Source organism: Streptomyces sp. NPDC107575, assembly GCF_055657265.1.
On record NZ_JBVKBG010000001.1, the window covers coordinates 450,066 to 561,556 of the forward strand.

Genomic DNA, 111,491 nt, shown 5'->3' on the forward strand with positions numbered 1-111,491 from the left:
CCTTCGCCGCGGCAGGCTCCGGCGCGCGCCGTTCGGAGGCCGCGGCGGACGCGGGCTGCGGCGGCCCCGGGTCGAACTCTCCCGAACCGCTGCGGACGAGGGCGAGGCCGGTGAGCAGCACCAGCGCGAGCACGCCCCACGGGGCGCGTCTCCTCGGCCGTTCCTCGTCCGCGAAGCGCCAGTTCGACATGGGGAGGCGGCGCGGGTCAGGCGCGCTTGTCGCCGGTGCGGCGGCGCGCCACGACGTACGCGGTGCCGAGCGCGCCCGCGATCAGCGCGCCGCCGAGGGCGACCTCCTGCAGATCGAACCCGCCGGCACTGCCACCGATCCCGGCCTTGACGCCCTGGGGGACGGGGCTGGGCGAGGAGTCGGGGCGGCCGGTGGCGATGGTGAGGTCGGCCCTGCGGGGCTGGCCGCCGTCGCAGACGAACGTCACGGTGTAGGCGGCGCCCTGCTTCGCGTCCCAGTCGACGGGGACGGTGCGGGGGCCCTCGCCGGGTTCGATCGTGACGGAGTCGAAGATCCCGGCCGTCACTTCGGTCTTCCCCTTGCAGCCGCCGGCCGACAGGGTCACCTTGCCGCCCGCGGCGATCGTGGTGGGGGAGATGCTCGGACTGAAGCCGTCCTCGGCGACGGCCGACGGCGCGGCCAGGGTCAGCGCGGCGAGCGAGAGAGCGGCGGCGGATGCGGCGCGTATCGCGTGCATGGGGGTTCCTCCGGGTTCACGAGGAGCGGCAGCGGACCGGTTCCGCGCGTGGGGGACAGCCACCTCGATGCCCGACACGCTAGGGACGCCCCCGTACGGCCGCGATCCGTGTCGTACGAACGGGGCACACGTGTGGGCCGGTCAGGTGGCTTCCGGGCCGTGCTGATGCTCCGTCGGGCCGCCGGAGTGCCACACGTGCGGGCCCGCGCCGCGCCACTCCACGAGGTGCGGGTCGTCGAGCGTCACGTCCGACGCGCCGAACCCGGCGCGGCGCAGCAGCTCGGTCAGGTCCGCGTCGCTGTGGGCCAGGCCGAGCGCCTGGCCGCGCACGGAGACGTGCCGCCCACCCGCCGGTGCGGGCGGGTGGACGACGATCGGGGCGTGCCATCGGGTCATGCACCACAGAGTGCTGCGCCCCGGGGCGGAGCGCAGCACGAAGCGGTCACTGGGCGCCGGGGAACAGCAACAGGAACGGCTCCGCCGTGGCCGCGACGCCCCGGCTGTACGGCGCGTCGAGGTCCCAGATCAGGAAGAGCAGGAACGCGATCAGGGACGAGAAGAGCCCGGCGAGGAGCAGTTCGCGCCTGGTGCGCCTGATCTGCAGCGCGAAGATCATGCCGATGGTGACCAGGGCCCCGGCGACCAGGCCGAACCAGACGACGCCCGGCATGGTCGCGCCCGTCGAGTCCTCGCGGGCGCCGCGCGCCTCGTCGGCGGCCGTCACCTGGTCGAGCAGCGGCTGGTAGGCCTGCGCCTGGAAGTCGTCCTTCGGCTCGAAGTCCGTGACGTCCTCGCGCACCTTCTGCAGCAGCGTGTCGCCCTTGGCGGTCAGCTCGCCCTTGTCGCGCATCGAGTCCCACTCGGTGGTGACGACATGGCTGACATACCTGTCGACATCCGCGCGAATGCGGTCCCGGGTCTCCGCCGGATAGACCCGGACGCGCTCATGGATCTCGTGCAGCGCCTGCGCCTCGTTGCGTACGTGGTCCTCGGCGGCGCTGCGGCCCTCCCAGACGCCGGCGATGGCGAGACCGAGGACGATCGCGTAGACCACGCCGATCATCATCGTCATGTACTCGATGACGTCGGGGGTCTCGGACGGATCGTCGTCATCGCCGATCCTGCGCTGCTGCAGGACCTGGACGACGAGGACGACACCGCAGACCGCGAGCATCGCGAGGGCGAGAACAAGCCATTCCGACATCGAAAGCTCCACAAGGGTTCAACAAGATCAGCGGGGACGCAGCGCGGCGACGGCGAGCACCGCGGGCGCGGTGATGAGCAGGGTGAGCGTGACCAGGGACGGTCCGCCGCGCGGCGGGGCGCGGTGGGCGGTGGGGCGGTACGCCGGGTAGTGCACCGGCTTCGGTTTCGGCGGGGGCTTCGTATGGGTCGGGGTCGGCTTCGGCTCGGGCTTCGGGGGCGGTGCGGGGGCCGGTGGCGGAGGCGGGGGAGGCGGCGGCGTCGGTGTGGGTGTCGGCGGAGGCGGCGGTGGTGGAGGGGGCGGAGGCGGCGGCGGAGGTGCCGGCTTGGGAGGCGGGGGCTTGGGCGCGGGCTTCTTCGGCGGGGGTGTGCTGGGGCCCGCGCTGCAGTCGACGCCGCTGCCGGAGACGGCCACCGCGTCGCCCGAGGAGCCGCCGTCGACGGAGGCGTACGCGCAGCTGTCGGCCGGGAGGGCAAGCGGCGCCGCGGTCGCGGCCGCGCTCGGCGCGCCGCACAGCCAGGCGGTGGCGAGCACCGCGACGACGCGGGTGACCAGGGCTGATCCGGGGCGCTTGGTTCGATGCACGACCATGATCCTGAGCAGCGGCGGGCCCCGGCACGCCGTCCCGGGCACGGAATGGCCCGATGGTGGGGAGCGGGAGCATTCGGGTTTGCCCACGTGCGCGGGCCTGCGCCCCTGGCGCACGCCCCTGCCGCACCGAAGAAATCTTCCCCCGCATTGAACACAGCCGTCACCGCCGCCCGTACCTAGGGCCATGTGCGGCCCGCCCGGGTCCGCACAACACCCAAGCAATGTGCGGGAGTTGAGATGAAGACCTCCTGGCGGAGCGCCTCGCTCGTAGCGACAGCTGCGGCCCTGCTGGCGCTGACGACGGCGTGCGGTCAGGACCAGGGAGACCAGGCGGCGACGGGGCAGAACGTGGGCAGCGCGGCCGACGCGCAGGGCGGCTACGGGTCCTCCGACGGCTACGGATCGGGCTCCGACGGCTACGGCTCCTCGGGCGCCGACAAGAGCGCGGCCAAGGCCAAGTCCGCGGGGCAGCTCGCCTCGTGGGACAGCAAGGAACTCGGCAAGGTGCTCACCGACAGCGACGGGATGACCCTGTACCGCTTCGACAAGGACACCGCGCAGCCGCCCAAGTCGAACTGCGACGCGGCGTGCCTCAAGGCGTGGCCCGCCGTCCCGGCGAGCGGCGCCAAGGCCGCGCCCGGGGTCGACAAGTCGCTGCTCGGCGAGGTGACGGCCGCCGACGGCACGAAGCAGCTGACGGTCGACGGCTGGCCCATGTACCACTACGCGATGGACAAGAAGGCCGGCGACGTCAAGGGCCAGGGCGTGGGCGGCACTTGGTGGGCCGCGGCCCCCGACGGCAAGAAGGCGAACAAGAAGGCCGAGGAGGAGGCCGGCGCGCAGCCCGCCGACCTCAAGGGCCTGTCCACGCGCAACGACCCGAAGCTCGGCGAGATCGTCGTCGACAAGAACGGCATGACGGTCTACCGCTTCCTCAAGGACTCGGCGTGGCCCATCAAGTCGAACTGCGTCGGCGCCTGCGCCGAGAAGTGGCCGGCCGTCGCTCCGGTTGCGAAGAACGACACGCAGAACATTCCACTGAAGGGATACATGACCTTCACAAGGCCCGACGGGGGCAAGCAGCAGACCTTGAACTGCTGGCCCGTCTACACCTTCTCCGGCGACAAAAAGCCAGGTGACACGAACGGTCAGGGCGTAGGAGGTACTTGGTACGCGGCGGCTCCGAATGGAAAGCCGGTAGGGGCGCCCAAGTAACAACTGGGAGGGTCCAGTGCGTCCGGTGAGGCGCTCACAGTAGAGTCGTCAACGGAATTGGCTCGTCGCCGGTCCGTTCCCCGCATGGCCAGGTCAGGCCGTGTGGAGGGAACGGGCCGGTTCTTTTCGTCGAGGAAGTCGAGGAAAGAGAAGGTTTCGGGATGGTTTCGGATCGTTGCCGATTGGCACGTGACGGAGGCAGTGACCGGGAACGGACGGTCAATTTCCGTTTTGACTCGCTCCTTTGGCGGTGGATCAGTAGCCTCGGCTCGAACACCGGCACGCCTACGCCATGGAGACCTTGATGCAGCGACCCGCCTGGGCCCCACAGGGCATCGACATCTCGGTGCCCAGTGTGTCCCGTATCTACGACTTTTACCTGGGCGGTTCGCACAATTTCGAGGTCGACCGGGAAGCCGCCCGCAAGGCCATGGAGTTCCTTCCGGGGCTGCCGAAGATCATGCAGGCGAACCGGGCGTTCATGCGGCGTGCCGTGCGGTACGCCGCGGAGGCCGGCATCACGCAGTTCCTCGACATCGGCTCCGGCATCCCGACGTTCGGCAACGTCCACGAGGTGGCCCAGCAGGCGAGCCCCGGAGCGAGCGTGGTGTACGTCGACCACGACCCGGTCGCGGTCGCGCACAGCAGGGCGGTCCTCGAGGACGTCCCGCGCACCGGAGTCGTCACGGCGGACCTGCGCAGGCCGCGGGAGATCCTGGAGAGCCCCGAAGTCGCCGAACTGCTGGACCTGGAGCGGCCGGTGGCCCTGCTCCTCGTCGCCGTACTGCACTTCATCGAGGAGGCCGACGACCCGTACGCGGCCGTGGCCGAACTCAGCGAGGCGCTGGCACCGGGCAGCCTGCTCATCGTGACGCATGCCTCCAATGAGGGCATGCCCATAGAGACGGAGCGGGCGGACGGGATGGTCGACGTCTACCGAAACGATGTCCGCAATCCGCTGATCATGCGGAACCGCGACGAGATCAAACGGTTCTTCAAGGGGTACGAGGTGGTCGCACCGGGCATCGTGGCGATGCCGGTGTGGCGGCCCGACACCGCCCCTGAGGACGAGGACCCGTACACCTTCGCGGGCTATGTGGGAGTGGGGCGCAAGGCGTGACTGCTGCATCCTCCCGGGGCACGAACCCCGGGTCCCGGGCCGGAAAAGCCGGCCGGACGGACAGGTCGGCACGGACCGATGACGGTATCGGCGGTGATGCGTCGGCCGGGCCGGAAGACAGAGTGCGCGGGTTCGCCACGCTCTGGAGCCGGGAGATCTTCCCGCTCACGGCGACCTCGCTGACCCGGCACGAGTTCGAGGCGGAACTCGTGCCGCTCGTGCGCCGGCTGCGCGCCGCACTCGCCGCGCGGACACTCGACCGGGCGGAGGCGCAGGCCGTCGGCGCGGCCCTGGTCGACGCGCACTGCACCGATCCCGAGGCACTCACCCACACACTCGACGTGGTGGAGACACACCTCGTCGGGCACTGCGGCGAAGAGGCGCCCACCGCGGAGCGCGCGGAGGAACTGCGCTCGCGCTGCGCCCGCATCCAGCACGCCATGGCCGCCGGGTTCGCGGCCGCGCTGCGGGAGCGCACCCGCGCGGAACAGGAGGCCATATCGCGCGCCGCGCTCGACGCCCGCAGCGCCGTGGCCGAGGCCCTGCACGCGAGCGAGGCCAAGTTCCGCGCGGTGTTCCACGGCGCCGCGATCGGCATCGGGATCGCCGACCTCGACGGCACCATCCTCGAGGTCAACGAGACGATGGTGCGGATGTTCGGCGGCAGCAGGCAGCAGCTGCTCAAGCGCAAGGCCCACCAGCTGACCCACCCCGAGGACGCCCCGCACATCTGGCGCATGTACCACGAGCTGGTGCAGGGGGAGCGCGAGCACTACCGGGTGGAGAAGGCGTACTCGCGCCCGGACGGCACCGCCCTGTGGACCAACCTGACGGTCTCGCTGCTGCGCGACGCGGACGGCGCCCCGCAGTACCAGCTGGCGCTCATGGAGGACGTGACCGAGCGCCGCCTGCTGAACCTGCGACTGCGCTACGAGGCCACCCACGACGCGCTCACCGGGCTCCCCAACCGCACCCTGTTCTTCGAGCGCCTGGAGAAGGTGCTCAGCGCGGGCAACGGGATGCGCTTCGGCCTGTGCTACCTCGACCTCGACGGCTTCAAGACCATCAACGACAGCCTCGGCCACGCGGCGGGCGACCGGCTCCTCGTCGAGGTCGCGGACCGCCTCCAGGCCTGCGCCACCGCGCCCGGCGAGATGGTCGCGCGGCTCGGCGGCGACGAGTTCGTGGCCCTGACCACCGGCAAGGACACCGAGGCCGAGGTCGACGAGCTGGCGGGCCGCATCATGCACGCCCTGGCCACGCCCATCCGCATCGACGGGCGCGAGCTCACCGTGCGCGGCTCGGTCGGCATCGTCGAGGGCCCGGCCGCCGAGCGCAGCCCCGCCGAGGTGCTGCGCAGCGCCGACATCACGATGTACCGGGCGAAGTCCGCGGGCGGCAACCGCTACGAGCTGGCCGACCCCGAGGCCGACGCCCGCGCCATCACCCGGCACGGCCTGACGACGGCGCTGCCCGCCGCCCTGGACCGCGGCGAGTTCTTCATCGAGTACCAGCCCCTGGTGCACCTCGGCGACGGCAGTGTGCGCGGCGCCGAGGCCCTGGTCCGCTGGCTGCACCCGCAGCACGGCGTGCTCGGCCCCGACCGCTTCATCCCGCTCGCCGAGCACACGGGCCTGATCGTGCCGCTCGGCCGCTGGGTCCTGGAGGAATCGGTCCGGCAGGCGCGGGTGTGGCAGGACCGGTACGAGGAGGCGGGCCCGTTCCGCATCAACGTCAACCTGTCCCCGATGCAGCTGACCCACCCCGGCCTGGTCGCGGACACGGTCGACATCCTGGAGCGTTTCGGCCTCGAACCGGACGCGCTGTGCCTGGAGGTCACGGAGTCGGCGCTGATCGGCGCGGACGACGACCTCCTCAAGCCCCTGCGCAGGCTCTCCGAGATGGGCGTCGACATCGCCCTCGACGACTTCGGCACCGGCTACTCGAACCTGGCGAACCTGCGGCGCCTGCCTGTGAACGTCCTCAAGCTGGACCGCTCCTTCACGCAGGGCATGCAGCAGTTCCCCGCGGACCCCGTCGACCTGAAGATCGTCGAGGGCATCGTCTCGCTGGCCCACAGCCTCGACCTCTCGGTCACGGTCGAGGGCGTCGAGACGGGGGCCCAGGCGGAGCAACTGCGCCACCTCGGCTGCGACACGGCCCAGGGCTGGTACTACGCCCGTCCCGGCCCGCCGGACCGCCTCCACGAACTGGCCCTGGCGGACGCGACCGGCTGAACCTTCAGGAGGAGCGGCCCTCGAACAACATCCGCTGCAGCTCGCGCGCCGCACGGGGAGGCGCCACGTCCGAGCGGTGCGCGAGGGCGATCGTGCGGCTCAGGCCGGGCTTGGCCAGCGGGGTGACCCGCAGGTCCGCCCCGGCCCGGTGCGCCACCATCCACGGCACCACCGCGACCCCGAGCCCGGCCCGGACGAACCCGAGGACCGCGTCCATCTCGCCGCCCTCCACCGCGAAGTCCGGCTCGAAGCCCTCGCCCCGGCACGCGGCGACGGTCAGCTCCCGCAGGTCGTACCCGTGCCGGAACATGACGAGCCGCTCGCCCTCCAGGTCGGAGATGCGCACGGACTTGCGGCCCCGCCACGGCGCGGGCGCGTCCTTGGACGACACCACGACCAGCTCCTCGCGCAGCAGCTCCACCGTCGTCAGGGCGGGCGCGGGCGCCGGCAGCGGGAGCACGACGAGCGCGAGGTCGAGGGCGCCGCGCGCCAGTTCCCGTACGAGGTCGTGGGAGCCGCCCTCCTCGATCATCAGCTGGATGCCCGGGTAGCGGTCGTGGAAGGAGCGCAGCACGTCCGGCAGCAGGCCCGTGCACAGTGACGGCGTCGCGCCGAGCCGCACCCGGCCCCGCTTGAGCTGCGCCAGCTCCTGCACCTCGTGCCGCGCCGTGTCCGCGTCGGCGAGGATCCGGCGGGCGAGCGGCAGGAGCGCCTCCCCGGCGTCGGTCAGCGAGATGTTTCCGCGCGCCCGCAGGAACAGATCGACGCCCAGCTCCCGCTCGAGCGCCCGGATCTGCTGGGACAGCGACGGCTGCGCGACATGCACCAGCTCGGCGGCGCGCGTGAAGTGCCGGGTCTCCGCGACCGCGACGAAGTACTGGAGCTGCTGGAACTGCATGTCGGCCAGCATAGCCCCTCGATAGCGAATGCCTATGGAAATGAGGCCGACCATGTCTTGGACCGATCGGGCCCTTGGGCTCTAGCGTCTTGACCCATGGCTCTGGCAACGCGGACGGACCGACGGCCGTCCATGGCACGCACTGTCTGGGACAGTTCCGTCGGCAAGAAGACAGTGATGGCGGTGAGCGGGCTCGTCATGCTGCTCTACCTGGTCGCGCACATGATCGGGAACCTCAAGATCTTCTTCGGCCCCGAGGAGATCAACCACTACGCCTCCTGGCTGCGCACCATGGGCGCCCCGGTGCTGCACTACGAGTGGGGCCTGTGGATCGCCCGCGTGGTGCTGGTCGTCGCCGTCGTCGCGCACGCCACCTCCGCGTACCAGCTGAGCCGACGCGGCAACAAGGCGCGCCCCAGCAAGTACGTGCACAAGAAGCCGCGCGCCGACTACGCCACGCGCACCATGCGCTGGGGCGGCATCATCCTCGGCCTGTTCATCGTCTGGCACATCCTCGACCTGACGACGGGCACGGTGCACCCGGGCGGCTATGAGCACCTGCACCCGTACCAGAACATCATCGACACGTTCTCGACCTGGTACGGCAACGTCATCTACATCGTCGCGATGCTCGCGCTCGGCTTCCACATCCAGCACGGGTTCTGGAGCGCCGCGCAGACCCTCGGCGTCGGCAGCCGGACCCGCGACCGCGTCCTGAAGACCGTCGGCAACGTACTCGCCGTGGTGCTCACGCTCGGCTTCATCGCCGTGCCCGTGGGCGTCATGACCGGATTGGTGAGCTGAGAGACATGACCACGTACGCCGAATACACCACTGGTGAGCCGGTCGTCGACACCAAGGCCCCCGAAGGGCCCGTCAACGAGCGCTGGGACACCCGCCGCTTCGAGGCCAAGCTGGTCAACCCGGCCAACCGCCGCAAGCACACCGTCATCGTCGTCGGCACCGGACTCGCCGGCGGCTCGGCGGGCGCCACGCTGGCCGAACAGGGCTACCACGTCGTCCAGTTCTGCTACCAGGACTCGCCGCGCCGCGCCCACTCGATCGCCGCGCAGGGCGGCATCAACGCCGCGAAGAACTACCGCAACGACGGCGACTCGGTGTACCGCCTCTTCTACGACACCGTCAAGGGCGGCGACTTCCGCGCCCGCGAGTCGAACGTGCACCGCCTCGCGCAGATCTCCGTCGAGATCATCGACCAGTGCGTCGCGCAGGGTGTGCCCTTCGCCCGCGAGTACGGCGGCCTGCTCGACACCCGCTCCTTCGGCGGCGTGCAGGTGTCCCGCACGTTCTACGCCCGCGGTCAGACGGGCCAGCAGCTGCTCCTCGGCGCGTACCAGGCGCTCAGCCGTCAAGTCGCCGCCGGGAACATCGAGTTGCACCCGCGCGCCGAGATGCTCGACCTCGTCATCGTGGACGGCAAGGCCCGCGGCATCGTCGCCCGCGACCTGATCACCGGCAAGATCGACACGTACTTCGCGGACGCCGTCGTCCTCGCCTCCGGCGGCTACGGCAACGTCTTCTACCTCTCGACGAACGCCATGAACAGCAATGCCACGGCCGTCTGGCGCGCCCACCGGCGCGGCGCCTACTTCGCCAACCCGTGCTTCACGCAGATCCACCCCACCTGCATCCCGCGCACCGGCGACCACCAGTCGAAGCTGACGCTGATGTCGGAGTCGCTGCGCAACGACGGCCGTATCTGGGTGCCGAAGGCGAAGGGCGACACCCGCCCCGCGAACGAGATCCCCGAGGACGAGCGCGACTACTACCTGGAGCGCATCTACCCGGCGTTCGGCAACCTCGTGCCCCGAGACATCGCCTCGCGCGCCGCGAAGAACGTGTGCGACGAGGGCAGGGGAGTGGGCCCCGGCGGCCAGGGTGTGTACCTCGACTTCGCCGACGCCATCAAGCGGATGGGCCGCAAGGCCGTCGAGGCCAAGTACGGCAACCTCTTCGACATGTACGCGCGGATCACCGACGAGGACCCGTACAAGACGCCCATGCGGATCTACCCCGCCGTGCACTACACGATGGGCGGACTCTGGGTCGACTACGACCTGCAGACCACCATCCCCGGCCTGTTCGCCATCGGCGAGGCGAACTTCTCCGACCACGGGGCCAACCGGCTCGGCGCGAGTGCTCTGATGCAGGGTCTCGCCGACGGCTACTTCGTGCTCCCCGCCACCATCAACGACTACCTCGCCAAGCACCCGCACACCGACGAGGTGAACGCCGAACACCCCGCCACCGTCGAGGTCGTGCGCGAGACCGAGGAGCGGCTCGCCAAGCTGCTCGCCGTCGACGGGGACCGCACGCCGGACTCCTTCCACCGCGAACTCGGCGAGCTGATGTGGGAGTTCTGCGGCATGGCCCGCACCGACGCCGGGCTGCGCAAGGCCCTCGACCGGATCCCGCAGATCCGAGAGGAGTTCTGGCGCCGCATCAAGGTGCCCGGCACCGGCGAGGAGTTCAACCAGTCGCTGGAGAAGGCCAACCGCATCATCGACTACATCGAGCTCGCCGAGCTGATGTGCCTCGACGCGCTGCACCGCGCCGAGTCCTGCGGCGGCCACTTCCGCGAGGAGTCGCAGACGCCCGACGGCGAGGCCGCCCGCGTCGACGAGGAGTTCTCCTACGCCGCCGCCTGGGAGTTCACCGGCACCGGCACGGCCCCCACCCTGCACAAGGAAGACCTCGTCTTCGAGTACGTCCACCCCACTCAGCGGAGCTACGCATGAAGCTCACCCTGCGCGTCTGGCGCCAGAAGAACGCCGACGCCGAAGGCGCCATGTCCACGTACGAGGTCGACGGGATCTCGACGGACATGTCCTTCCTCGAAATGCTCGACACCCTCAACGAGGAGCTCATCCTCAAGGGCGAGGACCCGGTCGCCTTCGACCACGACTGCCGTGAGGGCATCTGCGGCGCCTGCTCGCTCGTCATCAACGGCGACGCGCACGGCCCGGAGCGCACCACCACCTGTCAGCTGCACATGCGGTCCTTCAAGGACGGCGACACGATCGACATCGAGCCGTGGCGCGCCTCCGCCTTCCCGGTCGTGAAGGACCTGGTCGTGGACCGCTCGGCCTTCGACCGGATCATCCAGGCCGGCGGCTACATCACGGCCCCGACGGGCGCCGCGCCCGAGGCGCACTCCACGCCCGTCCCCAAGCCCGACGCGGACTTCTCCTTCGAGCACGCCGAGTGCATCGGCTGCGGCGCGTGCGTGGCCGCGTGCCCGAACGGCGCGGCGATGCTGTTCACCTCCGCGAAGATCAACCACCTCAACGTGCTGCCGCAGGGCGCACCCGAGCGCGAGACACGCGTCCTCGACATGGTGGGCCAGATGGACGAGGAGGGCTTCGGCGGCTGCACCCTCACCGGCGAGTGCGCGACGGCCTGCCCGAAGGGCATCCCGCTCTTCTCCATCACCAGCATGAACAAGGAATGGCTGCGCGCGAACCGGAAGGTCAGCCGCTGACCCTCCAATGAACGTCCCGCGAAAAGCGCGGGGTGGGCGGGACCGGATGTGGTGCTCAACCCCCGGTCCCGTCATCGTTTTCCGGGCCACGCCGGGCCGCGCCGAGCGCCCGGCGTGCCACCCCGGGCATTCAACCTCCCCACATCCGCGCACGACACACTGGTCACGTACACGCCAACCGGGATCGGAAGAACTGAGGCGGAAGGCCGCACCACGCCGGCCCCCACCTCCGCCGACAGGCACGTGACCAGGAGCCAGTCATGACCGGCGCACGCACGCTCGACCGCCCCGCACGATCCGTCGCCCCCACCCGCTACACCGTCGGCCTCGCCCGCGACGAGGCCGACGTCCGCGCCGCCCAACGGCTGCGCCACGAGGTGTTCGCCCTCGAAATGGGCGCCCTGCTCGACACCCCGCGACCCGGACTCGACGTCGACATGTTCGACGACCACTGCGACCACCTGCTGGTGCGCGAAGTGCCCACCGGACAGGTGGTCGGCACCTACCGCTTGCTGCCGCCCGAGCGCGCCGCCGGGCTCGGCCGGCTGTACTCCGAGGGCGAGTTCGACCTCAGGTCGCTCGCCCCGATCCGCCCGGACCTCGTCGAGGTCGGCCGATCCTGCGTGCACCGCGACCACCGCGACGGCGCCGTCATCGGCCTGATCTGGGCGGGCATCGCCCGCTACATGACCGACCGCGGCCACGAATGGCTCGCGGGCTGCTGCTCGATCCCGCTCGCCGACGGCGGCGCACTCGCCGCGACGACCTGGGACCGGGTGCGCGCCGACCACCTCGCGCCCGAGGAGTACCGGGTGACGCCGCTGCGCGCCTGGCGCCCGGACGACGTCGCCCGCCCCGCCGGACCCACCCCGCTCCCGGCCCTGCTGCGCGGCTACACACGGCTCGGTGCCCGGGTGTGCGGAGCGCCCGCGCACGACCCGGACTTCGGGGTCGCCGATCTGTACGTGCTCCTGTCGATGCGCCGGATGAACGCCCGCTACCTGAACCACTTCCTCGCGCTCGCCCCGGCCCGATGAGCGTCTGGCTGCCCACCGCCCCCTGCTCCAGCGCGTGCCTGGGGGACGGGAGCGCGGGTGTGCGGGTGCCGCGTGCGGTGCTGCGTCTCACGGCGCTGCTCGCGGTGCTGGTGGTGGGCGTCGTGTTCCTGCCGTTCGGCCGGTGGGTGCCCGCGCGCGGGGTGCGCCTGTTCGCCAGGGCGGTCGTCCGCGCCGTCGGGGTGCGGTTGCGCCTGACCGGCGCGGCGCCGCCCACCGGAGGACTGTTGGTGGTCGCCAACCACATCTCGTGGCTGGACATCCCGCTGCTCGCGGCCGTCCGGCCCGCGCGCATGGTGGCCAAGAAGGAGATCAGACGGTGGCCGGTCGCCGGTTTCCTCGCGGCCCGGGCCGGCGTGGTCTTCATCGAACGCGACCGGCTGCGGGCCCTGCCCGGCACGGTGGCCACGCTTGCCGCGGTCCTCGGGCGGGGCGGCGCGGTGGCGGTGTTCCCGGAGGGCAGCACCTGGTGCGGCCGGGCCCGTGGGGCCTTCCGCCGGGCCGCGTTCCAGGCCGCTCTGGACGCGGGGACACCGGTGCAGCCGGTGCGGCTCGGCTACCGCCTGCCGGACGGGACGGTCAGCACCGCCCCCGCGTTCGTCGGCGACGACACCCTGTTCGCGGCGCTGTGGCGGGTCGTCTCGGCGCGGCGGATCGTGGCCCACGTGGAGGTCCGCCCGGTGCTCTCCGCGGGCCGCCACACGGACCGCAGGTCACTGGCCGAGGCGGCACAGGACGCCTCGGGGCGGCGCGCACCGCACGGGCCACTGGGCCTCGCCCTCGCTCAGGACCCCAGCAGGCGCCCCAGGTAGCCCCCGGTCCGGCTCGCGGCCTCGGCGGCCACGGCGGCGGGCGGCCCCGCGACCACCACCTGGCCGCCCGCCGCCCCGCCGCCCGGCCCCATGTCGATCACCCAGTCCGCCCCGGCGACCACCGTCATGTCGTGCTCGACCACGACCACGGAGTGCCCGGCGTCGACGAGGCCGTTCAGCTGCCGCAGCAGCACCTCCACGTCCGCCGGGTGCAGTCCGGTCGTCGGCTCGTCGAGGAGGTACAGGGTGTGGCCGCGCCGCACTCGCTGCAACTCGCTCGCCAGCTTGATGCGTTGGGCCTCGCCGCCCGACAGCTCGGTGGCCGGCTGTCCGAGCCGCAGATAGCCGAGCCCGACGTCGAGGAGCGTGCGCAGGCTGCGCAGCACGGGCCGCGCCGCGGCAGCCGTCTTGGTGTCCGCCGCCTCGAAGAACTCCGCCGCCGACTCCACCGTCAGGTCGAGGACCTCGGCGATGTTCCGCCCCCGGTAGGCCACTTCGAGTGTCTCGGAGTTGTAGCGGGCGCCCTCGCAGTCCGGGCACGGCGTGTACGTGCTCGGCAGGAACAGCAGCTCCACGCTGACGAAGCCCTCGCCCTGACACGTCTCGCAGCGCCCGCCGGTGACGTTGAACGAGAAGCGGCCGACGCCGTAGCCGCGCGCCTTCGCCTCGTCGGTGGCGGCGAACACCTTGCGGACGACGTCGAACAGGCCGGTGTAGGTGGCCAGGTTGGAGCGCGGTGTGCGCCCGATCGGCTTCTGGTCGACGACCACGAGCCGCCCGACCCCCTCCAGGTCCTCGGTGATCTCGCCGATCAGCGTCGACTTGCCGGAACCCGAGACACCCGTCACGGCGGTGAACGCGCCGAGCGGGAACTCTGCGGTGACGTCGCGCAGGTTGTGGCGCGTGACCGGACCGACCTTCAACCAGCCGGTGGGCGTGCGCACTTGGCGTTCGGGAGCCGGTTCCTCGTCGAAGAGGTAGCGGGCCGTCGCCGACTCCGCGACCTCGCGCAGCCCGGCCACCGGACCGCTGTGCAGCACCCTGCCGCCGTGCTCCCCGGCCTGCGGACCGACATCGACGAGCCAGTCGGCGTGCCGCATGACATCCAGGTGGTGCTCGACCACGAAGACGGAGTTGCCGGACGCCTTCAGCCGGTCGAGGACGGTGAGCAGGGACTCGGTGTCGGCCGGGTGGAGTCCGGCCGACGGCTCGTCGAGGACGTACACGACACCGAAGAGACCGGACCTCAACTGCGTGGCCAGGCGCAGCCGTTGGAGCTCGCCCGCCGACAGGGTGGGGGTCGACCTGTCGAGGCTCAGATATCCGAGGCCGAGCTCCGTGACCGTGGCGATGCGGGCCCGCAGATCCTCGGTGAGCACGCGCGCCGTCTCGGACGTGTCGCCCTCGGAGGCGAGCAGCTCGGCGAGGTCCGCGAGCGGGACACCGGCGAGGTCCGCGATCGTACGGCCCGCGAAGGTGACGGCCAGGGCCTCGGCCCGCAGCCGGGCGCCCCCGCAGACCGGGCACGGCGTGCTCTCCAGGAACTTCTCCGCCTTCGCGCGCAGCGACTGGCTCTTGGAGTCGGAGAACGTCTTGAGCACGTACCGGTTCGCGCTCATGTACGTGCCCTGGTAGGGGCGGTGGATGCGGCCCGCGTCGCGCACCGGGTGCACGGTCACCACCGGCTGCTCGTCCGTGAACAGGATCCAGTCCCGGTCCGCCTGCGCCAGCTCCCGCCACGGCCGGTCGACGTCGTGGCCGAGCGCGTCGAGGACGTCGCGCAGGTTCTTGCCCTGCCAGGCCCCCGGCCAGGCCGCGATGGCGCCCTCGCGGATCGACAACGAGGGGTCGGGCACCAGGAGGTCCTCGGTGGTGCGGTGCACCTGGCCGAGTCCGTGGCACGAGGGGCACGCCCCGGCCGCCGTGTTCGAGGAGAACGCGTCCGAGTCCAGGCGCTCGGCGCCCTCCGGGTACGTGCCGGCCCGCGAGAACAGCATCCGCAGCGAGTTCGACAGCGTCGTCACCGTGCCGACCGAGGAGCGGGACGTCGGCGCCGAGCGGCTCTGCTGCAGCGACACCGCCGGCGGCAGCCCGCTGATCTCGCCCACCTTCGGCGCGCCGACCTGGTGGATGAGCCGGCGCGCGTACGGGGCGACCGACTCGAAGTAGCGGCGCTGCGCCTCCGCGTAGATCGTCCCGAAGGCGAGCGACGACTTTCCGGAGCCCGACACCCCCGTGAAGACCGCGAGGACGTCGCGCGGGATGTCCACGTCGACGCCCTTGAGGTTGTGCTCGCGGGCGCCGCGCACCCGCACGAGACCGTCGTGGCGGGGGTCGGGCGAGGTGGGGTGGTGCATGGGGCGGGCTCCCGGTCGTACGGCTGTCGCTGCTGCGTACCCCATGATCCACCACCGGCGTGCCGGAGGCGGCACGGAGAACGCCCGATGAATGATGTGCACGCGCCTTGACTGGTGGTCATGGGATCACCCACGGTTACGGAGGTCGTCATTCGAGCAGTGGGGGGCTTGTGAACGGCAGACTTCTCGGCGTGGGCGCGGCGTTGTGTGCCCTCGCCCTCGTGGGCGCGACACCGGCGCCCGCCTCGTCCGGGTCCCGGCACGGCGGGCTGCCGCTCGGCGCCTCGGATCTGTCCGAGACCCGCACCACGCGCACCCTCCAGCCGGGCGTGACGCTCACCCGCATCATGCGCGGCGCCGATGCCCCGGCCATGGCGTGGACCGTGGAGGTCTCCATCCCCGGCGGCGCCGGATCGCCCGACCCGGACGCGCCGCCCACCGCCCTGAAGGACGAGGCCAGCGCCGCCGAACTCGCCTCCGTTCTGCGCGCGGACGGCTTCGACGCCCGCTCCGAGAAGGTCACCACGGCGGCGACCGCCGACTACGTGGGCGGCACGCTCGGCTGGCGGGTCCGCGTCGGCACGTTCCCGACCGAGTCCGCCGCCACGGCCGAACGCGCCCGCCTGCGCGCGGCCGGACACACCGGGTCCGCCTGGTACACGGGTTGGGACGGGGACGCGGGGGACCGCGGCCCCTGGCGCGTGGACGTGCTGACCATCGACCCGAAGACGTTCCGCGGCGACCTCAAGGCGTCGTACGGCCCCGACCTGGAGAACCGCGAGACGACCAGCGCGCTCGCGGCCGCCGAGGGGGCGACGGCCGGGGTCAACGCGGGCTTCTTCGTCCTCGACCCGAAGGCGGGCGCCCCCGGAGACCCGGCAGGCGTCGGCGTCTACGACGGCCGCCTCCTGAGCGAGGCGGTGAGCGGGCGGCCCGGCTTCGTCGTCCACGACTCGGCGCGCGGTACCGGGGTGGAGCGGTTCACCTGGAGCGGGACCCTCCGCGCCGGCGGGACGAAGCTCCCGCTCGACGGAATCGACCGCGTCCCCGGACTGATCCGCAACTGCGGCGGCACCGCCGACGACACCCCGACCGCCCGCCCGCTGCACGACACGACCTGCACCGACCCCGACGAACTCGTCGCGTTCACCCCGGAGTTCGGCAAGCAGACCCCCAAGGGCGAAGGTGTCGAGGCCGTCCTCGACCGGACGGGCCGGGTCGTCGAGGTGCGCTCCCCGCGCGGCGGCCCCCTGCCCGCCGGAGGCCGCAGCGTCCAGGCCACGGGCACGTACGCGGCGCGGCTGACTGCCCTCGCGAAGACCGGCCAACCGCTCCGTATCCAGGGCGGGTTGAAGGACACCAAGGGCCGCGCCGTCACGGCCACCCGCTCGACCAGCATCCTGAACGGCGGCCCCGAACTCGTCCGCGACGGCCGCCGCCACGTCACCCCGGCCACCGACGGCATGGTGCAGCCCGGCAACCCGAGCTTCTACTACGGCTGGGTGCACAAGCGGAACCCGCGCACCCTCGCGGGCACGGACGCCGCGGGCCGCACCGTCCTCGTCACCGCCGACGGCCGCAGCACCGGCTCCCTCGGCCTGAGCATCAACGAGAGCGCCGACGTCGCGAAGTCCCTCGGCCTGCGGGACGCCGTCAACCTCGACGGCGGCGGCTCGACCACGATGGTCGTCGACGACCAGGTGATCAACGACCCGTCGGACGCGACCGGTGAACGCCCGGTCGGGGACGCCCTGTTGGTGCTCCCCGGCACCCACTGACCGCAAGCGCCGGAGACGATCCGAGGGAGCCGCCATGACCGCCGCCCTGACCCGCCGCACCAGACGCTTGCTGCTCGTCCTCGCCGCCCTGCTGCTCACCCTCGGCTCGGCCCCTTCGGCCGTCGCCGCCACGCGGGCGAAACCCGCCGCCGAGGTCGTCGACGTCACCCAGGTCGCCGACCGCCAGGTGGACCTCTCCGTACGCGCATCGGCTCTCGGCGGGCGCACCGTCAAGGTCCGCCTGCTCACCCCCGACGGCTGGAATCCGGACGACCGCACCAAGCACTGGCCCACCCTGTGGCTGCTGCACGGCTGCTGCGGCGACTACACGTCCTGGACGAACATGACCGACGTCGCCTCCGCCGACAGCCTGCGCGACGTCCTCGTCGTGATGCCCGAGGCGGGCTGGAACGGCTGGTACAGCGACTGGTGGAACCACGGCGAGGGCGGCGACCCGGCCTGGGACACCTTCCACACTCGCGACCTGCGCCGCCTGCTGGAGAGCGGCTGGGGCGCGGGCTCACGCCGCGTCGTCGCAGGCCTGTCGATGGGCGGCCAGGGCGCGCTCCTGTACGCGGCCCGGCACCCGGGCATGTTCAAGGCGGCCGCGGCCTACTCCGGCTCCGCGCACCCGCTCCTGAACGACGAGTCCACGAGCCGGATCATGGGCTTCTTCTCCGGCCAGGGCAACGACCCCCTGCGGGTCTGGGGCGACCCCGTCGCCCAACGCGACATCTGGGCCGCCCACGACCCGTACCACCTGGCCAAACGCCTCAAGTCGCTCCCGATCTACCTCTCCTGCGGCGACGGCACCGCGGGCCCGCTCGACCCGCCGGGCGCCACCAACGCCCTGGAGGCCGACTTCAACCGCCAGAACCACGCCCTGGCCGCCCAGTTGAAGAAGGTGGGCGCCCAACACCTCACCACCAACTTCTACGGCCCCGGCACTCACACCTGGCCGTACTGGCAGCGCGAACTGCACGCGTCGCTGCCGATGCTGCTGCACGCCCTCAAGGCAAGGGGCTAGCGGGGCGTCAGACGCGCGATCCGGGCCAGCCGGCGGAACGACTCCAGCAGGGCCTCACGGTCGTACGTACTGGTCGTCACCAGCACCTCCTGGGCCCCGCTCTCCTTGATCACCGTCTCCAGCTCGTCGGTGACCTGCTGCTCCGTGCCCACGATGTGGCCGCGCAGCCCGGACTCGTACAGCTCCCGCTCCTTGTCGGTCATCTCGAAACCCGCGATGCGTTCGACGGGCGGCAGCGGCGGAAACGTGCCGTGCGTGCGCGAGTGCGCCATCGACCAGGCCTCTGGGGCGAGGATGCGGCGCGCCTCCGGCTCGCTGCCCGCCACGGCGACCGTCCCCGAGATCACGACGTACGGCTCGGCGGCCCAGGGGGAGGGGCGGAACTCCTCGCGGTAGCGGTCGATGCCGCGCAGCATCTTCTCGCGGGAGCGGAGGTCGCCGATCACCATCGGCAGACCGGCACGGGCGGCGATCGAGGCGCCCTCGCCCATCGCGAGCACGAACGGCGGCACGGCCAGGCCCTCGGAGGGGCGGGCGTGCACGCGCGTGGCCGAGGTGCCGGTGAAGAACGCCAGGAGCTCGTCGAGCTGTGCCGCGAAGTCGTCGGCGTCGTCCTTGTCCCGGCCGAGCGCCTTGCGGACCCCGCCCGTGAACCCGACGGAGCGGCCGAGGCCCATGTCGATGCGGCCGGGGAAGAGCGATTCCAGGACCCCGAACTGCTCGGCCACGACCAGCGGCTGGTGGTTGGGCAGCATCACGCCGCCGGTGCCGACACGGATGGTGCGCGTCGCCGCGGCGACGGCCGCCGCGAGCACGGTCGGCGCGGAACCGGCGACACCCGGCACACCGTGGTGCTCCGACACCCACAGCCGGTGGTATCCGAGCCGCTCCAGGTCCTGGGCGAGGGAGAGGGTGTCGCGCAGCGCGTCCTGGTCGGTGTGGCCCGCGCGGGTGCGGGAGCGGTCCAGGACGGAGAAGCGGGTCGATTCGATCACGGTGCTCACACCTTGGTTCAACGCCGTGGCGCCCCGGGGATTCCCGGAGCCGAACCGTGCCCGCTCAGGCGCCGTCGTCCTCCAGGCGGAAGCCGACCTTCAGGCCGACCTGCCAGTGCTCGACCTGTCCGTCGACGATCTGCCCCCGGACCTGCGTGACCTCGAACCAGTCGAGGTTGCGGACGGTCTGCGAGGCGCGCGCGATCCCGTTGCGGACCGCATCGTCCACGCCTTCGTGGGAGGTGCCGACGATCTCGGTGACGCGATACGTGTGGTTCGACATGGTTCCACCGTGCCCCAGGGCGGCCCGACCCGCCATCCGTATGGCGCACCCCTTGACCCTTCTGTTGGTCTATACCAAACTCCCTGAACGCCCGTACGAGCCGCGCGCTCGTCCCCCACGTCGGGCCGACCTTCCCTGTCCGCAGGCAGAAAGTGACCGACGTGAACTCCCGCCGCCTTGCCCTGACTCTCGGTTCCCTCCTCGCGACCGGCACGCTCCTCACCGCGTGCGGAGCCCTGCCGGGCACGGGGGAGGAGAGGGGGTCGGTCACCGTGTGGCTGATGCGGGGCAGCGCATCCGAGGACTTCCTCAAGCGCTTCACAAAGGACTTCGAGGCCCGGCACGACGGCATCACCCTCGACATCCGCATCCAGGACTGGACCGGCATCGGCCCCAAGGTCACCAAGGCGCTCGAGGAGGAGCGCGGCGGCGAGTCCGGCGCGCCCGACGTCATCGAGGTGGGCAACACCCAGGTCCCGGGCTACGTCGAGCAGGACGGCCTGCTCGACCTCTCCCTGGAGTCCGCGCGCGACCTCGGCATGGACGACTGGCTGCCCGGCCTCGCCGAACCCGGCGTCGACTCCTCCCGGCAGTACGGCATCCCCTGGTACGCGGCCAACCGCGTCGTCATCTACAACAAGGACCTCTTCCGGCAGGCGGGCATCGACCGGCCGCCCACCACCCGCGCCGACTGGCTCGACGCGACCCGGACCCTGAACTCCGGCGGCACCCAGGGCATCTACCTCGCGGGCCAGGACTGGTACACGCTCTCCGGCTTCATCTGGGACGAGGGCGGCCACCTCGCCAAGCAGACGTCCGGCGTCTGGTCCGGCACCCTGGCCACGCCCGCCGCCCTGCGCGGCATGGCCTTCTACCGCGAACTCCAGGCGCTCGGTGGCGGCCCGAAGGACGCCGACGAGGAACACCCGCCGCAGGCCGAGGAGTTCGCCCGCGGCGACATCGCGCAGATCATCTCCGTGCCGGGCGCCACCCAGCGCATCCTCCAGAAGAACCCGAAGCTGAAGGGCAAGCTGGGCTACTTCCCGATCCCCGGCAAGACGTCGGGCAGGCCGGGCACGGTGTTCACCGGCGGCTCCGACCTGGTCGTGCCGGCGAACAGCGACGACCGCAACGGCGCCGTCGAGGTCGTCAAGGCGCTGGCCGGCGAGAAGTGGAACACCGACCTGGCCCGCACCATGAACTACGTCCCGAACAAGACCACCCTCGCCGGCGCGGTCGCGGGCGAGCCGGGCGTGGCCGCGATGGCCGTCGGCGCCGCCCACGGCAAGGCGACGCCCGGCTCCCCGCTGTGGCCGAACGTGGAGTCCGGCTCCAACCCCATCAAGGCGTACATGTCCAAGGTCCTCGCCGGGGGCGACCCCTCGACCGAGGCGAAGCGCGCCTCCCGAGAGATCACCCGCCGGCTCGACGAGCGGAACTAGGACGGTGCCGGGGTGTCAGTGGCCGTCCGCCGACGCCCTGCTCAGCGACAGTGCGAACCGACCCTCCTCGTCCGTCCACCAGTGGCCCAACTCGAGTCCCACATCGTGCAGTTCCGCCTTCACGACCTCCTGGCGGAACTTCGCCGAGACCTCCGTGCGCACCTCCTCGCCCGCCGCGAAGTCGACCTCGAGGTCGAGGGCCGGGATCTTCACGGTCTGCGCGGTGGTGGCGCGCAGCCGCATCTCGATCCACTCGCACTCGGCGTTCCACAGGGCGACGTGCTCGAACGCGTCCGGGTGGAAATCGGCGCCGAGTTCGCGGTCCATCACGGTCAGCACGTTCTTGTTGAACGCGGCCGTGACGCCCGCCGCGTCGTCGTACGCCGCGACCAGCGTCGCCTCGTCCTTCACCAGGTCCGTGCCGAGGAGGAAGAAGTCGCCGGGCTCCAGGAGCCCGCGCACCGCCCCGAGGAACGCGGACCGCTCGTCCGGCAGCAGATTGCCGATCGTGCCGCCGAGGAATGCGACCAGCCGGGGTCCAGGAGTCTCCGGCAGTTCGAACGCCGACGTGAAGTCCGTGACCATGGCGTGGATGTCGAGCGCGGGCCGCTCGGCGAGCAGTGTGTCCGCCGCGCCGCGCAGCGCGCTCTCGCTCACGTCCACGGGCACGTACGTCGTCAGGTCGGTGAGTGCGTCCAGGAGGTGGCGTGTCTTGTCGGACGAGCCGGAGCCCAGCTCGACGAGGGTGCGCGCGCCGGTCGCCGCCGCGATGGATTGGGCGCGCGCGATGAGGATCTCCCGCTCGGCCCGGGTCGGGTAGTACTCGGGCAACGTGGTGATCTCGTCGAAGAGTTCGCTGCCGCGCGCGTCGTAGAACCACTTGGGCGGGAGGGTCTTGGGGGAGCGGGTCAGGCCGTGCAGGACGTCGGACCGGAGCGCGGCATCGGTCGCGTCCTCGGGCAGGGTGCGGGTCATGCGGAACGGGCTCACGCGGAGGGCTCCTTGAGCGGGGTCAACAGGACGTCGGTGCGGCTCGCCGCGAGCAGCGTGCGGTCGGGGACCTCGATCCAGTGCGGATCGTCGTCGTACGGTTCGGAGGCGACGACGACGGAGCGGCCGGGCTCGGTGCGGTACCACAGGGTGTCGCCCCAGGCCGTGGCCGTGATCGTCTCGCCGTTGGTGAGCAGGAAGTTGAGGCGGGCGGTGGGCGCCGCCTCGGCGATCTCCAGGGTGGTGTCGGCGAGCGCCTGCGCCTCCTCGTCGCCCGAGCGCAGCCGGTGCAGGACGAGCGCCCACAGGAACGCAGCGTCGCAGCGGGCCTCCATGGACAGCAGGTCGGTGGGCGGCAGCGTGGGCGTCAGGGCGGTCAGGGACTGCGGCCAGCCCGGCACCGCACCGTTGTGGCTGAAGAGCCAGGGTCCGGTCGCGTACGGGGCCGCTGCGGCCTCCCCGTCGGCCCCGGCGAGCGTCGCGTCGCGGACCGCCGCGAGCAGCGCACCGGAGCGGACCACGCGCGCCAGGTCCTGGTAGGCCGCGTCGCCCCAGATGGGTCCGGCGCGGCGGTAGCGGGCGGGCACCGGATCACCGTCCGCGTACCAACCCACGCCGAAACCATCGGCGTTGACCGTGCCGTGCTGTTGTCTGCGCGGCGCCCACGACTGCCGGAACAGGCTGTGCGGCGGCCGGTCGACGATCTCGCCGAGCGGCACGGGCGGCCCCAGATAGGCCAGGTGACGGCACATCAGGCACGCTCCCGGGGCTCGGCGTCGCGGGCCGTGCGGAAGCCGGAGAAGATCTGCCGCCGGATCGGATGGTCCCAGTTGCGGAACGTGCCCCGGCAGGCCACCGCGTCCACGGCGAACGAGCCGCCGCGCAGCACCTTGTAGTCGCCCCCGAAGAACACCTCCGAGTACTCGCGGTACGGATACGCCACGAACCCCGGATACGGCAGGAAGCCGCTGGACGTCCACTCCCACACGTCGCCCATCAACTGCCGTACGCCGAGCGGCGATTCGCCCAGCGGGTAGCTGCCCGCCGGAGCCGGGCGCAGATGGCGCTGGCCGAGGTTCGCGCGGTCCGGCGTCGGGTCCGTGTCGCCCCACGGGTAGCGCATCGAACGGCCCGTGGCCGGATCGTGGCGGGCCGCCTTCTCCCACTCCTCCTCGCTCGGCAGGCGCCGCCCCGCCCACCGGGCGTAGGCATCGGCCTCGTACCAACTGACGTGCAGCACCGGCTCGTCCGGCGGCACGGGCTCGGTCACCCCGAACCGCCTGCGCAGCCACTGCCCGCCCTCGCGACGCCAGAACAGCGGCGCCTCCAGGCCGTGTTCGCGCACCATCGCCCAGCCGTCCGGCGTCCACCAGCGCTCCTGGCGGTAGCCGCCGTCCTCGACGAACTCCAGGTACGCGGCGTTCGTCACCGGCGTCGTGTCGATGTGGAACGGCGGCACCAGGCGGGTGTGCGCGGGCCGCTCGTTGTCCAGCGCCCACGGCTCCGCCGTCGTGCCCATCGTGAACGGGCCGCCGGGGACGAGCACCTCGGCGGGACCGTCGTACGGGCGCGCCAGGGGCTCGGGATCGGGCGCCGTGAGCGCCGCGCCGCCCTTCCTGAGCTGGTGGGTGATCAGCATCGTCTCGTCGTGCTGCTGCTCGTGCTGGGCGATCATCCCGAAGGCGAAGCCCGACCGGGTCAGGCGCTCCGTCCCCTCCGCCTCGAACGAGGCCTTCTCCAGCACGTCGAAGGCCCGCCCGCGGACGTCCGCCGCATAGCCGCGGGCCTCACCGGGCGCGAGCAGCGGCAGGCTCGGACGCTCCGAGCGCGGGTGCTCGAAGGCGTCGTACAGCGGGTCGATCTCGGGGCGGATCGCCTCCTGGCCGGCGACCGCCCGCAGCAGCCACTGCTCCTCCTGGTTCCCGATGTGCGCGAGATCCCAGACGAGCGGCGACATCAACGGCGAGTGCTGGGCGGTGAGTTCGCCCTCGTCGACGCAGCTCGTCAGCAGCGTCGTGCGGCGCCGCGCGGCCTCCAGGGCGTCCGCGGCGCGGCCACGGAGTGCCTCGGGGTCCGTGGTGACGTTCTCCTCAGCGGTCATGATCGGACGGTCCTCCCCTGAGCGGGTTCTCGCGTGAGCTGGTCGAGCACGTCGTCGGCGGGGCAGCGCCCGCGCACGACGTAGCGGTGCGTGAAGTCGGCGACCGCCTTGCGCACCTCCGGGTCCGCGCCGAGCCTCGGCAGCGCCTCCAGAGCCGTCGTGAAACAGGCCGTGGCGGCCTCGCGCAGTTCGGGATCGGCGAGGCCGAGCCGGGCCGCGTCCCGCCACAGCGGATTGTGCGGGGCCGGCAGCGGACCCGCCCGCTCCGCGAGCGGCTTGACCGCGCGGTACGCGGTCTCGGCGGCCTGCGCGTCGTCGAACAGCGCGGTCGTCACGGCGAGCGGCACCAGCCACCCGTCGTCGCCCGACTGCGCGTCGATCATGCGCAGTTCGAGGTGCCCGCGCGGGCGCACGGGCGGGAAGAGGGTGGTCAGGTGGTAGTCGAGGTCCGAGCGGGTCGGCGGGCGCGGCGCGCCGGTGCGCGCCCACTCACGGAAGGTCAGCCCGTCCGGCACCTGCCAGGGCCCGTCGTCGGTGCGCACGCACATCACGGGCGCGTCGAGCACGTGCCGCGTCCACGCCTCGCGCGGATCGAAGTCGAGGGGCACGCCGCCGGAGCGGCCCACGTCGATCCGCTCCCACAGCAGCTGCCGCGTGGAGCGCCAGCCGGTCGGACGGCCCGACAGCATCGGCGAGTTGGCGAACGCGGCCACCAGGACCGCGCCCAGCAGATGCGCGAGCCGCCAGCGCCGCCCGAGCCCCTGCGGACCCGGCTCCTCGTGCCCCGCGTCCAGGCACACCTGCACGGACGCGGACGAGCACATCATGGAGCGCCCGGCGGGCCCGGCCCGGTCGAGCGAGGCCTCCAGGGCGTCGTAACGGGGCTGATGGAGAACGCGTCGCGGCGGCAGCCAGGGGTCGGTGCCGTGCCCGGAGAGGACGAGCCCGTGGCCGCGGAGCGCGGTGCGGACGGCGGTCAGATCGGCCCGCATGGCCGAGACGCATTCGGTGAGGGTGGCGGCGGGGAGCGAACTGAGTTCCAGCTGCCCGCCGGGTTCCACGGTGAGCGCCGAGCGCAGGGGCAGGGCGCGCAGTGCGACGTATGCCGCGTCGAGTCGTTCGGGTGGTAAGGGGAGCCACGGCTTCAGCAGGGGGCGCGGCTCGTGCACGATCCATTCCAGCTCGACCCCGACCTTGCGGGGTGGTCCGGTCTTGAAGCAGATGCCCCGTACCAGGGCCTCCGCCTCGGCCTCGGTGACCAGGTCACCGAGCGCCGTACAGTCTCCCTCGCTCATGGGGGGATTCCTCCTGGTTCGCACGTCTCCATGATCCCCGGTGGGGGTCATCCCGTCGATTCGGCCGGGTGCCGACAAACAGCCCCTTCCGGGCGACGCAGATCCCCACCCAAGACGGTTCGGGCGGCTCGCACAAGAGTGCCTCTGGACATCCCCGGGACTTCTTCGGGACTTCTTCGGGCCCTCCCAGGGGCTTCGCCGGGCGCGGCGAAAACCTGTTGCCCACGCGGTCACTGTGCGTACACGATGGATTCATGAAGGCGACGGGGGAGACGACGGGGGACGCGGCGTGAGCGCACGACTGCGCGAGCTGGCGCGGAGCACGGAGCGGATCGTCGACTCGGGGGAGTACATGGGCGACGGGGGCCGTGTGGTGACGATCGGCGCCGCGGTGGCACGGGCGCGGGCGGGCACCAGGATGTACGGGCCCGACCCGGTGCCCGTGCCACCGATGTCGCCGGCGGACCGGGCGGACGTCGAGGTCACGGGCGAGAGCAGCCTGGAGGCGGGGCGCCGCATGACGGGGGAGCGGCCGGAGCCGGTCGCCGTCCTGAACTTCGCCTCGGCGCGCAATCCCGGAGGCGGCTACCTCAACGGGGCGCAGGCGCAGGAGGAGGCCCTCTGCCGCTGCTCCGCCCTGTACGCGTGCCTGACCGAGGTGCCCGGGTTCTACGCCCACCACCGCGAGCATCGCGACGCGTTCTACACCGACCGCGTCATCCACGCCCCGGCCGTCCCGGTGTTCCGCGACGACCAGGGCCGGCTCCTCGACGCGCCGTTCGAGGCGGGGTTCCTGACGTCACCGGCGCCGAACGCCGGAGTGATCGTGCAGCGCGCACCGGAGCGGGTGCACGAGATACCGACGGCCCTGGCCGCGCGCGCCGAGCGCGTGCTGGAGGTCGCGGCGGCCGAGGGCTACCGCAGGCTCGTCCTCGGGGCCTGGGGCTGCGGAGTGTTCCGCAACGATCCGGGGCAGGTGGCCGAGGCATTCCGGGCCCTGCTCGAAGGGCGTTTCGCGCACCACTTCGAGCAGGTCGTGTTCGCCGTCCTCGACCGTGCGAAGGGCGCGCCCACCCGCGCCGCGTTCGAGCGCGCTTTCGACCGGGCGGATCAGCGCCAGCCGTAGCGCTCCCGCAGCCGCAGCACCACCGTGTTGAACCGGCCGCGGTCGAGCGCGCAGGCCTCGCGGCGCATCCCCTTCTCGTGCACCCGAAGCACGCGGTCCAGGTCCACCCACGAGTCCCGGCCGTCCCGGTCCCAGGGCCCCGAGCCGAGCGCCACCCACTCGCGGTCGCCGTCGTGCCGCTTGCTGGACAGCTGCACCGCCAGCAGTGTGCCGTCCGTCTCCCGGGCGACCACGAGCACCGGGCGGTCCTTGCCGCGCCCGTCGTTCTCCTCGTACGGCACCCAGGTCCACACGATCTCGCCGGGGTCCGGGTCGCCGTCGTGCGCGGGCGCGTACTCGGTGCGCACCCTCCCCACCCGGGTCGGCTCGGCCTCCACCGTGGCCGTCGCGCCGCCGCGGCCCGGGTGTTCGTACGCTTGGTCATCCGTATAGGCAGTCACGCGGGTCACGTTAGACGCCGACCGGCCCAATCCCTGCGGCGGGTACGCCGGATGAGCCGCAGGCTCGCCCCATGAAACGACGTCACACCACCGCCCTCTGCGTCCTCGCCGGAACCCTCGCCCTCACCGTCGCCGCGCCCGCGGGCCCCGCCGCCTCCGAGGCCGCACCCCCGCGGACCGTCTCCGCGTGGCTCCCGTACTGGGACCAGGAGGCCGCCTACCGGAACGCCCTCGACCACGCCGCACAGATCCGCACCATCAGCCCCTTCTGGTACCAGACGAAGTCCGCGGCCCGCGTCGCAGGACACACCGGCGCGGGCGAGCGCCGCATCATCAACGGACTGCACGCCCGCGGCATCGAGGTCGTCCCCACGGTCATGGAGACGATGAAGCCGGGCGCCCTGGCCAAGGTCCTCAACAGCGAGAAGTCCCGCACCCGGCACATCGACGCGCTCCTCGACGTCGTCCGCAGCCGCGCCTACGACGGACTGGACATCGACTACGAGTCGATCGCCGTCGCGTCCGACGACAAGTACCGGTCGGTACGCGCCGGTTACACGGCCTTCGCCACCGAACTCTGTGCACGCCTGCACGCCTCCGGCAAGAAGTGCTTCCTGACCGTCATGCCCAAGACCCGTTCGACGGGCCGCGTCTGGGACTACGAGAAGCTGGGCGCCGCCGCCGACCGCGTGCGGATCATGGCGTACAACCTGCACTCCGCGGAGGGCAGGCCGGGACCGCTGGCCTCGCCCCAGTGGTACGACGAGATCCTCTCCCGCGCGACCGCCCAAGTCCCGCGCGCCAAGCTGGAGATGGGGATTCCCGCCTACGGCTGGAACTGGAAGGTGGGCGGCCCCCACGGCGGCGGCAAGCACCGCGCCCGGCACGTCACCTCGAAATCCGCCGAGGCGCTGCGCCGCAAGGTCGGCGCCCGCTACGCCCTCGACCCCGAATCCCGCACCCCCCACTTCACGTACACGCAGGGCAAGGGCAAGAAGGCCATCCGCCGCACCGTCTGGTACCAGGACGCCGCCGGCACCGCCGCACACCTCCCCGTCCTGCGGAAGTACGGCGTACGGAACACGGTCCTGTGGGCGCTGAACTTCGAGGACCCCAAGCTGTGGAAGACCCTGGCGCGGGGGTAGACGCGGCCGCTGGGCGGCGTCTGCAAGGATGCCGTACGTCATGGTGCAGATACCGAAGCAGCAGCCCGCCCAGCCGTCCGCGCCGACCCCGCCCGGGTCCGGCGCCCTGCCCACGAGCGCCGATGTCGCACGCCTCGCCGGGGTCTCGCGCGCCACCGTCAGCTACGTCCTCAACAACACGAGCGCGGTCCGCATCAGCGAGCCGACGCGGCGGCGCGTCCACGAGGCCGCCAAGGAACTCGGCTACGTTCCGCACGCCGCCGCCCGCAGCCTGCGCGCGGGACACACCCGGATCGTCCTCGTGCCGACCCCCGACGTCCCCATCGGGCCCCTGTACAGCGCCTTCCTCAACGAACTCCAGTGGGCGCTGAGCCGCCTCGACTACACCGTCGTGCAGTACGGCAGCGTGGGCCTCGGCGGGGACGCCGCCGCCCGCGCCTGGGCCGAGCTGCGCCCGGTCGCCGTGCTGGGCCCCGTCGGGATGGGCCCCGACGGCATCGCCGTGCTCCGCCGCTCCGGCGCCCGCGCCGTCATCACGCTCGGCCCGGAGCCGGTCGAGGGCGCGCACGCCCTGCTCACGGACCACCGGCAGGTCGGCAGGGCCGCCGCCGCGCACCTCCTGGCCCGCGGCCACCGGCGCATCGGCGTGGTCGTGCCGAAGGAGGCGGGCCTCGACGTCTTCGCGGTGCCGCGCCTGGAGGGCGTGCGCCAGGCGGGCGCGGAGGCCGTGCCGCTGCCGCTCGCGTACGACGAGCAGGACGCGGCTCAAGTCGCCTCCCAGGTGGGGGAGTTGGGGCTCGGCGCCGTGTTCGCGTACAACGACGAGTACGCCATGCTGCTGATGAGCGCGCTGCAGGACGCGGGCGTCGCCATCCCCGGCGACGTCGCCGTGATGGGCGCGGACGACCTGATGCTCGGGCGGCTGCTGCGGCCGCGGCTGAGCACGGTGCGGCTCGACCTGCCGTCGGGGCGGGAGCTGGCGGAACTGGTCGACCGGCTGGTCAGGGACCCGGACCGGGACGGGGAGCCGGCGCAGCGGGAGGCGCTGGCGGTGACGCTGGTGGCGCGCGATTCGGCCTGAGGCGCGCTCGCGGAACCGGGGCCGGACATGCCACGAGGCGGCCGCCCCATCGGGGCGACCGCCTCGCGCGCATTCGAGTGACGGGGGAGGGAGCCTCAGGCTTCCTGGCCCGGCCCCTGGCCCTCCTGCTCGGCCTTCGCCTGCTGCTCGGCGACCGACTTGCGGACCTCGTCCATGTCCAGCTTGCGGGCCTGGCCGATGACGTCCTCGAGCGCCTCCTTGGGCAGCGCGCCGGGCTGCGCGAACACAGCCACCTGGTCACGCACGATCATCAGGGTCGGGATCGACTGGATCCCGAAAGCGGCGGCCAGCTCCGGCTGGGCCTCGGTGTCGACCTTGCCGAACACCAGGTCCGGGTTGGCCTCTGCGGCCTGCTCGTAGACCGGGGCGAACTGCTTGCAAGGCCCGCACCAGTCAGCCCAGAAGTCGATCAGTACGAACTCGTTCTCCGTAACCGTCTGATCGAAGTTCTCCTTGGTCAGCTCCGTGGTGGTGCTGCTCATGGTGTTTTTCCCTCTTCCTGCTTCCGGGGTTCGGGGCGAAGCCGTAGGGGGCAAAGCCGCTGTGCACAACCGTCCGCATGTCGGACGTATTCCGCGCTCGTACCCATGTGCTCGGCACGCACACATCCGACCACACTGAGAGACTGGGGCGCATGACGGAAGCCAACGCGTACGACGTCGTAGTGCTCGGAGCGGGTCCCGTCGGCGAGAACGTCGCCGACCGCGCGCGGGCCGGTGGGCTGAGCGCCGCCATCGTGGAGAGCGAGCTCGTCGGCGGTGAGTGCTCGTACTGGGCGTGCATGCCCAGCAAAGCGCTGCTCCGCCCGGTGATCGCCCGCGCCGACGCCCGCCGGGTGCCCGGCCTGCGGCAGGCGGTGCAGGGCCCGCTCGACGCCCCGGCGGTCCTCGCGCACCGCGACGACTACACCTCGCACTGGAAGGACGACGGCCAGGTCGACTGGCTGAAGTCCATCGGCATCGACCTCTACCGCGGCCACGGCCGCCTCGACGGACCGCGCCGCGTCACGGTCACCGCGGAGGACGGCACGGTGACGACTCTCACGGCACGCCACGCGGTGGCCGTCTGCACGGGCACGCGTGCCGCCCTGCCCCCACTGCCGGGCCTGGACTCGGTCAAGCCATGGACCAGCCGGGAGGCCACGAGCGCGGACCGGGTGCCGGGCCGCCTGCTGGTGGTCGGCGGCGGCGTGGTCGCCACCGAGATGGCGACGGCCTGGCAGGCGCTGGGCTCGCAGGTCACCGTGCTCGTACGGGGAGGTGGCCTGCTGGAGCGGATGGAGCCGTTCGCGGGCGAGCTGGTGGCGGACGCGCTGCGGGAAGCGGGCGCGGACCTCCGCACGGGCGTCTCGGTGAATTCGGTGGAGCGCAACGCCGCCGGCACGGTGGTGGCGACCCTCGACGACGGCACGACCCTCGAAGCCGACGAGATCCTCTTCGCGACGGGCCGCGCGCCGCGCACGGAGGACATCGGCCTGGAGACGGTGGGCCTGAAGCCCGGCTCCTGGCTGGACGTCGACGACTCCCTCCGCGTCACGAACAGCACCTGGCTCTACGCGGTCGGCGACGCCAACCACCGCGCGCTCCTCACCCACCAGGGCAAGTACCAGGCGCGCATCGCGGGCGCCGCGATCACGGCCCGCGCGCAGGGCGTCCCGCTCCTGGAGTCCGACCGCTGGGGCGCCCACGCCGCGACGGCCGACCACGACGCGGTCCCGCAGGTCGTCTTCACCGACCCCGAGGCCGCGAGCGCGGGCCTTACCCTCGCCGAGGCGGAGGCAGCGGGCCACCGGGTCCGCGCGGTCGACTACGACATGGCGAACGTCGCAGGCACGGGCCTCTACGCCGACGGCTACACGGGCCGCGCCCGCATGATCGTCGACCTCGACCGGGATATCCTCCTGGGCGTCACGTTCGTCGGCCCGGGCGTCGGCGAACTCATCCACTCCGCGACGATCGCCGTCGCGGGCGAGATCCCGATCGACCGACTGTGGCATGCGGTACCGGCGTATCCGACGATCAGTGAGGTGTGGTTGAGGTTGCTGGAGACGTATCGGGGCTGAGCGTAAGCCAGTGACCGCAAATGGCCTCTGCGGCCCGGCCGTTGATGCGGTCCGCGCCGCGAAGGCCGGTCGATGCGGCAGTCCCTGAGGATCCCCTCGCCGCGGCGAGGGGATCCGGCTCTCGTCCACTCATCCAGGGCGCGGTGGTCTGTCGCTGGAGCGCAAGTGCTCGCGGGGCGCCGCAATGCGGTCGAGGCCGCTGGAGCACTGGAGCGCGCCCAGGGGTGGGGAAAGTCGGGCGCGATCCGCAGAGGGGTTGTACCACCCCCTTCCGTCACTTCGTGAACTAAGTTGCGCGGCACCTCTTGACTCAAGGTTCACAGCACTGAAGCATGCGTCGCCAAGAGAGCGCTCCCACACCCCCCACTCGTTCATTTCCTGAACCAGGAGAGCCGCTGTGACTCGCTTCCCCCTGCCCTTGTCGCGCCGCAGAGTTCTCGGCGCGGCCGCCGCCGTCGGCGCCGCGCTGCCCGTTCTCGGGGCGACGTCGGCGCCGGCCGCGCCCGCGCGGCGCAAGCCCCTCGCCGCAGGCGGTGACCTCGGGCCCAATGTGATCGTGTTCGACCCGTCCACGCCCGGCATCCAGGCCAAGCTGGACGAGATCTTCAAGCAGCAGGAGTCCGCCCAGTTCGGCGCAGGCCGGTATCAACTGCTGTTCAAGCCGGGGACCTACAACGGGCTCAATGCCCAACTCGGCTTCTACACCTCGATATCCGGCCTCGGACTGTCCCCGGACGACACCATCATCAACGGTGATGTGACCGTGGACGCGGGCTGGTTCGACGGCAACGCCACGCAGAACTTCTGGCGCAGCGCCGAGAACCTGGCGCTGGTGCCGGTCAACGGGACCAACCGGTGGGCGGTCGCCCAGGCCGCCCCCTTCCGCCGCATGCACGTGCGCGGCGGCCTCAACCTCTCCCCGGACGGCTACGGTTGGGCCAGCGGCGGCTACATCGCCGACAGCCGCATCGACGGCACTGTAGGCCCGTACTCGCAGCAGCAGTGGTACACCCGCGACTCCTCGGTGGGCGGATGGCAGAACGCCGTCTGGAACATGGTGTTCTCGGGAGTTGAGGGAGCCCCCGCGCAGAGCTTCCCGAACCCTCCGTACTCCACCCTCGACACCACCCTCGTCTCCCGCGAGAAGCCCTTCCTGTACCTGGACGGCGCGGACTACAAGGTGTTCCTGCCGGAAAAGCGGACCAACGCGCGCGGCACGACCTGGGGCAGCGGGACACCACGCGGCACCTCGCTCCCCTTGAGCCAGTTCTACGTCGCCCAGCCCGGCGCCGACGCGAGCACCCTCAACGCCGCCCTCGATCAGGGGCTCAATCTGCTTCTCACACCCGGCATTTACCACCTGGACGCGCCCGTGGAGGTGAAGCGCGCGGGCACCGTCGTCCTCGGTCTCGGCTATGCCACCCTCGTCCCGGACGGCGGTGTGACGGCGCTGAAGGTGGCGGACGTCGACGGCGTGCGGCTCGCCGGGTTCCTGGTGGACGCCGGGACCGTCAACTCTCCCACCCTGATCGAGATCGGCCCGCAGGGCGCCTCCGCGGACCACTCCGCCGACCCGATCACCATGCAGGACGTGTTCGTCCGCATCGGCGGCGCCGGCGCCGGCAAGGCCACCACCAGCCTTGTCATCAACGCCCGGCACACCATCGTCGACCACACATGGGTGTGGCGCGCCGACCACGGAGAGGGCGTGGGCTGGGACACCAACCGAGCCGACTACGGCGTCGTCGTCAACGGCGACGACGTGCTGATGACCGGCCTGTTCGTCGAGCACTTCAACAAGTACGACGTCCAGTGGAACGGCGAACGCGGCCGCACCATCTTCTTCCAGAACGAGAAGGCCTACGACGCCCCGAACCAGGCAGCCATTCAGAACGGCGATCTGAAGGGCTTCGCCGCCTACAAGGTCGCCGACTCCGTGACGAGCCACGAGGGTTGGGGACTCGGCTCGTACTGCTTCTACAACGTCGACCCGACCATCGTGCAACACCACGGCTTCGCCGCTCCGAACACACCGGGCGTGAAGTTCCACGACCTGCTCGTGGTGTCACTGGGCGGCAAGGGCCAGTACGAACACGTCATCAACGACATCGGCGCCGCCACCTCGGGCAGCGACACCGTCCCCTCGACGGTCGTCTCCTACCCCTGACGGATGCCATGCGGGCCCCGGACGGTCGGCTGCCACGGCACCGGCCGGCCGTCCGGGGTCTTCCGCACGCGCGTAGACCCTGGCACGATCTGGGCCGATCCACCTGCACCACAGCTGTCACATCCCGCTCAGGACTCAGCACTCAGGACTCAGTACTCAGCACCCAGGCACTGGCAGGAAGGTCGCGATCCCCATGCGTATCCGCTCCGTGTTCACCGCGCTCGCCCTCACCACGGGCGCTCTCATCGCCCCCGGATTCGGGGTGCTGACGACCTCGACCGACGCGTTCGCCGCCACGAAGATCTCGCACGCCACGGCGACGTCGATGTTCCGCTCGGTCGGGATCACCTGGTCGTCGTCCGGCGGTTGTTCCGACCGGAACGTCTCCACGTGCACGTCGTTCGAGCAGCTCAATCTCGCCACCGCCCAGGGCGCCCAGACGCTGAAGAAGGCCAGCGCGTGCGCGCTCAACATCACGGGTGGCACCGAGACCGGCCACGCGAGCGGCACGTACTCGCACTGGAACGGCTACAAGCTCGACTTCGGCAAGAGCACCTGCGTCACGAACTACGTCAAGAACCACTTCACGTACATCGGCCTGCGCGGCGACGGCGCCCCGCAGTACAAGGCCGGGTCCGGCAACGTGTACGCGGACGAGGGCAACCACTGGGACGTGACGTTCTACAACTGCGGAGGCTGCTGACCACCCACTCCCCGCAGCATTCCTTGTCCGTAGGTGAGTTGAAGAAGGTGCTGTCATGAGTCATGAGCCCGCGCGTCCCTCGATCCCGCCCGCCCGGCGTGCCGTCCTCGGTGGGACGTTGGCCATCGCCGCGGCGGCTCTGGCGCCGGGCGTCGCCGTCGCGGCTCCACGGCGCGGAGCGCAGGTCACCGACGCCACGTACGCCAACGACGCGGAGACGTCCGGCGGCGACCCCTACGTGCTGTTCGACGAGCCCAGCGGCTACTACTACGCGTACTGCACGGGCGGTTCGGACGACGGCTACTACTTCGGTGTGCACCGCTCGCCCGACCTGGCGACGTGGGAGCGACTGCCGGGCGGCGCGCTGCGCGCGGACGACCCGAAGCAGTGGGGCAAGGACTGGTTCTGGGCGCCGGAGGTCTACCGCAATCCCGAGACCGGTCTGTACTTCCTGTTCTACGCGGCCCGCATGGGCAGTGCCATGGGCGAACAGTACTTCGGCTACGCGGACTTCGAGGAGCCGTGCTCCATCGGGGTCGCGGTGTCCCGCACGCCCGAGGGCCCGTTCCGCAACATCGCCGACCGGCCGATCGACTACCACCCGTACAAACCGGATTACCACGACGTCAACCTCATCATGGGCGACGACCAGCTCACCCCGCCGGCCACCGAGGAGGAGGGGCGCACCGCGCCGCTGGGCTCGTACATCCCGATGATCGACGCGAATCTGCTCTTCGACGAAGGCCGCATTTACCTGTACTTCTCCAGCAACGCCTACCGCAATTGGGTGTGGGACACCGGCCTCGGCAAGTACATCGAGGAGTCCAACATCGCGGCCGTCGAGCTGACCACGCGCTGGTGGCGGGACCCCGAGGGCGCGACCATGCCCACCATCCATCCGCGGTACGTCGATTCCAACGCGCGGACCAGTGCCTCCGGCGCGCGGCGCCGAGACGGATTCGTTCCGGTCCTCACCTATGCCGCCGACCCGCAGGCCTGGGAGGACGCACACGTCAACGACCATGCGACATCCGGCGGTTCGAAGAAGGACCGCCGCTGGGAAGAGGGCTCCACCGCCTGGCGGCACGACTACGTCCACGCCGGTGAGCGGCGGACTCTCTACTACCTGACCTACTCGGCCAACAACTTCGAGAACCAGTACTACGGCGTGGGCTACGCCGTCGCGGACCATCCGCTGGGCCCGTGGCGCAAGTACGAGCACAACCCGGTCCTGTCGCAGAGCCCCGACGTGGGGATGTACTCCACCGGCCACGGCAGCCTGACCACCTCACCCGACGGCAGCGAGCTGTACTACGTGCACCACGGCCGTACGTCGCCCACCTCGCCCGACCGCATCGTCTACACCGAGCGGCTGCGCATCGACGACCATGCCGGCGGTCTCCCACGCCTCACCATCGACCAGTCCACCGGCGACGAACCGGTGCCGTCCGGGACCGCCCCGTTCACGCTCACCGCCCGGCCGGTCGCGGTGCACGTGGGCGGGACGGCGGACGTCGTCTGCTCGGTGCGCAGCGCCGCGGGCGCCGCGTTCGACCTTTCGGCACCGGAGAACCGGCTGCGGGCCGAACTGCGCCCGGCCGGCCCGGCGTCGGTGAGCGTCGAGAACGGCAAGGTGACACTCCGCGGCCTGCGCAGGGGCACGGCACGCCTCATTCTGGTGTACCAACGGCGCCGGGCGGACGGGACGTACCGCGACGTGCACCAGGCACGCCGCGGGGGACGCCCGGAGGCGGTGACGGTGACCGTGCCGGTCGTGGTGCGGTGAGGTCGGCACGCTGCCAGCGGGCGACATGATGGTGTGTCAGTCGCGATCGGCCGCGTACTGGTGGATCCAGGCGAGGTGGCGCTCCCACGCGTCGGGTGCGCCGAGGCGCCCGTTGCGCGCGTCGGCGCGGGCCCCGTCGGGAAGGTGCAGCACGTCGGCGGTCGTGATCGAGGCGACCTGCACCTTGCGGGTGCGCTCCAGACGCCGCTCCTGGTAGCGCAGCCGTGCCCGCTCCCAGTCCTCGCCACGGGTGAGTGCGTCGGTCAGACAGTCGGCGAGGACGATCGCGTCCTCGATCGACTGGTTCGCGCCCTGGCCGTGGTGGGGCACGAGCGCGTGCGCGGCGTCGCCGAGCAGCGTGATGCGTCCCTTGCTCCACTGGTGCAGAGGCGGCCGGTGGAAGAGTCCCCAACGTTCCGTGGCCGGCGCCGCGTTGATCATCTGGAGGGCGGCGGGGTGCCAGCCCTCGAAGGCGGCAGCATGTTCCCCGGGCGAAGCGGGTGCGAGCCAGGCCTGTTCGGGCCATGGCCCCTCGAGCCGCTTGACCAGCAGGAAGTTCTGCTCGCCGCTGCCGATCGGGTAGTGCAGCAGATGGCCGCCAGGACCCATCCAGAACTGGATCGCCTCGGGGTCCGGGAGCAGGTCCAGGTGCTCGGGCCCGACGATGCCGCGCCAGCCGTAGCAGCCCGAGAAGCGGGCGTCGTCGTAGCCGACGACTTCACGGCGCAGCAACGACTTCGCGCCGTCGGCGCCGATGACCAGGTCGGCCTCGGCACGGTCCCCGTCGGCGAAGTGCAGGACCGCCGCCGCGGGCCCGGTGTCGTCGACGCGCACCAGACGCTTCCCCAGGTGGAGGCCGGCGCCGCCGAGGGCGCCGGCGAGCAGCTGCTGGAGATCGGCGCGGTGGATGCCGTAGTAGGGCGCGCCGCACCGCGCCCGGTACGCCTCGCGGGACAGCACCCTGCCGATCACGCGGCCGTCCCGGCCGTCGCGGAAGACCAACCCGTCGACGTCGGCGGCCTTCCGCGCGAGCCCCTCGCCGATGCCGGTCCGGTCGCGGAGGAAGCGGGTCGCGTTGGCCGACAGCGCGACCGCCGCACCCACTTCGCGCAACTCCTCGGTCTGCTCGTACACATGAGGTTCAAGGCCCCGCCTGCGCAGCTCGACCGCGAGGGTCAGACCTCCGATGCCCGCGCCCACGATGGCGATCCGCCGCCCTGAGTCCACACCCGTCATGCTCGACCCCTCTCGCTCGGTGAGCACGACCCTAGGCGGGGTGTGCGGCGCCCGGCATCGGAACGTGGTGGCAACCTTCACCACCGCGTTCCGACAGTCTGTCGGAGCGTGTCTACGATGCGTCCATGCAGCGGACACCCGACCTCGACGACGCGGTCCAGGACCTTTCCGAGGCCGTCGGGCACCGGCTCGTCCTCGTCGACGAGTCGATGCGCGTGGTCGGCTACTCCATGCACGAGAGCGAGACCGACCGCCGGCGCCTTTCGCACGTCCTGGCACACAGCGATGCGTGGGAACCGCCGCGAACGGACAGCCGTGCGTACTGCGTCGAGTCGGTTCCGGTGCTCGGCGACTGCCTCTTCCTGCGGCTCGCCGACCGGGACCGCCGGATCAGGGGCTACTTGGTGCTCGTGCTCGGCACGGAGCGCGTTCCGGCAGACGCGCTCGACACACTCCTGGAGGCGGGCCCGTCCCTCGGTGACCTGCTGGCGCTCCGCGGCCTGCGGGCCGAGCAGGAGTTCGCGCGCTCGCGGAGTCTGACCGTCGACCTGGTCACCGGTGGCCCGGAGCGGCGGGCGGCCGCGGCCGAGGCGCTCGTAGCGGAGCGGATCCTCAGCGCATCGGGGCGGTACTGCCCGGTCGTGCTCGGCACCGACCCGCGCACCGCGTCACCCCGCGACGGCGAACGGGCGGCTCTGGCCGTCACGGTGACGCTCGGGTTCGTGGCCCGTGCCTCGACCGCTTCCGCGGCCGGTGCGCCGCTGCCCGACGGGCTGGGTGTCCTGCTCTTCCCGCGGCCGGTCGTCCAGCAGCGGCTGACCCGTATCCTCGAACAACCGCAGGTCGCGGGCGTACGGGCCGGCATCGGTCCCCTGGTCGGACTCGCCGACGTCCACCGTTCCTTCGAGCGCGCACGGCTGGCCTGGCGTGCCTCCTGCTTCGCACCGCACGACCACCCGACCGTGACCGACTGGGAACAGGTGGGCCTCGACGGCACGCTCGCCCGGCTGCCGCTGGAGACACTCGGCGTCGACGAGCTGCCACCGCCGGTCCACCGCCTGCTCACCGCAGGCCTCGGCCTCGAACTCCTGACGACGCTGGACTGCTACCTCGACAGGGGCGGCGACGCCCAGCAGACCGCCCGGGTGCTCAGCATCCACCGCTCGACGCTCTACTACCGGCTCGGCAAGATCCGTGCCGCTGTCGGAGCCGACCTCGGCGACGGCCGGCTGCGCCGCGAGCTCCACACGGGGCTGAGGATCGCCCAGCTCGCCGGTCTCGGGCCGTGGGACGGCGCGCAGCCGGTTTCGTAGCGGCACCGCATCAACTCGCCCGATTCGGCGGCACGTTCACCCGCACGGCCCGCCAATGGATGCCGTACCGGCCCGCTCCACGGATCCTCGGAGCAGCAGGTACCGGCCGCACATCAGGGGACGTCGTCGTGGAGCATCCAGGAACGCTGATCCTCATCATGGCCGCGGCGGTGCTCGCGCCCTTGCTGGCGCACGGTCTCGGCCGCTGGGTCCGGGTGCCTCTGGTCATCTTCGAGATCGTCCTTGGCATCGTCATGGGCCCCGACGTCCTCGGGTGGGCGCACTCCGAGGAGCTCACCGACGTGCTCGCCGACCTCGGCCTGTCCCTGCTGATCTTCCTCGCTGGCTACGAGATCCAGTTCGACGCCATCCGCGGAGACACCCTGCGCCGTGCCGTGTGGGCGTGGGTGATCTCGCTGGTCGCGGGTCTCGCGCTGGCCCTGGCCCTGACCGGTCTCGACTTTCCGCGCAGCGTCATCTTCGGTACCGCCCTCACCAGCACGGCCCTGGGCACGGTGGTGCCCCTCCTGCGCGACAGCGGCGATCTGCAGGGCCGGTTCGGCACCGTCACCATGGCGTTCGGCGCCGTCGGCGAGTTCGGCCCCATCATCGCCATGTCCGTCCTGCTCAGCGGGCGGGATCCCGGCCTGTCGACGGTCATCCTGGCCGTGTTCGCCGCCATCACCGCCGGAGCCGTGTACTGGGCGCTGCGCCCCCGGCCGCCCTGGTTCACCCGCGTCATCCAGACGACGCTGCACACCAGCGGCCAGTTCGGGGTCCGCTTCGTCAGGCGCCGGTTCCTCACGGGATGTCAGGGTGTGGCGATGAGTTCGCCGAGGCGTGTGGCGAGCCACGGGCGGCGGCCGCCCGCGCGCATGCGGCCGCTCGCGACCGCCTTCCAGACCGGGATCCGCCGGAACGACACCAGCAGGAACGTCGCCGGGGCCGCAGTGATCCGGCAGTCGTAGCGGCGCGTCGGCGCGTCCCGGGTGACGGTCGCCTCGCCGTCCTCGACGACGACGGCGAGCCGGGGGCCGCCCTTGATGGCGAGGTCGAAGGCGATGCGTACGCCCTGTGCCTTCGCCGTGTTCACCGTCATCGGCATCATCGTCGGCATCAACTGGCCGAGGACAAGGCCGGCTTCGTCCGGGCCGATCGGCCAGGGTGCCCCGGTGCCGCGGGCGAGATCGAGGCCGTGCACGAGGCTCTCGCTCAGCATCAGGCCGGTCAGGGCCGCCAGGGTGAGCGTCACCCCGGGGCCGTACCAGGGTGTCTCGACGGGGGTGTCCGGGGCCAGGCCCTCGGTTCCGCGCAGGAAGGCCGCGCCGCGCTCGGCGAGCAGGTCGGCGAGCGTGGCCCGTCCCGCCGGGTCGAGCAGCCCGATGGACCGGGCGTTCAGCGTGGTGATCCGCTCGACGAGCGGCCCGTCGCCCGGCGGCAGCACCTCGTCCCAGGGCACGGGTTCGTTCGACCAGTGCGCGCCGCAGGCCAGATAGACGGCGGCGAGGTGTGCGCCGACGTCACCGACCGTCCAGCCGGGAAGCCCCGACGCCGCCTCCTGGTCGGGCGCCTCCCGCACCGTACGGACGACGCGGGCGAGGACGGAGTCCAGCGCGGCGCGGGTTCTCGCGTGCTCGGTGACGGGATCGAATCCCATGACGGTGCCCATGCCATTCCCTCGGGAGTTGCGGACGGGCTCGAACATTACCGTCGGGTAGCACGTACGGGCAGGGGATTCGAGTGATGCAGGGGCAACAGGTCGGTCAGCGTGCCTCGGCCTCTTCCTTGGCGTAGCGGTACAGGTCCTGGGACGTGTCGATGAGTTCCTTCTGTTCCTCCTTCGAGCCGACCATCGGCTGGGAGCCGTTCAGCGGCAGTTGCGCGCTCTCCGGGAGGAACTTGACGGTCACCAGGCCGATGACTCCGGCCACCATCAGGTAGTAGGCGGGGATCAGTTTGTCGCCGGTCGCGTTGACCAGGGCCTCCGTGACGAGTGGTGTCGTGCCGCCGAACGCCGCCACGGCGAAGTTGAAGCCGATGCCCATCGCCGCGTACCGCACCGCTGTCGGGAACAGCGCGGGCAGCGTGGCGGCGCTGGGGGCGGCGAAGCAGGTCAGGAGCGTGGAGAGGATCAGCACGCCGAAGATGGGTGGCCAGGTGCCCTCCGACTTGATGAGGAGGAACGCGGGGACGGCCAGGAGGATCATGGCGATCGCCCCGCCCGCGTACAGGGGGCGCCTGCCGATGTGGTCGCTGAGGCGCCCGAGGAAGGTGATGAGGAGGACGATCCACACCATGCCGATGAGGACCAGGACGTCCGCCGAGCCGCTGGAGCGGCCGAGTGCTTCCGTCTGATAGCTCGGCAGATAGCCGGTGACCATGTAGTTCGTGACGTTGTAGAGCAGGACCAGGCCCATGCACACCAGCAGGGGCCGCCAGTGCTCGCGGACGATGGTCTTGAACTCGCTGCCGACCGACTCCTGGGCGAGGCTCTTCTCGTGCTCGTCGAGCTGCTGCTGGAAGGCGGGGGACTCCTCCAGCTTGAGCCGCATGTACAGGCCGATGACACCCAGCGGGCCCGCGATCAGGAACGGCAGGCGCCAGCCCCACGACAGCATCTGGGCGTCCGTGAGGGCGATGTTCAGCACGGTGACGAGCGCGGAGCCCAGGGCATAGCCGACGAAGGTGCCGAAGTCGAGCCAGCTGGACAGGAATCCGCGCCGTCGGTCCGGTGAGTACTCGGCGACGAATGTGGTGGCACCCCCGTATTCGCCACCGGTCGAGAAGCCCTGCACCATTCGGGCGACCAGGAGGAGAACGGGGGCGGCGATGCCGATCGTCTCGTAGCTCGGGATGAGGCCGATCGAGAACGTTCCGGCCGCCATCATGATCATGGTCGTGGCGAGCACCTTCTGCCGCCCGATGCGGTCGCCGAGCGGGCCGAAGACCAGGCCGCCGAGCGGTCGCACCACGAACGCGGCGGCGAATGTCGCGAAGGACGAGATCAGCTGGGCGCCGGGGGAGGCGCCGGGGAAGAAGACCTTGCCGATGGTGGCGGCGAGATAGCTGTAGACGCCGAAGTCGAACCACTCCATGCAGTTGCCGAGCGCCGAGGCGCCGACAGCCCGCTTGAGCAGGGGTTTCTCGACGACCTGGACGTCCTGCTTGCCATAGCCCCGCTTGGTGCGTCGCAGCCGGCGGTCCAGTTCCTCGCGCACATGCTGGGGCAGGCCCGCGACCGTCTCCGGCATGCGCTTGCGGCCTCTGGTGGTCGGGCCGTCAGAAGGTGTGTGGGCCACGTGCCGATGCCACCTCTCGCTGTCGTCCTCTTCTCTGCGCGTCAGGGCCGAGTCTCCGCACATTGATCACTCGGCGCACTTCGAGGACGACTGCCCGACATGTGCTTCGGCACACCGCGCTCGGCGATCGCGCTGACGGCGGTGGCCAGCAGGGCGAAACCAGCGCCTCCGGCGACGGCGGCAGCGGGTGACGCCGCGCTCAGGACCACCGCGGACAGCGCCGCGGTGAGGCCGTATCCGATGCCCCCGGCCGCGTACATGACGGAGTAGGCACCGGCGTGCGCGTGCTCGGGCAGGCGCGCACGCAGGCTGAGACTCCGGGTGATCATGACGCCCGACTGGAAGACGCCCGCGAGGAGGAGCCCGGCCGCGATACCGGGCAGGCCCGGCAGGACCGCGACCAGACCTACGCATCCGGCGGTGACCGTGAGCAGGACCAGACTCTGGGTCCGCGCGGAGCCCCGCCAGGACCGCATGCCGTAACAGAGCGCCCCGGCCGCCCCCGACAGCGCGAAACCGGCGAGCAGCGGACCGGCCCAGCCGACAGCCACCCGTCGGTCCTCGAGGAGCGCGGGCAGGACGAGCTCCGCCGTGGCCAGCATCGTCATGGCGGCCGCGCTGGTGAGGTAGATCGGCCAGGCGGACAGCAGGCCCCGGCCCGCCGCTGCCCCGGAGCGCCCGGCGGGTCCGGTGTCGGATTGTTCGGGAAGGCGCGACAGCAGCAGCGAACCGGTGGCCGCGAGGACGCCGCCCAGCAGCAGCGGCGCCCCGGCGTCGGCCTCCAGGGCGAGGAGGACCACCAGGCCGGGCGACGCGGCCCAGATGATCTGGGTCAACGTGGCCTCCACGCTCAAGGCGCGCGGCACGGCGGTGTCCTGCACCATGCGCGTGAGGAGGACCCGCGCCCCGCCGGGGCAGGCGGCCGGTGCCGCGCCCGCCAGGAAGGCGAGACCGATCAGCACCGGCAGCGGGGCGGAGCGCGCGAACGGCAGGGCCACGAAGGCGCACGCCCCGACCGCCAGGCCGCAGGCCAGCTGCCGCCGCATCCGGCCACCGCGCAGGCGCGCCCCGAGCACAGGCGCACCGGCCACCTCGCCGAGGACGTACGCGGAGGCCAGTACGGCCCCCGAGGTGTACCCGCCCGCGCCGTGCCGGCTGAGGAACACCAGGGCCAGCGGCGCCATGGCCACCGGCGTCCTGCTCACCAGCGAGACGAGCATCCAGACCACGAACTCACCGCTCATCGGGACCCGGTGGCCGGACGGATCGGCGGACACGGCGATCAGCCCCTCACCTGCTCGACCCGGAAGCCACCTGCTCGACCCCAGAAGCGTTCCAGCCGGCCCGCGGCGAGGCAACGCCCCTTCAAGGACGAGTCCCGGGTCACCGCCGCGGGCCGGCCGCCGTCACCGCCGCTTCAGCAGCTCAGGTTCGCTCCCGGGTCGACGCCCAGGATCTGGCTGAACTTCTTGTAGTTGTCGATACGGCTCTGGACCTGGCCGGGGTTGGCGCCGTTGCACTCCAGGGTGCCGTTGATGCTGCGGATGGTCTCGCCGAACCCGGCGCCGTTGACCATGGCGTTGTGCGGGGTCATGGTGCCCGGCCCGCTCTGCGTGTTCCAGTACCACAGGCCGGTCTTCCAGGCGACGGCCGCGTCGTTCTGCACGAGGTCGGGATTGTGCAGCAGGTCGATGCCGAGCGCGTCGCCCGCCGCCTTGTAGTTGAAGTTCCAGCTGAGCTGGATCGGGCCGCGCCCGTAGTACTTGTCGGTGCCCGCCGGACAGCCGTACGGCTGCGAACTGTCGCAGTAGTGCGGGTAGTTGGCGGTGTTCTGCTCGACGACGTAGACCAGGCCACCGGTCTCGTGGCCCACGTTGGCGAGGAAGGCGGCTGCCTCCTGCTTGCGCACGGTGTCGCTGCCCGTGCCGGTGAACCCCGGGTAGGCGCTGAGCGCGGCCGTCAGGCCCTCGTACGTGTAGAAGGGGTTCCGGCCCGGAAACATCTGGTCGAACTGGCTCTGGCTGACGACGAAGTCGGCCTGCGCGCCGACCTTTTCGGCGGACGCGGGTCCGGCGAGGGTCAGCGGGGCGAGGACGGCGGCGCATGCGGTGGCGATCAGCAGACTGGGTGTGCGGAGGCGCATGGCGAAGCACTCCGATCGAGGGGGGAGTGGTGGGGGGGGGTGTGGGGGGGTGTTGTGCGGCGCCGCGGGCCGTGACGGACCGGAAGCCCGACGTGGGGAAGACCCGCGACGCCGCCGTACCGAGGTGCTCGCTCGCTCAGCCGCCGACGTTCACGTCGATGCAGGCGTAGAACGCGTTCGTCGTGTCGGCGATGTTCCAGACGGCCAGCACCTTCTGTTTGCCCGTCAGCGAGCCGAAGTCCACGTCGTGGGTGACCGTGGCGCCCGGCTTCGCGCCGTTGTCGTTGAACTCGGCGATCTCCTGGCCGCCGACGAAGTACTGCCACGTGCTGGTGGCGTGCTGCGCCGTCAGCTTCCACTCGAAGGTGGTGCTGCGCGAGACCGGGGTGGCGACCCAGCCCTTGGAGTCGTCGTCGAGCTCGGCGAACCGGCTGTTGCCGCCGCTGCAGCTCGTCAGCCCCTTGGGGCCTTCGACGCTCTGCGGTTCGTAGGTGATGTCACCGCAGGAGACGGTGCCCGCCGCGCACTGTGCCTGGCGGCTGGGCGGAGAGGAGATGTGGCCGTGCGCGCTCGCCGAACCGGCGGGAAGGCTGACGGCGATGACCGGGGCGAGGGCCGCGCCGATGAGCGCGGCGGTCTTCCTTCTGGCGTTCATGCGTACTCCTTCACTTCAGGTCTTCCCGGGGCGTGCGTGAAGTGGGGGCGCACGTCCGGGCCGGCCTCTCGAGGGTGGGGACCAAGAGGCGCGAAGGGGGCAGGAGGGGTCCGCCCGACGCATGGCGCGGGTGAACTCCCTTGAGCAGAGCGGCCGTTGCTTGGACTAGACCATACAAGTGGTGGTGGACGTGTCAAGGTCTTGGTGGGGAGGACGGGGCGGTCGCGGACCGACGAGTTCCGGCCACCCGGCGGGCTCGGGCCCGGCCGGGCGTGTGCGGCGCCAACTCCGTGGTATCCGGCGGTACATGGACAACGAATCCCGTACGCGGCGGTACTCGTGGGGCCGGCGGCTGGTCCGGGCCTTCGTGATGGCGGTCGGTTTCGTCTGCATGGTGGCGTTCGCCGTCGCGCTGGCGAGGGCCACCCTCGTCCCCTCGCCCGGTTCGGAATCGCTGACGCACACCAACCTGCGCCCGGGCAGTTCGATCGGCCTGTACCTCGACCAGCCCGACTGGCGCGACGCCATCAAGCAGGTCGGCGGGAACGTCCTTCTCGGGGTGCCGTTCGGCGTGCTGCTGCCGGTGCTCTTCCCGCGCACCCGCGGATTCGTCCGGGTGGTGCTGATGACGGCGTTCGTGATGCTGACCGTCGAGTTCGCCCAGGGCCTGCTGGTCGCAGGGCGGGCCTTCGACATCGACGACGTGATCCTCAACGCGGCGGGCGCCTTCGTCGGATACCTCGTCGCCGGGCGCCGGCTCGGCCGGGCGCTGCACCCGCGCCGTGCCCATTGGTGGCGCCCGCTGAGCCGCCGGGCCTGACGGTCGCCGTCCGACACACCTGTGCCCCCGGAGTCACGACCCCGGGGGCACAGGCGGTGGTGCGATGCGCGAGATCACAGACCCATGGAGGCCCGGAACTCCTCGAACGAGACCTTGCGGTCACCGTCGCTGTCGATGGTGTCGATGAGCTCCTGCGCGGCCTCCGCCGTGACACCCGTGTCACCGAGCTCCGCGACGACCTGCCGGTACTCTTCGGCAGTCAACTGCCCGTCCCCGTCGACGTCGTACCGGTCGAAGACCTTCCGCGCCGCGGCTGTCATGTCGACCACTTGATCCTCATTTCCTTGCTGTGCCAAGACCGGCCCCACTCTAGGACCTCGGGGAACCCGCCCCGACCCGGCCCACGTGATGCGGGAAATCCCCGATCCCGCACCGGGATTCCAGGGATGGCTCACCGAGTTGGGCGTGGCTAGCCTCTGATCCCTGGCCAGCTCCATCTCGTACCGGGCACCACCCCACCCAGACCCGATGAGGCGCCGTCCCATGACCGAGCAGTCCCAGCTGTCCGAAATCCATCTCGAACCCGGCCCCGGGCCCCGGATGTCCGAGCGGTACAAGAACTACATCGTCGGCATCTGCACGGCCGCCTACGTCCTGTCCTTCGTGGACCGCCAGGCCCTGTCGCTGATGATCGAGCCCATCAAGCGGGACCTGAGCCTGACGGACACCCAGTTCAGCCTCCTGAGCGGGCTCGCCTTCTCCGTCCTGTACTCGGTGATGGGCCTGCCCATCGCGGCGCTCGCCGACCGCCGCTCGCGTCCCGTGATCATCTCCATCGGCATCGCGCTGTGGAGCCTGGCCACCGCGCTCTCCGGGCTGAGCAAGGGGTTCGCCCACATGTTCCTGGCCCGGGTCGGGGTGGGTGTGGGCGAGGCGTCGCTGACCCCGTCCGCGTACTCGATGTTCAGTGACATGTTCCCCAAGAGCAGGCTCGGCCGGGCGGCCGGGATCTACTCGCTCGGCTCGTTCATCGGCGGCAGCGCCGCGTTCTTCATCGGCGGGTACGTCATCGGGCTGCTCAAGGACGTCGACACCGTGGCCGTCCCGCTCGTGGGGGAGGTGCGCGCCTGGCAGCTGACGTTCTTCATCATCGGGCTGCCCGGACTGCTCGTCGCGCTCGTGTTCCTGCTGACGGTCCGCGACCCGGTGCGGCGCGGCCTGGCGAGGGACTCGGCGGGCGCCGTACGCAAGGTGGCCATGCGTGATGTGTTCACCTTCCTGCGCGGCCATGCGCGCACGTTCTTCTGCCACTACGTGGGCTTCTCCTGCTACGCGATGGTGCTGCTCGGCCTCATGGCGTGGATGCCGGCCTTCTACATGCGGGCCTTCGGGCTGAGCCCGACCGAGGTCGGCTACGTCCTGGGCGGTGTCGTGCTGCTGGCCAACGGCTCGGGCGTGCTCTTCGGCGGATGGCTCGTCGACCGCCTCACCAAGCTCGGCCACCCGGACGGGGCGATGCGCGCGGGTGTCGTCGGCGCCGTCGGCATGCTCGTACCGGTCATCGTGTTCCCGCACGTCAGGCCGCTGTGGCTGTCGCTGGTGCTGCTCGCGGTCACGATGTTCTTCGCCTCGTTCCCGATGCCCGCGTCCACCGCCGCCATGCAGGTGCTCAGCCCGAACCAGATGCGCGCCCAGGTGTCCGCCGTGTTCCTGCTCATCTCGAACCTGTCCGCCGTGGGCCTCGGCACGACGCTGGTCGCGCTGGTCACCGACGAGCTGCTCGGATCGAGTCAGCGCATCGGTACGTCCCTGTCGCTGGTGTACGGCGTCGCCTCGGTCGGCAGCATCGTGCTGCTGTGGCGCGGCTGCGCCCACTTCCGCCGCAGCCTCGCCCGCGAGGAACGCCTCGCCGCACAGACGCCGGACATCGCCGTCGCCTGATCCGGACCTGCGCAGCCACGCTTCGTACGCTCAACTGAAGGGAACGGAAGCACACATGGACATCACCATCCTCGGCGGCGGGCACGGCTGCTTCGCCGCAGCGGCCGAACTCGCGGAGAACGGTCACACCGTGCGCTGGTGGCGGCGTGACACCAAGGCCCTGGACGGCCTGCGCGAGCGAGGCGCCCTCACCGTCCGCGACCACCGCGGCACCAGGGACGTCACCGTGGGCGACACGGCGCGCGCCGGGACGATCCGCCTCGTCGCGGACCTCGCCGATGCCGTACGGGGCGCGCGCCTCGTCGTCGTACCGCTGCCGGCGACCGTGCACGAGGACCTGGCGGCCCGGGTGGCACCGCTGCTGGAGGAGGGCCAGGTGGTGTTCCTCCCGCCGGGCACCTTCGGCACCGTGCTCTTCGCCAGGGCGATGGCCGAGGCGGGCAACACGGCGGACGTCGCGCTCGCCGAGACCGGGACGCTGCCCTACCTGGCGCGTACGCACGGACCGTACGAGGTGGTGGTGAGCGGGTACGCGACGCGCCTGCCCACCGGCGTGTTCCCCGCCCGCTCGTCCGACGCCGCGTTCCGCGTGCTGCGCGAGGCCTACCCGTCGGTCGAGCCGGTCGAGGACAGCCTCAGCGGCGCGCTCATGAACGCGGGTCCTGTGATCCATCCGCCGCTCATCCTCATGAACGCCGGTCCGCTGGAGCACAGTTCGGCCTGGGACATCCACAACGAGGGCACCCAGCCCTCGATCCGCCGGGTCACCGACGCCCTCGACGCCGAACGGATCGCGGTCCGCGAGGCGCTCGGCTACGCGGCCCCGCACTTCCCGCTCGCCGACCACTACGCGGCGGACGGCGACGAGTGGATGTACGGGCGCGCGGCCCACGAACGGCTCACGGACAGCGGCGACTGGCGGGAGAGGATCGACCTCCTCGACCACCGCTACATGCTGGAGGACACCCGCCTCGGCCTGTCCTTCCTGGTGTCGGTGGGACGCTGGGCCGACGTCCCCACGCCCGTCGCGCAGGGCCTGTTGAGCATCGCGTCCGCCGTCACCGGCAGGGACCTCTACGCCGACGGCCGCACGCTGGAGTCCCTCGGCCTGGCCCGGCTCTCCCGCCCCGAACTGACCAAGCTGCTGCACGAAGGGCTGCCCGCATGACCGACACGGAACGCACCGACGTGGTGGTGATCGTCGGCGCCGGGCGCATGGGGCAGGGCATCGCCCGTGCCTTCCTGGCCGCCGGGACGGATGTCACCCTCGCGGACGTCAAGGAGACGGACGAGGACCGGGCGGGGTACCGGAAGGCGGCCGAGCAGCAGGTGCTGGAGCGCCTGCGAACCCCAGGGACGGGCGACGGTCGAGCTCCCCAACTCCTCGTCTGCGACCGCGAGTCGGCCCAAGACCGGCTCGCGGCCGCGGACGTCGTGTTCGAGGCCGTGCCCGAGGTCATCGAGGTCAAGCGGGACACCCTGTCATGGGTCGACACACATGTGTCCGCCGACGCGGTCATCGCCTCCACGACATCGACCTTCCTCGTCACCGAGATCGCCGACCTGATGGCCGACCCGAGCCGCGTCCTGAACGCGCACTGGCTGAACCCCGCCGACCTCATGCCCCTCGTCGAGGTCAGCCGCAGCGACCGCACCGCCCCCGCGCAGGTGGAGCGGATGACCGAACTGCTGCGCCGCATCGGCAAGATACCGGTCGTCTGCGGCCCGGCCGCCGGCTACATCGTGCCCCGCCTCCAGGCCCTCGTCATGAACGAGGCGGCCCGCATGGTCGAGGAGGGCGTCGCGAGCGCCACCGACATCGACCTGGCGGTCCGCGCCGGACTCGGCACACGCTTCTCCGTCCTCGGCCCGCTCGAATTCATCGACTGGGGCGGCGGCGACATCCTCTACTACGCCTCCCGCTACCTCGCCGCCCAACTCGGCGACCGCTTCCGCGCCCCGGCCGTGGTGGAGGACAACATGACGTCCCACCGCCGCGGCCTCCAGGACCACACCGGCTTCTACGCGTACGACCCCGAGCACATCGCCGCGTACCAGGCGGGCCGCATGCGGGAGTTCGAGGAACTGCTGCGGCTGCGGGGGCCGGAGCTGAGGGCGGAGCCGGTGTTGTCGGAGCGTGCGGTGCCGCCGGCGGAGGACGACTGAGGCGTACTGGACCGGGAGCTCAGTCGGCGGCCGGCTTCCCCCGCCCCGGCGTCGAGGTCGTCCTCGCGGCCTCGGCCTCCGCCTTCGCGTGGTTGACCGCGGCGGCGGCCTGCTTGGCGACCTCGTCGGCCGCTGCGGCGGCGGTGGTCTGCGGCGGACCCGGCTCGATCTCCGGGGTACCGGTGTCGTCCGCGGAGCCGGTGTCGGTGTCGTCGGAGGCGGACTCCTCGGGCTGCTGCGCGTTCTTGGGCAGGCCCATCGTCGAGTGGTCGCCGAACGCGCTGGAGACGGAGCGGACCGCCTCCGTCAGCTCTCCCGGGATCACCCAGAACGTGTTGTTCTCGCTCTTCGCCAGGTGCGGCAGCGTCTCGAGGTACTTGTAGGCGAGGATCTTCGGGTCGGCGTTGTTGCGGTGGACGGCCTGGAAGACGCGCTCGACCGCCTTCGCCTCGCCGTCGGCCCGCAGGATCATGGCCTGCTGGGTGCCCTGGGCCTCGAGGATGTCCTTCTGCTTCGTGCCCTCGGCGGTGAGGATCTTGGCCTGTCGCTCGCCTTCGGCGTGCAGGATCGCCGCGCGCTTGTCGCGCTCGGCCCGCATCTGCTTCTCCATCGCCTCCTTGATGGTGTTCGGCGGGTCGATGGCCTTGATCTCGACACGGTTGACGCGGATGCCCCACTTGCCGGTGGCGTCGTCGAGGACGGTGCGCAGCCGGGTGTTGATCTCCTCGCGCGAGGTGAGGGTCTCCTCCAGGTCCATGCTGCCGATGACATTGCGCAGCGTGGTCACGGTGAGCTGGTCGATCGCCTGCAGATAGTCGGAGACCTCGTAGGCCGCCGCCCGCGGATCGGTGATCTGGTAGTAGAGCACGGTGTCGATGTTCACGACGAGGTTGTCCTCGGTGATGACCGGCCTGGGGTCGGACGAGTAGACCTGCTCGCGGACATCGAGCTTGGTGTTGACGCGGTCGGCCACCGGCACCACGAGATTCAGGCCGGGCTGCAGCGTCCGGCGATACCGGCCGAACCGCTCGATGTTGTAGCGGCGGGCCTGCGGGACGATCCGCACGGAGGTGGCCACGAGAAAGATGACGACGATGATCGCCACCAGAATCGGGATGAGAATGGCTTCCACGCTTCCTCCGTTGCTGGATGGTCGGCCGTGCAGGGCGTGCACGGCAGGTTCAGGGCAGGAGCTCTCTGGGGTAGACCACCGCCGTCGCGCCCTGGATCTCCATGACATCGACCAGCGCCCCCACGGGGATCACCTGGCTCTCGTCGAGGGCGCGCGCGGACCATTCCTCGCCTGACAGCTTGATCAGGCCGCGGGTCGCGGTGACCTCCTGCATGACCTGGGCAGGCTTGCCGATCAACGCGTCGCTGCCCTCGCGGGTGAGGGGCGTCTGGGCCAGGTGCCGCAGGACGACAGGCCGTACGAGGACGAGGCCCGCTGCCGCCGTGACCCCGAGTGCCACGAGCTGGCCGAGCAGACCGACGCCCACGCCCGCGACCACCGCCGTCACCAGGGCCGCGCCCGCGAACAGCCCGAAGACCAGCGTCAGCGTGAAGAACTCCGCGGCGCCCAGCCCCGCGGCGGCAAGCAGCCAGAAGTACCACGGCATGGCGATCAGCCTCCCTCGGGCGACCTCGTTTCCAAGCTACCGTCTGGAACACCGGACAGAACAGACTTAACCGGCGTGGTTCTGGCGTGTCAGCATCGCCGACGTCCCGCCGCTCCCGGCGGACGGCCCCCTGCCGTCATCCCTGCGCACTCCCCTCCCGCTCAAGACACACCACGGACGCCACGAGCCCGTCGAACGTCCCCACGTCCCAACCGGTCAGCGTCCGCCACCGGTCGAGTCGGTACTTGGCGCTGTTCGGGTGGATGCTCAGGGCCCGGGCGCACGCGGTCAGGGAGTAGCCGTGGGCCGCGTAGGCCCGGACGGTCTCTGCCAGGCGGGGGTGGCGGGCGGCCGCCGCGGCACCGGGGGCGAAGAGGGTGTCCAGGCGGTCCCCGGCGCTGCCGAGCGTGGCCAGGAGCCAGGTGTCGGAGAAGCGGACGTCCTGCCGCACCCGCCGGGCCCGCTCCAGCGCCTGGCCCGCGTCGGCGAAGCTGAGCACCGCTCCCGCGACGCCCGGGCGCCGGAGCCCCACACCGGCCAGTGCTTCCGGCTCTCCCTCGTGGACGGCCGTCAGGACGTCCTCCGCCGTGCAGCCCTGCGCGACGACGGCCGCGACCCCCGTGTCGTAGCAGCAGTGCGCGACACCCCCGAGGTGCCCCAGGGCCTCCAGAGCCTGGTTGACCGCGTCGGCCTGGAGCTGGGCGACACCGTCGAGGCACACGACGAGGAATTCGCCGTCCGGCTCGAAACCCAGGGAGCGTGCCAGGGCCTCTTGTTTGTCCTCGCCGAGCGGGCCGCCCGCGAGCGCCCCCAACAGGTCGCGGCGCAGGGCCTGTTGGGTGGCCTGGCGGCTGCGCGACTCGGCCGAGTGCGCGTCCGCGACCACCGCGCTGAGCCGGTGGAACCAGCTCCACAGCAGCCCCACCTCACCCACCAGCGCGAGCGCCAGCTCGTCGCTGCTGCGGGCCTCCGTCAGCAGCTCGTTCCAGATCTCCCGGTACGCGATGTGGAACGCCTCGATGACATCGGCCAGGGCCAGACGCTGGGTGGAACGCCGCCGGCCGAAGGACCGCGCGTGCTCGCTCGCGGCGCCGGACGGCGGCCGGCGGGCGACAAGTCCCTCGATGATGAAGCCGAGTTGGGCATGCACGTCCTCGCGGTGCTCCGCGTAGGGGACGACCACGTAGCCGGGTATCTCGGACCGGATCCGGTCGGTCACCGCCGCCGTGATGTCCGCGAGGCGGTCGGCGACCGCGGTGACCGGGGGCGGGGCGGCCTGCGCGTCGCGACGCTGCTGTCCGGGCATGTACGTACGCTCCTTGTGACATCCACGAAGAACCGGGGGCAGATTCGGGGTTCTCCCGCTGGGGACGCAGCGTATCCACGGTAATCCTTGAGGGGTCCCCGACCCGTACGCGTACACGCCCAGGGAGAGCAGCCGTGGCCGAACCGTCCCCGCGCACCAGCTTGGAAGACCGGTACCTGCTCGAGGACGGCGTCGTCCACCTCACCGGGATCCAGGCGCTGGCCCGACTGCCCCTGGACCAGCGGCGCGCGGACCGGCGCGCGGGCCGCCGCACCGCGGTGTTCGTCTCCGGCTACGAAGGCTCCCCGCTGGCCGGATACGACATGGAACTCGCCCGGCACCGCCCCCTGTTGGACGCGCACGACATCGTGCTGCGCCCCGGCGTCAACGAGGAACTCGCGGCCACCGCAGTCCAGGGCTCCCAACTGGCCTCCGCTTCCCCGGACGCCCGCTTCACCGGCGTGAGCGGCATCTGGTACGGCAAGTCACCGGGCGTGGACCGGGCCTCCGACGCCCTGCGCCACAGCAACCTCATGGGCACGCACCCGGCGGGCGGGGCCCTCGCCCTGGTCGGCGACGACCCGGGAGCGAAGTCCTCCACCGTGCCCGGGGCCTCCGAACTCCTCCTGGCCGACCTCGGGTTCCCCATCCTGTACCCGGCGGACCCGCAGGACGCCCTGGATCTGGGCCTGCACGCCGTCGCGCTGTCGCGGGCGAGCGGCCTGTGGACGGCGCTGAAGGTCGTCACGGCCGTCGCGGACGGCTCCGGCAGCGTGCGGGTCCACCCCGACCGCGTACGGCCGGTCGCGCCCGACACCGACATCGACGGCACACCCTTCGCGCACGAGGTCACCGCCCGCCTGATCGGCCCCAACCTCCAAGCCCTGGAGCGCAGTCGGGACGGCGTCCGCCTGGAGATGGCCCGGCGCTACGCCGCCGCCAACGGCATCAACCGCATCGTGTCCGCCTCGCCGGGTGACCGCATCGGCATCGTCGCCGCGGGCAAGACCTACCTCGACGTACGGCAGGCGCTCACCGAACTCGGTCTCGACGGAGCGGAGTTGGAGCGGCGCGGCGTCCGGCTGCTGCGGCTCGGCATGATCCACCCGCTGGAGCCGTCCGTCGTCGACCGGTTCGCCGCGGGGCTGCGCGAGATCGTGGTCGTGGAGGAGAAGCGCCCGCTCGTCGAAACGGCGCTGAAGGACCTCCTGTACGGGCGGCCCGACGCCCCAGTGATCACCGGCAAGCGGCGTCCCGACGGCAGCACCCTCTTCCTGCCCTACGGGGAGCTGGACCCCGACACGATCGCCAACGGACTGGCGGCCCGACTGGCCGCGTACGACAACTTTCCCTCCGTCGAGCGGTGGCGGCACCGGCAGACCGCCCGGCGCTCGGCGGCCGGACGCATCGAGCTGCCCCTCGTGCCGCTGGCACCGCGCACCCCGTACTTCTGCTCCGGCTGTCCGCACAACAGCTCCACCAAGACCCCCGAGGGATCGCTGGTCGGAGCCGGCATCGGCTGCCACGCCATGGTTCTGCTGATGGACGAGAAGCAGACCGGGGAGGTGACCGGTCTGACGCAGATGGGCGGTGAGGGCGCCCAGTGGGTCGGCATGGCGCCGTTCCTCAACCGCGATCACCTCTTGCAGAACCTCGGCGACGGCACCTTCCACCACTCGGGCAGCCTCGCGGTCCGGGCCGCCGTCGAATCCGGGGTCAACATCACGTACAAGCTGCTCCACAACTCGGCCGTCGCGATGACGGGCGGTCAGCGCCCGGCCGGTGTGATGTCTCTCCCGCAGATCACCCGTTCGCTGCGTGCGGAGGGCGTGGGCCGCATCATCGTCACGACGGAGGACCCTCGCCGCCACCGCAAGCGCGACCTGGCCCCCGGCACCGACATCTGGCACCGCGACCGGCTCATCGAGGCGCAGGAGGTCCTCGCGAAGACGCCCGGTGTCACCGTCCTCGTCCACGACCAGGAGTGCGCGACCGAACTGCGGCGCAAGCGCAAGCGGGGGCTCGCGCCCGACCCCGCCCGGCGCGTGGTCATCAACGAGCGGGTGTGCGAGGGCTGCGGCGACTGCGGGGAGAAGTCCAACTGTCTGTCCGTTCAGCCGGTCCGTACGGAGTTCGGCCGCAAGACACGCATCGACCAGTCGTCCTGCAACAAGGACTACTCCTGCCTGGAGGGCGACTGCCCGTCCTTCCTGACGGTCGTCCCGGCGAAGGACGGCAAGCGGGGGAGGGGAGGAGGCCCGAAGCCTGAAGTGTCGCTCTCGGCCGACGAGTTCCCCGACCCGACCCCGCCGCACGGGCGCACCAACACCGTCCACACCACCCGGATCCTCGGCGTCGGCGGGACCGGCGTCGTCACGCTCTCCCAGATCCTGAGCACGGCCGCGACGCTCGCCGGACGGACCGTGCGTTCCCTGGACCAGACGGGGCTCGCGCAGAAGGGCGGTGCGGTCGTCTCCGACGTGAAGATCAGCGAGGACGATTCCGCGGAGCGGGCCGGCAAGGCGGCGGCCGACGAGTGCGACCTGTACCTGGGGTGCGACCTCCTGGTGGCGGCCGACAGCGCGAACCTTGGTGTCACGGATCCGGCCCGGACGGTCGCCGTCGTCTCCACCAGCGAGGTGCCCACGGGGCACATGGTCGTCGACACCTCGCGGTCCTTCCCCGAGGTGGACGAGGCCGCCGAACGCATTCGCCGCTCGACGGACGCCGACCGTGCCACCTTCCTCGACGCCCGGCGCGTCGCCGAAGTCCTCTTCGGGCAGGACCAGTTCGCGAACATCCTGCTGGCCGGCGCCGCCTTCCAGACCGGCGCGCTGCCGCTGCCCGCGGAGGCGATCGAGGAAGCCATCACCCTCAACGGTGTGAAGGCCGAGGCCAACATCCAGGCCTTCCGCCGCGGTCGCCAGGCGGTCGCGGCACCGGCGGACTTCGCCGCGGCCCTCGCAGCACACGGCGGTGACGGCGCACGGCCGGGAGCGGCACCCCTGTCCGACGAGGCACGCGACCTGATCGCCCGGATCGGCGCCCCCGCCGACTCCGAACTGGCCCGCCTCGTCACCGTCCGCGTCCCCGAGCTGATCGCCTATCAGGACCGGTCGTACGCCGAGGAATACGCCGCGCTGGTTCGGCGGGTGCGAGCGGCCGAGGCCGAGCATGTGCCCGGCTCCACCGCGCTCGCCGAGACGGTCGCGCACCACCTGCACAAACTCATGGCGTACAAGGACGAGTACGAGGTCGCCCGCCTCTCCCTCGACCCGGCCGCATTCGCCGCGGTCCGCGAACGCTTCGGCCCCGGCGCCCGCGTCTCCTGGCGCCTCCACCCACCGGTCCTGCGGGCCCTGGGCATGCGCCGCAAGCTCTCCCTCGGCCCGTGGTTCACCCCCGTCTTCCGCCTGCTCGTCGCGGCCCGGCGGCTGCGCGGAACCCGCCTCGACCTCTTCGGGTACGCCCAAGTCCGGCGCGTGGAGCGGGAGTTGGTCGCCGAATACCGCCACGTCGTCGATGAGATCCTCGACTCGCTCACACCCGACATCCACGCGCTCGGCGTACGCATCGCCGCCCTGCCGGACGAGGTCCGCGGCTACGAGCAGATCAAGCTCGACAACGTCGCCCGCTACCGCGAACACCTCGGCGAACTCCGGGCCGAGCTGGCGGGCGGGCAGGACTCCGTGGCGCCGGCTTGCCGCGCGCCCGGGTCGGCTCGGTGACCCCGGATTCCGAACTGGGGGTTCCGGACGTGTCGATATGGATTTATGCGTTGCTTTCACGATGCATCCGGGCCCGTGCGGGCGTACTCTTCAAGACCGCTGTACGACAACGTTGAGGCGGCCGCCGCCGGGGGCAAGCCCGCACCGGCGGCGGCCGGTGTGCGAGGCGTCGGACTCCCCTTCACGGACGCCCCGCACCACCGTCCTCCAGCGGATGTCGGGGCGGCGGGAATCGCCCCGACCAGGTATCCGCGAGGACGGGGCCGGGGTCGCGTGGTCGGCACAAAACGCGACTCCGGCCGTGGGGGACGGCCCAGGGACAGGGGGCCTTCAGGCATGGCAGCAGAGCCCTGACTGCGTACCACATTCTGCCCAGGCCTCTCGGCAGATCGCCAGGGCCGTTCGTCCCCCTTTCGCACGGCCGGATCGGCGAGGAAGACCGTCGTACCGGAAGGCGGATGCGCGTCAGCCGGTGACGGCATGTTCGGTGAACCGGCCGCAGGCGGTGAACCCCAGTCTGCGGTAGACGGGCTCGCCGTCGGGTGAGGCCTGCAGCACCGCGATGCGGTGGTTCCGGTCGCGGGCCGTGTGCAGGGCGGCGAGGGTGATCGCAGCGCCGTACCCGCGCCGGCGGTGGTCCGACAGGGTGCTGATGTTGTAGACGCCGGCCACTCCCGCGTGGAGGAACACTTCGGCCGAGCAGACCGCGCGGCCGTCCACGTAGCCGACCAGATAGCGGGCCGGGCAGTGCGCGGCGAGGGCCTGCGGGGCGGTCCGGTCGAAGAAGCGGCGGACCGTGTCGGCGGGCGGGGTCCAGTTCGCGGCGAGGACCGTGGCGTAGTCGGCGAGCTGCTCGGACGTGGCCACGGCTTGGATGTCCAAGCCCGGCGCGTCCGGCCGGGGGAGGGAGTCGTCCAGCTCGGCCCACATCGCCGTTTCGCACTCGGTCTCGGGCAGGCCCGCCGCCGTCAGCCGGTCGCCGAGGTCCGACGGCCGCGATGAGGGGCCGACCCACCAGGAGAACGGCCGACCGGTGCGTGCCAGTGCCCGGTGCGTCTCGGTGATGCGGGCCGCCGCGGTGTCGGGGCTGAAGCGGGCCGCGGCAACGATGTTGAAGGTGTCATCGGCCAGCCCGCTGTCGGCGACGAGGAGGTCATCGGTCTCCGTGACGGTCGCACCGGCCATGCCGCGATGCAGGTGGCAGGCGTGTTCCGCCAGATTCCGCTCCATGCTGTCCGCCAGGTCCGGGCGGCTGAGGAAGTGATCGTTCACGATGCACGACCCCAGCACGGTTGGGCGCGCGATGCACGTGAATTCGCGGCACCGGCCGTGGTTCGAGGTCGGCCGTGGGCCGACGCCGCCGCGCGGGGCGCCTACCCGCGTTGCTCCTCGCCCGGCTCCAACGCCGGTGCGGAGACGCCGAGATGAGCCCGGCACTGCGGGCGCGGCGCGTCCTCCAGGCGCGGGCGCACCGACCGTGGCCGGATGAACAGGGCCGCGGTGGCCGCACCCAGTACGAACAGTGAGGCGCAGCCGATCGTCGCCCGGTGGAACGAGCTGTCCACCGCCTCGGGCCGTGTATACGCGTCCCCCGAGAGGCCGACGGCCAGCGGCAGCGCGGCGACCACCAGCAGTTGCGCCACCCGCGCCGCCGTGTTGTTGACCCCGCTCGCGAGACCGGCGTGCTCCGGGTCCACCGACGCGAGGACCGTCGTGGTGAGCGGGGCCACGAAGAGGCTCATGCCGAGTCCGAGGACGGCGACCGCGGGCAGCACATCGGCCGCGTACGAGGACCCGGGACCGATCCGCAGCATCAGCAGCACTCCGACCGCGGCGACGGCGGGTCCCACGACCAGCGGTGGCGTCGGCCCCACCCGGCGCGCCAGATCGCCGGCCCTGGGGGAGAGCAGCAGCATCAGCGCGGTCACCGGCAACGTAGCCACCCCCGCCTCCAACGCGTCGTACCCGAGGGCGACTTGAAGCTGGACCGGCAGCAGGAACAGGATGCCGCCGATGCCCGCGTACAGGCACAGCGTCATCCCGTTCGCGGCGCTGAACAGGCGCGAGCGGAACAGGGACAGCGGCAGCATCGGCGCGGCCCGCCGCCGTTCCACGGCCACGAAGGCGACACCGGCGACGAGGCCGACGAGCGCGGGCACGCCGGTCGACACGGCGGACGCGCCGCCGCCCGACGACCCGATCAGCGCATAACTCACCCCGGCCAGACACACCGCCGCCAGCACCGCGCCCAGCTGGTCGAAGGGGGCGTCGGCCGCCGCGGCGTCCCGGCTCTCGGGGACGTACCGCACGGCGATCAGCAGTACGACCGCGGCGATCGGCACGTTGATGAGGAAGATCCACCGCCACCCGGGCCCGTCGATCAGCCACCCGCCGAGAAACGGCCCGAGCGCGCCCGCGACACCGGTGAGCCCCGACCAGGCGCCCACCGCGCGGGCCTGGTCGTCGGGATGGAACACCGAGCGCACGAGCGCGAGCGACCCGGGAGTCAGCAGTGCCCCGCCGACACCCTGCAGCGCCCTCGCCGCGATCAACATGCCCTCGTTCGGGGCGAGTCCGCACGCCGCCGAGGCGACCGCGAACCACACCACACCCAGGACGAGCGCCCGTCGCCGCCCGATCCGGTCGCCCATCGCGCCGCCCCACAGGAGCAGCGCGGACAGGGTGAGCATGTAGGCGTTGACGACCCATTGCAGGGCGGACAGGGAGGCTCCGAGGTCGCGCCCCATGGTCGGCAGAGCGACGTTCACGACGGTCCCGTCGAGCATGGCCATCCCGGAGGCCAGCACCACGCACGCGAGGATCCACCGCCCGCGCGCCGAGGAGAGCCGGACACCGGGGGCGGCGTCGGGAGTGGGGCCTGCCGTCGCTGCCATCGCGCACATTCTCGCGGAGCCGACGTGCGTACGCGACCGTCGGTGTCCCCTCCGATGGCGCACGTCTCCCAGGCGCAGCGGCGAGCCCGCTGCTAGCTTTGTCCTGAAATGCGCCAGCGGTATTCAGTGGTGTCCAGCCGTATCCACGCGTAGCCGCTGGGAACCAGGGAACCTGGGAACAGGAGCGTGACCGACCCCATGGCCAGGACCCGCCGACTGATCCTGAGCTCGCCCGCCGAGGTCTGGGCGCTGCTCTCGGACGGCTACCGCTACGGGGAGTGGGTGACGGGCACCAAGCGGGTGCTCGACGTCGACCCGGCCTGGCCGGACGTGGGCACCGCCCTGAAGGTGCGGGTGGGCCTGGGCCCGCTGACCCTCGACGACACCAGTACGGTCCGGATCTGCGAGCCGGAGCACCGGCTCGAACTCGAGGCGAAGGCCGACCCGTTCGGGGCCGCCCGCATCGCGATGAACCTCATCCCGTGGGCCGAACACACCCTCTTCGTCCTCGACTGGCACCCGCTCAGGGGTCCGGGCACACGAATGCACGGACTTCCGGTCGACTACCTGGTCGCGGTCCGCAACGGCATGATGCTGACGAAGCTGGCGCGCATCGCGGTGGAGGAACACGCGAACGCGCCGCGTGCCGCCTTCTAGGAGCGACTGCTACCGGCGTCGGCCGTCGGCCGGCCGGCCTCCCAGGCGGCGTCGATCATCCGGAAGGTCTCGTCGAGCGCGGCGTCCGGCTCGTCCGCCTCGCGGGACAGCGCGTACGCGTCGATCACGAACCGCGCGATCGTCCGGCAGGCCGTGGTGGTGTGCCGCAGCCCGGGGTCGGCGGCGATGGCCGCGGCCAGCGACTCCGCGTGGCGCAGCCGCATCGACTCCTCGTACTTCCGCAGGGCCGCCGACGACTCGATCATCTGCCAGATCGGAACGGCGCTGTCCGCCGTGCAGTGCCGGACCAGGGCCTCGACCTCGCGGCGCAGCGCGGGGATCAGCGGCTCGTCCGGCGCCCGGTCGGTGACCGCCCGCGTCAGCCCCCGCTCGAAGTCCTGGTCCTGCTCGAACACCAGGGCCTCTTTCGAGGCGAAGTGGGAGAAGACCGTGGTGACGGCCACGTCGGCCTCGGCGGCCACGTCGCGGATCCCCACCGCGTCGTACCCGCGGTCCAGGAAGAGCCGCAGGGCGGTCTCGGCGATCTTCTGGCGGGTCGCGGCCTTCTTGCGCTCGCGACGTCCGGACGGCGGCTCGTTCATGCGCGAACGCTAGCAGATCCAAAAGAACAACAACGCCAAAAACATAACCGTCGTGAAACACTAACGGTTAGTGCTACGGTCGGCCGCATGGAGATCATGACGAACATGACGAACGTGAAGTCCGTGACGACCATGCGGAAAGTGAACTTCGCCGAGTTCGGCGGCCCGGACGTGCTGCACCTGATCGACGCCGAGAAGCCCCGCACGGGCCCCGGCCGGATACGCATCGCCGTGCGCGCGGCCGGTGTGAACCCCGCGGACTGGAGGATCCGCGAGGGGCAGGTCCTGGGGGCCCACCCGACCGAACTGCCCTCAGGGCTCGGGCTCGACGCCGCGGGGGTGGTGGACGAGGTCGGCGAGGGCGTCGAAGGGGTCGAGGTCGGGGACCGCGTCTTCGGCGAAGGAGTCGAGACGTACGCCGAGTTCGCCGTGCTGACGGCCTGGGCCCGCATGCCCGAGGAGCTGACGTTCGAAGAGGCCGCGGGATACCCCTCCGTGGTGGAGACCGCGCTGCGCGTCCTGCGCGAGGTCGGTGTCGGGCCGGGCCAGACGCTGCTCGTCAGCGGCGCGTCCGGGGGAGTGGGGTCGGCGGTGCTGCAGATCGCCCGCGACCGGGGCATCGAGGTGATCGGTACGGCCGGGGCGGCGAACCAGGACTACCTGCGGGGCCTCGGCGCCCGCGCCACGACGTACGGAGAGGGCTGGGTCGAGCGGGTACGTGGGTTCGGCCGGGTCGACGCGGCGCTCGACCTGGCCGGCTCGGGCGTGATCCGCGAACTCGTCGAACTGACCGGCGACCCGCAGAAGGTGATCTCCATCGCCGACCTCGGGGCGCCCGAGTTCGGGGTCCGGTTCTCCGGTGTGGCCGGGAGCGTGCCCGACGCCCTCGCCGAGACGGTGGCCCTCATCGCGCGGGGGAAGCTGCACATCCCGGTCGAGAAGGCGTACGCACTGGCCGAGGCCCCGACGGCCCACGCCGACAGCCGCGCCGGCCACACGCGCGGGCGCCGGGTCCTGACCGTGTGACCGACCCTCCACCGGCCTCTGGTGATGCTCTGGTGCTCCTCTAGTGCTGCTGTGGTTTGTGAGGGGTCGCCTCACTGGGCCGTACGACCGCGAACCCCTCACCCTCCAGCATGAGTTGCACCGCTTCCCCGGACCCGCCGCGGATCATCGAGCCCAGCGACTGCGAACGGTGCAGCGAGGTACGGAGGTTGGCGCTCCAGCCGACGATCGCGTCCGTGTCCACGTACACCGGCTGCTGCGGCGAGACGGGGAACACGAGCGGATTGCCCTCGCAGACCAGCCCGAGCCGCCCCTGCCCGGTGAACACGCTGTTGAACAGACCGCCGCCGCTCATCCCGGCGCCCTTCACCGTCTTGATCTCGTACGACAGCGAGGCGTCGAAGCACAGCACGTTGCGGCCGTTGACGGTGAACACATCGCCGGGTTCGAGGTCCACGACGAACACGTTCTGCGCCTCCTGCGCGAACCAGGCCTCACCCTGCCCGCGCACCTTCATCACGGGAAGCCCCTCCCCGGTGACGGCCCGCTTCAGCATGCCGCCGACGCCCTGCCCCTTCCGTTCGAACTGCAGATTCCCCCGGTAGGCGACCATCGCCCCCTGCCGAGCCAGCATCTCGCCGTCGATCACATACCGGATCGACTTGGCGTTCTGCACGGTCATGCCCGGCGCGGCGGCGGGCTGCACCATGAACTCACTCGCGAAAAGATCACCCTTCATGCGGGCATCGTGGCCCGGAGGGAATCATTCCTACAAGGGTGGGGGCAGGACGGGGCGGGGGAGCATTGACGGCCCCTCCCCACGACGGGAAAATCCGCGGACATCGGGCGTCGCTCAGCTGCTCGGCTACTCAGTTGCTCGGCGAATCGGGGGTCGCGGTGAGTGAGGAACGCAGGGGGGACTTCTCCGACGCGGACATCGACCGGGAGTTCGCCGCCATCGTCCGGCAGGGGGCGCAGGAACCGGTCGACCGTGTTCAGCGCGCGGTGGTCGTGAGCGAAGGCAAGCCGGTCTGGTACCTGGTCCCGCTGCGCATCCTGTGCTCGATGGTCTTCTTCATGGTCCTGTGGCTGTACATCGCGGCCCATGGCGGTGTCATGAACCAGGCGCGCTGGGGCACTGCCACGCTGATCAGTCTCTGCGCGGCGGTCGCGAGCGGTGTCTGCCGTCGCGTCGCCAAGGCGAGGTACGACCGGCGCGCCCGGTAGCCGACGGGCCCCACTCTTGGGGCTGCCGCTGCGCGTGGGGCAAGGGCAGTGTAGAGAGGAGGCATGTCGCAAGGTCACGACGTGCCCGGACCGCCGGTGCGAGCGGGGCGGGCGCTGGTCGCCATCCCGGTCGCGTGGATCGTCGTCGTGTCCGTCGTCGATGTGCTCGCGCCGCCCCACATCCACCTGGGCCCGCTGCTCGTCGCCGCCCCGGCGATCACGCCGCTGTTCGGCGGGCCCCGCACGGTGGGACTGGTCTCCGCCCTCGCGGTGCTCGCGCAGACGACCATAGGCGTGCTGCGCGACCCGGACGAGCTGCTCTCGGCCAACCACGAGGCACAGATCGTCGCGCTGCTGGTGGTCGGAATCAGCCTCGTCGTCTTCTGTGTCCTGCGTGAGCGCCGCGCGAGAGAGCTTTCACAGGTGCGGTACGTGTCCGAGGCCGCCCAGCGGGTGGTCCTGCCGCCGCTGCCCCGGCGGCTCGGCCCCCTGCGCGCCGCGTCCTTCTACCTCGCCGCGGAGGCCGAGGCGCGGATCGGCGGGGACCTGTACGCGGCGGTGCGCACCACCACCGGCACCCGGCTGATCGTCGGCGATGTGCGCGGCAAGGGCATGACCGCGGTCGGGGACGCCGCGCTGCTGCTCGGGGCGTTCCGCGGCGCGGCCCACCGCCAGGCCGGCCTGGGGGAGCTGGTGGCGTACCTCGAGCGGAGTGTGTGCTGGGGCCTCATGGAACCGGGGGAGGCGGGCCACTACGCGGAAACGTTCATCACCGCCACCGTCCTCGACATCCCGGACGAGGGCGGCCCGGTCCACATGGTGTCCTGCGGCCACCCGCCGCCGGTCGTCCTGCGCGACGGCAAGCCGATGACGATGGACGCGCAGCACCCCGCCCCTCCGCTGGGCCTGGGCGAGCTCACGGACCCGAGCCGGCACGTCGAGAGCTTCGACTTCGAGCCGGGCGATCTCCTGCTGCTGTACACGGACGGTGTCACCGAGGCCCGCGACCCCGCGGGCGCCTTCTACCCGCTCGCCGAGCGCATCACCGGGTGGACCGGGAACGACTCCGACGCCTTCCTCGACCGCTTCCGGCGGGACCTGCTGCGCCATGTCGGCGGCGAGCTGGACGACGACGCGGTCATGATCGCGATAGAGCGTCCCGCGCCGACCGGGGCGTGAGCGCCCGCGCCCTCGAACTGGTTGACCCATCTGATCTACTACCGGCCATGCCGCTGATGCTGCTCGACCTGGACAACACCCTCGTCGACCGCGACGCGGCCTTCCGCGCCGCGATCGACGACTTCCTGGCGGAGCACGGCCTGCCGTGTGCTGAGGCCGACTGGCTGATGGGCGTGGACGAGGGCGGTTACGCGGCGCGCCAGCAGGTCGCCGCGGCGATGATTCATCGATATGGCGACAAGGTGCCAACCTGCGCGGTCCAGGACCTTCTCCGCGAGGGCGGCGCCGGCCGCGTCGCCCTGACGGAGCCGGCCCGCGAGGCGTTGGGCAGGGCTCGGGCGGACGGCTGGACGTGTGCCGTCGTCACCAACGGCCGCACGGACCAGCAGGACGCGAAGATGCGTACCAGCGGGCTCGACCGCATCGTCGACGGATGGGTCGTGTCCGAGGCGGTCGGCCACAAGAAGCCGCGACCGGAGATCTTCCACGCGGCAGCCGCGTCCGTCGGAGCGTCGCTGGACGGCGCCTGGGTCGTCGGCGACTCGCCGCACGCCGACATCGCGGGCGCCGACGCCCTGGGCCTTCGCAGTGTGTGGGTCTCGGGCGGGCGGGGCTGGACCTTCGACGGCTTCCGGCCCACCCATGCCGCCGTCGACGTCGCGGCCGCGATCGACCACGTCCTTGGGTGCACCGGGGCGTGACCCGGCGCCGGATCCGGCGCATCCTGAAGGTCCGGGGGACCCGGGGACCGGCGAAGGGGGACGGCATGATCGCGCGGGTGGCTGTGTGGGAGCCGATGCCCACGGACGACCGGGACTGGGTCCTGGAGGCCGCGGCCACCGTGCCCGGTGTGCACGGCTCGTACCATCTCGTCGATCCCGCGACCGGCAACGGGCTGTCGATCGCCTTCTTCGAGGACGAGGACGCGGCCCGGGCGGCGCGGGCCGCGATCGAGAAGCGGGCCCAGGAGATCGGCTGGCACGAGGTCCCGCATCCCGCGCCCGCCGCGCAGACGATCTACCAGGTGATCAGGCACACCTGACACGCGGGCCACGCCCGACACACGCCGGACAGCCCTCAGGCGCGCCGACCGCGCGGCTCTCGCTTGACCGCCTTCAGGATCACGAACTTCGCGTTGCTGGCGACCAGTTGGCTGTTGCCGAACAGGCGGCGCAGCTTGACGTGGTAGCCGAGGTGACGGTTGCCCACCACCCACAGTTCGCCGCCGGGGCGGAGCGCCGCGCGGGCCTGGCTGAACATGCGGTACGCCGTCGCGTCCGTCGTGGCCTGATGGGTGTGGAACGGAGGGTTGTTGAGGACCAGGTCGACGGAGCCGGGAGGTGTGTCGGCGAGACCGTCGGCGACGCGGAACTCCGCCTTGCCGGGGCGGTCGCCTGCGTTCTCCTCGTACGTGGCCCGCGCCGACGCCACCGCCTGGTGCGACTCGTCCGTGAACAGGACGTCCGCGTCGGGGTGGGTGAGCGCGGCGCTCGTGCCGACGACGCCGTTGCCGCAGCCCAGGTCCACGATCGTGCGGGCGTCCGTTCCTCGCGGGAGGTGCTGGAGGAGGAAACGGGTGCCGATGTCGAGGTGCTCGGCACAGAACACGCCCGCGTGATTGACGACCGGACGGCCGGACAACGGGCCGATGTCGGACGGGAGTTGATAGGTGTGCGGCCACGGATTCGATGCGGCGGCGGGATCGACCGCCGGGCTCGGCTCGCTGAAGATCAGACGCGCCTTCTTCTCCGCCAGCGACGTACGCGTCGGGCCGATGATCCGCTCGAAAAGGTTCAGCGTGGAGGTGTGGATCTCCTTCACCATGCCGGTGCCGACCACCACCGTGTTCTCGTGCACGGCTGGCCGCAGCCGGTGCAACTGGTCCTCGAGGAGCGCGAGGCTCTTCGGGACGCGGACGAGGAGCACGTCGATGCGGGTGGGCGGGGCGTCCTGCGTGGTGAGGAGGCGGGCGCCGGTGTGCCCGTTCCGGTTCAGGTTCGCGTACGTCGCCTGCTGGCCGAGGTACGAGTCGGAAATCAGGGTCGGGGTGCAGCCCGGGACCCCGGTGAGCGCCGTACCCAGCGCGCCCCAGCGGTCACCCACCACTGTCACCGCACCGGTCAGGTCCGTGCCCGCCTCGGCGAGGTGCCGCAGCAGATACGTGTCCGCGGCGTCCCACGCGCGCAGCTGGTCGCGGGGATTCTCCGGGAAACGGGCGAGGTCGACATCTCCCCAGGGAGTGGTCAGACGAGGGGCCGGTGCGGGCTGATCGGTGCGGTTCATCGTCCAGCAAGGCTAGCGGAGCGGCAGCTCAGCGGGACGAGCGGCTGCCGGCACGGCCGTCGCGCCGCTCGCCCTCGCACAGGGGCCGGTCAGGCGTCCAGGCGGCGCCCCGCGAGCCAGGTGACGATCTCGGGGTCGCGGTGGTCGAAGAACAGCGAGCCGCCGGTGTCGAGAGTGGCGATCCGGGCCAGCTGCTCGTCGGTGAGCTCGAAGTCGAAGACGTCGATGTTCTCGGCCATGCGCTCGGCGCGGACGGACTTGGGGATGGCGACGACTCCGCGCTGGGTGAGCCAGCGCAGCACGACCTGGGCCACGGACCTGCCGTGCTCCTTGCCGATCTCGGCAAGGAGCGGGTTGCTGAACAGGTCGTTCCTGCCTTCGGCGAAGCCGCCCCAGGACTGGATCTGCACCCCGTGCTCGCGCATGAGGTCCTGGTAGTCGGCGCGCTGGAAGAAGGGGTGGGTCTCGATCTGGTTGACGGCCGGGGTGATCTCGTTGTTGACGATCAGGTCGACCAGCCGGTCCGGGTAGAAGTTCGCGACACCGATCGCCTTGGCGACGCCCTCGCGATTGAGGGCCTCCATGGCACGCCACTGGCCGTAGACATCGCCGAAGGGCTGGTGCATCAGGTACAGGTCGAGGTGGTCCAGGCCCAGTTCGGCCAGCGACGTCTCGAAGGCGCGCCGGGCGTTGTCCTGGGCGGGGGCGTCCTGGACCCACAGCTTCGTGGTGACGAAGAGGTCCTGGCGCGGGATGCCGCTGGAGGCGATGGCGCGGCCCACGGCCTTTTCGTTGCCGTAGGCGGCCGCGGTGTCGAGCAGGCGGTACCCGGCGGCCAGTGCCTCGGAGACGGCGCGTTCGGTGTCCTCGGCGGGGATCTGGTAGACGCCGAAGCCGAGGATCGGCATCTCGACACCGTTGTTCAAGGTGACGTGCTGCATGGGTAAGTCCTTGGTGGGGCGGGCGAGTTGAAGGTCAGGGGCGGATGAGCGCCTTGAGGACCCGGCGGTCGGCCATGGCCCGGTAGGCGTCCGGGACCTGGTCGAGGGGGAACGTCTCGTCGAAGACGCGTCCTGGGGCGATGGTGCCGTCCAGGACGTCGGGCAGCAGCTGCTCGATGTAGGCGCGGGCGGGACTGGCGCCGCCGGTCAGGGTGATGTTCCGCATGAAGAGGGCCGGCCCGATCGGGCCTTCCTCGTACTGGGGGACGCCGAGGCGGCTGACGGTGCCGCCGTCCAGGACCGCGCCGAGCGCCGTGTCGAGGGCCGGACGCGTGCCGACGGCCTCGATCACCTTGTCCACGCCGCCGGTCAGCTCGCGGATGCGCGCGATGCCCTCCTCGCCGCGTGCGGCGACCACGTCGGTGGCGCCGAAGTGCCGGCCCAGCGTGGTGCGCGCCTCGTGACGGCCGGCGAGCACGATCCGTTCGGCACCGAGACGCTGGGCGGCGACGACCGCGCAGAGGCCGACCGCCCCGTCCCCGACCACGAGCACCGTGTCCCCGCGGCCGACTCCGGCGGTGACGGCGCCGTGGTGACCCGTGGTCATCACGTCCGACAGGGCCAGCAGCGAGGGCAGGAGCGCGGAGTCGGCGGCCACCGGCAGCTTCACCAGGGTGCCGTCCGCATGCGGGACACGGACCGCTTCGCCCTGCCCGCCGTCCACGCCGTCGAAGCCGTACCGGCCGCCGTTGCGGCAGGAGATGTGCAGGCCCTTGGCGCAGTAGTCGCAGGTGTTGTCGCTGTACGTGAACGGGGCGACGACCAGGTCGCCGGCCTTCAGACCGGTCACGTCCGCGCCGGTCTCCTCGACAACACCGAGGAATTCGTGCCCCATGGGGCGCCCGGTGTCGGTGGCGGGCATCGAGGCGTAGGGCCACAGGTCGCTGCCGCACACGCACGCGGCCAGCGTGCGCACCACGGCGTCGGTCGGGTCGACGATCTTCGGGTCGGGCCGGTCCTCGACGCGGACGTCGCCGGCTCCGTACATCACTGCTGCGCGCATGAGGGTGCTGCTCCAAACGGGGTTCGTGCCGGGGGTGTGCCAGGTGTCAGCGTTCGAGCATCCGGGCCTGGGCCTCGGTGTGGGTGGCGCCGGCGGCGGGCGGCAGGCCGGTGAGCCTGTCGAGCTGCTCGGCGGTCAGCGTGACGGCGTCCGCGGCGGTGTTCTCCTCGACGCGGGCCACCCGCTTGGTTCCGGGGATCGGCGCGATGTCGTCGCCCTGGGCGAGTAGCCAGGCCAGCGCCACCTGTCCTGGCGTAGCACCCGCCTCGTCCGCAAGCGCCTTGACCTCGTCGGCAAGGGCCAGGTTGCGCCGGAAGTTCTCCCCGGTGAAGCGGGGATTGCCGCGCCGGAAGTCGTTCTCGTCGAACTCGTCGGTGGAGCGCACGGTGCCGGTCAGGACGCCGCGGCCGAGTGGGGAGAACGGCACCAGGCCGATGTTCAGCTCCCGCAGGACGGGCAGGACGCGCTCCTCGATCCCGCGCGTGAACAGCGAGTACTCGGACTGGACGGCGGTGACGGGCTGGACGGCGTGAGCGCGGCGGATGGTGTCCGGGCCCGCCTCCGAGAGCCCGAAGGCACGCACCTTGCCCTCGGCGATCAGCTCGCCCACGGCGCCCGCGGTCTCCTCGATCGGCGTGTTCGGGTCGACGCGGTGCTGGTAGTACAGGTCGATGTGGTCGGTGCCGAGCCGCCGCAGGGACCCCTCGACGGCGGTGCGGATGTTGTCGGGGCTGGAGTCCAGGTTCCACGCGCCGTCGCCGCCGTGCGAGACCAGGCCGAACTTGGTGGCAAGGACCACCTGGTCCCGGCGCCCCTTCAGCGCCCGCCCGAGCAGTTCCTCGTTGATGTACGGGCCGTAGATCTCCGCGGTGTCGATGAGGGTGACGCCGAGGTCCAGTGCCCGATGGACGGTCCGGACGGACTCCGCGTCGTCCGTGCCCGAGCCGGTGTAGCCGTGGGACATGCCCATGGCGCCCAGCCCGACCCGGGAGACTTCCAGGTCACGCAGTTTGATGTACCGCATCTCGCCCTCTTTCGATCCATGGCGTACCCGGCCCCCTCACTCTCACCCGGCCCGGCGGATCGCGCCTGGGCCGACAGCGAAGAGGCCGGGGCACCGGCGTCTTGCCCCTTCACCTTCGCCCGGATCGCGGCCGTGTGGCAGGGCGGGCTCTTCAGGGGTAATGACAGGGCCCCTCTACGCCCTGCGCGGCATCCGCAGGGCGAGTGAGACTGGAGGCATGGCACCGACGAACGCGCACAGCGAGGGCGCCGAGCTGGGCCGCTATCTGCGCGCCCGCCGCACCCAGACAAGACCCGAACACGTCGGCCTCACGGTGGGCGCCGGCATCCGCCGCACCCCCGGCCTGCGCCGCGAGGAGCTGGCCACCCTCGCCGGCATCAGCATCGACTACTACGTGCGCCTGGAACGCGGCAAGGAGACCCGTCCCAGCCCCGCCGTCCTCGACTCCCTCGCCCGTGCCCTGCACATGGACGACCAGGAGCACCAGCACCTGCGCGAACTCGCCGCCCGCGCCGCCCGCTACGTCGCCGAGCCCCCACCCGCGCCGAGCCGCACGGTCCGCCCCCACCTCAAGCTGCTCCTCGAGTCGCTGCGCCCCAACCCGGCCTATGTGATCAGCCGCAGCATGGACCTGCTGGCCTGGAACCCCGGCGGCCTCGCCCTGTACGCGGGTCTGGAGGACTGGCCGGTCAAGCACCGCAATCTGGCCCGCTATCTCTTCCTGCACCCCGCCGCCCGCGACCTCTTCGGCGACTGGGACCGGCAGATCACCGCGTGTGTCGCCCGCCTGCGCGCCATCGCCGGCACCGCGCCGGACGCCCCCGACCTCACCCAGCTCGTCGGCGAACTCCTCCTCAAGAGCCCCGACTTCGCGGGTCTGTGGGAGCGCTACGAAGTGACCGGACGCAAGCCCGCCCACAAGACGTTCCAGCATCCGCAGGTCGGAACCATCACCCTGACCTCACAGTCCCTGCACGTCGAAGGAACCCCCGGCCAGCGCATCGGCGTCTACACCGCCGAACCCGGCAGCCCCGATCACGACGCGCTGCTCCTGCTCGACATGACCGCCCCGTCCGCCGCGAAGCCCGGCACCGTCACGCAAGGGTCGGGCCGACAGACGGTGGAACGCGGCAGCGTCGGGGGAATCGGCGGGAAGGGTGTAGGTGACGATGGTCGGGCCGGGGTCGGCGGGGATCTCTAGGGCGTCGTAGTCGAGAGCCAGGTCGCCGACGGCGGGGTGGTGGAAGCGTCCTCCGCCGTGGCGCCCTGGGTCGGAGGAGCGAACACGCAGAACTCGTTGCCCTCCGGGTCGGCGGCGACGATCCAGCGGAAGCCGTGTTCGCTCTGTTCCGGAGAGATGCGCCGGGCGCCGAGTTCTTGGAGGCGCTCGACCTCCGTGCCCAGGTCTTCGGTGCCGAGGTCGATGTCGAGGTGCATGCGGTTCTTGGACCGCTTCGCTTCCGGGACCTGTTGCAGGAGGAGGGTGGGCGCGGGGGCGGGAGCGACCAGGCTCAGATACGGCGCGCCCTCGAAGCCGCGCCGGTAGTGCAGCGGGGCGAGCGCGGCCAGCCAGAACTCCGCCTGCACCTCGGTGTCGACACAGTCCAGCGTCACGACGATCTGCATGACGGAACGGTAGGGGACCCGGTCCGCCGTGACGATCCGTTTTCGGCGGCGCCGAGCGAGCAGTGGCTCGGCGCGCCGTCCCCGGACGTGACGCCCCGGCGGGCTACAGGCCCACCGTCCCGCCCGAAGGGTTTCGGTCGGTGGTGGAATCGTCCTCTGCCGGCACCTTGTAGCCGGGGATCGAGGGCCAGCGGACCGTCAGGACCACGGACTCCTCCTCCGCGAACCAGGAGTGGTCGACGCCATGGCCCCACACGACGTAGTCCCCCTGCTCGGCCAGGAGGACGCTGCGCCCGGGCAGTTCCACCCGGAAGCGTCCGCTGATGAGGACCAGCAGGGCGGTGCGTGCCTCGCCGGTCACCCACTGGGCCCGTTCGTCGCCCGGCGGGTGGACGCCCCACTTGATCTCCACGTCCTCGCTGTGCCGAGGGTCGGAGGCATCCTTGAAGTGCCCCAGCAGCCAGCCCCGGTCCAGCGCCGCGTCTTTGCCGGCGTTGCCCACATATACGTTGTCGATCACGGCCCGGAAGGTAGCAGGTAGCCGCGACGATCGCGGCTGTTCTCCCGGTCGAACGGCGTGCGGGGCGAGTCGCACAGAGGGCAGCCGTGTCGAGCCGGGGGAGGGACATGTGACGACAAGCGCAGCCGGGGCGGCGGCCGTTTCGCTGGCGGGGTGGGGCAGCGGCGCGTGGGTGGACCTGGAGCCGGGTGGGCTGCGGTGTGTTGTGCTTCGCCGGTAGCGGGGCGAGTCCCGTGCCTCAACAGTGCTTCAGTCGCCTGCGGTTGATGAGGCGGCGCGAAAAGCCCCCGCCCGGCGCACGTGCTGCCGGGCGGGGGCTCGTTCAGCCTCGGGGCCTCAGCCGCCGATCGGGCCGGGGGCGTTGTTGTCGGCGTCCTGGCACTGCTTGATGCGCGCCTGGATCCCCCGCGCCTTCGCGCGCTCCTTCGCGGCCGACTTGTGGTAGCCGAGCGCGTCCAACTTGGCCGCCTTGGACTTCAGGTTGGCGACCTGCTGGCGCATCTTGGGGATGTTGCAGGTGATCGGGCCGCGGGCCGACACACCGGCCTGGTCGGCAGTGGGGGCGGCCTGCGCGGGGACGGCCGCGAACAGGACACCGCCCGCGATGGCGGCGGACGCGGCGAGTGTGGCGAAACGACGGAGCAAGAGTCTCCCTCTCCAAGTGACAGGCTGTTGGGCCCATTTGGGGTAGTTGATAGCGGTCTGTCACTGTATATGACGAGATCCGCTTCTCAGGCGCCAATCGCTCACGCGTGTGCCCTGGAGGATGGGATCGCGACGGTGTTGGTTCAGTGCGCACAGCGAAAACCCCCGCTGCCGTCGCGGCAGAGGGGGTTTCCTTCCGTTCAAGCGCGGCGACTCTCCCGCGTGTCCGCCGCCTGTGACAGTGCGTCAAGAGTGACGTCCACGATGGCCCGGAGCTGCGCCGGGCTCGTCCCGGCCCTGCTCATGACGGCGAGCGACTGGTTCACGGCCGCCACATGCACGGCGAAGGACTCGGCGTGCTGGTCGGACAGCCGGCCGGCCTTCAGCGCGGTGTGCAGGCGCCGGCGCTGGAGGCCGAGTGACTGCGTGGCGTGGGCCGCGACCTTCGGGCTCAGGACGGGGATCGCCATCGTCGACTGGGTGACCAGGCAGCCGTCGGGCACTCCGGGATCGGCGATGCGCTCGAGCGTGACGTCGAAGAAGGCGCGGACGGCCGCGACGGGGTCCGAGGTCGCGCACGACAGGGCGGCGTCGTACTTCTCGCCGTAGCGCGCGGCGTAGCGATCCAGGCAGCGCAGGAAGAGCGTGTCCTTGTCGCCGAGGGAGGAGTAGATGGAGCTGCGGTTCAGGCCGGTCGCCCGCGACAGGTCGTCCAGCGAGGTGTCGGCGTAGCCGGAGCGCCAGAACTGGATCATCGCGGCGTCGAGCGCCGCGTCCACGTCGAACTGCTTCTTGCCTGCCACGCGGTACTTCCTTGCCGTTGCCGATGTGTCGGGCCATGCTGTGCGGCATAGTATCTTGAACTGGTCAGTTCAAGATGTGTGAGCTTCCCAGCGTGCGGCGTGGCCCGTAAAGCCCCCATCACCGCACACCTGATATCGACGGAGGACCCTGTGACCGCGAGCAACCCCGTCCGTGACCTGCCCCTGCGGCATCTGGACGGATTCACTCACCGCTGGGTCGACGCCGACGGGGTCCGGCTTCATGTCGTCGACGGCGGACGGGAGGGCGGGCCGGTCGTCGTCCTGCTCGCCGGATTTCCGCAGACCTGGTGGGCCTGGCGGGCGGTGATGCCCGGTCTCGCGGACCGGTTCCGTGTCATCGCGATCGACCTGCCGGGGCAGGGGCACTCCGAGCGTCCGGAGCGCGGGTACGACACGCACGCGGTCGCCGCGCACGTCCACGCCGCCGTGCAGGCGCTCGGTGTGTCGACGTACTCCCTGGTCGGCCACGATGTCGGCGCCTGGGTCGCCTTCTCCCTCGCCCTCACCTTCGAGAGCGACCTGCGTAAGGTCGCTCTGCTCGACGCGGGAATCCCCGGAATCACGCTCCCGGAGTCGATCCCCACTGATCCGGAGCGCGCGTGGAAGACGTGGCACTTCGCGTTCCACACCGTGCCCGACCTGCCCGAGGTGCTGCTCGCCGACCGGGAGCGCGAGTACGTCGGCTGGTTCCTGAAGGCGAAGGCGCTGACTCCCGACACGTTCAACGACGCCGAGATCGACCACTATGCGGCGGCCCAGGCCGCCGACGGCGGCCTGCGAGCCTCCCTCGCGTACTACCGGGACGCCGGGGAGTCGGCGCGCAAGAACCGTGAGGCGCTCGAACGGCGTCGCCTGGTCGTGCCCGTCCTCGGGATGTCCAGCAGTCACGGCTCGGTCCCCGACATGGCCGCCTCCATCGGCCCGTGGGCCGAGCACACCACCGGGATCGTCGTGCCGGACGCCGGACACTTCATCCCCGACGAACAGCCCGAAGCCGTCGTGGCCGCGATCAGGGACTTCGTCGGGGGCGAGGGCTGACACCGGTCGAGACGTGACACCAAAGCCGGCGGGTCCCGCCCAGAAGACGGGACCCGCGTGTTCCGTGCTCGGTGTCCGGACCGGTCACTCGAAGTCGCCCGCGAGCGCCGACGCCATCCGCAGATGCGGCGCCGCCTCGTCGTGCCGGCCCTGGCGCTCCAGCGTGCGGCCGAGCATCAGGCGGGCATAGTGCTCCACCGGGTCGTGCTCCACGATGGTGCGCAACTCGGTCTCGGCACGGCGCAGTTGGGCCGAGTGGTAGTACGAACGGGCCAGAAGGAGGCGGGGGCCGACCTGCTCGGGAACCTCCTCGACGAGGCCGTCGAGGATCCGGGCGGCGTTCGCGTACTCCTTCGCTTCGAAGAACATCTGGGCACGGTCCCAGCGCTCCGCGGCCGTCCCGTGCGTGTAGTACTGCTGCTCCACTGTTGCCTCCTTGCTCGACGCCTTCAACGGGGGCAAGGGGTGGGGTATTCCCGGGTGGTGTGCGGCGGGCGGGTGCGGTTCGTGCGCGCCCGATTCTCGGGTGTTTCTGCAGGTCACGACCTTACGGTTGGGTACTCGGCGGCTCCGCGCGCAGCGCCGCCTCCAGCTCGAAGCGGGCGTCGGGGTCGGTCAGCTCCGGTCCGAAGAGGCGTTGCAGGTGGTGCAGGCGCTGGCGGGCCGTCTGCGGGTGGATGGCCAGGCGCGCGGCCAGCTCGGGAGCGCTGCCGTGCGGGCTCTGCAGATGGGCGAGGAGGGTGTGGGCCAGGCGGCTGCGCTGTTTCGGGGTGAGCCCCGCGAGGGGTGCGAGGCGGCGTGCGGCCATGAGGCGGACGAGTGCGGGGTCGGCGAGCAGCAGCAGGTCCGTGAGGTGCCGCCCTGCCTCCAGTCCGCCCGCTGCCAGTCCACCCGCTCCCAGGCCGCCCGACTCCAGCCCGCCCGCGTCCGTGCGTGCACCGCTGAGCCCGTGCTCGCGCAAGGTGCGCGCCCAGCGCAGCGAATCGGCGGCCTGTGCGAGGGGGACGACCGGTCCGATGACACCCGCGCGCTCGTCCAGGAGCCGGCGCAGGCGTGGGTCGGCGAGCCGCGCGCCGGGGTCGGGGACGAGCAGGCAGGGGGCGGGTCCGTCGAGATCCGCGAGCACGGCTTCGGGCAGCGGCTTCCGGACCGGGGACACGCCTTGCCCGCCGCGCCCCGGCGCTCGCGCCGCGGCGGGGGCCGTGGGGCCCGCCACTCCCAGCCCGGTTGCCGCGCCCATGGGAGCCTCCGTTCCCCGAGGCCCCAACGCCACCGCTGCCACCAGCTCCGGCAGCTCCCACTCCGCGTCCCGCGCCGCCTGTTCCAGTGCCACGGGCCCGACAGGGGCGGGAGCGACCAGGAGGGCGAGGAGGCGGTGACGGCGGCGGTCGAGGGTGCCCGCGGCGTCGGCCTGGGCGCGCGCGTACGCGGTGACGGACGCCGCCGCGATCTCCTCGATGTGCGTGAACGCGGCCTCCGCGAGCCGGGCCAGCGCGTCCGTGCTCAGGGACAGGCGCCGTGCCACGCGTACGTAGCGCCGCCAGGCGACCCGGCCGCCGAGCCGGTACGCGGCCTGCAGTGCGTCCAGGCTGCGACCCTCCGCCAACTCGCCGCGGCCGAGCGCCCGGTAGATCGGAAGGCGCCGCGCGTCGAGTTCCCCGCCGCCATTCCCGACCCGGTCCACGAATTCCGCGAGAGTGGATTCCACACCGCTTTGGATGGACATTCCGAACTGCCCGGACAACGGCCGGGAGAATTCCGGGATCTGGCGCCGGATTTCGTGGATGATCTCGGCCGCGAGGGTCGGGTTCTCTCTGCGCAGCTCGTCCGGGAGCCGCTGCGGAAATGCCGCCCACGCGCCCCCGGAACTCGGCGTGCCGATCGTGCCGGGTCCGTTCATCCCTTCGCTCCCAGGTCCGTCCGTCCGCCGAGTATGGGCCGGGGTTACTCACCGGTCAAGATGTTGACACGAAGTCAACTACCAGTGCTAGTCGGTCGTTCACCAGCGGTATTGCGGATCACCGGGGGTGTGGGGGCGGTGAAGCGCTCACCTTCGTGACACTTTCGCCCGGCCCGCGCGAGGATTCCTGGCACCGTTCTGCGCGCCCTGCGCACCGCCGTGCTCACAGCATTGCCGGGCGCCTCGGAGTTCTCCTAGCTTCACGCCGTCCGACGCCGCTCAGCACGCGGCATTCCAGAACAAGGGACGGTACTGGAAAATGAGACGCAGGATTTTCGGCGCGGCAGCAGCGGGTGTCATCGGAGTGGCGGGACTTGTCTCGCTCGGCTCCCCGCACGCGACCGCGACCGAGGAGCAGAGGCCGGTCGAGTACAACTTCACCAAAGGATTCCTGGCAGGATTCTTCAAGGCCGGCGAGGCGCCGCCCGGCGCGAACGACTGGGGCTGCAAGCCGAGCGCCGAGCATCCCAGGCCCGTCGTCCTGATCCACGGGACGCTGGAGAACATGAACGACAACTGGCGCGGCGCGGCGCCGCTCCTCGCGAACAACGGCTACTGCGTCTTCGCCTTCAACTACGGCGCGGACAAGGCGACATCACCGATCCAGGGCACCGCCCACATGAAGGACAGCGCGAGGCAGCTCGGCGCCTTCGTGGACAAGGTGCGCGGCGCGACGGGCACGGCCGAGGTCGACCTCGTCGGCCACTCGCAGGGCGGCGGACCGCTGCCCCGCACCTATCTGAAGGACGACCCGAGCGCCGCGGGCAAGGTCGGCAAGCTCGTCGGCATCACCCCCTCCAACCATGGCACCACCCTGTCCGGCATCACCGAACTCGGCCGCCAGCTGCACCTGTTGGAGCCCGTGAACGGTTTCCTGGACAAGACCGCCCCGGCCCTCGTCGAGCAGGAGGTCGGCTCGGACTTCAACAAGGCACTCGACGCGGGCGGCGACACCGTGCCGGGCGTCGACTACACCGTCATCGCCACCAAGTACGACGAGGTGGTCTCGCCCTACACCAACGCCTTCCTCAAGGCGGGCCCGGGCGCGAGCGTGCGCAACATCCGGCTCCAGGACACGTGCGCCAAGGACTACGCGGACCACCTCGAAGCCCCGTACGACCCGGTCACCCTCACCCACGTGCTCAACGCGCTCGACCCCGAGCACCCCCGCGCGGTCAAGTGCCAGACGGTCCTCCCGCTCACCGGGCCCACCGGGCCGGTCGAGCAGTAACCGCCCCGAGCAGTTCGATCGGTAAGCGGCCCGCTGCCCTCACCCCGGCGGGCCGCTTCCGTGTGTCCGTCGGCCGGTTCGTGGTGTCGGCCGTGTTGACTCACTGCGGGTGCCACGTATGTTGCTGTGCGTTCCCTGTTCGACTCGCGCACAGTTCGGTCCCGCAAGACCCATGGGTCTCCTCGGCCCCGTGGGTCCCCACGCCCTCCGTGCAATGGGAGTCTCATGGACACCACCCCCGTCACCACCGCCCCCAGCGACACGTCCCTCCCGGGCCCCTCCGTCACCCGCCGCCGCTTCCTGCAGACCACCACCGTCACGGCCGGCGCGCTCGCCGCGGGCGCCGGCGCCCTCCTCGAAACGGCGACAGCGGAGGCAGCGGCCGCCGCCGGGAACGCCCCGGCCTCCCTCTCCTTCACCGCGGCCACCAACGGCGCCGCCACCCTCGCCCCGTCCGGCGACCGCTTCGTCGCCGAGATCCAGAACATCCTCTGGTCGATCCCGCGCAAGGGCGGCACCGCGAGACCGCTCACCACCCCCGAACTCGAGCCCACCCGCCCCCAGTTCGCCCCGGACGGCAAGCGGCTCGTCATCTGCGCCTACCAGGGCGGCGGCTTCCACCTGTGGCTCCTGGACGCCGACGGCGGCACACCGAAGCAGCTCACCGACGGGCCCTGGGACGACCGCGGCCCCGCCTGGTCCCCGGACGGCCACCGCATCGCCTTCGCCTCCGAGCGCGGCGGCGACCCCGAGCACGCCGCCCCGTACCGCATCTGGACCGTCGACGTACGCGACGGAACCCTCACCCGCCTCACCGGCGCTCCCGGCCAGAACGGCCCCGGCCAGGGCGGCGCCTGGGAGGACTTCGACCCCACGTGGTCCGCCGACGGCACCCGCGTGCTGTTCGTACGCGCAGTGGTCACCGACGCCGGAACCCTCCAGGCGTCCACCGTCGCCTCGGTCGCCGCCGACGGCACCGGCGCCGTCGCCACCGAGCACGCGGACGACTCCGGCGCGCAGGTGATGACCCCCGCCGTCGCCCCGGGCGCGAAGGGCCCGCTCGCGTATCTGCGGACCACCCCCGCGCCCTCCGCCAGCTGCACCCTCGTCGTCGACGGGAAACCGGTCGAGGTGCCCGGCGACGTCGCGCCCGTACCGCCCCGCTGGACGGGCCCTGACACCCTGCTGCTCACCGTCGACGGCCGCTTCCGGCTCGTGCGGCCCGCCGCGCCGAGCGAGGGCGAACAGGTCACGTTCACCGCGAAGCTCCCGGTCGACCGGCCGCGCTACCGCGTCAAGCGCTACGACTTCGAGGCCGGTGGAGTCCGCCCCGTCCGCTCCCCGCACCTGCCGGCCCTGTCGCCCGACGGCAAGCAGGTCGCCTTCGCCGCCCTCAACTCGCTGTGGGTCGGCTCCACTTCGGGAGGCCGCGCCCCGCGCAAGGTCGTACAGGCCCCGCAGACCCGCTACGTACTCGCCCCGACCTGGACCCCCGACGGCAAGGCGCTCGTCTACGCCGACGACCGGGCCGGCCTGTTCTCCGTACGCCGCCACGATCTGGACAGCGGCAAGGAGACGGTGCTCGCCGAGGGCGGCCGGGTGTTCCCCGCGCTCTCGCCCGACGGACAGCGCCTCGCGTGCATCGACATGTCCGGCAACCTCGTCCTGCGCGAGCTGACCGCGGGCACCGAACGTGTCCTCGCCGCCCCCATGGGCAGCGGCGGACTGCCCGGCAGACCCTGCTGGTCGCCCGACGGCAGATACGTGGCGCTGTGCGACCGGGGCCGCTTCAACCAGCGCTTCCGCGAGGGCTACAACCTCATCCGCGTCGTCGACACCAGGACCGGCAAGGCGGTCGTGCACGCCGTCGCCCCGCACGTCTCGATCGCCGACCGCTACGACTCCGGGCCCGCCTGGTCGCCGGACGGACACACCATGGCCGTGGTCGTCGAGTCCGCGCTGTGGCTGCTGCCCGTACGCCCCGACGGCACCCCGGACGGCGACGCCCGCCAGGTCACCGACGAGGCCGCCGACCACCCGAGCTGGTCCGCCGACAGCCTCCGGCTCCTCTACCTGAGTGCGGGCAGGCTCCGCCTCCTCGACGTCGCGAAGGGTACCGCCCGTACGGTCAGGATCCCGCTCGACCACCGCCGCCCCCGCCCCGCCGACACCGTCGTGCACGCCGGCCGCTTCTGGGACGGCACGGGATCCGAGGTCCGCGACGACGTCGACGTCACCGTCGAGGGCGGCCGCATCACCGCTGTCACCCCGCACCGCGCGGGCGGCCGGGCAGCCACCAAGCGCCTCGACGCCTCCGACAAGACCGTGCTCCCCGGCCTCTTCGACGCCCACACCCACCCCTGGCAGTCCACCTACGGCGGCCGCCAGACCGCGCTCCAACTCGCGTACGGCATCACCACCGCGGTCTCCCTCGGCGGCTTCGCCTACGAGCAGGCCCGCATCAGGGAAGCGGTGTACGCGGGCGCGCTCGCCGGGCCGCGGCTGCTCGCCACCGGGGAACTGCTCGACGGTCCGCGCGTCGCCTACAGCATGGGTCGCGCCCACCGCACCCGCGCCGGTCTGCGCCGCTCGCTCGACCGGGCCGCCGCGCTCGACTGGGACTTCGTCAAGACCTATGTACGGGCGCCGGGTTGGGTGATGAAGGAGGCGGCCTCCTTCGCGCACGAACGGCTCGGTGTGCGCAGCGGAAGCCACCTGTGCACACCGGGAATCCAGCTCGGCCAGGACCTGACGACCCATCTGCAGGCTACGCAGCGCCTGGAGTTCGGGCGCGCGACGACGGCGACCGGGCGCGCGGGGCAGGACGTCCAGGAGATCTACTCGAGGACCGGCGACTTCCACCTCATCGCCACCCCGTTCACCGCTCAGCCGCTGATCGGCGCCGACCCGGCCATCGCCGAGGACCCGCGCGTGACACGGCTGATGCCGCCGTGGGACACCGCCGCCGTGGAGAAACTGGCCAAGACACCGCCCACGGCCGCCCAGCTCGCCACCCTGGACACCGAGCTCGCGGTCTACCGGCGCATCCTCGCCGCAGGCGGACACATCGCGCTCGGCACGGACCAGCCCCTCGTCCCCGTCGGCCTCCACCTGCACCTCGCGCTGCGCGCCCTGCACCGCGGCGGACTCTCCCCGGCCCAGGCCCTGCACACGGCGACGCTGATGCCCGCCCGGGTCTTCGGGGCGGACGCGGACCTGGGCACCCTGGAGGAGGGCAAGCTCGCCGACCTCACGATCGTCGACGGTGACCCGTTCACCGACTTCGACGACCTGATCCGTACGACGGCGGTGCTGCGCGGCGGCGTCCCGTTCCAGCAGGCCGACCTCGTCGACTCCTTCGAGCCGGTGACCAGTACGACACTGCGGGCCACCGGCGACGACTGGCTGGAGGTGGGCCGGCACATGCGGCGCGAGGGCTGCTGCGACCCCGGGTTCTAGGCCGAACGTGTGATCCGGTCCGGGCGCCCGCCCGCCTTGTATGAGGTCGGGCCACGCGGGCACTCGTGTTCCGCGGCGCACCGCGGCGCCGCGGAACACGAGAGCCGCCATCGGCGCAGAGGAGGCCGGTATGTCCGACCCGGCACGCCCCCAGGACCCCGTCACCGCGCATCCCCGGCCCGACTTCCCCTCGCAGGACCAGGAGCCGCCCGGCTGGACCGGGCCCATGGACCCGCCGCCCGACCACGGCGAGGACTCCTACAAGGGCGCGGACCGGCTGACCGGCCGCAAGGCCGTGCTCACCGGCGGTGACTCCGGCATCGGCCGCGCCGTGGCACTCGCCTTCGCCCGCGAGGGCGCCGATGTCCTGTTCACGCACATGCCGGAGGAGGCCGACGAGGCCCGCGAGACGGTCCGTCTGGTCGAGGACGCCGGGCGCACCGCGGTGCCCGTCTCGTGCGACGTGCGGGACGAGGCGCAGTGCGAGCAGGTGGTGGAGCGGGCCGTCGACGCGTTCGACCGCATCGACATCCTCGTGAACAACGCCGCGTACCAGATGTCGCAGCCGGACGGCATCACCGCCATCAGCACCGAGCAGTTCGACCGCGTCGTGCGCACGAACCTCTACGCGATGTTCTGGCTGTGCCGGGCTGTCGTGCCGCACATGCCGCCCGGTGCCTCGATCATCAACACCACGTCGGTGCAGGCGTACAAGCCGAGCCCGCATCTGCTCGACTACGCGATGACCAAGGGCGGCATCGTCACGTTCACCCAGGGCCTGGCGCAGATGCTGGTCGAGGACGGGATCCGGGTGAACGCGGTGGCCCCGGGGCCCGTGTGGACGCCGCTGATCCCGGCGACGCTGCCGGACACCGCCGAGTTCGGCAAGCAGGCGCCCCTCGGCCGCCCGGCGCAGCCCGCCGAGATGGCACCGGCGTATGTCTATCTGGCCTCCGACCAGGCCAGTTTCATCACCGCGGAGATCCTCAACGCCACCGGCGGCACCCCGCTTCCCTGACCCGACCCGACCGACGATCGGAGGCGACCATGAGCGAGAACGAGATGGCCGACGACACCTACCAGCCCACCGGCGGAAACGAGGAGCAGGAGGACGCCGCTCCGCTCGACCCCGAGAACGCGCTGGACGAACGCGACTACGACGAGACACTCGACGAGGGCTACTCCCCGCCCGAGAAACCGCTGGGTGTCACCAAGCCCGGTGTCACCGCGTCCGAACAGCACGAGGGCGAGTCGCTCGACGAGCGGCTGCGCCAGGAGGTGCCCGACCCGGACCGCCCCGAGGGCGACGGGGTGGGGGACCTGCCGGGCGGCGAGGGCGAACCCGTCGACCCGGAGGCCGGCGAGGAACGCGCCGGGCGCCTCACGCGGCCGGACGAGGGCGCCCACCCGGACACCACCAAGGAGGAGATCGCCGCGGACGAGGGCATCGACGGCGGCGCGGCGGGCGCCGAGGAGGCGGCGATGCACATCGTCCCCGACGACCACATGCCGCCGCCCCTGAACACCCCGAAGCGCTAGACGCCTAGACCTTCGTCCCCCGCGGCGCGAGCCGGTTGCCGACGGCGCCGAACAGGCCGTCGGCGACCAGCGCCAGGACCGCCACCCACAGCGCCGCCGCGATGACACCCGACAGGCCGTACGACACCTGGTTGAGGATGATGTCACCGAGCCCGCCGCCGCCCGCGACGGCGGCCAGGGTCGCGCTGGAGATCACGTACACGACGGCGATCCGGATGCCGGTGAACAACACCGGGAGCGCGAGGGGCAGTTCGACGCGCCACAGGATCTGCCACTGCGTCAGACCCATGCCGCGTGCGGCGCGCACCAGGTCCGCGTCGACCTGCTCCACGCCCAGGTACGCGTGCGTGAGGACCGGCGGGACCGCCATGATGACCAGCGCCGTCATGACGTTGACGAAGCCGATGCCGAGCAGCCCCAGGAAGATCGCGATGAGCGCGAGCGAGGGCAGCGCACGGCCGATGTTGGAGATGCTCACGGTCAGGAACGAGCCCTTGCCGCGGTGTCCGAGCCACACACCGAGCGGCACCGCGATCACCAGCGCCACCGCGACACCCGCCGCGGAGAGCAGCAGATGGTCGACGGTCCGGCTGAGCAGCAGGCCGAAGTGGTCGGCCATGAACGAGAAACTCGCGAGGAAGGTGTGCATCAGACGGTCCTCCGCGTCCTGGCCCACGGCGTGAGCACCCGGCCGAGCAGCACGAGCAGTCCGTCGGCGGCGAGCGCGAGCGCCACGGCGAGCAGCCCCGCCCCGATGAACTGCGTGTTGAACGGCGACTGGAGGCCCTGGATGATCGGCGAACCGAGCCCCTGGTCGATGATGAACGCGGCGATCTCGACCACGCTGATCGTGGTCACGGTCGCCACCCGAAGACCGCTGATCACGCCGGGCAGCGCGAGCGGCAGCTCGATGCGCCACAGGATCTCGCGCCGGGTCAGGCCCATGCCGACACCGGCACGGCGTACGTCCTCGGGTACCTCGCCGAGCCCGGTGACCGTCGACTTGAACAGCACCATCAGCGTGTACGCGACCAGGGCGATCTCGGCGGTCAGCACGGACAGGCCCGTCACCGGGACGAGGAGCGTGAACAGCGCCATCGGCGGGATCGTGTAGAGGAACGACGTCAGGCCGCCCAGCGGACGGACCAGCCACCGCCGGAAGTGCGCGAGCAGCGCCAGCGGGAACGCGATCAGGAAGCCGATCCCGACCGCGATCACGGTGAGACGCACGTGTTGGACGAGGGCGGGGCCGAACACACTGGAGAAGTTCGCGGTGAACCAGTCGACGCAGAACACCCCGTTGTCGCGCACACACGCACTGGCGGTGCCGAAGTCGGGGATGACGGGGCCGCTCACGCCGCCTCCCGGATGAGCGCGACGGTGACGGAGCCGACCGGCTTGCCGGCCTCGTCCGCGACCGCGAGCCGCTCGGCGCCACCGGCCATCAGCGCGGACAGAGCGGTGCGCAGGGTGTCGCTCGTGCGCAGGGAGCCCTCGGCGCCGTCGTCCGCCGCGTCCAGCTTCAGATCGCCGAGCGTGCGCAGCGTCAGCGCCTTGAGGCCCCGGTCCGTTCCGACGAAGCGGGCCACGTAGTCGTCCGCGGGTTCGCGCAGGATCCGCTCCGGGGTGTCGTACTGGAGCAGCTTGCCGCCCTTGGCGAGGATCGCGATGCGGTCGCCCATGCGGACGGCCTCGTCGATGTCGTGGCTGACGAACAGGGTCGTCTTCTGCACCTGCTCCTGAAGCCGCAGGAACTCGTCCTGCACGTGCTCGCGCGTCACCGGGTCGAGCGCGCCGAACGGCTCGTCCATGAGCATGATGGGCGGATCGGCAGCCAACGCCCGGGCGATGCCGACGCGTTGGCGCTGGCCGCCGGAGAGCTGCGAGGGGTAGCGGTGGGCGTACTCCTTGTGCGGGAGGCCGACCAGTTCGAGCAGCTCGCGCGAGCGCTCCGCGATCCTCGGCTTCTTCCAGCCGAGCACCTGCGGCACCGTTGCGACGTTCTCCTCGATCGTCAAGTGCGGGAAGAGACCGGCCTGTTGGATGACGTAGCCGATGCCGCGCCGCAGCTCGATGACGTCCTGCTCGCGGATGCTGCTGCCGCCGATCCGGATGTCGCCGCTCGTCAGCTCGGTGAGCCGGTTGACGAGGGTCAGCGCGGTCGTCTTGCCGCACCCGGAGGCGCCGAGCAGGACACAGATCTCGCCCGCGGGAACCGTCAGGGACAGCGCGTCGACGGCCGCCTCGTCCGTTCCGTCGTACGTCTTGGTGGCCGCGTCGAAGACGATGTCGGCAGCGGTCTGAGCAGCGGTCTGCATCGTGGAATGCTCCTCGGTCACGGTCATATCAGCTTGTTCGCTCTCAGGAACCGGTCGGCGACCTTCGCCGGGCTGAGCCGCATCATCGCGGCGGCCTCGTTCAGGGCCTGCATGGCTTCCTCCGTGAGCAGTTCGTCGACGGCGTTCAGCGGTTCGGTGAGCCGCTCGCCGTACTTCTCGACGAGGGACGTGCGCACGACGGGGGAGACGTTCTGGAACCCGAAGATGGCCTGGTCGTCGTCGAGGATGGTGAAGTCGTAGCGGCGCAGCTGCGGGTCGGTGGTGAACACGTCGGCCGCGTCCACGTCCCCGTTCTTCAACGCCGGGTACTGCAGGCCGATGTTGAGCGGCCGCACCTTCATGTCGTGCAGCTCGTACGCCTTGACGATGGCGTCGAAGCCGAGCGGGCCCGTGATGTTGTCGGGGTACTCGGCGTACGAGATCTTCCCCAGCTTCTTCAGGTCACCGACGGTCTTGAGGCCGTGCTTGCGGGCGTCCGCGGTGCGCACGGCGACGGCGTTGCGGTTCTGGAACGGGGTCGGCGGCAGCAGCGAGATGCCGCGCCCCGCCTCGAACTTCTTCGCCGCCTCGTACGTGCCGCGCGCCGTCGTCGGCATGTGCTTGGGCATCGCGAACGTCTGCAGGATGACACCCGTGTATTCCGGGTACAGGTCGATCTGCCCGTTGCGCAGCGCCCGGTCGATGAGGTCGGCGCTGCCCACGTTGGACTTGAGGACGACGTCGAAGCCGCGCTTCCGCAGGATCTGGGCGTACAGCTCGCCCATCACCCACGACTCGGTGAACTGCTTCGATCCGACCGTGATCACCGGGCCGGTGCCGGCGGCGGACCCGGTGGCCGTGGCCACTCCGGCGGCCGCGACGACACCGAGCGAGCCGGTCAGGAACGTGCGTCTGCGCATGTTCAGACTCCCTGCCGGGGAATCACCGCGTCCGTGGTGCGATGGAAGACGCGGGTGTCCCCTTCGTAGGCGGTGAGGGTGTTGACGACGGTGAACGAGGCGGCGTCGGAGGCCATCCGGCTGTGCGTGACGACCTTCCAGTGCCAGTCGCCGCGCCCGCCCTCCTCGGTGCGCTCGCACTCCACGACCGCGGAGTGCGGGTCGCCCTCGGTGAGTGAGAAGCGGTCGACGGCGTCGCCGCGCTTCCACAGTCCGTCGCTGAGATCCTTGAACTCGCCGTCACGGACGATGAGTTCGACGTCGGTGCGGCCCGTGACGGGATCGTGCACGACCTTGCGCGACGAGCCCTCGCCGGACGTCGACAACTCGACCGGCAGGTCCGGCTGCGGCTCCCCGTAGGGGCGCAGCTCGGCGTCCGTGTCCGTCGACGGCCGTACGGGGAGGTGGAGCGCGGCGGCGGGGGAGGGGTGCAGGGTGACCGTGACCGGCTCGGGGGACGGCCAGGCCAGCGGCCAGTACGAGGACGAGACCGCGACGCGGATGCGGTGTCCGGGCGCGAAGGCGTGGGCGGTCGCGACCAGCGGCACGGTCACGTCGTAGGCCTGACCGGGCTCCAGCGGCAGCGTCTCCTTGTGGCCCTCGCGGTGCGTCAGGTTGAGCAGGCCGCGCGTGACGAGCCGCGAACTGCCGTCCGGAGCCACGTCGTTGAGGCGGACCGCGAGCTGCGCGGCGGGCCGGTCGGCGCTCACCCGCAGCGTCACCGACGGCGCGCCGAGGATCTCCGCGCGCTCGTCCAGCGGCGCGGTGGTGAAGCAGTGCGCGAGCCCGTCGTCGCCTCCCTGCGGCCCGAACTGCCCGGCCGCGTCGCCGAACTGGAGCCAGCTGCCGCCCGCGGTGCCGAGCACCCGCGTGCTGTCGAGGTGCGCGTCGCGAAAGCGCAGCGGGTCGTGCCCGACGGCCTCGCCCGCCGACTCGCCGGCCAGCGCGAACTCCTGCCGCTCGATGCGCTCGGAGGGCCACTGCTGCTCGGCCACCCACCGACCGGGCCGCTCGTCCCGGTCGCCGCCGGGCGCTGCCCACTCGGGCAGCCATGCCCGCAGCGCCGGATCGTTCAGGGCCCCGGTGTCCTTGCCGCGCAGGAACTGGTCGAACCAGCGCACCACTTCACCGTGGAAGTCGATCGCGGGACCGGGCGCCGCCTGGTGCGGATAGGTGTGCGCCCACGGCCCGACCAGCGCGCGCACGGGAGCGTTGTCGATGCCCTCAAGGAGCCGCAGCACGGCCCCGCAGTACGGGTCGTACCAGCCGCCCACCGCGAGCACGGCCGCCTCGATCGCCGAGAAGTCCTCGCACACCGAACCGTGCTTCCAGAAGGCGTCGCGGGTCTGGTGCCGCAGCCACTCCTCCACGTACACGGGGGTGTCGGCCATCCGCTGAAGCCACCGCTCGCGCCACTCGTCGCCGACAACGGCCGGATCGGCGGGCCGCGCGTTGTAGGCGAGCATCGTCGACGCCCATGGCAGCATCTCCGAGGCGATCAGCGAACCGCCCGTGTAGTGCACGTCGTCGGCGTACCGGTCATCCGTCGAGCAGACCGTCACGATCGCCTTCAGGGCTGCCGGGCGCAGGGCCGCGATCTGCAGCCCGTTGAAGCCGCCCCACGACTTGCCGATCATGCCGACGGTGCCGTCGCACCACTCCTGCGCGGCGAGCCACGCGATGACCTCGACACCGTCGTCCAGCTCCTGCTGCGCGTACTCGTCGAGCATCAGCCCGTCCGAGTCGCCGCTGCCGCGCAGGTCGACGCGGACGGCGGCATAGCCGGACGCGGCGAAGCGGGCGTGCAGGCTGTTGTCGCGGTCGGCCGTCCCGTCGTTCTTGCGGTACGGGATGTACTCGAGGATCGCGGGCGCCGGGCGTGCGGGGCCCTCCGGGAGCCAGACGCGGGCGGCGAGCCGCGTGCCGTCGGCGAGCGGAATCCACAGATGACGCACGAGTTCTGAAGGTGCTTCGGGCAAGGTGAGGTACTCCTGTCGCGCTCCAGCTACTCACTGTCCATTCAGTAGTAGCGGACCGGCTCCCTACCCCGCGACCACACCTCGAAACCACGCGTCCCAGAAAGTGGACGGAGTGGGAGAGTGGGACACATGGACACCTCGGACTCCGCGGACACTTCAGTACAGGACGGCGCCGGCACTCCGCCCTACCGGCTGCACCCGGGCGACCCGTCCTCCCCGGTGCTCCTGCACGTGCCGCACGCCTCCCGCGAGATCCCGGCGCTCGTACGCGAAGGGCTGCTGCTCCGGGGCGAGGCCCTCGCCCGCGAACTGGACCTCATCACCGACGCGCACACCGACCTCGTCGCGGAACGCGCCGCGCGGGCCGCGGCCGTCACACCCTGGAGGTTCGTCAACCAGCGCTCGCGCCTGGTCGTCGACCCGGAGCGGTTCCCTGACGAACGCGAGGAGATGCGCGAGGTCGGCATGGGCGCGGTCTACACCCGCACCACACACCGCGAGCCGCTGCGCCCCGAACCCCCGGCGGACGAGGACGCCTTGCTGGACCGGTATTTCCACCCCTACGCGCGGGCCATGACACGGGCCGTGGCCGACCGCCTGGCCGCGACCGGCCGGGCGGTCGTCATCGACGTCCACTCCTACCCGAGCCGCGCCCTGCCCTACGAGCTCCACGGCAGCGACCCGCGCCCTCCGGTCTGCCTGGGCACCGACCCGTTCCACACCCCGGACGCGCTCCTCGCCGCGGCCCGTGAGGCGTTCGCTCCCTATGGGGAAGCGGCGGAGAACACCCCCTTCTCGGGCACGTACGTCCCCCTCGCGTACTACGGCAAGGACCCCCGCGTCACGGCGCTGATGCTGGAGCTGCGCCGCGACCACTACCTCGACGAACCGGTCAGCCCGCACGGCGGATTGGAGCGGGCCGCCGACGCGCTCGCGCGCCTGGTCGACGCGGTGAGCCGCGACGGAGGGCTCAGTCCAGCGTGACCAGTGACTCCGGTGTGAGATCCGCCAGCGTCGGATAGCCGTCCACCGCCATGATCAGGTCGGCCTCGGCGAGCAGGGAGCGCAGGACGTGCACCAGCCCGTCGACGCCGCCGACCGCGAGACCGTACGCGTACGGGCGCCCGACGCCCACCGCCGTGGCACCCAGCGCGAGCGCCTTGACGATGTCGGCGCCCGAGCGCACACCGGAGTCGAAGAGCACCGGCATGCCGTCCGCCGCCTCGACGACCCCCGGCAGCGCGGCGAGCGCGGGCAGGCCGCCGTTGGCCTGGCGGCCGCCGTGGTTGGAGCAGTAGATGCCGTCCACGCCGCCGTCCTTGGCGCGGCGCACGTCCTCGGGGTGGCAGATGCCCTTGAGGATCAGCGGCAGATCGGTGAGCGAGCGCAGCCACGGCAGGTCGTCCCACGTGAGCGGGTTGCCGAAGAGGCCGACCCAGGAACGGACGAGGTCCGTGGGGTCGGTGCTCGCCGCGATCTCCTGGAAGCGCGGGTCGGAGCTGTAGTTGGCCAGGCAGTGGCCGCGCAGCTGCGGGAAGTTGGACGTCGACAGGTCGCGCGGGCGCCAGCCGGTGACCCAGGTGTCGAGCGTGACGACGATGCCCTTGTAGCCGGCCGCCTCCGCCCGCTTGACGAGGCTCTCGGCGAGCGCCCGGTCGGTGGGCGTGTACAGCTGGAAGAAGCCGGGTGTGTCACCGAACTCCGCGGCCACCTCCTCCATCGGATCGACCGTCAGCGTCGACGCCACCATGGGCACACCCGTGCGCGCCGCGGCCCGCGCCGTCGCCAGGTCCCCGTGCCCGTCCTGCGCGCACAGCCCGATCACGCCGACCGGCGCCATGAACAGCGGCGAGGCGAGCCGCATCCCGAACAGGTCCACGGACATGTCCCGCTGCGTGGCACCCACCATCATCCGGGGCACGAGCCCGTACCGCTCGAAGGCCCGCACATTGGCGCGCTGCGTGTGCTCGTCGCCCGCGCCCCCGGCGACGTAGGACCACACCGAGGGGGAAAGCGCCGCCTGCGCCCGCTGTTCGAGGGCGGCGTAGTCCATCGGCTGCGTGGGCGTCACGCCGCGCAGTCCGTCGAGGTAGATCTCGAATTGGTAGTCGCCGAACTGCGGGCTCATCGCGCACCTCTTCACCAGGGGACAGGGGCACACCAATCTGCCAGGTGGGCGGAGCCGCGCAAAGGGGTGGTCGGCTCTGCCTCCGAAGTGGGCTTCAGGTCCGCCTCCGTACGAAGTCCAGGGACGTGGTGAAGATCCGCATCACCTCGTCCTCGGTCGCGCCGTGCCAGCCGTGGTCGGCGCCCGGTATCGTCCGCAGCTCGACCGGCACCCCGGCCGCCCGCAGCGCGTCCGTCAGATCCCCGCCGTGCGAGCAGGCCACCATCGAGTCCGCCTCGCCGTGCACGACCAGGAAGGGCGGGGCGCCCGCGTGCACCCGCTTCAACGGGCTCGCCGCCGCCGCGCGTTCGGGCACCGCGGTCGGCGCGCCGCCCAGCAGCAGCGCCTCCGGCGTCGTGGCGTCCGCCGGGTCGAACGGCGGCCGGGGCGAGGTCAGGTCCGACGGGCCGTACCAGATCACCGCCCCCGCGAGCCGCGGCTCGTCGTGCGTGAGCGCGAGCAGCGAGGCCAGGTGACCGCCCGCCGACTCGCCCCACACGACGGTGCGTTCGGGATCGATCCCCAGCTCGTCCGCCCGCAGACCCAGCCAGCGCAGCGCCGACCACAGATCCTCCAGCGGCGCGGGGAATATCGCCTCGCCGCTGAGCCGGTAGTCCACGCAGGCCACCGCGAGGCCCGCCGCCGCGAGCCGCTCGAACGGGCCGGGAGCCCACCCCCACGTCCGCACACCCATGTCGTCGCGCCGGCCGCGCCGCCACGCTCCACCGTGCACGAACAGCACCAGCGGGGCGGGGGCCGCCGACGCGGGCAGCCACAGGTCGAGTTCCAGCGGGCGGGCGCCCTCCACGTCCGCGTACGGGACGCCGCGCAGCGCCCGCACGCCGCCCGCGTAGGCCGTCGCCCGCGGCAGTGGCGCGACGTCCGGGTGCGGCGCGGCGATCAACTGCCGCAGCTCGCCCGGCGTCACGAGGTGCGCCACTGGTGGTCGGGCAGGAAGCGCACGTCGTACTCCTGCGGCACCGTGCCGAACTTGCTCGGCTCGGGGACGAACGGCTGGGCCGGCAGGCCCATGCCCTCCACCGGCGTGCCCAGCGTCTCGAAGAACCGCTCGAACGTGCCGCCGGGGCCCGCGGCGACACCGACGACCTGCGAGTGGTGGCGCTCCATGCGGTAGGCGTGCGCGCAGTTCTTCGGCACGAAACCGAAGTCGCCCGGCGTGAGCAGCCGCTCCAGCTGCTCGCCCTCGGGATCCTCGGCGAAGAGCCGGACCGCGCCCTGCGTCACGTAGAACACCTCGTGGGTGTCCGCGTGCACGTGCGCCGGGATGATGTCGCCCTTCGGGCCCTCCACCGTGAAGAAGTTGAAGGTGTTGTCGGTCTGCTCGCCGCCCGCGTAGACGGTGACGAGGTCGCCGAAGAGGTGCGCCCGGTCGCCCTCGCCCTTCTCGATCACGTACGGCTTCGACGGGTCGGCCGGTATGCGGGAGGCACTGCGGTAGCGCGTCGCGAATTCCATGGTCATGGTGTCGTCCTCGGTTGTGTCAGGGTGCCTGACGGTTGATGTCAGGTAGCCTGACACGGTGTGCGGTCGGGAGGCAAGAGGCCGTGACGAGACCCACCCGGAAGGACGGACGCAGTGACGAGCGAGCCCCGACGTGATCTGCCGCAACTGCTCGGCGAGGCCCGCCGCTGGTTCGAGGACGGACTGCTCGCGACCCTCGATGCGGAGGGCATCGCGCCGATAACGCCCACGCAGGTGCAGCTGTTCGCGATGCTCGACGCGGACGGCACCACCGTCGCGGAGCTGGCCCGCCGCATGGGCGTGACCCGGCAGACCGTCCATCAGGCCGTGCGGACGCTGATCGAGGACGGGCTCCTGCAGCAGGTGCCCGATCCGGCGTCGGCCCGGCAGCGCCTGGTGCGCCGCACCGCGCAGGGGCGCCGCGCCCACGAGCGGGCGCGGCGCGCGCTGGACGGTCTGGAGGCGCGGCTTGCGGAGCGGATCGGCGAGGAGGCACTCGGTGCGCTGCGCGCGGCGCTCGAGGCGCCGTGGGGCGGGCCGGTCGACGAGCGGCCCGCCGCGGCCGTCAGTCGTCGACCGCGTCCGTGACCGCGCCGAGGTCCACGAACTTGAAGTTGGTGGACGGGCGGTCCGGGTCGCCGGGCGCGTCGTGGCCGTCCTGCACGACCAGAAGGCCGTCCGGGTAGCGCCGGCCCAGCGGCTCGTTCAGCGCGGCGGCGCCGTCGCACTCCTCGGAGCCGTCGAGTCCGGCCGAGGCGGGCGTGACGCGGAAGCCGCCCTCGTACGCGTTGGCGTCGGACACCTCGCGGTCGTACGCGGCGAAGGTGTCGTCGCCTTGGCTGGAGGCGAGCAACAGGCCGTCGCCGTCGTCCTCCGTGGCCAGGGTCAGGCCCTCGACGTCCGCGGTGAGGTGCTTGCCGCCGAAGCCCGGGTCGGCGCCCGCGACGCACTCCTCGCTCGCCTCGTCGTAGGTGCCGGGGACCCCGTACTCCTTCACCTTGTCGATCAGCTTCGGAGTGCCGCCGAGGTCCGCGCGCAGCCGCCAGATGCCGACGTCCTCCTGGCCGGCATAGAGCGTGCCGGTCGCCGGGTCCACCACCATGCCCTCGACCTGGGGCAGTTCGCCGGGCTCGCCGCACGGCGACCAGGAGGCGCCGTTCGGGAGGCGGAAGGCGGACGGCAGGTCGAGGGTGCGGACCTTGGTGTAGCCGACCGTGCCGTCGGCGTTCGCCTTGAGTTCCAGGAGCGCGAGGCGGGTGCGCTCGCGCTGACTCACCAGGGCGTACGAGCGGCCGCTCGCCGGGTCCGTCCAGGTGGCCAGCCCGTATGCCGTGCGCTGCTCGTTGATCTCGTCCTGCGAGGCGGAGAAGACCGGGGCCGCCTTCGGGTCCGTGACGTCGGTGAGCGGGCCGCCGGAGCGGTCGCGGTCGATGCGGTACAGGCGCAGCCGGTCGTTGCCGCGGTCCGAGGTGACGGCCAGGTCGCCGAGGCCCGCGCTGTGCACCAGGTCGACGTTGTTGAAGCGGCCGGGCGCGTCGTCGGCGCCGGGGCTCGCGGGGGCCGGGAGCGACTGCACCTCGCGCGCGTCGAGGTCGTACACGCGCAGGCCGCCCTGCTTGGCCGTGGCGACGACGAGGCTGCGGTCGGGGTCCGCGGGGTTGCGCCAGATCGCCGGGTCGTCGGCGTCCGCGTCGCCGCCCGCGGCGTCGTCGTGCAGGGCGGCGGTCTCGGCGCGCGGCGGGACGGCGGGCAGCGCCCGGGAGGCGGCCTGCGCCGGACCCGTCGCGGTCACGGCGAGTGCGGCGACCGCGATGGCGAGGACCGGCAGGGACGTCCGTGAAGTGGCCACGTGAAAGCTCCTTCATGTCGCGTACATGGCATTCACATCCTGTGATCTTGGCGTGAGGGGCAAGGGGGTGGCGTCCGAAGCGGGCGCGTACGCGCGGTGAACGTGCGGTGCGGGGCCGCTCGCCCAGGGCAGCGCATGACTTGCTGTGAGTTGCGAACAAAATCGTTGACAATTTCGTTCGCCTAGATTTAGCGTCGACACGCACTCACTCAGGGAGGGCACATGCCGGAGGAAGCCCGTCCGGGCTCCGGAGAGCAGGCCAAGCAGTACGCGCTCGATCAACTGCGGAAGGCGATCCTGCGCGGCGAGATGTCACCGGCCCAGCGGCTGGTGGAGAACGAACTCGCCGAGCAGTACGACGTGACGCGGGCGAGCATCCGCGCGGCGCTGCTCGAACTGGCCGCCGAAGGCCTGGTCGAGCGGATCCGCAACCGCGGTTCGCGGGTCCGGGTCGTCACGGTCGAGGAGGCCGTGGAGATCACCGAGTGCCGCATGGCGCTCGAAGGGCTGTGCGCGGCCAAGGCGGCTCAGGAGGCCACCGACGCGCAGCTCGACGAGCTCACCGGTCTCGGGGACGCCATGTCCAAGGCGGTCGAGAACGGTGACCCGCTCACCTACTCCGACCTGAACCACGAGCTGCACGCCCGCATCCGGGACATCTCCGGCCAGCACACGGCCGTAGGGCTCCTGGAGCGGCTCAACGCCCAACTGGTGCGCCACCGCTTCCAGTTGGCGCTGCGGCCCGGGCGTTCGCAGCAGTCCCTGGGTGAACACCTGGCCATGATCGAGGCGATCAGGGCCAGGGACCCGCAGGCGGCCGAGACGGCCGTCCGCGCCCACCTCCGCAGTGTGATCGACGTGTTGAGCGCCGACTGACGCCGCATCGGGGGCGGGTGCACACCTGTCACCAAGGAGATGCAGCATGACCAACGGCCACGCCACCGCCACGCCACGATCGACCCTGGTGGTCACCGCGCACGCCGGGGACTTCGTGTGGCGGGCGGGCGGCGCCATCGCGCTCGCCGCCGCCCGAGGCGAGAAGGTGACCATCGCGTGCCTGACGTTCGGGGAGCGCGGCGAGTCCGCCAAGGCCTGGCGGGAGGGCAAGAAGCTCGACGAGATCAAGGCGTTGCGCCGCGACGAGGCGGAGCGTGCCGCCGCCACCCTCGGCGCCGAGGTCCGCTTCTTCGACGCCGGTGACTACCCGCTGGTGGAGACCGCCGATCTGACCGACCAGCTGGTCGCCGTCTATCGGGACACCCAGCCCGACGTCGTGCTCACCCACCCCGTCGAGGACCCGTACAACGGTGACCACCCGGCCGCCAACCGCATGGCGCTGCAGGCCCGCGTCCTCGCGCAGGCCATCGGCTACCCCGGCGAGGGCGAGATCATCGGCGCGCCGCCCGTCTTCTACTTCGAGCCGCACCAGCCCGAGATGAGCGGTTTCAGGCCCGAGGTCCTCCTCGACATCACCGAGGTGTGGGACACCAAGCGCAAGGCCATGGAGTGCCTCGGTGCCCAGCAGCACCTGTGGGAGTACTACACCGACCTCGCGGTACGTCGAGGTGTGCAGCTCAAGCGCAACGCCGGGCCCAACCTCGGGCTCGCGCACAAGAGCATGGCCGAGGCGTACATGCGCCCGTACCCGCAGATCGCGAAGGAGCTCGCCTGATGCCCGGCGTCATCGTCACCGACCCGCCCAAGGCCGACCCCAAGGACGTCGAGGCGCTCGCCGGGTACGGCGTCGCCACCATCCACGAGGCGATGGGCCGCACCGGTCTCCTCGGCCACCACCTGCGCCCCAACCAGCGGGACACGCGTATCGCGGGCACCGCGGTCACCGTGGTGTCCTGGCCCGGCGACAACCTCATGATCCACGCGGCCGTGGAGCAGTGCGGCGAGGGAGACATCCTCGTCGTCACGACCACATCCCCGTCCACGGACGGCATGTTCGGGGAGCTGTTCGCGACCGCGCTGCAGCACCGCGGGGTGCGCGGCATCGTCACCAACGCCGGCATCCGTGACACCGCCGAGCTGCGCGAGATGGGCTTCCACGCCTGGTCGGCGGCCGTGTCGGCGCAGGGCACGGTCAAGGCGACCGGCGGCAGTGTCAACGTCCCGGTCGTCATCGGCGGCGAGACCGTGCGCCCCGGTGATGTCATCGTGGCCGACGACGACGGTGTGGTGGTCGTGCCGCGCGAGCGCACCGCCGAGGCCGCCGAGATGTCGCGGGCCCGTGAGGAGAAGGAGGCCGCCACGCGCGCGGCCTTCCTGGAGGGTCAACTGGGCCTGGACCGCTATGGGTTGCGCGACACGCTCAAGCGGCTCGGCGTCGAGTACCGCACGTACGAGGAGCACACCTCGTGACCGGCAGTGAGGGCCTGCGCTGCATGCTGATGCGAGGCGGCACCTCCAAGGGGGCGTACTTCCTCGCAGACGACCTGCCCGCGGACCCTGCCGCCCGCGACGACCTGCTGCTGCGCGTGATGGGCAGCCCCGACCCGCGCCAGATCGACGGCGTCGGCGGCGGCCACCCCCTCGCGAGCAAGGTCGGGATCGTCAGTGCCTCGCAGGATCCGGCCGCCGATGTCGACTACCTGTTCCTCCAGGTCGGCGTCGACGAGGCCGTGGTGTCGGACCGGCAGAACTGCGGCAACATCCTCGCCGGCATCGGCCCGTTCGCGGTCGAGCGCGGACTGGTGCCCGCGGGGGACGGCGAGACCTCGGTCCGCATCCGCATGGTCAACTCGGGCGACCGAGCGACGGTCAGCTTTCCCACCCGCCGGGCGCCCGGGGCGCCGGTGGTCGTGGTCGTCGAATTCCCGCCCGGTGAAGGCGCGTTGCTGCCGACGGGCCACCCCCGAGACACCGTCGCGGGCGTCGAGGCGACCTGCGTCGACAACGGCATGCCGACCGTGCTGATCCCCGCCGAGTCCCTGAAGGTCACCGGCTACGAGGACCCGGAGGAGCTGGAGGCGGACACCGGGCTCGCAGCGCGCCTTCACGAAATCCGGCTGGCAGCGGGGGAGTTGATGGGCCTCGGTGACGTCACCGGCGCCACCGTGCCCAAGCTCACCCTGCTCGCCCCGCCACGCGACGGCGGAGCCGTCACCACCCGCACGTTCATCCCCGTGCGCTGCCACACGACCATCGGTGTGCTCGGCGCGGCGAGTGTCGCCGCGGGCCTGCGGATCGAAGGAAGCGTGGCGGACGGCATCGCCCAACTCCCCAGCGACGGCGACCGGTTGCGCATCGAGCACCCCACCGGCTTCACGGACATCGAAAGCAGCCTCACCCGCGGCCCGGACGGACAGCCGGTCGCCGAGCGCACCGCCGTCGTCCGCACGGCCCGCACCCTCTTCGACGGCACGGTCTTCCCGCGCCCCGCATCCACCTCAGGAGGTCCCCGATGACTCCGCCGCTCGGCGACATCGCGCACATCGGCCACGCCCAGCTGTTCACCCCGGACCTGGACGCCAGCGTCGGCTTCTTCACCGACTTCCTGGGCCTGACCGTGTGCGGCCAGGACGGCGATCACGTCTACCTGCGCACCTTCGACGACTACGAGCACCACAGCCTCGTCCTCACCGCCCGCGAGCAGCCGGGCCTCGGCCGGATCGCGCTGCGCACCTCCAGCGAGGAGGCGTTGCAGCGCCGCGTCAAGGCGGTCGAGGAGTCCGGCGGCACCGGCCACTGGGTCGAGGACGAGCCCGGCCTCGGCAAGCTCTACGTGACCACGGACCCGGACGGCCACGAGCACGCCCTGTACTGGGAGAGCGAGCACTACCGGGCCCCCGAGGAGCTGCGGCCCGCGCTGAAGAACCAGCCGCAGGCCAAGCCCAACCGGGGTGTGGGCGTGCGCCGCCTCGACCACATCAACTTCCTGGCCTCCGACGTCCTCGCCAACGCCGAGTTCCAGCAGCAGATCCTGGGCGCCCGGCCCACCGAGCAGATCCGTCTCGACACCGGCCGCGTCGCGGCGCGCTGGCTGACCTTCACCAACAAGTCGTACGACGTCGTCTACACCGAGGACTGGACCGGCGCCAACGGCCGCCTGCACCACATCGCGTTCGCGACCGACAACCGCGAGGACATCCTGCGCGCCGCCGATCTCGCCATCGACAGCGGCGTGTTCATCGAGACGGGCCCGCACAAGCACGCCATCCAGCAGACGTTCTTCCTCTACGTCTACGAGCCCGGCGGCAACCGCATCGAGCTGTGCAACCCGCTCACCCGCCTCGTCCTCGCGCCCGACTGGCCGCTGATCACCTGGACCGAGGAAGAGCGCAAGAAGGGCCAGGCCTGGGGCCTGAAGACCATCGAGTCCTTCCACACCCACGGCACCCCGCCGATCGAGCCCTGACCCCAGGGGTCTCCACCACCATCACCTCCGGCCCGCCGGACTGCCCGCACGAGAGGAACAAAGATGTCCTCGCGTTACCGCTCCCCCCTGCCCGAAAACGCCGCCGCTCCGTCCCCGCGGAGCCGCGCCGTCGTCATCGCCCTGTGCTGGGCGCTGGTGTTCATCGACGGCATCGACACCTTCATCTACGGCTCCGCGCTGCCGCACATGCTCGGTTCGAAGGCGCTCGGCCTGACCGACGCCACCGCGGGTGACATCGGCAGCTACACCACCTTCGGCATGCTGATCGGCACGATCCTGTCCGGCACGGTCAGCAACTGGGTGGGCCGACGCAAGACGGTCTTCACGTCCGTGGTCGTCTTCACGGTCGCCACCGTCGGCTGCGGACTCGCCCAGAGCGCAGGGGTGTTCGGCTTCTTCCGCCTGGTGTGCGGCTTCGGCCTCGGAGCGCTGCTTCCGATCGCCATCTCGTACGGCATGGAGTTCACCACCGGCGCCCGCAAGGCGCTCGCGACCGGTGTCATCATGACCGCACACCAGACCGGCGGCGCCGTCGCCCCGCTGCTCGCGCTGTGGCTGATCGACGACTTCGGCTGGCGCTCGGCGTTCCTGGTCGGCGCGATACCCGCGCTGATCTTCCTGCCGCTGGCCCTGAAGCTGCTGCCGGAGTCGCCGACGAACCTGCTCACACGCGGTCGCACGGCGCGGGCGCAGAGCCTGGCCGGCGAGTACGGCCTCGTACTGCCGGAGCCGAAGGGGCACGCCGCCGACCGGCTGGAGAGCATCAAGGCCCTGTTCCGCGGCCGCCAGTGGCTGACGACGCTGTGCTTCTGGCTGACGTCGTTCGCCGGCCTGCTCCTCGTCTACGGGGTCGGCCAGTGGCTGCCGAAGATCATGGGCGATCTCGGCTACGAGACCGGTGACTCGCTGCTGTTCTCGACGTTCCTCAACGTCGGCGGCATCGTGGGCATGCTGGTCGCGGGCCGCCTGGCCGACCTCGTCGGCCCGCGCCGCATCGTCATCATCTGGTTCGCGCTGACCGCGGTCTTCGTCTACCTGATGGGCGTGCACATGTCGGTGGGGCTGCTGTACTGCGTGGTCTTCCTCGCCGGTCTGCTCCTGTTCAGCGGCCAGACGATGGTGTACGCGACGGTGGGCTCCCACCACGTCGAGGAGGACCGGCCGACCGCGCTCAGCTGGGTCTCCGGCATGGGCCGCTTCGGCGCCGTCTTCGGCCCGTGGATGGGCGGCCAGCTCCTCGCGGCGGGCCACGCGGACCTCGGCTTCTCGATGTTCGCGGTGGCAGCGGTGTTCGGCGCGGTGATGATGGCGCTGGCCGCGCTCACCATCAAGGCCGGACTGAACCGGGGGAGCGGGGACCCGAAGGGGGCGCCGGCGCTGGCCGGTTGACCTGTGCTCCGCAAGGCACTGTGGCCCGGCTCCTTCGCGGGAGCCGGGCCACAGTGCCCTGCACGTTCGCTACTTCTTCTTGTGGCCCGTCACCTCGGCGATCCAGGCGATGAAGTCCGCGGGATCGGTGTTGGCGCCGTGCCCCTCGTCCCAGTAGTAGAGGTGGTCGACCTTGTCACCGAGCCCGGCCGCGCCGGCCGCGATATTGGCGGAGACGGTCAGCGAGGTGTCGCTGTCCTTCGTGCCGAGCCGGATCCACCAGTGCCTGGAGCGGCCGGGGTTGCGCCGCGCAAGGTGATACATCGGATTCATCAGGTCGAGCTTTTCGGGGATGTCGGAGGCGACGCGCCCACCGCCGGTGCCGCTCGTGTCGTGCCGCGCGCCGAACGCGGTGAAGTGCCGTGCCTCGGTGGTGCTCGCCCCGAACTCGTTGTTCTCGGGGGACGACAGGTCGAACGGATCGAAGGCGGGCGTGTCCTTCTTGCGGGCGCCCACGTGCGCGAGGAAGTCCTCCCACGTGAACGTGGCCCGGCCGCCCTGCCACGTGAGGAACGTGTTGTCGGCGAGGTACGCGGCGCGGTCGCTGTCCGACAGGGCCCGCAAGTATCGGGTGGCGGAGGGCTGCAGATACTGCGTCAGCAGATACTCGTCGTAGTTCCGGGCGGTGAGCAGTCCGCGTCCGTCGCGCCGGGGCAGCCTCAACGCGGCTTGGTACTCGGCGAATTGCGCGCGCAGCTGCTTCGACGTCGCCTGGTCGACCTGCTCCCCGCCGCTCAGCTTGTTGGAGCCCCAGTTCCACTCGTACGCGCCGTCGGCGTGCTCGAGGTCGGCGATCGGGCACCAGGCGCCGGTCGCGAAGATCGCGTCGGAGGCGTCGGCGGCGCCGAGTTCGGCCAGGTACGCGGCGTAGAGGCGGCTGTCTCCGGAGGCGCCGAGCAGCGCGGACAGGGCGCCGCCTGCGCTGGTGCCGGAGGACACGATGTGGTCGGTGTCTCCGGGGATGCGGCCCTTGTTGGCGCGGACGTAGCGCACGGCGGCCTTGAGGTCGACGATCGCGGCGGGCGCGGTGCCGTAGTACGTGCCGTCGTCGTCCTTGAGGGTGCGGCCGCGGGCGCCGGGTTCGACGACGACGTAGCCGGCGGCGAGGGCGAGCAGCTGATTCGAGTTGAGCGCGCCGCCGCCCGGCATGCCGCCACCGCCCCCGCCTATGCCGTCCGCGTCCGCCACCGAGGACGGCATGTAACCGCCGACGGAGTTGGCGAACAGGATGGGCGCGTCGGAGGCGTCGACCGCCTTCCCGTCGATCGCGACCGGCTCGCTGACGTTCAGGCTCTGATACTTCTCGTCGACGGGCTTGGCGACATAGGTGATGGCCTTCCAGAAGCGGTACGTCACCTCCTTGTCGCCGTCGTCGGTGCTGACGGTCGTGGTCAGCTCGGTGTACGCGCCCTTGTCGAACGTGAGGGTGCCGGAGGGCTTGTCGGGCGTGGTGGTCCCGGTCGACGCCTGCGCGGACAGGGCGAGCCCGCCGGTGGCCGCGGCGCCCGCGGTGGCCCCGATTCCGATCACGACGTTTCTGCGCTTGATGGTCCGGTGCTTCAACTCATCGCTCCCGTGTGGCTCCTGGGGCGAGCGAGCCTCACCCCGGGGCCTACGCCACCAACTGTCAACGCAAGTGTCAACAATCTGGGTGACATTCTAAGGAGGTGCTCAGGTAGTCGGGCATCGGGGAGTCGGGGCCTGTCAGCGGGGGAGCGCCCCGGCGACGGCCGACGTGACCACCCGGCGGACGTCCGCGTCGCTCGGCGGGCCGTCCTCCCGGTTCGCGTACAGCAGGTGTCCCGAGCCGATCAGGGTGAGGCCCAGGGAGTCGATGTCGGTGTCGGGTGCCAATCGGCCCGCCCGGCACTCCGCTTCGAGGTACGAGCGGAGCATCGCGGTGGCGTCCGACAGGACCGTGACACCCGGGCGGCCCGCCGCCCGCAGTCGGGCGCGCAGGCCGTCGCGGAAGGTGAGGAGGCCGACCATGGCGACGACGACCGGAGTGAACAGGTCCGTCAGCGCGTCCGTGAGGAGGTCGACGACGGTGCGGGTGCCGGCGGATGCCACGAGCGCGGCGGCCCGTTCCTCCATGCGGCCCGCGCGGTCGATGACGAGGTCGGCCAGGAACGCGTCGAAGTCGGCGAAGTGGCGGTGCAGCACGCCCTTGGCGCAGCCGGCCTCCGCGGTGACCGCCCGGCTGGTGAGCGCGGCGGCGCCGTCCCGCATGAGGACGCGCTCGGCCGCGTCGAAGAGCTGCTCGCGCGCATCGCGTATGGCCACACCGGTCGGCACCTGCGCGTCTCCTTCGTTCGGCGGGGATTCGGTTCGGCTCAGGGTAGAAGAGTGGGCGTGTGCCCATTATGGTGGGCGCATGCCCACTCGTGAGTCGAAGCAGCCCGAGACCACCCCGAACGAGCCGCACAAGGCCCGCGCCATGGCCGAGTCCTTCGGCACCGACCCCGACCGCTACGACCGCACCCGGCCGCGCTACCCCGACGCCCTGGTGTCCCGGATCGCCGCCGCCGCGCCCGGCCCGGACGTCCTCGACGTCGGCTGCGGCACCGGCATCGTGTCCCGCCAGTTCCGGGCGGCGGGCAGCACCGTCCTCGGCGTCGACGTCGACGCGCGCATGGCGGAGTACGCCCGCGGCCACGGACTCGACGTGGAAGTCGGCAGGTTCGAGACCTGGGACGCGGCGGGCCGCACCTTCGACGCGGTCGTCGCGGGCCAGACCTGGCACTGGGTCGACCCGGTCGCGGGTGCCGCGAAGGCGGCCGGGGTACTGCGGCCCGGCGGGCGCCTCGCGCTCTTCTGGAACGTCTTCCGCCCCGGCCCCGCCCTCGCGGACGCCTTCGCCGCCGCCCACCGCGCGGCCCTGCCCGACTCCCCGCGCAACCCCTGGCTCCGCGCGAGCCTGGACGCGTACGGCGCGATCTTCGCCAAGGTCGCCGACGGTCTGCGCGACACCGCCTTGTTCGGCGAACCCGAGGAATGGCGCTTCGAGTGGCAGGCCACGTACACCCGTGACGCGTGGCTGGAGCAGATGCGCACCAGCGGGGAGGCGGGCACGTACCGGCCCGAGCAACTGGAGGACCTGCTCGCGCGCACGGGCGCCGCGATCGACGCCATGGGCGGCGAGTTCACGCTGCCGTACACGGCGGTGGTGGTCACCGCCGAGCGTGCCGGCGCCGCGTGACGGCGCTCAGTGCGTGGTGAAGCCGCCGTCCACGGGCAGCGCGACCCCGACGACGAAGGAAGCGGCCGGGCTGCACAGCCACAGGACGGCGGCCGCGACCTCCTCGGCGGCGCCCAGGCGGCCGATGGGCTGCTGCTTCATGATCTCGGCCATGGCCTCGGCCTGACCTTCGAGCATGTCGGCGACCATCGGCGTCTCGATGACGCCGGGGCACACGGCGTTGATGCGGACGCCCTTGGGGGCGTACTCGACCGCGGCGCTCTTGGTCAGGCCGATCACGCCGTGCTTGGAGGCGTGGTACGCCGCGCGTTCGGGCAGGCCGACCAGGCCACCGAGGGAGGAGCAGTTGACGATCGCGCCGGAGCCCTGGGCGCGCATCTGCCGCAGCTCGTGCTTCTGGGACGTCCAGATGCCGCGCAGATTCACGGCGTTGACGCGGTCGAAATCCGCGGCCGTCTCGTCGGCGGCGTCGGCGGGCGGCGCCTGGATGCCGGCGTTGTTGAAGGCCATGTCCAGGCGCCCGAAGGTCTCCACGGTGCGCGCGACCATGGCGGCGGCCTGTCCCTCGTCCGCCACGTCGACGCCGAGGCCGAGGGCGCGGTGGCCGGCGTCGGTCAGCTCATCGGCCGCACGCTCGGCGGCCTTCTGGTCGAGGTCGGCGAGGACGACCGCCGTGCCGGCCTCGGCGAAGGCGCGGGCGGTGGCCAGCCCCATGCCGGAGGCGGCGCCGGTCACGAGCGCGACCTGGCCGGAGAAGTCGTAGGTGGGGTTGGGGTTCATCAGTGAAGGGTCCCGTTCGTGTTCGTGTTCGCGTTCGGTGTTCCGATGTCCGGATGTCGTCGCGATCCAGGAAACCGGCATTTCAGGTGGGGGGCGAGGCACTGATGAGGGGTGTACTGGCAGTACATCGCTCCGGCCGGGATCCCGACGTACCGTCGAGTCGTGGACAACCGCGACGAAGCCCGTGAGTTCCTGACCTCGCGGCGAGCCAAGATCACACCCGAGGAGGTCGGGTTCCCGGCCGGCAGCCGGCGCCGGGTGCCGGGGCTGCGCCGGGCCGAGGTGGCGGCGCTGGCGGATGTCAGCGTCGAGTACTACGCGAAGCTGGAGCGCGGCAATCTGGCCGGGGTCTCCCCGGGGGTGCTGGAAGCCGTCGCCCGCGCCTTGCGGCTCGACGACGTGGAGCGGGCCCACCTGGGAAACCTCGTCCGGGCGCAGGAGGGCTCCGACGCCCTCACGCAGCCGCGGCCGCGCCCCAGCGGCGCGCAGCGAAAGCTGCCGGAGAGCCTGCTGTGGACCCTGGAGGCCGTCACCGCGGCGCCGGCCTTCGTCGTCAACAGCCGCCTGGACCTCCTGGCCACCAACCGGCTCGGCCGCGCCTTCTGGGTCGACCTGTACAACAGCCACGTCCAGCCGCCGAACATCGCCCGCTACCAGTTCCTCGATCCCGCGTCCCACCGCTTCTACCCCGACTGGGACGTGATCGCCGACCGGGTGGTGGACGTGCTGCGCAACGAGGCGGGGCGCAATCCGCACGACAAGGGGTTGCACGATCTGGTCGGCGAGCTGTCCACCCGCAGCGACGCCTTCCGCACCCGGTGGGGCATGCACAACGTCACCCGCCACGGCACCGGGAGCAAGCGATTCCACCACCCGGTCGTCGGGGACCTGTCGCTCTCGTGGCTCGGCTCGACCGTCGACGCCGACCCCGGCCTCACCCTGCTCTTCTACACCGCCGAACCCGGCTCACCCTCCGAGGAGAGCCTGCGCCTGCTGGCCTCCTGGGGCGCCTCGCAGGACGACGGGTCCGCCGCGCCCCGGACAACAGCCGCGGGCGGCACGGCGCAGGCTGGTGGCGACAACTAGGGCCTGTCGTTTGGATCAGGCCGGGCTCGCGGGGTCTGGCACGCACGCTCGCGGCGTTGTCGTCGGTCGACGACGCTCCGCGTCGCCTCCCTCCTCCGCCTTGCGATCGCACGCACCAGACCCCGCTCCCTGATCCGGCCTGATCCAAACGACAGGCCCTAGCCGCGTCGGACCCCGATTGTCAGTGGCGGGTGCTTCCCTGGAGTCGTAGCGGAAGGGGAAGCGGCGGTCATGACAGAAGAAGTTCGGCGTCGGCAGCCCGGTCGGGACCTGTGTGTGCGCAGGCACCCGGACACACAGGTGGAGTGCGTGCTGCCCGACACCCACTATCCGCGCCCGCACCACGCTCTGGACGGGACGACGTGGCACGACGGGCTGTGCGACGAGTGCCACGGCAGTGGGCGGTGCGAGGGGGAGGTGTGCGGCGGCTGTCGGGGTGGCGGGTTCCGTTTGCTGGAGGACCAGGAGTGAGGTCCGGGAGTGAGGGCCAGGAGTGATGGGCGAGCGGTCAGGGGGTGGGCGGGTGGTCTGAACAGCAGTCGTCCGAGCCGTCGGCCGTCTCCAGGCGGCAGTAGCACGACGAGTGGATCGGGACGTCCGCCACCGCGAGCGCCGTCGTCAGCTGCGGGGCGATGATCCGGGCCTCCGCGGTGCGGCCGAGGCGGAGCAGGCACTCGTGATGGCCGTGCAGCGCCCACACGTTGTTGGGGTGGCGCAGCGAGCGGGGGAGGGTGTCGTCCAGGCCCAGGTCGGCGGCGTAGACGTCGGCGGCCTCCGCGACCCTGCCCTGTTCGAGGAGCAGCGCCCCGTACGCGTGCCGGGTCGGCTGCATCCAGCCCCACGGCTCGTCGTAGGGGAGGGCGTCGTCGAGGGCGATGGCGCGGCGCAGGTCGGCGAAGGCCTGCTCGAAGTCGCCCGTGCGGTAGGCGAGTTCGCCGTCGAGCATGGCGGCGGCGATGGCGAGGAGGTCGAGGCAGGTGTTGTTGTAGACGGTGCGGGACTCCGGCACCCGCTGCACGGCCGCCGTGAAGCGCGCGCGTTCGGCCGCCGCCTCCCGGGTGCGGCCGGTCGCGGCGAGGGCGAGGCCCCGGCCGTAGTGGGTCATCGCCGTCGTCACGCAGTACAGCTCCGGGTCGCCGGGCAGCGGCAGGTCGATCAGGTCCTGCCAGCGGCCGAAGCGGACCAGGGCGTGCACCCGCATGCCGAGGAAGCCCTCCAGCCAGTCCGCCATGGGCGGCGAGTCGACGCGCAGCAGTTCCTCGGGGACGGCTGCTTCCAGGCGGTCCACGGAGTCGAAGGCCACCTCCGCCTGGCCGGCGAACATCGCGGCGTAGAGCCGGAAGTGGAAGTTGTGGCAGCGGTAGAGCGTGTAGAAGTTCATCGCGCCGTCGCGGGCCAGCGCCTTCTCGTCCGCCTCGATGGCGCGGGTGTTGGCGGCGATGGTGCGCCGGTAGTCGCCGCACAGCACGTCGATGTGCGAGGGCATGTGGTGCAGATGGCCCGCGTCGGGGACCAGGCCCCGGAGCCGGTCGGCGACCGGCAGCGCCTGCTCCGGCATCGGTGACATCTCCATGAGGTGGATGTAGAGGTGCAGCAGGCCGGGGTGGTCGCGGCCCTCCGGTCGCGCGAGTGCGCGTTCGAGTGCTTCGCGCGCCTCGACCGTGCGGGCGCCCTCGGCGGGGCGGCCGGTGGGCAGGTCCCACAGCTGCCAGGGCGTGAGGTTCATCAGGGCGTCGGCGTACAGTGCCGCGATGTCGGGGTCGGACCCGTGGTTCGCGTAGACCTTGCCCATGGCCTGCGCGTACTCCTCGTTCCACACCGACTGGTCGGGCGCGGGGCCGGCCGACGGGTAGCGGGACGTGAGGGCGTCGATCAGCGACTGCTCGGCCGGTGTGGCGCGGGCGGCGGCGAGCGCGGCCCGCTGCACGGCGTGGTGCGTGCGCTCGACGGTCGACGTCAGGTCGTGCGCGTCGAACGCCTCCCAGGGCTTGTTGTAGTTGGGCCCCAGGGCGTAGGCGAGGCCCCAGTGGGCCATGGCGCACTGCTCGTCCGCCGCGACGGCCCGTTCAAAGCAGACTGCGGCCTCCTCGTGGTGGAAGCCGTAGACCCACAACAGGCCGCGGTCGAACCAGAGTTGGGCCTCGGGGGAGGAGGTCGTGATCTCGCGGTGGAAGGATCCCAGGTCGTAATAGCCGTCGTCGTTCACGGGCGCCGCCTTCGACGAGTGTGCCGGGTCCGTCCCGGTGCGGGTCGGATCCGACACATTGTCCCGCCGCGGTCGGCGTCGCACCAAGGGCGGCGCCGCGGACGGTTCAGCCCTGCAGCCGGGACCGCAGGAGCTGCTTGCCCATCTCGGCGCCCTTGCGGCTGTCGGCCTGCGCCTTGCGGAACAGCTCGGCGAGTTCCTTGTCCTGGGTGCGCTCCGCGTCGTGGATGTACGTCTCCAGGCGCAGCGCGTTGCTGAGGCAGGACTCGACGAACCAGACGAGGTTGTAGTCCTTGTCCAGCGTGCCGGTGACGTCACCGGTCTCGACGGATGTCGTCATTGTGCTTGTCCTCCGTGTCGTCGTCTCGTCTCGGTGGACTTCGGTCGCGGCGCCCGGGTACCCGGCCGCCGCAGACGTACGCACGCGGAACAGTTCTAGGGTCGGCGCTGCGCGTCGTGCGCCCGCTCCAGGCGTACGAACGGGATCTGCCGACCGGCCTCCCGGAACGACTCCTCGCTGCCGTCGGTCTCGAAGCCCATGAAGGTGCACAGTTTGCGGGCGGTGCGCGGGTGTTCGGGGGCGTAGCGGGCCATGACGAGCGCGCCCTCGTCCGGGTCGAGGAAGTGCGCGTCGACCACGTACCGGTGGGCGCCGTGCTGGATCAGGGTGCGCGGGGTGCGCCGCAGGTTCCGGTACCAGGCGGACTGGGGGCCGAAGCCGGAGGCGAGGGTCCAGGTGCCGCGCTCGGCGTCGTGCGCGACGACCTCCAGGACCACCCGCCGGTGCTGCCCGGACACGCGGCCCTTGTGGTGCAGCAGCAGGAGCCGCTTGCCGAGCAGGGGGCCGAGGCCCGCGCGGTAGAGGCCGATGGGGAGGCGGGCCAGGCGGCGCTGGAGCCCGGTGGGCAGGGCCGGTCGTCCTTCGGGGGTGCGGGGCAGGGGCATGGCCGGCGCCTTTCGGTGGGCTTCGTCGGGTCGGGCCTGTGCGGGTTCCGAGGCAGAGGTCCACGATGGCACGGGTGTCCGCGTGGAAGCGGGAGGTGCGTGCGAACATGGCCTCTTCGTAGAGGAGGGTGCATGGCTGAGAGCGGGGACGGGTCCCGGGCCGAGGGCAGGGACGACGTGGACGCGGTGACCCGCGCGGTGCTCACCGCGTCGCGGCTGCTCGTCGCCGTGTCGGCCCGGTCCCTCGCGGAGGTCGAGGACCGGGTGACGCTCGCCCAGTTCCGGATGCTGGTGGTGCTCTCGACGCGCGGCGCCACGAAACTCGTCACGCTCGCCGAGCAGTTGCACGTGGCTCCGTCGACCGCGATGCGGATGGTGGACCGGCTGATCGCGGCGGGCCTCGCGGACCGCCGCGCGAACCCCGCCAACCGCCGCGAGACGCTCCTGCAGCTCACCGACGAGGGGCGCCGCACCGTCGAGAACGTGACCGCGCGGCGCCGCCAGGACATCGCCGGGATCGTGGAGCGCCTCGACCCGGAGCAGCGTGCGTCGCTGATCGGTGCGCTCGACGCGTTCAACGAGGCCGGCGGCGAGCCCTCGGCGCCCGGCACCCCGGATCCGACCCTGCACCCGCTGGGCTGGGCCGACCTGCCGACGGGCGCCACCGGCTGACCCTTACGCGGGCTGTGCGTGCACGGCCCTGGCCTGCGCGGGCACCGGCTGGTGCAGTGCCCGCAGCGCCCCTTGGTGGCTGAGCCAGCCCACCGGCTCGTCCCCGTCCGCGCGCATCACCGGAAGGCCCGTGCCGGGCGCCGCGAGAAGCGTGTGCAGCGCCGCCGCGAGCGGCTGGTCCGTGGTGACGCGCGGCGTGCGCAGGGCGAGTTCGCCCACGGTGGCCGGCGCCCCGTCCTGCTGCTCCGCCAGCACTTCGGCCACCGCCTGCGCCGTGACGACGCCGAGATGGGCGCCGGAGGCGTCGTGCACCGGCAGAGCGCCGTGGCCCGAGCGGCTCAACAAGTCGGCCGCGTCCGCCAGTTGGAGCGTCGCGGGCAGGGGAGCGGGCAGTGGTTCAAGGACGGCGCCGACGCGCTGCTCGCCGATCGGTGCGCCCGGCGCGGGACCGTCCAGGTCGATGCCGCGGCGGCGCAGCTTGAGCGTGTAGATCGTGTCGCGGGTGAGCAGGCGGCTGACGGCGGTGGCGAGGACGATCGCCAGCATCAGCGGCAGGATGATCGAGTACTCGCCGGTCAGCTCGAAGAGGATCACCACGGCGGTGATCGGCGCGCGGGACGAGCCCGCGAAGACGGCGCCCATGCCCACCAGCGCGTACGCGCCGACGGCCCCCGCCGTGCCGGGCAGCAGTGCGTGGGCGCCCGCGCCGAACGCGGCGCCCAGCATCGCCCCGATGAACAGGCTCGGCGCGAACACCCCGCCCGAGCCGCCGATCCCGATGGTCAGACTCGTGGCGATCATCTTGCCGACGAGCAGGAGCAGCAGGAAGCCGACGGCGTACCCGCCCTCCGTGGCCTTCTCCAGGACCGGGTAGCCGACCCCGTACATCTCGGGGAGCGCGAGCAGGACCAGGCCGAGCGCCAGTCCGCCGACCGCGGGGCGCAGCCATTCGGGGCCGCGCCACAGCCAGTCGCAGGCGTCCTCGATCGCGTACAGGACCCGCGAGAAGCCGACGCCGACCGCGCCCGCGATCACGCCGAGCACCGCGAACAGGGCGTACTGGCCCAGGTGTTGGACGGGGAAGTCGGGCAGGCTCAGGAAGGCCACGTCGCCGAACGCGGCCCGGCCGATCACGCTCGCGGTCACACTCGCGAGGACCGTCGCGCCGAACGCCTCGACGGTGAACGCCCGCAGGATCAGCTCCATGGCGAAGAACACCCCCGCCAGCGGGGCGTTGAACGTCGCCGCGATGCCGCCCGCCGCACCGCACGCCACCAGTAGCTTCAGCCGCTCCTCGGTCAGCCCGGTGACACGGACGAGCGTGGAGCCGAGCGCCGAGCCGATCTGCACGATCGGCCCCTCGCGGCCCACCGAACCGCCCGAGCCGATGGTCAGCGCGGACGCGAGGGTCTTCACGACGGCGACCTTCGGGCTGATCCGGCCGCCGCGCTTGGCGACCGCGAGCATCACCTCCGGCACACCGTGGCCGCGCGTCTCCTTGGCGAAGCGGTTGACCAGCGGGCCGTACAGCAGGCCGCCGACAATGGGGGTGATCAGGACGAAGAAGGGGCCGAGCCAGGGCACGTGCGGGTTGGCGCTGCCGGGGGCCGCCGCGTAGTCGCCGTGCCCGGACAGCAGCCGTGTGAACGTCTGGATGCACCAGCGGAAGACGATCGAGCCGAGCCCCGCTCCGGCGCCGACGAGCACCGCGAGGACCATCGTCGAACCCCGGCCCCCGAGCGCCGACCGCATGGCCCGCAGGCCGCTTCCTGTGCCGCTCACGCTGTTTCCCGCCTCACGTTTGCATAATGCAAAATACCGACCTTTGCATTATGCAAAACGTGTCAAGGGGGCCCTGGGCCGGGGCGTGCGCAGCGGCGTCCTGCGGGGCCGGCCGTGTCTTACGGAGTCATGACGCATCGGCCCGTTGCCGTGATCCGTGGGGTCGCGGGACCTAGCGTGACGGCATGCGAGTTCTGGTCACCGGCGGTGCCGGGTTCATCGGGTCCCATGTCGTCGAGACGCTGACCGCGCGCGGGCACGAGCCCGTCGTGTTCGACGTACGGGAGGACCCCGGCGCCGATGTGCGCGACCCGGACGTGGTCGCGCGTGCCCTCGTCGGCGTGGACGCCGTGTGTCATCAGGCGGCCAGGGTGGGGCTCGGCAACGGTGTGGCCGACGCGGCCGAGTACGTGTCCCGCAACGACCTCGGCACGGCCGTGCTGCTCGCCGCCATGGCCGAGGCCGGTGTGCCGCGCCTCGTGCTCGCCGGGTCGATGGTCGTCTACGGGGAGGGGCGCTACGCGTGCCCGCACCACGGCGTCGTACGGCCCGGGCCGCGCGCCGCCGCGGACCTGGACGCGGGGCGCTTCGAGCCCCGATGTCCCGACTGCGGCGCCGAGTTGGCGCCAGGCCTCGTCGGCGAGGACGCCCCGACCGACCCGCGCAACGTGTACGCCGCGACCAAGCTCGCGCAGGAACACCTGGCCGCCGCCTGGGCGCGCTCGACGGGCGGCACGGCGGTCTCGCTGCGCTACCACAACGTGTACGGGCCCCGGATGCCCCGCGACACCCCGTACGCCGGGGTCGCCTCCTTCTTCCGCTCCGCGCTCGCCCGCGGCGAGGCACCCCGCGTCTTCGAGGACGGCCGCCAGCGCCGCGACTTCGTGCACGTACGGGACGTCGCCGAGGCCAACGCCGTGGCGCTCGAGGCCGATGCGGAGCCGGGCGCGCTGCGCGCCTACAACACCGGCAGCGGCACCCCGCACACCGTCGGCGAGATGGCGTCCGCACTCGCGGCGGCCCACGGCGGGCCGGACCCCGTCGTGACGGGGGAGTACCGGCTCGGCGACGTCCGGCACATCACCGCGGACTCGGCGCGGCTCCGCGCCGAGCTCGGCTGGAAGCCCGAGGTGGAATTCGACGACGGCGTACGGGAGTTCGCGCGCGCCGCGATGGAACGCTGAGCCCCGGTCAGCCGGGCAGCAGGTGCTCACGCCCGAACATCGCCGCCGCGGCGCGCGCCGTCGGGGTGCCGGCGTCGAGGTCCGCGCCCGCGTCGAGCAGCACCGCGACCACGTCGTCCGCCCCCTTGAACAGGGCGCCTGCGACGGGCGACTGGTCGCGGGCGTTGCGCAGGTCCGGGTCGGCGCCGAGGCGGAGCAGGGCGCGCACCGTGTCGGCGTGGCCGTGGTAGGCGGCCAGCATCAGCAGGCTGTTGTCCTGCGCGTCCGTCACGTCGACCGGCAGCCCGTGCTCCACGAACTCCACGAGGTCCGCCGTGCTGCCTTCCCGCGCCAGGTCCTGGGCGAGCGCGATGACCCGCTCCGTCTGCTCGGGCGTCAGTGCGCCGCTGTTCACGCCAACCACTCCTGAGATACGAACGGACGAAAGGGCACAGAGCCCGGTGCACGGAACGCACCGGGCTCCCCGCGTGGGTTCAGAGCTTGCCCGCGGCCAGTGCCTCGATCGCCTTGCGGACGCCCTCGCCGTAGGCCGGGTCGGCCTGCGTGCAGTTGGCGATGTGCCGCTCGACGGTCGCCTGCGACGCGCCGTTGATCGCGCGCGCCGTGTTCGCGAACAGGGCCTGCTGCTGCTCGGCGTTCATCAGCCGGAACAGATTGCCGGGCTGCTCGAAGTAGTTGTCGTCGTCCTCGCGGAAGTTGAACCGGTCGGCGACGGCGCCCACGGCCTGCGCCGGGTCGCGGTAGGCGGGCTGCTCGCGCCAGCGGCCGTACGAGTTGGGCTCGATGCCGGGCGTGGCCCCCTGGTTGCCGTCGACGCGCATGGCGCCGTCGCGGTGGTAGGAGTTCACCGGGTTCTTCGGCGCGTTGACCGGGATCTGGTGGTGGTTCACGCCGAGCCGGTAGCGCTGCGCGTCACCGTAGGAGAACAGCCGGCCCTGGAGCATCTTGTCGGGGGAGTAGCTGATGCCGGGCACCACGTTGGCCGGGGTGAAGGCGGCCTGCTCCACGTCCGCGAAGTAGTTGTCGG

Annotated in this window: 104 protein-coding genes and 3 pseudogenes (2 of these 107 cut by a window edge); 49 read left to right on the forward strand and 58 right to left on the reverse strand. The window is 71.7% G+C overall.

The window, feature by feature from the left end; translation table 11 throughout:
- From ACZ7L4_RS02100 to ACZ7L4_RS02120, 5 genes are all read right to left on the reverse strand, one after another.
- On the reverse strand, positions 1–190 hold the start of the coding sequence (locus ACZ7L4_RS02100; protein ID WP_472098893.1) for a class F sortase. Its footprint begins 470 nt before the window's first position; the window shows 190 of its 660 coding nt (coding positions 1–190); it begins with the start codon at positions 188–190; its stop codon lies beyond the left edge, outside the window.
- Between the two features lie 16 nt (positions 191–206).
- Complete coding sequence (locus tag ACZ7L4_RS02105; RefSeq protein ID WP_472098895.1) at positions 207–707, reverse strand: hypothetical protein; 501 nt, start codon at positions 705–707, stop codon at positions 207–209.
- Positions 708–848: 141 nt separating this feature from the next.
- Complete coding sequence (locus tag ACZ7L4_RS02110) at positions 849–1,103, reverse strand: hypothetical protein (RefSeq protein ID WP_472098897.1); 255 nt, start codon at positions 1,101–1,103, stop codon at positions 849–851.
- 46 nt (positions 1,104–1,149) lie between these two features.
- Entirely contained in the window at positions 1,150–1,911 is a 762-nt protein-coding gene (locus ACZ7L4_RS02115; protein ID WP_472098899.1) for a bestrophin-like domain, read from the reverse strand.
- A gap of 27 nt (positions 1,912–1,938) precedes the next feature.
- The gene (locus ACZ7L4_RS02120) at positions 1,939–2,502 is read right to left on the reverse strand and encodes a hypothetical protein (RefSeq protein WP_472098900.1); all 564 of its coding nucleotides are present in this window, start codon (positions 2,500–2,502) and stop codon (positions 1,939–1,941) included.
- A 237-nt stretch (positions 2,503–2,739) separates the two neighbouring features.
- Here ACZ7L4_RS02120 and ACZ7L4_RS02125 point away from each other — a divergent pair, with 237 nt between their 5' ends.
- From ACZ7L4_RS02125 to ACZ7L4_RS02135, 3 genes are all read left to right on the forward strand, one after another.
- A complete protein-coding gene (locus ACZ7L4_RS02125; RefSeq protein ID WP_472098902.1) occupies positions 2,740–3,717 on the forward strand; it encodes an SCO0930 family lipoprotein in 978 nt (325 codons plus the stop codon).
- 304 nt (positions 3,718–4,021) lie between these two features.
- The gene (locus ACZ7L4_RS02130) at positions 4,022–4,837 is read left to right on the forward strand and encodes an SAM-dependent methyltransferase (protein ID WP_472098904.1); all 816 of its coding nucleotides are present in this window, start codon (positions 4,022–4,024) and stop codon (positions 4,835–4,837) included.
- Positions 4,838–4,923: 86 nt separating this feature from the next.
- Positions 4,924–7,074, forward strand: a complete 2,151-nt coding sequence (locus ACZ7L4_RS02135; RefSeq protein WP_472100353.1) for a putative bifunctional diguanylate cyclase/phosphodiesterase — start codon at positions 4,924–4,926, stop codon at positions 7,072–7,074.
- A 4-nt stretch (positions 7,075–7,078) separates the two neighbouring features.
- On the opposite strand, the gene ACZ7L4_RS02140 is transcribed toward ACZ7L4_RS02135, so the two are convergent.
- The gene (locus tag ACZ7L4_RS02140) at positions 7,079–7,972 is read right to left on the reverse strand and encodes a LysR family transcriptional regulator (protein WP_472098906.1); all 894 of its coding nucleotides are present in this window, start codon (positions 7,970–7,972) and stop codon (positions 7,079–7,081) included.
- A gap of 132 nt (positions 7,973–8,104) precedes the next feature.
- On the opposite strand from ACZ7L4_RS02140, the gene ACZ7L4_RS02145 reads away from it, so the two are divergent.
- The 5 genes from ACZ7L4_RS02145 (at position 8,105) to ACZ7L4_RS02165 (ending at position 13,341) form a co-directional block, all read left to right on the forward strand.
- The gene (locus ACZ7L4_RS02145) at positions 8,105–8,776 is read left to right on the forward strand and encodes a succinate dehydrogenase (protein ID WP_472098908.1); all 672 of its coding nucleotides are present in this window, start codon (positions 8,105–8,107) and stop codon (positions 8,774–8,776) included.
- Positions 8,777–8,781: 5 nt separating this feature from the next.
- On the forward strand, positions 8,782–10,731 hold the full coding sequence (locus ACZ7L4_RS02150; protein WP_472098910.1) for a fumarate reductase/succinate dehydrogenase flavoprotein subunit: 1,950 nt from the start codon (positions 8,782–8,784) through the stop codon (positions 10,729–10,731).
- On the forward strand, positions 10,728–11,474 hold the full coding sequence (locus ACZ7L4_RS02155) for a succinate dehydrogenase/fumarate reductase iron-sulfur subunit (protein ID WP_399239149.1): 747 nt from the start codon (positions 10,728–10,730) through the stop codon (positions 11,472–11,474). The genes ACZ7L4_RS02150 and ACZ7L4_RS02155 overlap by 4 nt, the downstream gene beginning before the upstream one ends.
- A gap of 260 nt (positions 11,475–11,734) precedes the next feature.
- Positions 11,735–12,511 carry a GNAT family N-acetyltransferase gene (locus tag ACZ7L4_RS02160; RefSeq protein WP_472098912.1) on the forward strand — a complete coding sequence of 259 codons (777 nt, stop codon included), beginning with the start codon at positions 11,735–11,737 and terminating at the stop codon, positions 12,509–12,511.
- Positions 12,508–13,341: a lysophospholipid acyltransferase family protein gene (locus tag ACZ7L4_RS02165; RefSeq protein WP_472098914.1), complete on the forward strand. Its 834-nt coding sequence runs from the start codon at positions 12,508–12,510 to the stop codon at positions 13,339–13,341. The genes ACZ7L4_RS02160 and ACZ7L4_RS02165 overlap by 4 nt, the downstream gene beginning before the upstream one ends.
- On the opposite strand, the gene ACZ7L4_RS02170 is transcribed toward ACZ7L4_RS02165, so the two are convergent.
- On the reverse strand, positions 13,314–15,698 hold the full coding sequence (locus ACZ7L4_RS02170) for an ATP-binding cassette domain-containing protein (RefSeq protein WP_472098916.1): 2,385 nt from the start codon (positions 15,696–15,698) through the stop codon (positions 13,314–13,316). The two genes, ACZ7L4_RS02165 and ACZ7L4_RS02170, sit on opposite strands and share 28 nt — an antisense overlap.
- A 170-nt stretch (positions 15,699–15,868) precedes the next feature.
- Here ACZ7L4_RS02170 and ACZ7L4_RS02175 point away from each other — a divergent pair, with 170 nt between their 5' ends.
- Together ACZ7L4_RS02175 and ACZ7L4_RS02180 are read left to right on the forward strand one after the other, a co-directional pair.
- Positions 15,869–17,476 carry a phosphodiester glycosidase family protein gene (locus tag ACZ7L4_RS02175; RefSeq protein ID WP_472098918.1) on the forward strand — a complete coding sequence of 536 codons (1,608 nt, stop codon included), beginning with the start codon at positions 15,869–15,871 and terminating at the stop codon, positions 17,474–17,476.
- Positions 17,477–17,510: 34 nt separating this feature from the next.
- Entirely contained in the window at positions 17,511–18,503 is a 993-nt protein-coding gene (locus ACZ7L4_RS02180; RefSeq protein WP_472098920.1) for an alpha/beta hydrolase, read from the forward strand.
- Here ACZ7L4_RS02180 and ACZ7L4_RS02185 read toward each other — a convergent pair.
- Complete coding sequence (locus ACZ7L4_RS02185) at positions 18,500–19,507, reverse strand: MsnO8 family LLM class oxidoreductase (RefSeq protein ID WP_472098922.1); 1,008 nt, start codon at positions 19,505–19,507, stop codon at positions 18,500–18,502. The two genes, ACZ7L4_RS02180 and ACZ7L4_RS02185, sit on opposite strands and share 4 nt — an antisense overlap.
- A gap of 55 nt (positions 19,508–19,562) precedes the next feature.
- On the reverse strand, positions 19,563–19,781 hold the full coding sequence (locus ACZ7L4_RS02190; RefSeq protein WP_472098923.1) for a dodecin: 219 nt from the start codon (positions 19,779–19,781) through the stop codon (positions 19,563–19,565).
- 161 nt (positions 19,782–19,942) lie between these two features.
- On the opposite strand from ACZ7L4_RS02190, the gene ACZ7L4_RS02195 reads away from it, so the two are divergent.
- The gene (locus ACZ7L4_RS02195) at positions 19,943–21,223 is read left to right on the forward strand and encodes an extracellular solute-binding protein (protein ID WP_472098925.1); all 1,281 of its coding nucleotides are present in this window, start codon (positions 19,943–19,945) and stop codon (positions 21,221–21,223) included.
- Positions 21,224–21,238: 15 nt separating this feature from the next.
- Here the strand turns inward: ACZ7L4_RS02195 and egtD are convergent, their stop codons facing one another.
- Genes egtD through egtA form a run of 4 tightly spaced genes read right to left on the reverse strand, consistent with a single transcriptional unit; the run spans position 21,239 to position 25,609 of the window.
- The gene (egtD, locus tag ACZ7L4_RS02200; RefSeq protein WP_472098927.1) at positions 21,239–22,213 is read right to left on the reverse strand and encodes an L-histidine N(alpha)-methyltransferase; all 975 of its coding nucleotides are present in this window, start codon (positions 22,211–22,213) and stop codon (positions 21,239–21,241) included.
- Positions 22,210–22,965 carry an ergothioneine biosynthesis protein EgtC gene (gene egtC, locus ACZ7L4_RS02205; RefSeq protein WP_472098929.1) on the reverse strand — a complete coding sequence of 252 codons (756 nt, stop codon included), beginning with the start codon at positions 22,963–22,965 and terminating at the stop codon, positions 22,210–22,212. Before egtC ends, egtD begins: the two co-directional genes overlap by 4 nt.
- Complete coding sequence (gene egtB, locus ACZ7L4_RS02210; RefSeq protein WP_472098931.1) at positions 22,965–24,314, reverse strand: ergothioneine biosynthesis protein EgtB; 1,350 nt, start codon at positions 24,312–24,314, stop codon at positions 22,965–22,967. The genes egtC and egtB overlap by 1 nt, the downstream gene beginning before the upstream one ends.
- Positions 24,311–25,609: an ergothioneine biosynthesis glutamate--cysteine ligase EgtA gene (egtA, locus tag ACZ7L4_RS02215; RefSeq protein ID WP_472098933.1), complete on the reverse strand. Its 1,299-nt coding sequence runs from the start codon at positions 25,607–25,609 to the stop codon at positions 24,311–24,313. The genes egtB and egtA overlap by 4 nt, the downstream gene beginning before the upstream one ends.
- Before the next feature lie 289 nt (positions 25,610–25,898).
- Here egtA and ACZ7L4_RS02220 point away from each other — a divergent pair, with 289 nt between their 5' ends.
- The gene (locus ACZ7L4_RS02220) at positions 25,899–26,735 is read left to right on the forward strand and encodes a TIGR02452 family protein (RefSeq protein WP_472098935.1); all 837 of its coding nucleotides are present in this window, start codon (positions 25,899–25,901) and stop codon (positions 26,733–26,735) included.
- On the opposite strand, the gene ACZ7L4_RS02225 is transcribed toward ACZ7L4_RS02220, so the two are convergent.
- On the reverse strand, positions 26,720–27,175 hold the full coding sequence (locus ACZ7L4_RS02225) for a type II toxin-antitoxin system PemK/MazF family toxin (protein ID WP_472098937.1): 456 nt from the start codon (positions 27,173–27,175) through the stop codon (positions 26,720–26,722). The two genes, ACZ7L4_RS02220 and ACZ7L4_RS02225, sit on opposite strands and share 16 nt — an antisense overlap.
- A gap of 71 nt (positions 27,176–27,246) precedes the next feature.
- Between ACZ7L4_RS02225 and ACZ7L4_RS02230 the strand changes: the two genes are divergently transcribed.
- Together ACZ7L4_RS02230 and ACZ7L4_RS02235 are read left to right on the forward strand one after the other, a co-directional pair.
- Entirely contained in the window at positions 27,247–28,320 is a 1,074-nt protein-coding gene (locus ACZ7L4_RS02230; RefSeq protein ID WP_472098939.1) for a glycosyl hydrolase family 18 protein, read from the forward strand.
- A 40-nt stretch (positions 28,321–28,360) separates the two neighbouring features.
- Positions 28,361–29,401 (forward strand): LacI family DNA-binding transcriptional regulator, encoded by a 1,041-nt coding sequence (locus ACZ7L4_RS02235; protein ID WP_472098941.1) that lies wholly within the window; start codon positions 28,361–28,363, stop codon positions 29,399–29,401.
- A 95-nt stretch (positions 29,402–29,496) separates the two neighbouring features.
- On the opposite strand, the gene trxA is transcribed toward ACZ7L4_RS02235, so the two are convergent.
- The gene (gene trxA / locus ACZ7L4_RS02240) at positions 29,497–29,904 is read right to left on the reverse strand and encodes a thioredoxin (protein WP_450813323.1); all 408 of its coding nucleotides are present in this window, start codon (positions 29,902–29,904) and stop codon (positions 29,497–29,499) included.
- A gap of 152 nt (positions 29,905–30,056) precedes the next feature.
- Here trxA and ACZ7L4_RS02245 point away from each other — a divergent pair, with 152 nt between their 5' ends.
- From ACZ7L4_RS02245 to ACZ7L4_RS02260, 4 genes are all read left to right on the forward strand, one after another.
- A complete protein-coding gene (locus ACZ7L4_RS02245) occupies positions 30,057–31,484 on the forward strand; it encodes a dihydrolipoyl dehydrogenase family protein (RefSeq protein WP_472098943.1) in 1,428 nt (475 codons plus the stop codon).
- A 397-nt stretch (positions 31,485–31,881) separates the two neighbouring features.
- Positions 31,882–33,651, forward strand: coding sequence for a coagulation factor 5/8 type domain-containing protein (locus ACZ7L4_RS02250; protein WP_472098945.1), 1,770 nt, complete (start codon positions 31,882–31,884; stop codon positions 33,649–33,651).
- 193 nt (positions 33,652–33,844) lie between these two features.
- A complete protein-coding gene (locus tag ACZ7L4_RS02255) occupies positions 33,845–34,354 on the forward strand; it encodes a hypothetical protein (protein ID WP_472098946.1) in 510 nt (169 codons plus the stop codon).
- A gap of 55 nt (positions 34,355–34,409) precedes the next feature.
- Positions 34,410–36,140 (forward strand): family 43 glycosylhydrolase, encoded by a 1,731-nt coding sequence (locus tag ACZ7L4_RS02260; RefSeq protein WP_472098948.1) that lies wholly within the window; start codon positions 34,410–34,412, stop codon positions 36,138–36,140.
- A 36-nt stretch (positions 36,141–36,176) separates the two neighbouring features.
- Here ACZ7L4_RS02260 and ACZ7L4_RS02265 read toward each other — a convergent pair whose 3' ends face one another.
- Positions 36,177–37,376, reverse strand: coding sequence for an FAD-dependent monooxygenase (locus tag ACZ7L4_RS02265; protein ID WP_472098950.1), 1,200 nt, complete (start codon positions 37,374–37,376; stop codon positions 36,177–36,179).
- A 125-nt stretch (positions 37,377–37,501) separates the two neighbouring features.
- Here ACZ7L4_RS02265 and ACZ7L4_RS02270 point away from each other — a divergent pair, with 125 nt between their 5' ends.
- Both ACZ7L4_RS02270 and ACZ7L4_RS02275 read left to right on the forward strand, forming a co-directional pair.
- A complete protein-coding gene (locus tag ACZ7L4_RS02270; RefSeq protein WP_472098952.1) occupies positions 37,502–38,689 on the forward strand; it encodes a PucR family transcriptional regulator in 1,188 nt (395 codons plus the stop codon).
- A 128-nt stretch (positions 38,690–38,817) separates the two neighbouring features.
- A pseudogene (locus ACZ7L4_RS02275) lies at positions 38,818–39,513 on the forward strand (cation:proton antiporter); the annotation flags it as partial.
- On the opposite strand, the gene ACZ7L4_RS02280 reads toward ACZ7L4_RS02275, so the two are convergent.
- The 5 genes from ACZ7L4_RS02280 to ACZ7L4_RS02300 all read right to left on the reverse strand — a co-directional run bounded on the left by ACZ7L4_RS02280 (position 39,501) and on the right by ACZ7L4_RS02300 (position 44,786).
- Positions 39,501–40,358 (reverse strand): maleylpyruvate isomerase family mycothiol-dependent enzyme, encoded by an 858-nt coding sequence (locus ACZ7L4_RS02280; RefSeq protein WP_472098953.1) that lies wholly within the window; start codon positions 40,356–40,358, stop codon positions 39,501–39,503. The pseudogene ACZ7L4_RS02275 and the gene ACZ7L4_RS02280 sit on opposite strands and share 13 nt — an antisense overlap.
- Before the next feature lie 94 nt (positions 40,359–40,452).
- Complete coding sequence (gene proP, locus ACZ7L4_RS02285) at positions 40,453–41,940, reverse strand: glycine betaine/L-proline transporter ProP (RefSeq protein ID WP_472098955.1); 1,488 nt, start codon at positions 41,938–41,940, stop codon at positions 40,453–40,455.
- A gap of 89 nt (positions 41,941–42,029) precedes the next feature.
- The gene (locus ACZ7L4_RS02290) at positions 42,030–43,265 is read right to left on the reverse strand and encodes a hypothetical protein (protein WP_472098957.1); all 1,236 of its coding nucleotides are present in this window, start codon (positions 43,263–43,265) and stop codon (positions 42,030–42,032) included.
- Between the two features lie 140 nt (positions 43,266–43,405).
- Positions 43,406–44,131: a chitinase gene (locus ACZ7L4_RS02295; RefSeq protein WP_472098959.1), complete on the reverse strand. Its 726-nt coding sequence runs from the start codon at positions 44,129–44,131 to the stop codon at positions 43,406–43,408.
- A 136-nt stretch (positions 44,132–44,267) separates the two neighbouring features.
- Positions 44,268–44,786, reverse strand: coding sequence for a lytic polysaccharide monooxygenase auxiliary activity family 9 protein (locus ACZ7L4_RS02300; RefSeq protein ID WP_472098960.1), 519 nt, complete (start codon positions 44,784–44,786; stop codon positions 44,268–44,270).
- Between the two features lie 370 nt (positions 44,787–45,156).
- Here ACZ7L4_RS02300 and ACZ7L4_RS02305 point away from each other — a divergent pair, with 370 nt between their 5' ends.
- A complete protein-coding gene (locus tag ACZ7L4_RS02305; protein ID WP_472100355.1) occupies positions 45,157–45,606 on the forward strand; it encodes a VanZ family protein in 450 nt (149 codons plus the stop codon).
- 74 nt (positions 45,607–45,680) lie between these two features.
- Here the strand turns inward: ACZ7L4_RS02305 and ACZ7L4_RS02310 are convergent, their stop codons facing one another.
- Entirely contained in the window at positions 45,681–45,887 is a 207-nt protein-coding gene (locus ACZ7L4_RS02310) for an EF-hand domain-containing protein (protein ID WP_385754852.1), read from the reverse strand.
- Positions 45,888–46,110: 223 nt separating this feature from the next.
- Here ACZ7L4_RS02310 and ACZ7L4_RS02315 point away from each other — a divergent pair, with 223 nt between their 5' ends.
- Genes ACZ7L4_RS02315 through ACZ7L4_RS02325 form a run of 3 tightly spaced genes read left to right on the forward strand, consistent with a single transcriptional unit; the run spans position 46,111 to position 49,674 of the window.
- Positions 46,111–47,508 (forward strand): spinster family MFS transporter, encoded by a 1,398-nt coding sequence (locus tag ACZ7L4_RS02315; protein WP_472098962.1) that lies wholly within the window; start codon positions 46,111–46,113, stop codon positions 47,506–47,508.
- Positions 47,509–47,563: 55 nt separating this feature from the next.
- On the forward strand, positions 47,564–48,676 hold the full coding sequence (locus tag ACZ7L4_RS02320) for an NAD/NADP octopine/nopaline dehydrogenase family protein (RefSeq protein ID WP_472098964.1): 1,113 nt from the start codon (positions 47,564–47,566) through the stop codon (positions 48,674–48,676).
- Positions 48,673–49,674 (forward strand): 3-hydroxyacyl-CoA dehydrogenase NAD-binding domain-containing protein, encoded by a 1,002-nt coding sequence (locus ACZ7L4_RS02325; protein ID WP_472098966.1) that lies wholly within the window; start codon positions 48,673–48,675, stop codon positions 49,672–49,674. The genes ACZ7L4_RS02320 and ACZ7L4_RS02325 overlap by 4 nt, the downstream gene beginning before the upstream one ends.
- A 19-nt stretch (positions 49,675–49,693) precedes the next feature.
- Here ACZ7L4_RS02325 and ACZ7L4_RS02330 read toward each other — a convergent pair whose 3' ends face one another.
- From ACZ7L4_RS02330 to ACZ7L4_RS02340, 3 genes are all read right to left on the reverse strand, one after another.
- A complete protein-coding gene (locus ACZ7L4_RS02330; protein ID WP_472098968.1) occupies positions 49,694–50,806 on the reverse strand; it encodes an SPFH domain-containing protein in 1,113 nt (370 codons plus the stop codon).
- A gap of 49 nt (positions 50,807–50,855) precedes the next feature.
- Positions 50,856–51,293, reverse strand: coding sequence for an NfeD family protein (locus ACZ7L4_RS02335; protein ID WP_472098969.1), 438 nt, complete (start codon positions 51,291–51,293; stop codon positions 50,856–50,858).
- A gap of 136 nt (positions 51,294–51,429) precedes the next feature.
- Complete coding sequence (locus tag ACZ7L4_RS02340; protein WP_472098971.1) at positions 51,430–52,599, reverse strand: PucR family transcriptional regulator; 1,170 nt, start codon at positions 52,597–52,599, stop codon at positions 51,430–51,432.
- 134 nt (positions 52,600–52,733) lie between these two features.
- Here ACZ7L4_RS02340 and ACZ7L4_RS02345 point away from each other — a divergent pair, with 134 nt between their 5' ends.
- Positions 52,734–56,327: an indolepyruvate ferredoxin oxidoreductase family protein gene (locus ACZ7L4_RS02345; RefSeq protein ID WP_472098972.1), complete on the forward strand. Its 3,594-nt coding sequence runs from the start codon at positions 52,734–52,736 to the stop codon at positions 56,325–56,327.
- A gap of 465 nt (positions 56,328–56,792) precedes the next feature.
- Here ACZ7L4_RS02345 and ACZ7L4_RS02350 read toward each other — a convergent pair whose 3' ends face one another.
- The gene (locus tag ACZ7L4_RS02350; protein WP_472100357.1) at positions 56,793–57,557 is read right to left on the reverse strand and encodes a GNAT family N-acetyltransferase; all 765 of its coding nucleotides are present in this window, start codon (positions 57,555–57,557) and stop codon (positions 56,793–56,795) included.
- Positions 57,558–57,700: 143 nt separating this feature from the next.
- Complete coding sequence (locus ACZ7L4_RS02355) at positions 57,701–59,221, reverse strand: MFS transporter (protein ID WP_472098974.1); 1,521 nt, start codon at positions 59,219–59,221, stop codon at positions 57,701–57,703.
- A gap of 198 nt (positions 59,222–59,419) precedes the next feature.
- Between ACZ7L4_RS02355 and ACZ7L4_RS02360 the strand changes: the two genes are divergently transcribed.
- Positions 59,420–59,878: an SRPBCC family protein gene (locus tag ACZ7L4_RS02360; RefSeq protein ID WP_385754846.1), complete on the forward strand. Its 459-nt coding sequence runs from the start codon at positions 59,420–59,422 to the stop codon at positions 59,876–59,878.
- On the opposite strand, the gene ACZ7L4_RS02365 is transcribed toward ACZ7L4_RS02360, so the two are convergent.
- Complete coding sequence (locus tag ACZ7L4_RS02365) at positions 59,875–60,480, reverse strand: TetR/AcrR family transcriptional regulator (protein WP_472098976.1); 606 nt, start codon at positions 60,478–60,480, stop codon at positions 59,875–59,877. The genes ACZ7L4_RS02360 and ACZ7L4_RS02365 overlap by 4 nt on opposite strands.
- Positions 60,481–60,612: 132 nt before the next feature.
- Between ACZ7L4_RS02365 and ACZ7L4_RS02370 the strand changes: the two genes are divergently transcribed.
- Positions 60,613–61,506: an NADP-dependent oxidoreductase gene (locus tag ACZ7L4_RS02370; RefSeq protein ID WP_472100359.1), complete on the forward strand. Its 894-nt coding sequence runs from the start codon at positions 60,613–60,615 to the stop codon at positions 61,504–61,506.
- A gap of 40 nt (positions 61,507–61,546) precedes the next feature.
- Here ACZ7L4_RS02370 and ACZ7L4_RS02375 read toward each other — a convergent pair whose 3' ends face one another.
- Complete coding sequence (locus ACZ7L4_RS02375) at positions 61,547–62,224, reverse strand: AIM24 family protein (protein WP_472098978.1); 678 nt, start codon at positions 62,222–62,224, stop codon at positions 61,547–61,549.
- Between the two features lie 158 nt (positions 62,225–62,382).
- Between ACZ7L4_RS02375 and ACZ7L4_RS02380 the strand changes: the two genes are divergently transcribed.
- The 4 genes from ACZ7L4_RS02380 to ACZ7L4_RS02395 all read left to right on the forward strand — a co-directional run bounded on the left by ACZ7L4_RS02380 (position 62,383) and on the right by ACZ7L4_RS02395 (position 64,933).
- Positions 62,383–62,712, forward strand: coding sequence for a hypothetical protein (locus ACZ7L4_RS02380; RefSeq protein WP_472098980.1), 330 nt, complete (start codon positions 62,383–62,385; stop codon positions 62,710–62,712).
- 63 nt (positions 62,713–62,775) lie between these two features.
- The gene (locus ACZ7L4_RS02385) at positions 62,776–63,891 is read left to right on the forward strand and encodes a PP2C family protein-serine/threonine phosphatase (RefSeq protein WP_472098982.1); all 1,116 of its coding nucleotides are present in this window, start codon (positions 62,776–62,778) and stop codon (positions 63,889–63,891) included.
- Between the two features lie 47 nt (positions 63,892–63,938).
- The gene (locus ACZ7L4_RS02390) at positions 63,939–64,592 is read left to right on the forward strand and encodes an HAD family hydrolase (protein WP_472098984.1); all 654 of its coding nucleotides are present in this window, start codon (positions 63,939–63,941) and stop codon (positions 64,590–64,592) included.
- Between the two features lie 65 nt (positions 64,593–64,657).
- On the forward strand, positions 64,658–64,933 hold the full coding sequence (locus ACZ7L4_RS02395) for a hypothetical protein (RefSeq protein ID WP_472098986.1): 276 nt from the start codon (positions 64,658–64,660) through the stop codon (positions 64,931–64,933).
- A gap of 35 nt (positions 64,934–64,968) precedes the next feature.
- Here ACZ7L4_RS02395 and ACZ7L4_RS02400 read toward each other — a convergent pair whose 3' ends face one another.
- The 4 genes from ACZ7L4_RS02400 to ACZ7L4_RS02415 form a co-directional block, all read right to left on the reverse strand.
- Complete coding sequence (locus ACZ7L4_RS02400; protein WP_472098988.1) at positions 64,969–66,174, reverse strand: methyltransferase; 1,206 nt, start codon at positions 66,172–66,174, stop codon at positions 64,969–64,971.
- 89 nt (positions 66,175–66,263) lie between these two features.
- Entirely contained in the window at positions 66,264–67,115 is an 852-nt protein-coding gene (locus ACZ7L4_RS02405; RefSeq protein WP_472098990.1) for an aldo/keto reductase, read from the reverse strand.
- Between the two features lie 34 nt (positions 67,116–67,149).
- Complete coding sequence (locus tag ACZ7L4_RS02410) at positions 67,150–68,178, reverse strand: zinc-binding dehydrogenase (protein ID WP_472098992.1); 1,029 nt, start codon at positions 68,176–68,178, stop codon at positions 67,150–67,152.
- Between the two features lie 46 nt (positions 68,179–68,224).
- Complete coding sequence (locus ACZ7L4_RS02415; protein WP_472098994.1) at positions 68,225–69,202, reverse strand: aldo/keto reductase; 978 nt, start codon at positions 69,200–69,202, stop codon at positions 68,225–68,227.
- Positions 69,203–69,419: 217 nt separating this feature from the next.
- Here ACZ7L4_RS02415 and ACZ7L4_RS02420 point away from each other — a divergent pair, with 217 nt between their 5' ends.
- Positions 69,420–70,403: a helix-turn-helix transcriptional regulator gene (locus ACZ7L4_RS02420; RefSeq protein WP_472098996.1), complete on the forward strand. Its 984-nt coding sequence runs from the start codon at positions 69,420–69,422 to the stop codon at positions 70,401–70,403.
- Here the strand turns inward: ACZ7L4_RS02420 and ACZ7L4_RS02425 are convergent.
- The 5 genes and pseudogenes from ACZ7L4_RS02425 to ACZ7L4_RS02445 form a co-directional block, all read right to left on the reverse strand.
- Positions 70,377–70,529, reverse strand: a pseudogene (locus ACZ7L4_RS02425) (MmyB family transcriptional regulator); the annotation flags it as partial. The gene ACZ7L4_RS02420 and the pseudogene ACZ7L4_RS02425 overlap by 27 nt on opposite strands.
- Positions 70,496–70,828, reverse strand: a pseudogene (locus tag ACZ7L4_RS02430) (VOC family protein); the annotation flags it as partial. The pseudogenes ACZ7L4_RS02430 and ACZ7L4_RS02425, both read right to left, overlap by 34 nt.
- A 103-nt stretch (positions 70,829–70,931) precedes the next feature.
- Positions 70,932–71,348 carry a cupin domain-containing protein gene (locus ACZ7L4_RS02435; RefSeq protein ID WP_472098998.1) on the reverse strand — a complete coding sequence of 139 codons (417 nt, stop codon included), beginning with the start codon at positions 71,346–71,348 and terminating at the stop codon, positions 70,932–70,934.
- A gap of 336 nt (positions 71,349–71,684) precedes the next feature.
- Positions 71,685–71,993, reverse strand: a complete 309-nt coding sequence (locus ACZ7L4_RS02440) for a hypothetical protein (protein WP_472099000.1) — start codon at positions 71,991–71,993, stop codon at positions 71,685–71,687.
- Between the two features lie 200 nt (positions 71,994–72,193).
- Positions 72,194–72,796 (reverse strand): TetR/AcrR family transcriptional regulator, encoded by a 603-nt coding sequence (locus tag ACZ7L4_RS02445; protein WP_472099002.1) that lies wholly within the window; start codon positions 72,794–72,796, stop codon positions 72,194–72,196.
- Positions 72,797–72,946: 150 nt separating this feature from the next.
- Between ACZ7L4_RS02445 and ACZ7L4_RS02450 the strand changes: the two genes are divergently transcribed.
- Positions 72,947–73,855 (forward strand): alpha/beta fold hydrolase, encoded by a 909-nt coding sequence (locus tag ACZ7L4_RS02450; RefSeq protein WP_472099004.1) that lies wholly within the window; start codon positions 72,947–72,949, stop codon positions 73,853–73,855.
- Between the two features lie 84 nt (positions 73,856–73,939).
- On the opposite strand, the gene ACZ7L4_RS02455 is transcribed toward ACZ7L4_RS02450, so the two are convergent.
- Together ACZ7L4_RS02455 and ACZ7L4_RS02460 are read right to left on the reverse strand one after the other, a co-directional pair.
- Positions 73,940–74,281, reverse strand: a complete 342-nt coding sequence (locus tag ACZ7L4_RS02455) for a tetratricopeptide repeat protein (RefSeq protein WP_385753544.1) — start codon at positions 74,279–74,281, stop codon at positions 73,940–73,942.
- A gap of 121 nt (positions 74,282–74,402) precedes the next feature.
- Positions 74,403–75,755 carry a helix-turn-helix domain-containing protein gene (locus ACZ7L4_RS02460; RefSeq protein ID WP_472099006.1) on the reverse strand — a complete coding sequence of 451 codons (1,353 nt, stop codon included), beginning with the start codon at positions 75,753–75,755 and terminating at the stop codon, positions 74,403–74,405.
- Positions 75,756–76,074: 319 nt separating this feature from the next.
- Between ACZ7L4_RS02460 and ACZ7L4_RS02465 the strand changes: the two genes are divergently transcribed.
- The 4 genes from ACZ7L4_RS02465 to ACZ7L4_RS02480 all read left to right on the forward strand — a co-directional run bounded on the left by ACZ7L4_RS02465 (position 76,075) and on the right by ACZ7L4_RS02480 (position 82,044).
- Positions 76,075–77,046, forward strand: coding sequence for an esterase/lipase family protein (locus ACZ7L4_RS02465; protein ID WP_472099008.1), 972 nt, complete (start codon positions 76,075–76,077; stop codon positions 77,044–77,046).
- Positions 77,047–77,271: 225 nt separating this feature from the next.
- Complete coding sequence (locus ACZ7L4_RS02470; protein WP_472099009.1) at positions 77,272–80,505, forward strand: amidohydrolase family protein; 3,234 nt, start codon at positions 77,272–77,274, stop codon at positions 80,503–80,505.
- 130 nt (positions 80,506–80,635) lie between these two features.
- Positions 80,636–81,523, forward strand: coding sequence for an SDR family oxidoreductase (locus ACZ7L4_RS02475; RefSeq protein WP_472099011.1), 888 nt, complete (start codon positions 80,636–80,638; stop codon positions 81,521–81,523).
- A gap of 29 nt (positions 81,524–81,552) precedes the next feature.
- On the forward strand, positions 81,553–82,044 hold the full coding sequence (locus ACZ7L4_RS02480; RefSeq protein WP_472099013.1) for a DUF5709 domain-containing protein: 492 nt from the start codon (positions 81,553–81,555) through the stop codon (positions 82,042–82,044).
- Between the two features lie 4 nt (positions 82,045–82,048).
- On the opposite strand, the gene ACZ7L4_RS02485 is transcribed toward ACZ7L4_RS02480, so the two are convergent.
- Genes ACZ7L4_RS02485 through ACZ7L4_RS02505 form a run of 5 tightly spaced genes read right to left on the reverse strand, consistent with a single transcriptional unit; the run spans position 82,049 to position 87,300 of the window.
- The gene (locus tag ACZ7L4_RS02485) at positions 82,049–82,693 is read right to left on the reverse strand and encodes an ABC transporter permease (RefSeq protein WP_472099015.1); all 645 of its coding nucleotides are present in this window, start codon (positions 82,691–82,693) and stop codon (positions 82,049–82,051) included.
- Complete coding sequence (locus ACZ7L4_RS02490) at positions 82,693–83,400, reverse strand: ABC transporter permease (protein ID WP_472099017.1); 708 nt, start codon at positions 83,398–83,400, stop codon at positions 82,693–82,695. The genes ACZ7L4_RS02485 and ACZ7L4_RS02490 overlap by 1 nt, the downstream gene beginning before the upstream one ends.
- Positions 83,397–84,362, reverse strand: a complete 966-nt coding sequence (locus tag ACZ7L4_RS02495; protein ID WP_472099019.1) for an ABC transporter ATP-binding protein — start codon at positions 84,360–84,362, stop codon at positions 83,397–83,399. The genes ACZ7L4_RS02490 and ACZ7L4_RS02495 overlap by 4 nt, the downstream gene beginning before the upstream one ends.
- Before the next feature lie 23 nt (positions 84,363–84,385).
- Complete coding sequence (locus tag ACZ7L4_RS02500) at positions 84,386–85,282, reverse strand: ABC transporter substrate-binding protein (protein WP_472099021.1); 897 nt, start codon at positions 85,280–85,282, stop codon at positions 84,386–84,388.
- Positions 85,283–85,284: 2 nt separating this feature from the next.
- Positions 85,285–87,300, reverse strand: a complete 2,016-nt coding sequence (locus ACZ7L4_RS02505; RefSeq protein WP_472099023.1) for a CocE/NonD family hydrolase — start codon at positions 87,298–87,300, stop codon at positions 85,285–85,287.
- Between the two features lie 129 nt (positions 87,301–87,429).
- Between ACZ7L4_RS02505 and ACZ7L4_RS02510 the strand changes: the two genes are divergently transcribed.
- Positions 87,430–88,284 carry an N-formylglutamate amidohydrolase gene (locus ACZ7L4_RS02510; protein ID WP_472099025.1) on the forward strand — a complete coding sequence of 285 codons (855 nt, stop codon included), beginning with the start codon at positions 87,430–87,432 and terminating at the stop codon, positions 88,282–88,284.
- On the opposite strand, the gene ACZ7L4_RS02515 is transcribed toward ACZ7L4_RS02510, so the two are convergent.
- The 3 genes from ACZ7L4_RS02515 to ACZ7L4_RS02525 all read right to left on the reverse strand — a co-directional run bounded on the left by ACZ7L4_RS02515 (position 88,271) and on the right by ACZ7L4_RS02525 (position 90,949).
- Positions 88,271–89,428, reverse strand: a complete 1,158-nt coding sequence (locus ACZ7L4_RS02515) for an alpha-hydroxy-acid oxidizing protein (RefSeq protein ID WP_472099027.1) — start codon at positions 89,426–89,428, stop codon at positions 88,271–88,273. The two genes, ACZ7L4_RS02510 and ACZ7L4_RS02515, sit on opposite strands and share 14 nt — an antisense overlap.
- 94 nt (positions 89,429–89,522) lie before the next feature.
- Complete coding sequence (locus ACZ7L4_RS02520) at positions 89,523–90,395, reverse strand: alpha/beta hydrolase fold domain-containing protein (RefSeq protein ID WP_472099029.1); 873 nt, start codon at positions 90,393–90,395, stop codon at positions 89,523–89,525.
- On the reverse strand, positions 90,392–90,949 hold the full coding sequence (locus tag ACZ7L4_RS02525) for a quercetin 2,3-dioxygenase (RefSeq protein WP_472099030.1): 558 nt from the start codon (positions 90,947–90,949) through the stop codon (positions 90,392–90,394). The genes ACZ7L4_RS02520 and ACZ7L4_RS02525 overlap by 4 nt, the downstream gene beginning before the upstream one ends.
- 114 nt (positions 90,950–91,063) lie before the next feature.
- Here ACZ7L4_RS02525 and ACZ7L4_RS02530 point away from each other — a divergent pair, with 114 nt between their 5' ends.
- Positions 91,064–91,537: a MarR family winged helix-turn-helix transcriptional regulator gene (locus ACZ7L4_RS02530; RefSeq protein WP_472099032.1), complete on the forward strand. Its 474-nt coding sequence runs from the start codon at positions 91,064–91,066 to the stop codon at positions 91,535–91,537.
- On the opposite strand, the gene ACZ7L4_RS02535 is transcribed toward ACZ7L4_RS02530, so the two are convergent.
- Positions 91,515–92,798 (reverse strand): phytase, encoded by a 1,284-nt coding sequence (locus ACZ7L4_RS02535; protein ID WP_472099034.1) that lies wholly within the window; start codon positions 92,796–92,798, stop codon positions 91,515–91,517. The genes ACZ7L4_RS02530 and ACZ7L4_RS02535 overlap by 23 nt on opposite strands.
- Positions 92,799–93,020: 222 nt before the next feature.
- Here ACZ7L4_RS02535 and ACZ7L4_RS02540 point away from each other — a divergent pair, with 222 nt between their 5' ends.
- The 6 genes from ACZ7L4_RS02540 (at position 93,021) to ACZ7L4_RS02565 (ending at position 98,571) form a co-directional block, all read left to right on the forward strand.
- Positions 93,021–93,674: a GntR family transcriptional regulator gene (locus tag ACZ7L4_RS02540; protein WP_472099036.1), complete on the forward strand. Its 654-nt coding sequence runs from the start codon at positions 93,021–93,023 to the stop codon at positions 93,672–93,674.
- A gap of 46 nt (positions 93,675–93,720) precedes the next feature.
- Positions 93,721–94,470 carry a PIG-L deacetylase family protein gene (locus ACZ7L4_RS02545; RefSeq protein WP_472099038.1) on the forward strand — a complete coding sequence of 250 codons (750 nt, stop codon included), beginning with the start codon at positions 93,721–93,723 and terminating at the stop codon, positions 94,468–94,470.
- Positions 94,470–95,165, forward strand: coding sequence for a 4-carboxy-4-hydroxy-2-oxoadipate aldolase/oxaloacetate decarboxylase (locus ACZ7L4_RS02550; protein ID WP_472099040.1), 696 nt, complete (start codon positions 94,470–94,472; stop codon positions 95,163–95,165). Before ACZ7L4_RS02545 ends, ACZ7L4_RS02550 begins: the two co-directional genes overlap by 1 nt.
- Positions 95,162–96,211, forward strand: a complete 1,050-nt coding sequence (locus ACZ7L4_RS02555) for a PrpF domain-containing protein (protein WP_472099042.1) — start codon at positions 95,162–95,164, stop codon at positions 96,209–96,211. Before ACZ7L4_RS02550 ends, ACZ7L4_RS02555 begins: the two co-directional genes overlap by 4 nt.
- Positions 96,208–97,161, forward strand: coding sequence for a catechol 2,3-dioxygenase (locus tag ACZ7L4_RS02560; RefSeq protein ID WP_472099044.1), 954 nt, complete (start codon positions 96,208–96,210; stop codon positions 97,159–97,161). The genes ACZ7L4_RS02555 and ACZ7L4_RS02560 overlap by 4 nt, the downstream gene beginning before the upstream one ends.
- A 63-nt stretch (positions 97,162–97,224) precedes the next feature.
- Positions 97,225–98,571 carry an MFS transporter gene (locus tag ACZ7L4_RS02565; RefSeq protein ID WP_472099046.1) on the forward strand — a complete coding sequence of 449 codons (1,347 nt, stop codon included), beginning with the start codon at positions 97,225–97,227 and terminating at the stop codon, positions 98,569–98,571.
- A 69-nt stretch (positions 98,572–98,640) separates the two neighbouring features.
- Here ACZ7L4_RS02565 and ACZ7L4_RS02570 read toward each other — a convergent pair whose 3' ends face one another.
- Positions 98,641–100,173, reverse strand: a complete 1,533-nt coding sequence (locus ACZ7L4_RS02570) for a subtype B tannase (protein WP_472099048.1) — start codon at positions 100,171–100,173, stop codon at positions 98,641–98,643.
- Positions 100,174–100,314: 141 nt separating this feature from the next.
- Positions 100,315–100,905, reverse strand: a complete 591-nt coding sequence (locus ACZ7L4_RS02575) for a TetR/AcrR family transcriptional regulator (RefSeq protein ID WP_472099050.1) — start codon at positions 100,903–100,905, stop codon at positions 100,315–100,317.
- Positions 100,906–100,984: 79 nt separating this feature from the next.
- Between ACZ7L4_RS02575 and ACZ7L4_RS02580 the strand changes: the two genes are divergently transcribed.
- The gene (locus tag ACZ7L4_RS02580; protein WP_472099052.1) at positions 100,985–101,809 is read left to right on the forward strand and encodes a class I SAM-dependent methyltransferase; all 825 of its coding nucleotides are present in this window, start codon (positions 100,985–100,987) and stop codon (positions 101,807–101,809) included.
- Positions 101,810–101,815: 6 nt separating this feature from the next.
- Here ACZ7L4_RS02580 and ACZ7L4_RS02585 read toward each other — a convergent pair whose 3' ends face one another.
- On the reverse strand, positions 101,816–102,589 hold the full coding sequence (locus ACZ7L4_RS02585) for a glucose 1-dehydrogenase (RefSeq protein ID WP_472099054.1): 774 nt from the start codon (positions 102,587–102,589) through the stop codon (positions 101,816–101,818).
- Positions 102,590–102,751: 162 nt separating this feature from the next.
- Here ACZ7L4_RS02585 and ACZ7L4_RS02590 point away from each other — a divergent pair, with 162 nt between their 5' ends.
- Positions 102,752–103,675, forward strand: a complete 924-nt coding sequence (locus ACZ7L4_RS02590) for a helix-turn-helix transcriptional regulator (RefSeq protein ID WP_472099056.1) — start codon at positions 102,752–102,754, stop codon at positions 103,673–103,675.
- 508 nt (positions 103,676–104,183) lie between these two features.
- Here the strand turns inward: ACZ7L4_RS02590 and ACZ7L4_RS02595 are convergent.
- The 3 genes from ACZ7L4_RS02595 to ACZ7L4_RS02605 all read right to left on the reverse strand — a co-directional run bounded on the left by ACZ7L4_RS02595 (position 104,184) and on the right by ACZ7L4_RS02605 (position 106,826).
- Complete coding sequence (locus ACZ7L4_RS02595; RefSeq protein WP_472099058.1) at positions 104,184–105,881, reverse strand: tetratricopeptide repeat protein; 1,698 nt, start codon at positions 105,879–105,881, stop codon at positions 104,184–104,186.
- A gap of 106 nt (positions 105,882–105,987) precedes the next feature.
- Positions 105,988–106,221 (reverse strand): hypothetical protein, encoded by a 234-nt coding sequence (locus ACZ7L4_RS02600; RefSeq protein WP_422429087.1) that lies wholly within the window; start codon positions 106,219–106,221, stop codon positions 105,988–105,990.
- Between the two features lie 95 nt (positions 106,222–106,316).
- Entirely contained in the window at positions 106,317–106,826 is a 510-nt protein-coding gene (locus tag ACZ7L4_RS02605; RefSeq protein WP_472099060.1) for a nitroreductase family deazaflavin-dependent oxidoreductase, read from the reverse strand.
- Positions 106,827–106,958: 132 nt separating this feature from the next.
- Between ACZ7L4_RS02605 and ACZ7L4_RS02610 the strand changes: the two genes are divergently transcribed.
- Positions 106,959–107,498 (forward strand): MarR family winged helix-turn-helix transcriptional regulator, encoded by a 540-nt coding sequence (locus ACZ7L4_RS02610; RefSeq protein ID WP_472099062.1) that lies wholly within the window; start codon positions 106,959–106,961, stop codon positions 107,496–107,498.
- Positions 107,499–107,501: 3 nt separating this feature from the next.
- Here the strand turns inward: ACZ7L4_RS02610 and ACZ7L4_RS02615 are convergent, their stop codons facing one another.
- A complete protein-coding gene (locus tag ACZ7L4_RS02615; RefSeq protein WP_472100360.1) occupies positions 107,502–109,217 on the reverse strand; it encodes a chloride channel protein in 1,716 nt (571 codons plus the stop codon).
- A 248-nt stretch (positions 109,218–109,465) separates the two neighbouring features.
- Here ACZ7L4_RS02615 and ACZ7L4_RS02620 point away from each other — a divergent pair, with 248 nt between their 5' ends.
- On the forward strand, positions 109,466–110,464 hold the full coding sequence (locus ACZ7L4_RS02620) for an NAD-dependent epimerase/dehydratase family protein (protein ID WP_472099064.1): 999 nt from the start codon (positions 109,466–109,468) through the stop codon (positions 110,462–110,464).
- A 7-nt stretch (positions 110,465–110,471) separates the two neighbouring features.
- Here the strand turns inward: ACZ7L4_RS02620 and ACZ7L4_RS02625 are convergent, their stop codons facing one another.
- A complete protein-coding gene (locus ACZ7L4_RS02625) occupies positions 110,472–110,858 on the reverse strand; it encodes an ankyrin repeat domain-containing protein (RefSeq protein WP_450813429.1) in 387 nt (128 codons plus the stop codon).
- 79 nt (positions 110,859–110,937) lie between these two features.
- Positions 110,938–111,491, reverse strand: partial view of a catalase gene (locus ACZ7L4_RS02630; RefSeq protein WP_472099066.1) — the 3' end only. 910 nt of this gene lie beyond the right edge of the window; only the last 554 of its 1,464 coding nucleotides appear in the window; the start codon falls outside the window, past its right edge; its stop codon occupies positions 110,938–110,940.

Coding starts and splice junctions, on each gene's coding strand:
- ACZ7L4_RS02325 (WP_472098966.1), top strand. CDS start 48,673: ATGACCGACACGGAACGCACCGACGTGGTGGTGATCGTCGGCGCCGGG.
- ACZ7L4_RS02110 (WP_472098897.1), bottom strand. CDS start 1,103: ATGACCCGATGGCACGCCCCGATCGTCGTCCACCCGCCCGCACCGGCG.
- ACZ7L4_RS02295 (WP_472098959.1), bottom strand. CDS start 44,131: ATGCGCCTCCGCACACCCAGTCTGCTGATCGCCACCGCATGCGCCGCC.
- ACZ7L4_RS02415 (WP_472098994.1), bottom strand. CDS start 69,202: ATGCGGTACATCAAACTGCGTGACCTGGAAGTCTCCCGGGTCGGGCTG.
- ACZ7L4_RS02160 (WP_472098912.1), top strand. CDS start 11,735: ATGACCGGCGCACGCACGCTCGACCGCCCCGCACGATCCGTCGCCCCC.
- ACZ7L4_RS02335 (WP_472098969.1), bottom strand. CDS start 51,293: ATGCCGTGGTACTTCTGGCTGCTTGCCGCCGCGGGGCTGGGCGCCGCG.
- ACZ7L4_RS02420 (WP_472098996.1), top strand. CDS start 69,420: ATGGCACCGACGAACGCGCACAGCGAGGGCGCCGAGCTGGGCCGCTAT.
- ACZ7L4_RS02145 (WP_472098908.1), top strand. CDS start 8,105: ATGGCACGCACTGTCTGGGACAGTTCCGTCGGCAAGAAGACAGTGATG.
- ACZ7L4_RS02320 (WP_472098964.1), top strand. CDS start 47,564: ATGGACATCACCATCCTCGGCGGCGGGCACGGCTGCTTCGCCGCAGCG.
- ACZ7L4_RS02550 (WP_472099040.1), top strand. CDS start 94,470: ATGCCCGGCGTCATCGTCACCGACCCGCCCAAGGCCGACCCCAAGGAC.
- ACZ7L4_RS02315 (WP_472098962.1), top strand. CDS start 46,111: ATGACCGAGCAGTCCCAGCTGTCCGAAATCCATCTCGAACCCGGCCCC.
- ACZ7L4_RS02155 (WP_399239149.1), top strand. CDS start 10,728: ATGAAGCTCACCCTGCGCGTCTGGCGCCAGAAGAACGCCGACGCCGAA.
- ACZ7L4_RS02390 (WP_472098984.1), top strand. CDS start 63,939: ATGCCGCTGATGCTGCTCGACCTGGACAACACCCTCGTCGACCGCGAC.
- egtC (WP_472098929.1), bottom strand. CDS start 22,965: ATGTGCCGTCACCTGGCCTATCTGGGGCCGCCCGTGCCGCTCGGCGAG.
- ACZ7L4_RS02115 (WP_472098899.1), bottom strand. CDS start 1,911: ATGTCGGAATGGCTTGTTCTCGCCCTCGCGATGCTCGCGGTCTGCGGT.
- ACZ7L4_RS02370 (WP_472100359.1), top strand. CDS start 60,613: ATGCGGAAAGTGAACTTCGCCGAGTTCGGCGGCCCGGACGTGCTGCAC.
- ACZ7L4_RS02465 (WP_472099008.1), top strand. CDS start 76,075: ATGAGACGCAGGATTTTCGGCGCGGCAGCAGCGGGTGTCATCGGAGTG.
- ACZ7L4_RS02150 (WP_472098910.1), top strand. CDS start 8,782: ATGACCACGTACGCCGAATACACCACTGGTGAGCCGGTCGTCGACACC.
- ACZ7L4_RS02310 (WP_385754852.1), bottom strand. CDS start 45,887: ATGACAGCCGCGGCGCGGAAGGTCTTCGACCGGTACGACGTCGACGGG.
- ACZ7L4_RS02395 (WP_472098986.1), top strand. CDS start 64,658: ATGATCGCGCGGGTGGCTGTGTGGGAGCCGATGCCCACGGACGACCGG.
- ACZ7L4_RS02560 (WP_472099044.1), top strand. CDS start 96,208: ATGACTCCGCCGCTCGGCGACATCGCGCACATCGGCCACGCCCAGCTG.
- ACZ7L4_RS02585 (WP_472099054.1), bottom strand. CDS start 102,589: ATGAACCCCAACCCCACCTACGACTTCTCCGGCCAGGTCGCGCTCGTG.
- ACZ7L4_RS02475 (WP_472099011.1), top strand. CDS start 80,636: ATGTCCGACCCGGCACGCCCCCAGGACCCCGTCACCGCGCATCCCCGG.
- ACZ7L4_RS02375 (WP_472098978.1), bottom strand. CDS start 62,224: ATGAAGGGTGATCTTTTCGCGAGTGAGTTCATGGTGCAGCCCGCCGCC.
- egtA (WP_472098933.1), bottom strand. CDS start 25,609: ATGAGCGAGGGAGACTGTACGGCGCTCGGTGACCTGGTCACCGAGGCC.
- ACZ7L4_RS02610 (WP_472099062.1), top strand. CDS start 106,959: ATGGCTGAGAGCGGGGACGGGTCCCGGGCCGAGGGCAGGGACGACGTG.
- trxA (WP_450813323.1), bottom strand. CDS start 29,904: ATGAGCAGCACCACCACGGAGCTGACCAAGGAGAACTTCGATCAGACG.
- ACZ7L4_RS02260 (WP_472098948.1), top strand. CDS start 34,410: ATGAGTCATGAGCCCGCGCGTCCCTCGATCCCGCCCGCCCGGCGTGCC.
- ACZ7L4_RS02120 (WP_472098900.1), bottom strand. CDS start 2,502: ATGGTCGTGCATCGAACCAAGCGCCCCGGATCAGCCCTGGTCACCCGC.
- ACZ7L4_RS02180 (WP_472098920.1), top strand. CDS start 17,511: ATGACCGCCGCCCTGACCCGCCGCACCAGACGCTTGCTGCTCGTCCTC.
- ACZ7L4_RS02265 (WP_472098950.1), bottom strand. CDS start 37,376: ATGACGGGTGTGGACTCAGGGCGGCGGATCGCCATCGTGGGCGCGGGC.
- egtB (WP_472098931.1), bottom strand. CDS start 24,314: ATGACCGCTGAGGAGAACGTCACCACGGACCCCGAGGCACTCCGTGGC.
- proP (WP_472098955.1), bottom strand. CDS start 41,940: ATGCCGGAGACGGTCGCGGGCCTGCCCCAGCATGTGCGCGAGGAACTG.
- ACZ7L4_RS02410 (WP_472098992.1), bottom strand. CDS start 68,178: ATGCGCGCAGCAGTGATGTACGGAGCCGGCGACGTCCGCGTCGAGGAC.
- ACZ7L4_RS02350 (WP_472100357.1), bottom strand. CDS start 57,557: ATGGAGCGGAATCTGGCGGAACACGCCTGCCACCTGCATCGCGGCATG.
- ACZ7L4_RS02600 (WP_422429087.1), bottom strand. CDS start 106,221: ATGACGACATCCGTCGAGACCGGTGACGTCACCGGCACGCTGGACAAG.
- ACZ7L4_RS02400 (WP_472098988.1), bottom strand. CDS start 66,174: ATGAACCGCACCGATCAGCCCGCACCGGCCCCTCGTCTGACCACTCCC.
- ACZ7L4_RS02470 (WP_472099009.1), top strand. CDS start 77,272: ATGGACACCACCCCCGTCACCACCGCCCCCAGCGACACGTCCCTCCCG.
- ACZ7L4_RS02245 (WP_472098943.1), top strand. CDS start 30,057: ATGACGGAAGCCAACGCGTACGACGTCGTAGTGCTCGGAGCGGGTCCC.
- ACZ7L4_RS02255 (WP_472098946.1), top strand. CDS start 33,845: ATGCGTATCCGCTCCGTGTTCACCGCGCTCGCCCTCACCACGGGCGCT.
- ACZ7L4_RS02580 (WP_472099052.1), top strand. CDS start 100,985: ATGCCCACTCGTGAGTCGAAGCAGCCCGAGACCACCCCGAACGAGCCG.
- ACZ7L4_RS02615 (WP_472100360.1), bottom strand. CDS start 109,217: ATGGTCCTCGCGGTGCTCGTCGGCGCCGGAGCGGGGCTCGGCTCGATC.
- ACZ7L4_RS02125 (WP_472098902.1), top strand. CDS start 2,740: ATGAAGACCTCCTGGCGGAGCGCCTCGCTCGTAGCGACAGCTGCGGCC.
- ACZ7L4_RS02565 (WP_472099046.1), top strand. CDS start 97,225: ATGTCCTCGCGTTACCGCTCCCCCCTGCCCGAAAACGCCGCCGCTCCG.
- ACZ7L4_RS02545 (WP_472099038.1), top strand. CDS start 93,721: ATGACCAACGGCCACGCCACCGCCACGCCACGATCGACCCTGGTGGTC.
- ACZ7L4_RS02365 (WP_472098976.1), bottom strand. CDS start 60,480: ATGAACGAGCCGCCGTCCGGACGTCGCGAGCGCAAGAAGGCCGCGACC.
- ACZ7L4_RS02385 (WP_472098982.1), top strand. CDS start 62,776: ATGTCGCAAGGTCACGACGTGCCCGGACCGCCGGTGCGAGCGGGGCGG.
- ACZ7L4_RS02485 (WP_472099015.1), bottom strand. CDS start 82,693: ATGCACACCTTCCTCGCGAGTTTCTCGTTCATGGCCGACCACTTCGGC.
- ACZ7L4_RS02190 (WP_472098923.1), bottom strand. CDS start 19,781: ATGTCGAACCACACGTATCGCGTCACCGAGATCGTCGGCACCTCCCAC.
- ACZ7L4_RS02360 (WP_385754846.1), top strand. CDS start 59,420: ATGGCCAGGACCCGCCGACTGATCCTGAGCTCGCCCGCCGAGGTCTGG.
- ACZ7L4_RS02170 (WP_472098916.1), bottom strand. CDS start 15,698: ATGCACCACCCCACCTCGCCCGACCCCCGCCACGACGGTCTCGTGCGG.
- ACZ7L4_RS02230 (WP_472098939.1), top strand. CDS start 27,247: ATGAAACGACGTCACACCACCGCCCTCTGCGTCCTCGCCGGAACCCTC.
- ACZ7L4_RS02525 (WP_472099030.1), bottom strand. CDS start 90,949: ATGACCATGGAATTCGCGACGCGCTACCGCAGTGCCTCCCGCATACCG.
- ACZ7L4_RS02270 (WP_472098952.1), top strand. CDS start 37,502: ATGCAGCGGACACCCGACCTCGACGACGCGGTCCAGGACCTTTCCGAG.
- ACZ7L4_RS02130 (WP_472098904.1), top strand. CDS start 4,022: ATGCAGCGACCCGCCTGGGCCCCACAGGGCATCGACATCTCGGTGCCC.
- ACZ7L4_RS02305 (WP_472100355.1), top strand. CDS start 45,157: ATGGCGGTCGGTTTCGTCTGCATGGTGGCGTTCGCCGTCGCGCTGGCG.
- ACZ7L4_RS02510 (WP_472099025.1), top strand. CDS start 87,430: ATGGACACCTCGGACTCCGCGGACACTTCAGTACAGGACGGCGCCGGC.
- ACZ7L4_RS02540 (WP_472099036.1), top strand. CDS start 93,021: ATGCCGGAGGAAGCCCGTCCGGGCTCCGGAGAGCAGGCCAAGCAGTAC.
- ACZ7L4_RS02105 (WP_472098895.1), bottom strand. CDS start 707: ATGCACGCGATACGCGCCGCATCCGCCGCCGCTCTCTCGCTCGCCGCG.
- ACZ7L4_RS02460 (WP_472099006.1), bottom strand. CDS start 75,755: ATGAACGGACCCGGCACGATCGGCACGCCGAGTTCCGGGGGCGCGTGG.
- ACZ7L4_RS02235 (WP_472098941.1), top strand. CDS start 28,361: ATGGTGCAGATACCGAAGCAGCAGCCCGCCCAGCCGTCCGCGCCGACC.
- ACZ7L4_RS02620 (WP_472099064.1), top strand. CDS start 109,466: ATGCGAGTTCTGGTCACCGGCGGTGCCGGGTTCATCGGGTCCCATGTC.
- ACZ7L4_RS02500 (WP_472099021.1), bottom strand. CDS start 85,282: ATGCGCAGACGCACGTTCCTGACCGGCTCGCTCGGTGTCGTCGCGGCC.
- ACZ7L4_RS02340 (WP_472098971.1), bottom strand. CDS start 52,599: ATGCCCGGACAGCAGCGTCGCGACGCGCAGGCCGCCCCGCCCCCGGTC.
- ACZ7L4_RS02605 (WP_472099060.1), bottom strand. CDS start 106,826: ATGCCCCTGCCCCGCACCCCCGAAGGACGACCGGCCCTGCCCACCGGG.
- ACZ7L4_RS02165 (WP_472098914.1), top strand. CDS start 12,508: ATGAGCGTCTGGCTGCCCACCGCCCCCTGCTCCAGCGCGTGCCTGGGG.
- ACZ7L4_RS02495 (WP_472099019.1), bottom strand. CDS start 84,362: ATGCAGACCGCTGCTCAGACCGCTGCCGACATCGTCTTCGACGCGGCC.
- ACZ7L4_RS02140 (WP_472098906.1), bottom strand. CDS start 7,972: ATGCAGTTCCAGCAGCTCCAGTACTTCGTCGCGGTCGCGGAGACCCGG.
- ACZ7L4_RS02355 (WP_472098974.1), bottom strand. CDS start 59,221: ATGGCAGCGACGGCAGGCCCCACTCCCGACGCCGCCCCCGGTGTCCGG.
- ACZ7L4_RS02515 (WP_472099027.1), bottom strand. CDS start 89,428: ATGAGCCCGCAGTTCGGCGACTACCAATTCGAGATCTACCTCGACGGA.
- ACZ7L4_RS02300 (WP_472098960.1), bottom strand. CDS start 44,786: ATGAACGCCAGAAGGAAGACCGCCGCGCTCATCGGCGCGGCCCTCGCC.
- ACZ7L4_RS02405 (WP_472098990.1), bottom strand. CDS start 67,115: ATGCAGCACGTCACCTTGAACAACGGTGTCGAGATGCCGATCCTCGGC.
- ACZ7L4_RS02280 (WP_472098953.1), bottom strand. CDS start 40,358: ATGGGCACCGTCATGGGATTCGATCCCGTCACCGAGCACGCGAGAACC.
- ACZ7L4_RS02480 (WP_472099013.1), top strand. CDS start 81,553: ATGAGCGAGAACGAGATGGCCGACGACACCTACCAGCCCACCGGCGGA.